The sequence below is a fragment of the Granulosicoccus sp. 3-233 genome, from assembly GCF_052681095.1.
Window position 1 is genome coordinate 1 of record NZ_JBQYLE010000013.1, and the last position, 115,343, is coordinate 115,343.

The following is a 115,343-nucleotide window of genomic DNA, read 5'->3' on the forward strand; positions in this document are numbered from 1 at the left end:
TTGATGGTGTGGTAACTACCAATCAACCAGATACGCCGCTTTTTTTCAACCTTGCTCAGACACCACTTTCAACCATAACTCCTCATGCGGAAAAACAGCTCAAAGCCATCAATGCAGCTGCTGACCTGGCGAAGCATTATGGCTCAACGCTGACCCTGGTCGGAGTAACCAGTAACACGCCAAATGAAATCGCTCATTCGCCTGACGAATTCGCTGAAAAACTCGCAGCTTACGCTGAGGCGCGATCACAGGAATTTGGTGTGGATTTCAAGGCGCATTCCACGGTCAGTGTTGATGTGGCTGTGGATCTGGAGAAGAAGCTGAATCAGGCTATTCACGAGATCGGTGCGGACTTGATCGTCATGGCCTCACACGAACCGGGATTTCGCGATTACATTTTCAGATCCCACTCCGAAAATCTGGCGACCCACACTGATCTGTCGGTCATGATCATTCGTTGATGACGTGTCAGGTCTAACGGTGTCCTTGTCCGGCGTGATCAATGTCAGCGGCAACTGCGGATGGCGTTTGCGTAACTCGGCGACACTGGAGGCTCAGGCACCGCCAGCGTAGATCATTTCTTTCTGTCATTCGAAACCGATGGATTGCAAGTCGAAAGGTTTCCCGGTCCGGCGTGATCCCGGAGGTTCAGTCAGAGCCCAGGTAGACGACTTCATCCTGTCGTTCGAAATCGATGGAATGAATGACGGTGGATTCATCGTTGATCAACATCACGTTGTAATGCCTTTCCAGCGGCCCTGTGGCGAATCGCGGTTGAGGTTGTTCAACACCTGGCCACAGCGCTCTGGCAGTGCCGCGGTTGGCAGATAGCGGTACACCGTGGAGGCTGCCACTGAGAGTGAAATGACAATGACCGAAGGCGATGTGGCGCACGATGTCCCGGTATTTACCGATGAGCGTGCGAAAGCTGGAGCCGTTCAGCAAACCGATACTGTCGGCACTCAAGACATGCACTGGTGTCGGGTTGTGATGCATGAAAAGCCAGGCAGGTGTGTTGTCAGCCTGTGCCGAACTCAGAGTCGCGTCGAGCCAGGCGGAACGATCCTCGCAGAAGTGGCCTGTATTGGTGCCCGGTTCATGGGTGTCGAGATACACGAACAGGCCTGACTCCGTCTTTTCTGCCCACTGTGTGAATCCATTCGAGTCTTTGGGAGTTTCCGGAAAGACGGATTGAAAGACCTTGCGATCATCGTGATTCCCGAGCAGCAGACGCAACCGAGGGTCGTCGGCCAAGCCTGCGTCCATCAACAGTTGCCGAAGCTTCAGATAACTTTCGCGATCACCATGGTCACTCAGATCTCCGGTGACGACGATCAGATCGGCGTCAGTGTGGAAACGGGCGATGTGACGCAAGGCTGCTTCGCAGGGTTCGATCGAGTCACAGTTCATGACCGGATCGGGCGAAATGTGAAGATCAGTCAGATGTATGACTTTCATCGAGCAGACTCAGAAGAATGTATCGGAGATATCCGCTGCAGGTCAGCGTCGCTGACCTGATCACGGCCTGAATCATTATAGCCATAGCTGTCTGCTGAACATCACTCGCCGATCAAGGCGAAGCCCGGGTTTGTGGCCATTTTGTCCTGCACATTGTCTGGCCGCTTGAAAAACCGTCAGGCAAGCAAGAATCGATTTGAACTCCGGAGCGTTGAGAGGTCCATTTAGTGCAGACCAATACACCTGATCGTGGCAAAGGTGCATGACCCCGGAACTTTGATGAATCTCTCTCGCAACACATCGGATCTGACCCATGAAGTGATGGGGTGCAAGACTGATCCATGCCCATGAAGTATGGCTTCCCGACCCGCAAGGGGACTCTGGCGGTTTTGCTTGGTGGATTCCTGATGGCTGGGGGCACTACAATCATCCTGACTGCGAACCGACCGACCCTTTTCATCAATGCCCGCATACTGACCATGAACGACGATCGGCCGTTTGCGGATGCGTTGCTGATGAATGGGCGTTACATCTCGGCCGTTGGCGATCAGCAGTCGCTCGAACAGGAATTACCCTGGCTCACGCGAGTCATCGACCTGCGCGGTAAAAGTGTGGTTCCGGGTTTTGTGGATGCACACAGCCACTTTCCCAGTTCCGGTCTGGCCCGGTCCTTTCTGGATCTGACACCGCCTCCTGTTGGAGACGTGAGCAGTCTGGATACCCTGTTACGCCGGGTTGGCGAGTATGCCGCGAGGCGGCCAAGGGGTGAATGGATTCTGGCCTTCAACTATGATGATGCTTCGTTGGCGGTACAACGACATCCCACACGACAGGAACTTGATCGAGTCGCACCGCATCATCCTGTCTATCTGTGGCATCGTTCCGGACACATGGGAGTGGCGAATTCGCAGGCCATGGCGGAGTTGGGACATCAGGACGAAAGCCATGCGCGTTCGTCCTTCGAGAAGAACAACTTCGAGCCGCAGCGTGACAGTCAGGGACAGCTGACCGGATTGTTGCAGGAAGGGGTTGCTCCCCGCCTGGGGAGACTGTTGATGAAACTGCCACTCCGCGACCTTCTGAATGCCTTGCTATATGCTCGAGATAGTTACTTGCAGGCCGGTGTGACAACTGTACAGAACGGGTTTGCCGACCTGCTGTCCATGCGAATGCTTTTCTGGGCGCAGCGTCTTGGCATCATTCCGCAGCGAATCGTCGTCTGGCCAGCCTATGAGAAGATGGCGGACAGGATAAGTAGCGAGATCTCTGGCGAACGGCTCGGTACAGCGACAGACGCTCTGCAGAGAGCATTGGACTGGCAGGCCGATCCTGAGTATTTCTCACTGTCTGCTCTCAAACTGAGTGTTGATGGAAGCCCACAAGGGCGCACAGCGTGGCTGACTGAGCCTTATCGCTCCACCGGAGGGAAAGCTCCTGATTACCGTGGTTTTCCAGCGCTGTCTGCGCAGCGGTTGAAATCTCAGGTGCTCGAGTTCCACCGGGCTGGCGTTCGATTGGCATTGCATGGTAACGGTGATGCTGCCATCGATCTGATCATTGAAGCGCTCGATGCAGCGCAGTTGCAGTATTACCGGCCCGAGATTGGGCATATCGTGGTACATGCGCAGACAATTCGGGAAGATCAGTTACCCCGGCTGAAGCAGCTGGGCGCCACTGTATCCTTTTTTCCGGCACATACCTTCTTCTGGGGCGACTGGTATCGTCAAACCGTACTCGGAGAGGAGAGGGCAAGACGGATCAGCCCGCTCGCCCTTGCCGATACCTACGAGGTCGCATACTCCCTGCATTCGGATGCTCCCGTGACGCCGGTCAATCCCATGCAGATACTCTGGAGTGCCAATCGGCGCGAGACATTGAGCGGTCATGTGCTCGGGCCCGAGTTCATCATCAGCAGGGAACGAGCATTGCGTGCCATGACGCTTGATGCCGCCTCGCAGAATGGTCTGGAGCATGACAGAGGGTCACTGGAGGCTGGCAAGTTGGCGGATATCGTCGTCTTGTCGAGTGACCCCCTGAGCGAACCGGATGTGCGCAACATTCGTGTAGAGCGTGTCTGGATCGGTGGCCGAGATGTCTACATGCGTGAAGCCGCATCACGATGAGTGCGGCGCTGGATTCTTCCTGTCTAGAGAGTCTGGCCGCGAGGTGACGTGGGCCGGTCGGCAGTGCTGAGTTGATTGAACACGGTGACCTCCTTCGATTCGAACATGTGCTGTGTCTGTTGATCGAATGCCCTGAAATGTGGCGAATCCAGATGCAGGTCGAAGGCTGCAGCATCGGCATAGATTTCATACAGAAATATGTCGCCTGGACGAGTCGAGTCAGTGCAAACATCGAATTGGTGGCAGCCGACTTCACTGCGCAGTGATTCGGATGCATTCTGAATCATCAGCTCCGTGAAGCTCTGCAGATGGTCGGTCTTGATACGGAACCGGACGGTGACAACATGCATGGGATCGTTCTCGTGTGTGCAAGCGTTTGACAAAGCTTGAAAGGGACGGTTGACGCAAGTTCATCGCCCGGAAAAATGGGTATTCAGCGAAACAGATGAACCATGGTCATCGACACGGCAGGGAAATAGGTGACCAGTACCAGGGTTGTTATTGCTGCCAGGTAGAGTAATCCCATCTTTCGGGCAATGGACAATACTCCGACCCCGGAAATGCGCGACGCCACATACAATGTCGCTCCGACCGGTGGAGTGAACAGGCCGACAGCGACATTGCAAGTCATGATGACCCCCAGATGTACCGGATCGACCCCAAAGCTCTGGGCGGTTGGCAGGAAGAGCGGAGCAGTCAGCAGAATTGCCGGAACCGGGTCGAGAACCAAGCCCAGGATCAGCAGTACGATATTGACCAGCAGCAGAAAAACCGCCGTGCTTGATGACAAGTCCTGGACGAAGCTCACCAGTATCTGCGGCATCTGTTCCAGCGTGATGAGCCAGCCCAGAACAGTCGTCGCGCCAATGACCACCATGACAGTGGCACTGGTGACAAAGGCATCAACCATGAGTCCGGGCAAGTCGCGAATCCGGAAGTCACGATAGATGAATATGGTGACGAGCAAGCCATAGACCACCGCCAGGGCTGCGGCCTCTGTTGGCGTGACCCAGCCGGAGAATATACCGCCCAGAATGAGCACCGGCATCAATAACGCAGGTGCGGTTCCGATGAAAGAGGACCAGAGTTCGGCTCGGGTAGTCGTTCGTCCACCGGGATCACAACCGCTGGACTTTCCGACGTGGAAGCATACGGCCATGAATGCAAGGCCGAACATGGCGCCGGGTACGATGCCGGCCAGGAAGAGATCTGCTACCGATACATTGCCGACAAAGCCGTAGATGAGCATGGGAATCGAAGGCGGAATGATGATACCGATGGTGCCGGCAGCGGCGACGAGACCGGCTGCAAATCCCGGGGTGTAACCCTGTCTTGCCATGTTCTTGATCATGACTGAGCCGATGGCGGCGCTGTCGGCAATGGCTGAACCGGAAATACCCCCGAAAATCATGGATGCACCGACGACGACCATGCCCAGGCCTCCCGGCATGAAGCCGCAGGCCGCGCGGGCAAATCCGATGATGCGCAATCCGACCCCGCCGCGGCTCATGAGCTCGCCTGCGACGATGAACAGGGGAATGGCCAGGAAATGATTGGGCTCGACCCCACCGATGAAGTTCAGATACAGGGCCTGCAGTGGATAACCCAGATCAAAAACCAGAATGGGGAGTACGGCAGTCAGCAAGATGGCCCAGACCAGGGGTATACCCAGAAAAACCGTGATCAGGAATATGGAAACAACAAAGAGCAGAATCATGTGGCGTTGCCTGCTTCAGTGCCCGTGTCCGGAGATGGTCGGGACGGATGAGTGGGATCGTTGGAGTGCTTCACATCGATGACAGTGTTGAACAGATGAAACACCAGGCAAAGCAGCATGCCGGCCGGCATCGAGGCATACAGAAATCCTACCGGCAGATACAGCACGGTTGTGCGTTGTGCCCAGGTGTGCGTAGAGATGGAGTAGCCCGTCACGACCAGGCTGATCATCATGAGCGCGACAATGAGGTTGATCAACGTTGACAGGTGATAACGAGCACTACGAGGTAACAGGCTGTCGACGATTTCGGTCACTCTCATATGTGCTCCGCGTGCCACCGCAGCAGCGCATCCCAGAAATGTGCTCCACAGCAGCAGAAAAGCGGTGACTTCCAGAGACCATGCCAGGTCAAAGCCTGCGGCACTGCGCAGGGTTGCATTGACAAAGACCAGGGTGACAATGAAAGCGCCCGATAGCACCAGGGCATAGTCAATGACCCGGCTCAGCGTTGTCAGGACAGGTGGATAATATGGTCGATAATCCATGCCGGTTTCCTCGAGGAATCGAAAAGCCGAAGCAGGTCATGCTCCGGCATTGGCAACGTCTGGCAGAGATCTACTGCGCTGGTTTCATTTCCCGAACCGCGGCGGTATCGGCCAGGACACGATCAACTGCTTCAGCGCCGTAGACTCCTCGGGCCTTGTCATACACCGAGGCGACCGCGTCGCGAAAGGGCGCGATGTCGGGCGTGGTGACCGTGGCACCCTCTGCCTTCATTTCCTCGAGTTGTTGTTCCACGGAGTTCTTGACGAGATCGCGACTGAATGCTGCAGCCTCTTCGCTGGCCTTCTGAATGGCGGCCTTGTCTTCATCCGAAAATGACTGCCAGGCCTTCTCGGATACGGTCAGGGGCAACGGGCTGTAGACATGTCGGGTCAGCGTGATGTAAGGGGCAACTTCATGAAATCGCAATGATTTGATGGTGTCCACCGGATTTTCCTGTCCGTTGACGGTGCCTTGCTGTATCGCCAGGTAGACGTCCGTGATGGGCATGACCACGGTCTGGAAACCGATGGCCTCCATGCTCCAGCGGATCATGTCGTTGGGGAAGACACGCATTTTCATCTTCTGCGCATCGGTTGGAGAGTTCAGTGGTTCGGAGGTGGTGAAACTGCGGAACCCCGCCTCCCAGGTGGAGAGTACGCGGAAGCCGACCTCGGGCAGTTTGGCGAATTCTTCCTGTAGCCACTCGGAATTGTCATAAAACTCCCAGCCCTGTTCATAGGTATCGAGCAGAAAAGGCATGGCCATCAGATTCAGGGAAGTCAGATGTGTCGCGTACGAGCCCACGGCCGATACGGTGAAATCGACGCCACCCAGTTGCAATTGCTCGATGGCCTTGGGGTCATTGGCCAGTTGGCCGGCGGGAAATATGCGAACGGTGTATCGACCATCGGTATAGTCGGAAACCTTCTCCGCGAACAGTTCTGCCGCTGCCTGGCGCGAACCACCGGGATTGTCTGTATGGCTGAACTTGAGAACGGTGGCAGCGTGTAACGACGTGCTGAGGGCGAGTAGAGTGGTAGCGGCGAGTAGGCCGAGTCTGACTTTCATGATGCGCTCCTTTGGGCGGTGCCTGGAAGATGTCTCTGGATTTTTGTTGTTGTATGCGATAACGTATACATTAAATTACGCGCAGTCAACCGGCTGAGTGCTTTTGATCAGTTCGCCGAACAGCGAATTTTCGTGAAGTTGATGGAGAGTGGTAATGCCCAGTTCGTTCGAGATAGCCGTATTTGATGGTGACGGCATAGGTCCGGAAATTACAAGTCCGACTCTTCGCATCCTGCAACAGCTCAGTCGTGACTCGTCGAGCTATGATCTTGATTTCAATCGATTGCCTGCTGGCGCCAATCTGTATGCCAGTACCGGTGAGTCATTGCCCGAAGCCTCGCTCGAGGGGGCCAGAAAAGCCGATGCGATCCTGTTGTCGGCCATGGGCATGCCTTCGATTCGCAAGCCTGATGGCACCGAGATTTCCCCGCAGCTGGATCTGCGAAACGAGCTGGACCTGTTCGCGGGGGTGCGTCCCGTGCGAATCAGTCCCGGCCAGAGAACGCCATTGAAGCTCGATGGGGGGCAATCGGTGGATTTCGTGCTGGTTCGCGAGAGCACCGAAGGCCTGTTCTACAGCCGTGGAACCGGTGAGGTCGGGCCGGACGAGGCTCGCGAAACGCTTCTCATCACGCGCAAGACCAGTGAGAAGCTGTTTCGTTTTGCCTTCGATCTCGCCAGACAGCGTCAGGCTGCCGGGCGGGGCGAAGGACGGGTCACCTGCGTCGACAAGGCCAATGTGTTCAGGTCGTTTGCCTTCTTTCGCGAGATCTTCGATGGAGAGGCGAAGCGCTATCCGGAGCTGCAGTCGGATCATGCCTATGTCGATGCCACCGCCTTGTGGATGGTGGAGAAGCCTTGGATCTTCGATGTCATGGTGACCGAGAACATGTTCGGTGACATCCTGTCCGATCTTGGAGCAGGTCTGATGGGCGGTCTGGGCCTGGCGCCTTCCGCTGATATCGGAGATGATCATGCCGTATTCCAGCCATGCCATGGCTCGGCTCCCGATATCGTCGGTCAGGGAGTGGCCAATCCCTTTGCGATGATCCTGTCAGCGGCGATGATGCTCGACTGGCTGGGCCAGCGCCACGATCAGGCGGCCATGGTGAGTGATGGCAATCGATTGAGAGATGCAGTTTACGCGGTGATTGCCGACGGACAGATGACCACGCGGGATCTCGGAGGCAACAGTTCGACCGAGGAGGCTGCAGGAGCCGTCATGGAAAAACTGGAAGAAGGCTGATGGTGGCCGGGCCCATCAAGGTTGCCTGTCTGGGAGCTGGCTATTTCAGCCGTTTCCATTATGATGCCTGGCGCCGAATCGATGAGGTCGAACTCGTCGGTGCCGCAGATCTTGCCATCGACAGGGCTGCCTCGACGGGTCTGCCAGCGTTTGCCGATCTGAGCTCCATGCTGAGCTCGGTAACTCCGGATGTGCTGGACATCATCACCAAACCGCCCACTCATCTGGACGCCATTCGCGAAGCTCTGGAGGCGGGTATCAAGCTCATCATCTGCCAGAAGCCGCTGTGCAATTCACTCGACGAGGTACGGGTCGCAATCGAGCTGGCTGCGCAGGCAGATGCCAGGCTTGTCGTGCACGAAAACTTCAGGTTCCAGCCGTGGTTTCGGTGCATGGCGAAGGCAGTGGATGACGGTCTGGTCGGCAAGGTACATCAGTTCACGTTTCGCTTGCGTCCCGGGGATGGCCAGGGGGCAGATGCCTATCTGGACAGACAGCCCTATTTTCGCGAAATGCCGCGCTTGCTGATTCATGAGACCGGGGTGCATTTCATCGATGTCTTCCGGTTCATGCTGGGAATGCCCAGAGCGGTCTATGCCGACCTGAGGCGGCTGAATACGAATATTGCTGGCGAGGATGCCGGATTCTTCATCTTCGAGTACGAGGATGGCTGCCGGGCCATGTTCGATGGCAATCGTCATCTCGATCATGCCGCTGAAAATACCCGTATCACCATGGGAGAAGCATTGCTGGAGGGAGATCGAGGCTCGCTGTCGCTCACGGGGGATGGTACTGTGACGTTTCGCAGCTTCGGTTCGCGCGATCTGCAGACCTTGTTGCCGGGCATGGGATGGGCCGGATTCGGTGGTGATTGCGTGTATGCCTTGCAACATCACGTGGTACAAGGGCTGCTGACCGGCTCTCCAATCGAGAATCAGGCAAGTGAATACCTGTCTGTCATCGAGCTGGAAGAGTTGGTTTACCGAGCTGCTCGGGAACATCGTAAACAGGAACTGAGTTGACATTGCAAGAAGACGACAGACAGACATCACGTACACAGCTTGCCGTCGAGAGCATTCGGTCGCTGATCTTCTCGGGTGATCTGGCCGCCGGTACCGACCATCTGGAGAACGAACTGGCCGAGAGACTGAGCATGTCGCGAACCCCCATCCGTGAAGCGGCGCGGGTTCTCGAGGCTCAGGGCCTGCTGGTCGTTCGACCGCGCAAGGGTGTGCGAATCCTGACCTTGTCAGCCGAGGACATGGATGAAATCTATGTGGTGCTGACCGAACTGGAAAGTCTTGCCGCTGGTCTGGCCGCTCGTGGCAAATACAGCAAAGCACATCTGAAACCGCTCTTGCAGGCGGTACTGGACATGGAGTCTTCGCTGCAAGGTCTCGATCGAGAAAGCTGGGCGGCTGCTGATGAGCGATTCCACGATGAGCTGGTTCGGCTGGCCGGCAATTCACGCATGGCCGCCATCATCTCGAATTTCAATGATCAGGTTCGCAGAGCCCGTGCATTCACTCTGCATCTGAGGCCCTTGCCATTGCAGTCCAATGAAGAGCATCGTGCGCTGTATGAGGCCATCGAGCGCGGAGACGAAAAGGGCGCGCGCAGGATTCATTGGCATCATCGTGAGAATGCGCGAAAGACGCTGATCGCCATACTCGAAGAAGTGGGCATGAAACATCTCTGACGCAGCCTTGTTTGTGGCATGCCTTGCCGGTTGATGTAATGCACGAGCGGGAGAGATATCGTCTGGTCGATGCTCGACGGCGCGTGTTCCATTTGCGGGTTGACCCGTGATCCTTGATGAAACACACTAAGCGCAATGTGTCTGACGGCTTGCCGTGCGACGCGACTGTCATCCCAATACAGGAATTCCAAAGGTGCGATACGAAGCTCCACTTACCACTCCCGAGGCTGTCGAATTGCTCGCCGGTTCCAGAGGTCGGGTCCATGTCCTTGCCGGCGGAACCGATCTCATCGTCAGGATGAAAGGCGGCTTCATCGAACCTGACGTCGTCATCGACATCAAGCGGATCAAGGACATGCATGTGATCCGCAAGACCGCAGAAGGCATGTCCATTGGTGCGGCAACCAGCTGCGGTGCCATGGGCCGACATCGTGTCTTGAAGAAAGCCTGGCCCGGTGTGGTGGAAGCCGCCAATCTGATCGGTTCCGATCAGATCCAGGGACGGTGCACCATGACAGGCAATCTGTGCAATGCCTCGCCGGCAGCAGACACGGTACCGGCACTGATCGCCGCGGATGCGCAGGTACTTGTCGCAGGTCCGGCAGGAGAACGACGAATACCCGTCGAGAAGTTCACGACGGGGCCGGGAAAGAACGTTCTCAAGAAAGGCGAGCTGGTAGCCGCCCTCGAACTGCCACCGCGCAAGACTCGATCTGCCGATGCCTATCTGCGCTTCACGCCTCGCACGGAAATGGACATTGCCGTCGTCAGTGCAGCGGTCAACCTGACCATCGATCGCAAGAACATCATTACGGCTGCACGGGTCGCACTGGGCGCTGTGGCCATCACTGCCATTCGAGTACCGGCAGCGGAGAAGGCGCTGTTGGGAAATACTCTGGATGAAGCAACGCTGGAAGCCGTGGCAGAAGCCTGTTCGGCAGCCTGTAAACCCATCAACGACAAGCGAGGCACCGTGGAATATCGAACACGAGTAGCAGGAGTCCTGGCAAAACGTGCTGCTCAGTCAGCCTGGACCCGAGCTGGAGGCAAGGCATGACTCAACTGGTCAATACGAATATCAATGGCGATGATGTCGGTTTCGCCTGTGAAGCCGATGAAACCCTGCTGGATGCCCTGCGCAACCGGGTGGGACTCAAGGGCGTCAAGGAAGGCTGTGGTACCGGTGACTGCGGTGCCTGCAGCGTTATTCTCGATAACACTCTGGTGTGTTCCTGCCTGGTGCTGGGCATGGAAGTCGAAGGACGCAAGGTGGAAACGGTCGAAGGTCTGAGCGATGGTGCCGAACTGCATACCTTGCAAAGCAAGTTCATCGAGCATGCGGCCCTGCAGTGTGGCATCTGCACGCCAGGGTTTCTGATGGCTGCCAAGGCGTTGCTGAAGAACAATCCTGATCCTACCGAAGAAGAGATCCGGTACGCCCTGGCGGGAAATCTGTGCCGCTGTACCGGCTACGACAAGATAGTCAGGGCGGTACAGGCGACCGCCGCCGAACTGCGAGAGGCTTGAGTCATGAGTGCTGATACGAAATTCACGGGGCAATCCTTCAAATCCGTTGGTACACGTCCACTGCGACCGGACGGCATCGACAAGGTGACCGGGCGTGCCCGCTACGGCGCTGATATCGATCTGCCGGGGCAACTGGTCGGGAACATCCTGCGCAGTCCGCATCCACACGCGGCAATACGCGGTATCGACACTAGCAAGGCCGAGGCTCTGAAGGGGGTCAAGGCGGTCATCACGGCCGCCGATCTGCCGGACCTGACCAACGGCAACAGCGAGCTGTTCGATATTCTCGACAACTGCATGGCTCGTAGTCACGTCTATTACGACGGTCATGCGGTGGCGGCGGTGGCGGCCGTGGATGCCGTGACCGCGCGCAAGGCCCTGAAGCTCATCAAGGTGGATTACGAACTCCTGCCACATGTCACCGATGTCGATGAGGCCGTGGCCAAGGACGCACCGATACTTCACAAGAAGTGCTTTACACAGGGTGTGGAACCAAAACCGAAGAAACCCTCGAATGTCGCTCGTCGTTCCGAATTCGGTCACGGTGATGTGGAAGCCGGTTTTGCCAAGGCGGATGTCATCATCGAACGAACCTTCAGAACCGAACAGACTCACCAGGGGTACATCGAACCCCATGCCTGTGTGGCCAGCATCAGCCCCGATGGCAGCGGCGAATTGTGGGTTTGCACTCAGGGACATTTCGTATTCCGTCAGCATTGTGCGGAGCTGCTGGGCATGGATGTGTCCAAGTTGCGAGTGACTCCGACGGAAATCGGTGGCGGCTTCGGAGGCAAGACTCACGTCTGGGCCGAACCCGTTGCGCTGGCCTTGTCTCGCAAGGCCAATCGTCCGGTCAAGCTGGTGATGTCGCGCGATGAGGTTTTCCGGGCTTCGGGCCCCACCAGTGCCACGTCCATCGACGTGCGTATCGGTGTGACGAAAAAAGGGCGTATCACGGCTGGCGATGCAACCTTGCGCTACACCTCGGGCCCGTATGTCGGTATGTGGGCCGAGTTGGGTGCCATGACTGCATTCGCCTGTTATGACATGAAGCATGTGCGTACGGTTGGTCTGGAAGTACTGGTCAATCGGCCGAAGACGACTGCCTATCGAGCGCCATCGGCTCCCATGGCAGCCTTTGCCGTGGAGAGCGTGGTCGACGAACTGGCCGCTCGTATCGGCATGGACCCGGTCGATCTTCGTATTCGCAATGCCGCGAAAAAGGGCACGCAGTCATCCTATGGACCAGTCTATGGGCCTATCGGAATCGGACCCACCTTGCAGGCTGCCAAAGAACATCCTCACATGTCGGCTCCGCTGGGCAAGAACCAGGGACGTGGCATGGCCTGCGGCTTCTGGTTCAATTTCGGCGGCCAGACCTGTACCGATCTCAATATCGCTCCCGATGGCACGGTTTCGTTGACCGTGGGCACCATCGATGTCGGTGGTGCGAGGGCGTCGTTGGCCCTGGTGGCAGCCGAGGAACTGGGAATTCCCTATGACCAGGTACGCACGGTGGTGGGTGATACCAGCACGCTCGGTTACAACGACATGACCGACGGAAGTCGCGGCACCTTCTCCAGTTCCATGGCGACCATCATGTCGGCTCGCAATGCCATAGGGATTCTCAAGGAAAGAGCGGCATTGATGTGGGACATCCCTGTTGGCAAGGTTGTCTGGGAAGAGGGCTGCGCCAAGGCAGTCGGCAAGAAGTATGGCAACCTGGCACCACTGTCACTGGCCGAGATCGCAGCGGCAGCTCCCAATACCGGCGGACCCATTGCCGGCCACAACGAGCTGGTGGCTGATGGTGCCGGAGTCTCCTTTGCCACACACATCTGTGATGTGGAAGTGGATCCCGAAACGGGCCGGACCCAGGTGGTGCGCTACACCGTCATTCAGGATGCCGGCAAGGCGGTACACCCCACTTATGTGGAAGGTCAGTATCAGGGTGGAGCTGCACAGGGAATCGGCTGGGCTCTGAATGAGGAATATGTCTATGGAGACGATGGACGTTTGCAGAATGCGGGCTTTCTCGACTACCGGATCCCCGTCTGCTCCGATCTGCCCATGATCGATACTCAGATTCTCGAGATTCCCAACCCCAATCATCCCTACGGGATTCGGGGGGTGGGTGAGACGTCCATCGTGCCACCACTGGCAGCCATCGGGAATGCGGTATCGAATGCCTTCGGGGTTCGCATGACACACGTGCCGATGTCGGCGCCACGTATTCTCGCGGCGCTGGATGAGGCGCGGGAAACTTCCACGGGTGACGCGGAAACCGCCTGAACCGGGTGGAACGCTGACGCCTTGCAATCCGCCTGCTGCCATGTCACTGCATGAGGTCAAGCTCTGGTCCGCCCTGCGTCCACACGCGCAGGGCGCAACCAGTGTTCAGGTAAGGGCACGAACCATTCGTGAGCTGTTCAATCGGCTGGAAGCGGAATATCCGGGCATGACACCGTTCATCAGGCAGGGAATTGCCGTGTCTGTGGATGGCACCCTGTACCGCGATAGCTGGGAGACAGCGTTGCCCGAAGGCGCCGAGGTCTTTCTGCTGCCGCGAATTCAGGGCGGATAACGACGGGTACAACAAACACCTGTCAGGTAGAGCCTGTTCCACGTTCGATAGTGTCGAGGCAGACGCCTCGGTGCCCAGCAATGCGTGCAAGTGCACAGTGCCGACGTTCTCGGGAGACCTTGTCGCACAGGCTATCTGCGTTGCTCGACTGACAACTCGACCATTGCAGAGCTTTCTGCCGTTTCGATGGCGACGTTGATCGTTGTCGAGCCAGTTGCCTTCGTTCGGCCATGCCGATCAGAATGCATCTGCCCACAGCCCACAGCCCACAGCCCACAGCCCACAGCCCACAGCCCACAGCCCACAGCCCAGTGCCCAGTGCCCAGTGCCCAGTGCCCACAGCTTACTGCGTACTGCTCAGTGCTCAGTGCTCAGTGCTCAGTGCTCATTGGCAATTGTCAGCTGCCCTTCGCCTGATTTCCCATGAAATACCGTAGTGCTTCTTGACGGCAAGCCTGCGTTGCAATTACGAGAACTCAGGCAATAAATCAGCAGTAGCTTTCAAATATGAACTATCAATTCATATTTGCATGAATCGATTTTTCTCGTCATAATCCTCTCGAGCCCGGCAAATTGACCTCGACAAGAACGAGGCGAGAGAGGAACCACATCGTGAGCACCGTATCCCCGACTACCGACGGCGCAAGATCCGGCCAGACACCGGCATCTGCGCAAGCCCCTGACTGGCTGAGCAGCTACGAGCAGGATGGCTACTTTTTTCCTGTCAGAGTCATGAGCACCGAGCAGGCTGCGGTGTATCGAAAGACGATGGAAGATTTCGAAAAGCAGATGTCAGGTGACCCGGAAACTCGCAAACTGGCGCTGCTCAATGCGGCCTATCTGCTGCCATTTGTGGATGAAATCAGTCGGCTTCCTGCCATTCTGGAGCCGGTCAGTCGCATCCTGGGCCCTGACCTGCTGGTCTGGAATGCCGGTTTTTTCACGAAAGAGCCACACACTGCCGACTTCATCAGCTGGCACCAGGATCTGACCTATTGGGGACTTGACGACAGTCATGAGGTAACGGCATGGGTGGCATTGTCGCCATCCACGGTGCAAAGCGGCTGTGTCAAGTTCGTGGCTGGCACGCACAAGCAGGATATCGTCAGGCATCGTGACACCTTCGACAGCAATAACCTGTTGTCACGTGGTCAGGAACTGGCGGTCGAGGTCGATGAGGACGAAGCGACCAATGTGTTGCTGCAACCCGGTGAGATGTCACTGCATCACGGCAAGGTGTTTCATGGCTCTCATGCCAACGCCTCTGATGATCGTCGCATCGGTCTTGCCATTCGCTACATCTCACCTGACATGAAGCAGACCATCACGGACAAGACCACGGCCAAACTGGTTGCCGGCAAGGACGACTACGGGCACTTCCGGCTGATGGAGCAGCCCAGGGGAGTCGTGGATTCCGACGATCTGGCGTCGGTCCGCGAGAATCTGCGTATCCAGCAGGAATTCCTGTTTGCCGGTGTGGAAAAGTAGATCGTTGCCCCTGGTGTCAGTCGGCATCTTCTGATGCCGAGCTGGCAGCAGTGTTTCCCCTGCGTCTTCCTTCTCTCACAGCAAGAAAGATTGCACCGCACACGATGATGATGGCTCCTGCCGCGCCTGCCTTGTCCGTGGTTTCTCCGAAGACGAGATAATCGAGTATGCCAGCAAATACAAGTGTGGAATACATGAAGGGGATGACATAACTGGCGTCTCCATCGCGCAGGCTGGTGAGAAAGAAGATCTGGGCCATGGCCATGCTCAGACCGACGCCTGCCATCAGCAGCCATTGCAGGGGGCTGGGCCAGATCCACACGACACTGGCTGCGATCAGCGCGATGACCAGGCCGATGCTGTTGTTCAGAAACAGTATCTGGGTGCGCGGCTCCAGCGCCGAGAGTCGTTTGATGTACAGGGCTTCGAAGCCGCTGGCCACTGCTGCGGTCAGAGCGATGAGAGCTGCGGGCTGAAATGCGGAGGTACCGGGGCGCAGAAGAATCATGGCGCCCGTCAGCATGATGGCCACGGTGGTGATGCGTACCGGGCCAACCTTTTCCTTCAGCAGCAGAACCGCCAGCGCCAGTGTGACTACCGGCGTAAGAAAGCTGATGGCGGTGGCATCGGTCAAGGCCATTTTCGAGCTTGCCCAGAATATGCAGGTCACGGTGAGCCAGCCCAGGACGGTACGTACGACATGCAGTTGCCAGTGAATCGGCTGGAAGGCTCTGCGACGATACAGCACGATTGCCAACCACAGGATCCAGGCAGCCAGGAATCTGCCGGCGGTGATCTGCAGGGGGTGTATGTCCTCGTCGACTGCAGGCATCGAGAATCGACCTGCAAGGCCCTTGGCGAGAAAGGTCGATACGGCAATGAAGACGCTGGCGGCAACCATGCTCAGTGCGGCAAGGCGGGATTGGGTGATCAAGTCGGAGTGGCTGGGGAGGGCTTCTGGTCATTGCATCACAGGTGCAGATGAATTGCACTCGGAGAGGCAAGGTCGTCGCGTCCGGGTATCCTTCCACCGCGTGGCGCTTGTATGATCATCCGTGACGACTTGCGTCGGCATCGAGTGTGGAATCCATGGGTGAACCCGAGAAGAATGCGCTGTCGCTGGTACTGAGTCCGTTGACATTGCCGGATTTCATGAGTCAGTACTGGGAGCGCGAAACGTTGCACATCGAGCGTGATGCAAACGCTCATTTCAACGACATTCTGCAGATGAGCGATATCGAATCACTGCTGTCGAGCCGAGAGCTGCTGTTTCCCGCCGTGCAGCTGAGTTGCAAGCGCTCGCCAGTTGCCGTCACGGCCTATACCGACGAGGGCAACCGGATCGTGCCGCGCCGGCTGATCGAGGAGTATCGTCGAGGGGCAACCATCGTGATGTCCGCCGCCCATCAGTCACTCCCGGCACTGGCAGGGTTCAGGCGAGCGGTGCAGGCGGAGCTCGGCCTGCGCTGTCAGACGAATCTGTATCTGTCACCGCCGGGTGAACAGGGCTTCGGGGCTCACTATGACTCACACGATGTCTTCATCCTGCAGGTACACGGTAGCAAGACATTCAACTTCCATGAAGGCGGAATCGAGATGCCTTATGCGCACGAAGGCTTTGATGCCGCTATCCACGAACCGGGCGAACTGGCTGACAGTGTCATCCTCCATGCCGGTGATACCTTGTACATTCCTCGGGGTGTTTTCCATGATGCCGTAGCCGGAGACCAGGCCTCACTGCACATCACACTGGGTATCCATGCCATGACGCTTCGCGACGCCTTGCTGGAAATGGTCGATGTCATGGCGCAGGCGGATCCCCGGTATCGTCGCAGTGTGCCAACCGAGCTGTGGCGGGCATGGTCTGAAAATGGCCTGGCGGATGATGCGTCGGCCGGGAGCGTCGAGGCCTTGCGGGACTTGCTGAACGTGTCGCTGGAGGAACATCACTGGCAGGCTGCCCGGACACGACTGCTGGATGCCGTTTCACTGGACAATGCTCAGGACTGTTTGGGGCAACTGACTCATCCACCTGGCCCATGGCTGCCCGGCACCGTGATATGTCTCAGGGCAGATGCGCGGATCGTCACCGAGCGTCAGGCAGAGCGAGTTTCCTGCCGTGTGCCGGGGCAGGTGATGGAGCTGAGCGATCCGCTGGCTCAGGCTTTCGAGCAACTTCTGTCACGACAGGTTCAGGCCCTGTCTGACTGGACGGCCCTGACCGAGGATCAGCGACAGGCCCTGTGCGAGCAGCTTTGGCAGGCAAACATCATTGAGGTCGTGGATGAACCGACTGCTTCGGCTGGCGCATTTGACGAGCCGCAAGACTTGCAGTAGGTTGTAGCGGTAGGCGTCGATGTCCTGTTTCGGGAGTAACCGTCATGTCGAAAAAGCAACAGAGTGACTCAGTCGTTGTCTGGGACCGTGCCAGTCGGCGTCAATTCATGCGGACTGGTGCCGGCTTTCTGCTGGTTGGCGGGGCATTGACGGCAAGCCGCGGCGTTCGTGCCGACGATTGTGATCGCAATGGACAGCAGCGCGAAAGCTCAGCCGATCAGGACTCCGGAGAAAACTCGGATCCGAAGGGTTGCCAGAGCCGCAACATCGTGTCCGAACATCAGCCGCAACGTACGGCCCCCGTGCAGGTCAAACGCATCAAGGCGTAATCTGACAGATCCCGCAATTGGCGGTGCTGTCGGTGTGATGTCAGACATCGTGTGCCATCGATGCTATTTGAGGCGATGGCACAGTCCTGCGACCATGAGTACCACCTCATCGCAACGCTGAGCCATGGCCTGATGCAGCAAACCGGCTTCGTCGCAATAGCGCCTTGAGAGCTCGCCCATCGGAACGATGCCCATGCTGGTTTCATTGGAGACCATGATCAGGCGACTGCCACAGGTATCCACGGCTGTCTGCAAAGCCTGTAATTCCTGACGTAGTGTGGCCTCGTTCTCCAGCATCAACAGATTGGTCAGCCACAATGTCAGGCAATCGACCAGCACACAGTGCTGCGTGTTGACCCCTGTTATGGCTCGGCCCAGTAGCAGAGGTTCCTCGACCAGCTGCCACTGCGGATTGCGCTCGGCCTGGTGGCGAGCGATGCGTGCCTGCATGCCGGTATCATCAGCTGTGGCGGTCGCGATGACGGTGACCGGGAGACCGGAGTCGGTGGCCAGTTGCTCGGCGTGACGTGACTTGCCGGACTTGACGCCGCCGAGTATCAGGGATTTCATGCGAAGACTCCGGGTTCTGCCTGAAGGAAACTGGCCGATTCTACCGCCACAGGCGCGCGTCCCCATTATCGGGCGGGATTCGATGAGTTACCATTGGGGTTTGTCAAACAAGGGAAGATCGGTAATGGCGAAGCTAGCATTCCTCGGACTCGGCGTAATGGGCTACCCGATGGCAGGCCATCTGCAAAAGGCGGGTCATTCCGTCACCGTCTACAACCGTACCACCGAAAAAGCCGAACGTTGGGCTGGTGAATACGGGGGTTCCTTCGCGCCAACGCCTGCAGAGGCAGCTGAAGGGGCCGACTTCGTCATGGCTTGTGTCGGCAATGATGACGACCTGCGTTCTGTTGTATTGGGTGACACAGGTGCATTTGCCGGCATGGGCAGCGGCTCGGTGTTTGTCGATCATACAACGGCATCCGCCCAGGTGGCACGGGAACTGGCCAGCGCTGGCGCGGAGGCTGGAATCGGCTTTGTCGATGCGCCGGTTTCCGGAGGACAGGCGGGTGCTGAAAATGGCCAGCTGGCCATCATGTGCGGCGGCTCCGAGGCCGATTATGCGCGTGCACAACCCGTCATGGATGTCTATGCCAAGGCCACCGAGAGATTCGGTGATGTCGGTGCCGGACAAGTGACCAAGATGTGCAATCAGATCTGTATTGCCGGTCTGGTGCAAGGCATGTCCGAAGCCATCAACTTTGCCGAGAAATCCGGTCTGGACGCCAAGCAGATGGCCAATCTGGTTGCCAAGGGTGCCGGTGGCTCCTGGCAGTTGAGCAACCGCGCCGACACCATGGTGGACAATCATTTCGATCATGGCTTTGCGGTCGACTGGATGCGCAAGGACCTGGGGATTGCCCTGGAAGCTGCCAGGGAAGCAGGTGTGTCCTTACCGGTCACCGCTCTGGTTGACCAGTTCTATGCCGATGTACAACAAATGGGTGGTGGTCGCTGGGATACGTCCAGCCTGATTCAGCGCCTGCGTCATTTTCAGAAAGGCTGATCTCGAGATCCGATTTCCCGCAGGGCCCTGTGTCCGCTGCCAAGGAGCAAATCCGTCATGAAACATGAAACTGTCGACCTTCTCTACGGCCGTGGAACGCTGGCCCTGAACCTGCCTGAGGGGGCTCAGGCAACGGTCATCAGCAAGCCGCCATTTCCGCCGGCGGCCTCGGCCGCCGAGGTCTTTGCACAGGCGCTGGCCAATCCGGTGGATTGTGAATCACTGGAGCAACTGTGCAAGGGACGCAGCAGCGCCTGCATTCTGATCTGCGATATCACACGGCCAGTTCCCAATCACGTGTTTCTGCAGCCCATGATTCGCATCATGATGGATAACGGCATCGCTGCCGAGAACATAACGGTGCTGGTGGCCACCGGTCTGCATCGACCCAATGAAGGCGAGGAGCTGGCCGAGCTGGTGGGTGATCCCTGGGTGCTGGAGACAGTCACTGTGGTCAATCACTTTGCCCAGAACGAAGAGGATCATGTCGATCTTGGCAAGACGAAGACGCGTGGCACACCGGTTGGTATCGACCGGCGTTTCGTCGAGGCAGACCTGCGAATCGCCACAGGTCTGGTGGAACCGCACTTCATGGCCGGTTATTCCGGTGGGCGAAAGGTCATTGCCCCCGGTGTGGCGCATCACGAAACCATTCGTACCTTTCACAGCGCCCGCTTCATGGAAGACCCGGCGGCGACGCAATGCAATCTGGAACACAATCCACTGCATGAAGAGCAGCTGGAAATCGTGCGCATGCTCGGCGATGTGTATGCCGTGAATACCATCATCGATGAAGACCGCAATCTGGTTCATGCCACCTTCGGCGAGGTCATCGCCAGTCATCTGAAGGCCGTGGAATTCGTGCGAGGATTCACCGAGATTGCGGTGGGTCGCAAGTTTCATACAGTGGTCACTTCCTCTGCGGGCTACCCGCTGGATCAGACCTACTATCAGACCGTCAAGGGCATGGTGACACCACTGGATATCCTGGAGCCCGGCGGTACACTCATCATCGCATCGGAGTGCGCCGAAGGTATCGGTTCGCAGCATTATCGCGAAGCACAGGGAAGGCTTGTGTCGCTGGGGCCGGATGCCTTCCTTGATACGCTGTTGGCTAAACAACTGGCCGATGTTGACGAGTGGCAGACCGAAATGCAGCTGAAACCGATGCGAACCGGCAAGGTAGGGCTCTACACCACGGGCCTGTCTGAAGACGATCACCAGTTCACCGGGGTCGAACGGATCAGTGATCTGACTGCCGCCATTGCGCGCAGCATGGCCGAGCATGGAGACCCTGCAGTGGCCATCATTCCCGAAGGCCCCTATGTGGTGCCGGTCTCCAGTTCCGTGGGCGCATGACAACTTCACGACATGTGCATCTCGAACCGGTTGGTGGTATCGCCGGCGACATGTTCGTTGCGGCCATGCTCGACCTTTTTCCGGAACAGTTCGAGACCTGCTGGCAGGATCTGCACGATTGCGGCGTGATGGCGCATGTCGATGTCAGCCTGCAGCCCGGCATGAGCAAGGGGCTGTCGGTAAAACGCCTGCACGTGGCGCTCAAGGCACAGCCCGCCAAACGCACGGGCAATTACCGCGACTTGCGGCGATGGCTGGAGGACAGTGCGCTGGACAAGGCGGTGAAGCATCGCGCCCAGAGCATCCTGCTGACCCTGGCCGAGGCGGAGGCCCAGGTGCATGGTGTCGATATCGAGCAGGTCCATTTCCACGAAGTGGCCGACTGGGATTCCATTGTCGATGTGGTGGCTGCGGCCAGCCTGATCGAAAGAGCAGGCCCCTTGAGCTGGAGCTGCGGGCCGCTGCCTCTGGGTTCCGGACTGGTAAAGACCGAACACGGGATGCTGCCGATACCGGCGCCGGCGACGGCCTGGTTGTTGAGGCAGCTGCCGGTCTGGGACGATGGCGAGCCGGGCGAACGGGTCACACCGACAGGGGCCGCCATCGTGCGCTCGGTCCTGTCGATTGAAGACGCCGAGCCGAGTGATCACGTCGTGAAGCCGGCAGGTGCGTTGCAGGCATCGGGTTGTGGTGCGGGTCAACGAGAGTTGCAACAACGTCCGAATGTGCTGCGGTGTCTGATGATCGACGTGAGCAGCGATAGCGCCACTTCCACGGGGCTGTCGGATGATGATCGGATGCAGGGTTCAGCCCCAAGGGCTGGCGCGGATCAGATTGTCGATCGGGTTGTTCAGTTGTCCTTCGATATCGATGACATGACACCGGAAGAGCTGTCGGTATCGCTGGAGCACATACGCGCCGAGAGTGGCGTGCTGGATGCCGGTTTTCAGCTTGGCATGGGCAAGAAGGGGAGAGCCCTGTTCGCGGTCACTGTGCTGTGCCGTCCCCGGGATGAGGCCTCGGTCAGCGCCCGCTGCCTGGAAGAGACCAGTACGCTGGGCATGCGTGTACAGGTTCTCCATCGTCGAACACTCGAACGAGAGCTGCACGAGGTCGGTGTCGGCGAGGATGCTGCTGGCATCAAGGTGGTAAAGCGACCCTCGGGAGTCCTCACCGTGAAAGTGGAAAGTGATGATCTGGCCGCTACCCCGGGTTTGCAGGCCAGACGTGAGCGTGCACGTCGTTTGCAGGCAAAGTTCGAATCATGAATCGGAATAGTGCAAGCCTGATGGGCGGAAGTATCGAATTGTCGATGGCTCTGGAGGGTCTGCACGAACAGTTGCAGCGATATCCGCGCTTGGCCGTGGCAGTCAGTGGAGGGGTCGACAGCATGACGCTGGCCTCGGTTGCCCATGATGTACTGGGTGATCGCCTGCAGCTGGTGCATGCCGTGTCACCTGCCGTGCCGGAGGAGGCAGGCGAGCGTATTCGCTACCATGCAGAACGCTTTGGCTGGTCGGTCGAGTGGGTTGATGCCAGAGAATTCTCGGATGAACGTTACCGGAAAAACCCGGTCAATCGCTGCTATTACTGCAAGACCAATCTGTATACCCGCTTGAGTGAGGTATGGGACGGACCGATCGCCAGTGGCGCCAATCTGGACGATCTGGGTGACTATCGTCCCGGTCTGTTGGCAGCCAGCGAGAAACAGGTGGTGCACCCACTGATTGATGCAGGCATCGACAAGGCCATGGTGCGGGCCATCGCCCGTCATCAGAAGCTCGAGGATGTGGCCGAGCTACCTGCGCAGCCCTGTCTGTCGAGTCGGGTTGAAACCGGTATTGCCATCAATGCTGATGATCTGCTGTTCGTGCATCGGACCGAACGATATCTGGAGGACGTGCTCGGTCCGGGTGATCTGCGATGTCGAATCACGGCCGATGGCGTGCGTATCGAGGTGCCGGATGCACTGCGGCAGGGCCATGCATCGCAATGGTCTTCATTGAAGGAAGAGTTGCAGCGGCGAATCGACGAAGACGGTCGGCAATTCGCCGGCATCGACAGCTACCGTCGTGGCAGTGCCTTTCTGCACAAGACGGAAACGAAATGACTGGAGTTGCAATAACAGGCTGGTCTGCGGCAGGGTCTGGGTCTTCGTCTTCGTCTTCGTCTTCGTCTTCGTCTTCGTCTGCGTCTGTGTTTGTGTTTGTGTCGGTGCTTGTCTCTGCATCTGCGGGAGGTTACCGGCGTGGCCGATGATGTTCGCTTTGACTGGACGCGTGGAGCACGGGCCCGGGTGCCCGAGGTGGTGCTGGCCGAGAGCAAGACTATCGAGCAGTTGCTGGATATCGCGCAGCAGGCACTGGCACGGCAGCAAGGTGTGCTGATGACCAGGGTGCAGGCCGAGAAGGCTGCCGTGCTTGCAGAACAATTGCCCGGACAGGTTCACCACCATGCGCAGGCCAGGACTGTCGTGGTCGCCGACCAGCCCCCTGAGAGCCTGTCGCAAGAGCGGCCGGTACGCGTGGCCATCGTTGCCGCAGGTACCTCCGATGCGCCGGTTGTTGCAGAAATCGAGCAGGCGCTGCTTTATCTGGGGGAGCCCTCGGCGCGCTATGTGGATGTTGGTGTTGCGGGCTTGTGGCGTCTGACCGAGCTGGCGGATGAGTTATCGGAATATTCGCTGCTGATTGCTGTTGCCGGCATGGAGGGCGCCTTGTTCAGCGTGCTGGCGGGACTGGTGCCAACCCCCGTCATAGCCGTGCCTGTCTCTGTAGGCTATGGGGTCGGTGCCGGAGGGCATGTGGCACTGAATTCGGCACTGAGCAGCTGTGTGCCGGGTATCGCCGTTGTCAATATCGACAATGGGTTCGGAGCGGCAGCTCTGGCCGTCAAGCTGCTGGGGATCCATGCAAGGGCTTGATCGCGCTTTGACGGTGAGGCAGTAGAGTAGCCAGGGCGGTAGAAGAGGCAGTAGGAAGGGCAGTAGGAAGGGCGCTGATAGCAAAAAGGGAACACATGAAAATCATCGAAGATGATCTGTCGAGCGCGGATGTTCTGGAACTGTTGGGTGAACACCTGGATGACATGGCAAGGCATTCACCGGCAGAGAGTGTGCATGCCCTGGACGTGTCCGGTTTGCGTGCGCCAGATGTGACGTTCTGGGTTGTGCGCGATAGCAACTCCGTTCTGCTCGGCTGTGGTGCGCTGAAGGAACTGGACGCAACGCAGGGTGAGCTCAAATCCATGCGAACTTCGAATGCCCATCGACGCAAGGGGGTGGCCTCGGCCATTCTGTCACATCTCATCCAGGAAGCCGCCAGTCGATCCTACACGCGACTGAGCCTCGAAACCGGTTCAGGCGGCCCATTCGATGCGGCCCATGCGCTCTACGAGCGTTTCGGCTTTCGCTTCTGCGGTCCGTTCAGTGACTACGTCGAAGATCCGTTCAGCCGGTTCATGACGCTGGAATTGTAAAAGGGGACGGCGTCAGCAGGATGGCATGGCGTGTGGAATCCGCGACTGTTGTTTCAATGCGACTGACACAAGACATGTATTACCGATGAGTCGCAAAGGTGGGGTTGCCAAGTGGGTAGTGCCGTTGTGGCGATGAAACAGCAAGTATCGGTGCAAACAGGATTGACATAAATCTCTTTACTCGACAGCACGCTCGCCATTACGATCGTATTCAGCCCCTTTGTCGCATTGCTTGTGTATGCCGTGCACATTCAAGGCTGATCGTGTTCGACTGTTCCATTACGCAAGAGAATCCAACATCGATTTCCAACCAGGAGAGTGTCAGGATGTGCGATCTATGTGTCATCAATGCCGTCAAGAAGAAAATGCTGGAGACTGGTCCGGCGGACCCATCCACTCGACGTGACTTTCTGAAGCGGGCCGCTATCGGCGCGACGATGGCGGCGGGCGCCAGCGCTGTTGCCACACCCTCACTGGCTCAAGGGGCAAGCACGGTGGAGGATCTTACACATGAACTGCATCCGGATTTCCCCACTTACTTCGGTGAGCCGGGGTTTGCCATGGATCAGCTTTACAATTTCAAGGACAACGGCTTCAACCTGTTCACATACAACGTCAACGAACATACCGGAACGCATATCGACGCCCCCTTGCACTTCTCGGCCGATGGTCAATCGGTAGCGGAAATTCCCGTGCAGAATCTTGTCGTTCCTCTCTGCATCATCGATATAGCCAGTCGTGCGGACTCGGATGCGGATGCACAGCTGACGCCCGAAGACATCAAGGCGTGGATTGCCAGCAACGGCGACATTCCGGATAAAGCCTGCGTCGCCATGCATTCCGGCTGGGCCAGATACGTGAACGACGCGAAGTTTCGTAATGCGGATGATGAGGGAACGCAGCACTATCCCGGTTTTCACGTGGATGCTGTGCAGATGCTGATGGAAGAAACCGGCGCTGTCGGGATTGCTGTGGATACGCTGTCACTGGATCATGGCATGTCACCGGATTTCGCGACCCACTATGCCTGGTTGCCGACCAATCGTTGGGGAATCGAGAACATTGCCAATCTGGACAAGTTGCCAGCCAGCGGTGCGACATTGGTCGTCGGTGCGCCCAAGCATCGTGGGGGTACCGGTGGCCCTTGCCGCGTATTTGCGATGGTATGAGTGATACCTGAGCTGACGAGGCTTTCCCTGGATTTTCCCACGAAGCGGATGACTGATGGCGACGATTGAACGTGATGACCACCCCGAGGTAGATCCTCGGGTCAAGGCCGTATTCGATGAAATACGCAAGGTAAGAGGAACGGATTACATCAATAATCTGTGGCGTTACCTTGCCTTCGATGCCGACCTGCTGGAAAACGTCTGGCGCGATGTGCGAGACCTGATGGCAACGGAGACGCTGATCGACTTCAAGACGAAGGAGATGGTGTATCTCGCCGTGTCCATTGCCAATGCCTGCCAGTACTGTGTTCACTCACATACGGCGGCTGCCAGGGCTCGAGGAATGAGTGATGCCGAGCACGCGGAGCTGCTGCGCATCGTCATGACAGCGGGGCGGACCAATCATCTGCTCAATGGCATGCAGGTACCGGTAGACGCCGTGTTCGATACCGATCAGGCTGGCAAGTAGCGGGTTCAAGTGCAAAGTTGGCCAAGGTGCTCATGAAAGCTCTGGCAAGATGGCGAATCCGGACACGGTTGCTTTCATCGGACTGTGCAAGTGCCAGCCCGCTATTGTTCACAGGAGGCCCCATCGCTGCGGGGCCTCTGTCATTCAAGCGGTGATCAGAACGATTCGACCACGATCTTGCCGCGTGCCCGACCGGTCTCGATCAAGGCATGTGCCTTGCGGATATTCTCGGCATTGATCGGGCTGAGCACGGTGTCGAGCGTTGTTCGGATTCGGCCCGCGTCGATTTCCGCAGCGACGTAGCTCAGCAGCTTGTGCTGCTCGATCATGTCAGGGGTCTGGAACATGGCTCGGGTAAACATGAACTCCCAATGCAAGGTGGCCGCCTTGGGTTTCATGTTGACCATCGGCATGGGCTGATCAGTGTTGTCAATCGTGACAATGCCACCCTGAGGACGTATCAGCTCGACGGCTGTTTCCCAGTGGCGCATGTCGTTGAAGATGGCAATATGATCCACGTGTTCGAAGCCTAGTGCGCGGACCTGTTCCACCATGGGTTCGCGGTGATTGACGACATGATCGGCACCCAGTTCCCTGACCCAGTCACTGGTCTCCGGACGAGAGGCCGTGGCGATGACAACCAGACCGGCCGCCTTGGCGAGCTGGATACCGATGGAACCGACACCGCCACCGGCGCCGATGATCAGGATGGACTGGCCTCGGTTGTCGCCATCGCGATGAATGCCGAGTCGATCGAAGAAGGCTTCGTAGGCCGTGATCGTTGTCAGCGGCAGTGCCGCGGCTTCGGCGAAGCCCAGGCATTTCGGCTTCGTGCCAACAATGCGCTCATCCACCAGTTGGAACTCGGCATTGCTGCCGGAACGCGTGATATCGCCAGCGTAATAGACTTCGTCGCCCGGTTTGAAGAGTGTCACATCCGGGCCTACCGATTCCACGATACCGCTGGCATCCCAGCCCAGCACTCGCGGCGTTTCCTCTACCGTGTCCTTGGGGGCACGCACCTTGGTATCGACGGGGTTGATGGACACCGCTTTGACCGCAACGAGTATGTCGCGCCCCTGGGCAACGGGCTTGTCGAGCTCGACGTCCAGAAACGCATCGGGATTTTCAACGGGCAGGTAGTGAGTCAGAGCAACAGCTTTCATGTGTTTGATATCTCGGTAGTCAGGTGATCAGGGTTTGTTTGTCAGGATGGTATAGGGCTTGTTGCTGCCATCAGCTGGTGATTGTACGGCTCGTCTGTGTCGACTTGTGGCCAGACCGAGATTATCGGTATGTCTGCCAGAAGGATAAATGCTGTATATTTTCATGAACTCTCAAAAAATAGTTGATAATCAGTCGTGAAAGCCGTCAGTGATCGCATGGTGTTCACTTCTGTCGTGGATGAAGGCAGTCTGACGCGCGCAGCAGAGCGCCTGGGATTGTCGCTGGCGGTGTGCAGTCGCCGCCTGGCCGTACTCGAGAAGCGCCTGGGTGTGCGCTTGCTCAATCGGACGACCCGTAGTCAGCACCTGACCGATGAAGGGGCAATCTACTATGAGCATTGCCTGCGCATTCAGGAGGATATCGATGCCGTCGAGGCCAGTCTGGCGGGCATGCGAGACAATGTGCAGGGCACACTTCGCGTCAGTACGTCGTCTTCGTTCGGCAGAAAGCATGTATCGCCCTTCGTCACGGAATTCATCGAACGTTATCCGGGGATCCGTCTGCAGCTGATGATGAGCGACAATATTGTCGACCTTGTTGCCGAAGGTATCGATGTCGCCATTCGCATTGGTGCAGCTGTCGACTCCAGCTTCATTGCGGCGCGGCTGGCGACCAACAGGCGGATTCTCTGTGCCTCGCGACGCTATCTCGAGCGGGCAGGCACGCCGCAAACGCTGGAAGAGCTGAGCCGGCATCAATGCCTGATTCTCTCCTCCCAGGGGGCATCCAACGATGTCTGGGAATTCGATACCGATGACGGCAAGCGGCGTATCCCGGTCAGTGGGCCCATTACGTCCAATAGCGGTGAAGTGGTTCGTGATGCCGCAGTCGGTGGATTGGGCATCGCGGTGAAGTCGCTCTGGGATATCACCGAGCAGTTGCGCAGCGGGGAACTGGTGAGCGTGCTCGATACTCAGGCGCTGTCGCAAACGAACATCCATGCGCTGTACCATAACCGGCAGTTCATCTCTCCCAAGGTGCGAGTCTGGATCGAGTTCTTCCGGGAAAAGTATTCGCCAGTGCCCTATTGGGAACAAGGTTTGTCATTGCACGGGAACGACTCATGAATGTATTCGACATGCTGGCGGAGCAGCGCTACCTGGATTGGGAAAAGAAGGTATCGGCTCCCGGTTATCAGCCACCGCCACCGGTCAGCAAGACGGCCATCAGAAAATCCTATGAAGGGTATGTCTATGGCGAGGTTCTGGCCCACCTCGACAAGGCGGCGGAAACCGACAATACGCGGAAGCAGCAGGAATATCTGCAGAAAGCGCGTCAGCTGGAGCTGCAGCTCGTGATTCTGCTGGAGAAACGCAATATGCCGCACGCCATGACAACGCTTCGCCATGCCATCAGGCTGCGTCGTCAGGCAGTGCTGGAACGTGCCAGAAGCACACCTGCCAGCGCCAGCGCAAAACCGGCCACCTGAACCAGGCCCAGCGATTCATCATAGAGCCACCAGGACATCACTGCGGCCAGTGGTGGCACCACCAGAAGCAGGCTGCTGGCGCGGGTAGCGCTGCCGCTGCGAACCAGCCAGGTCAGCAGGGTGAAACCGCCGATGGACAGAACGAAGACCGCGTAGGCCAGATAGGCCAGAGTTGTGGGTGTCAAGGTGGCGCTCCATTGACCGAACAGCAGATTCAGCACCAGCATGACAAGCACTGCCCCCAGCGTCTGAAAGCTGATGGCGCTGAGCAGGGGGACGGAGACGATCGAGGACTTCTGCATGACGGTTCCGGCTGTTATCGAGCCGATGCTGAATATGGCAGCGATGATGACCATCGGCGTGACGCCTTCGGTAGCGGCGCTGCTACCCAGACCGGGAGAGACTGCCAAGGCCACACCTGTAATACCAATCAGCAATCCGAGAATGGTCCTGATACTCGTCCTCTCCTTGAAGAAGTGCCAGGCAAGAATTGCTGTCAATGCCGGTTGCATGGCGCCGATGAGTGCCATGATGCCCGCCTCCAGGCCCTGCGAGACTGCCCAGAATCCGGGGCCGAGATAGAGTCCCTGCATCAGCGCGCCGATGCCCATCAGGCGCCATTGATCGCCACGGTCTGGCAGGGGGAGGCGTAACACCAGCATCACGATGCTGAACACCAGCAGAACGCAGCCGAAGCGCAACAGCAGGAAGAGATAGGGATCGATCTTGCCGCTGATGCCGCGAGCAACCACGAAACCGGTTGCCCAGATGATGACAAACAGCCAGGCGGCAAACGCGGCTGCGATATTCCTGTTTGGCAATTCAGTTCACGATCTGAGGCAGGCGAGCGGCAGGTGGTGTGTTGCGGCTGCGGGTGGAGGTCACCTTGCCGTCGATGATGGTCATTCCGATACCGGGTAGATTGCCCTGTTGAATGCTCTCCAGCATATCAGCTCCGGGCGAATGCTGCGCCTGATCGAGGATGATGAAATCGGCGGACAGGCCCTCTTCGATGATGCCGGTATCCAGCTCTCGCATGCGGGCCGTATTGCCAGTGGCAAAGCAGAAGGCGATTTCAGCAGGCACATTACCCAGGCTGGAGAGCATCGCAATCATGCGTAGTATGCCCAGTGGCTGAACGCCGGAGCCTGCCGGTGAATCGGTCCCCAGAATGACCCGCTCGGACTGTTCCAGCTCGAAAGCCGTTCGCATGGCCAACAGGCCAGCCCGTTCATTGCCGTTGTGCACGATCTCGATACCACGACGACAGCCCTCGCACAGGCAGGTTATCTGATCATCGGGTAGGGCCGTGTGGCCTCCATTGATGTGACCGATGATATCGGCGTCCGCTTCCAGTACGATATCCTTGTCGATCAGACCGGAACCGGGAATGGAGGGACCGCCGGTATGGATGGTGGACTGGATACCGTATTTTCTGGCCCACTTGACCATCTGGGCAGCGGTTTCTCCAGCCTTGACCGAACCCAGACCTACTTCACCCAGCAGTTTCACACCCGCCTCGGCCAGTTCCTTGAAGTCATGTTCCTCCATGCCTTCTTCCAGTACCGGCGCACCGGCGTGCATCTTGACGCCCGATGGTCGGAAGTTCTCGTACCAGCGCTGCGAGGCAATGGCCATGGCTTTCAGACCGACGATATCCTTGGGCCGCCCCGGCAGATGCACTTCGCCGGCCGATATCATGGTGGTGACACCGCCATGCAGGCAGGAATCTATCCAGTTGATCTGCTGCTGTCGTGGCGTGTAGTCGCCGATGACCGGATGTACATGACTGTCGATGAGACCGGGGGCCAACCAGGTGTCGGCGGCGTCGACAGTCACCGTCGCCTGATCGGTGTCCATATCCCGTTCCCGCCCAATGGCAGTGATTCTGCCGTCGATGGCAATGACGCAGTCACCGTCCAGCAAGGGGGCTTCAAGCTTGCCTGACAGAATGCGTCCTATGTGACGGATAACCAGTTTGTGCCGAGTGTCTGCCATGATGATTACTCTTGCGGTTTGCGGTTTGCGGTTTGCGGTTGCGGTTTGCGGTTTGCGGTTTGCGGTTTGCGGTTTGCGGTTGCGGTTGCGGTTGCGAGTTTGACCTGTATCTGATGAGAGTCTCGTGAGGTGTTCTGTATCACTCCTGTCAGGGAGGTGGTAGCAGCTTTCGCAGCAATCGGGTGAAATGCTCGGCCTCTTCGGGGCCGAGTTGCTGCAGTGTCAGACGAGTGATGTTCCGTGCGACCGGAATGGCCTCGCGTATGGCCTGGTGTCCAGCATCGGTGAGCGAGATGCGCAATCGACGCCTGTCCTTGGTGTCGGTTTGCGTGCTGATCAGCTTCTTGCGGCCGAGCCGGTCGATGACTCCGTTGGTGGTGGCTGCATCGATGCCGACACTGCGTCCCAGTTCGTTCTGCGAAATGTCCTCGCACTCCTGCAACCGCGCCAGAACGGAGAACTGGGTGGGGGTCAGGGTTGGTAATTGACTGTTGAAGATCTCGAGGTGGCGCTGATTGGCAAGGCGCAGCAGATAGCCGACTTGTTCGTCAAGACGGTAGCGCTTCGTATCCTGTGCGGGCTGAATATCGATAACATGACCCCGATGGTAGTCTGTGTTCCTTGCCGCTTTGCCCGATTCCCGTGTGGCCTGGTGTAGGACCGAGGGTATGGCACCAGGAATCATCGACAGGCTTGACCTTCTGCAAGGATTCGGTATAACTGTTTGTACACGAACTAACTGCCAATGAAAATACCTGTTGGCGACGAGTTTTGCAAAGCCATGATTGTCATTCGCTCGTCATTCGGCTGAACAGTGGAGTCATATCGCAATGTCCGATGTTGTCATTCGCAAGCAGGGTCTGAGTGTGGAAGAGATCTTCCATGAAGGGGGACCACCTCAATCCAGTCCTCTGGTTCGTGCTGCTGCCATGACGGTCATTGCCAACCCGTTCGCCGGTGCCTACGAGCCCGACATCGAAGGCTTCATGGATGATCTCAAGCCATTGGGTATCTCGATGGCCAGTCGACTGGCGGAAGCCCTGGGGGGTGTGGACAAGGTGCAGGGCTACGGCAAGGGTGCCATCGTTGGCGGGGCCGGGGAAATCGAACACGGCGCGCTGTGGCATGTTCCGGGCGGCTATGCCATGCGGGAAGTGCTCGGCAATGCCATGGCCATCGTGCCATCAACCAAGAAAGTGGGAGCTCCCGGGGCCCGGCTGGATGTGCCGATCACGCACATCAACGCCTCCTATGTGCGTAGTCATTTCGATGCGATGGAAATCGGCCTAAATGACTCACCCAGAGCCAGGGAGCTGTTGCTGGTACTGGTCATGAGCTCCGGTCCGCGCATACACGCACGCGTGGGTGGCCTGCAGGCTGATGCAATCGTGGGCAAGGATGGCCTGCGCTAGTCCCGGGGTCGCAGTCGGGCCTCGAGCCTGGCTGCTGTCGGGTGCGAGTGCAGCTGATCAGGGCGGGTTCGTCGCTGGTCGCCGTGTCAGCGACCAGCAGGCTCTGCTGGAGCGTGCCGTAGCGCCGCGACTGCATCTGCAACATGGCCCGATCGATCTCGTCATCACTGCCGACGGTAGATCTGATGAAGTCCACGATGCCTTTCAGCAGGCCGCAGAATGCTTTGCCGATATTCTCGACATCCTCGCTGGACAGTTGCCGCGGCTGCGTCAGTTGCTGCGCCACGACAGCCTGCCCGAGGACTTCAAGGGGGAAGTTGCACAACGGATGCATGCGGCTGCCATGCCGCATGTAGCCCGTCAGGTAACGCCAATGATTGCCGTGGCCGGTGCGGTTGCAGATCACGTACTGCAGCACCTGTTGGCGGGCAGGAAGCTGGATCGTGTCCAGGTGAACAATGGCGGTGATATCGCCCTGTATCTGGCGCCGGGTCAGAGCAGCCGCATCGGTATCTGCCCGTCGCCGATGTCGTCGCATTACAGCGACATTGTCACGCTCAAGGCAAGTTCCGGGGTAGGTGGTGTGGCCACCAGTGGCTGGCAGGGGCGCAGCCATTCGCTGGGCATTGCCGATGCCGTGACTGTGCTGGCCGGCAATGCTGCCATTGCAGACACTGCGGCTACGCTGATTGCCAATGCCGTCGATCTTCCGGGCAGCTTGAAGGTGGTGCGTGCGAGTGCCTGTTCGCTGACTCCGGATTCCGATCTGGGTGACAGACTGGTGACGATCGATGTGCGGGGCCTGACGGCCAGCGAAAAGACCCAGGCACTGCAGGCAGGGGAGCAGTGTGCCCGGCAATTGCTGTCGTCCGGTTTGTTGCAAGCCGCATGTCTGCATGTGCAGGGTCAGTCCCGGGTTGTCGGCAGCTTGTTCGATCATCATCATCTGGCACAGGAGAACACTGGGACATGACGACAGCGAAGATTCGTAAACTGGTCACTTTTCTGGATGAGACCCGCACCGAGATGGGGCGGGAAATCAATCCGCCCACTCGTCGTGCGGCGGCAGTAGCCGTCATCGAAAACCCGTTTGCCTCTCGATATGTCGATGATCTGGAAGCGCTCATGGTCATCGGTGAAGAAATGGGTGCTCTATTGGGAGAGAAATGTGTAACCATGTTGGGCATCGAACCCGCACAGGCGCAAAGTTATGGCAAGGCTGCCATGGTCGGGGAAAATGGTGAGCTGGAGCATGCTGCTGCCATCCTGCATCCGCGACTTGGCAAACCGTTGCGCGCAGCTGTCGAGAAGGGCGCGGCGCTGGTCGCTTCCAGCAAGAAGATGGGTTCGATGGGACAGGTGCTGGATGTGCCGCTAGGCCACAAGGATGCTGCCTATGTGCGTTCACACTTCGACGGCATGGAAGTTCGTATCAACGATGCGCCGCGTGCGGATGAAATCATGGTTGCCGTGGCCGTGACGGATTCCGGCAGGCCTCTGCCACGAGTCGGAGGCCTGACGCACGAGGAGGCGGAAGGCAAGGATGGCTTGCGTTGAGTCCGGCATGATTTGTCAGTAACACGATTGTACTGAAGTCCTGATCGACGGCCCTGCTGCCGATCAGTGCCATTCAAACGGTTGCCGGAAACAACACACCTGGCAACCAGCAACCGGGCCGATCAAGCGAGGGCCTGCGGAGATTGCACGATGAAGCGCAAGAACACACGGGCCGCCCTGTTGGCAGCTGTCAGTCTCACCATGAGCGCCTTGCTCGGCAGCGCCGGCTCGGCGGTGGCGGCTGACGCCATCAAGATAGGCGAGATCAACCACTACAAGCGACTGGCAGCCTTTGCCGAGCCCTACAAGAAAGGGATCGAGCTTGCATTGTCTGAAATCAACGACGCAGGGGGTGTCATCGGACAGCCGCTGGAATTCATATTCCGGGACGATCAGGGAAAACCCGGCGAGGCCATCAAGATTGCCGAGGAACTGGTGAACCGGGAAGGTGTGGCCATGATCACCGGATCCATACTGAGCAATGTCGGTATGGCGCTGTCATCCTTTGCTGCCGAGAAGAAGGTCATCTATCTGGCCGCCGAGCCGTTGGCCGATGGCCTGGTCTGGGAGAAGGGCAATGACTATACCTTTCGTCTGCGATCATCCACCTACATGCAGGCCTCCATGCTGGCAGAGGAAGCGGCCAAGAGTGATGCCGTGAAATACGCCACCATTGCGCCAAACTACGCGTATGGCAAGGACGCGGTTGCAGCGTTTAAGCAAGCCTTGCTGGCACTCAAGCCCGATGTGGAATTCGTGACCGAACAATGGCCAGGCGTGTTCAAGATCGATGCCGGGGCAGAAGTGCAGGCACTGGAACGAGCCAAGCCCGATGCGATCTACAATGTGACCTTCGGCAGTGATGTTGCCAAGTTCGTTCGTGAGGGCACTACCCGCGGCCTGTTCGATGGTCGTGAAGTCTATGGCTTGCTCACGGGTGAACCCGAGTACCTGGAACCACTGGCTGACGAAGCCCCCGAGGGTTGGACCGTCACCGGTTATCCCTGGTATGACTTCCAGGATGGTGCCAACAAGACCTTCGTCGATGCCTACCAGGCGAAATTCGAGGAAAGCCCGAAGCTGGGTTCACTGGTTGGTTACATGACCGCGCAGTCCATTGCTGCTGCCATCGATCGGGCCGAGTCGGTGGATACCGAAAAGTTGAGACAGGCGTTCATCGGCCTGGAAGTGGATACACCGGTTGGCCGAATCACCTATCGTGAGCAGGACCACCAGTCCACCATGGGCGCGTTTGTCGGCAAGACAACCGTGCGTGATGGTGGGGGTGTGATGGTTGACTGGAGCTATCGTGACGGTGCCAACTATCTGCCGTCCGATGAGGAAGTGGCACAGCTTCGGCCGGCTGCGCAGTAAGTGTTCGGGGCAGGCTCCGCAGCATGATGCAATCACACCAACTCAACCGTTTCTGAGCAGCACATGGGATTGTTCATTGCACAATTGCTGACGGGGCTTGCCAATGCCGCCACGCTCTTTCTGGTGGCATCGGGGTTGTCGTTGATATTCGGGGTCACTCGTATCGTCAACTTTGCCCATGGTTCCTTCTACATGCTGGGTGCCTTCATCGGCTACTCACTGATGCAGGTCTTGCCGGGTGCGATCGGGTTCTGGGCATCCGTTCTGTTGACCGGTTTGCTGGTCGGCCTGATCGGCGTCATCGTCGAGGTACTGGTCCTGCGGCCGGTGTACAAGGCACCAGAACTGTTTCAGCTGGTGGCAACCTTCGGCGTGATTCTGGTCATTCAGGATCTGGCCCTGATGATCTGGGGGGCCGAGGATCTGCTGGGACCGCGTGCACCGGGCCTCAAGGGAGTGGTCCGCATCATGGATGAACCCGTCCCCCTGTACGATCTGGCGCTTATCGCGATTACCCCCTTCGTATTGTTTGCCCTGTGGTATCTGATATCCCGAACACGTGTCGGTGTGCTGGTCAGGGCCGCCACACAGGATCGCGAAATGGTGGCAGCCCTCGGTGTCAATCAGTCCTGGCTGTTCACCGGTGTCTTCTTTCTGGGTGCCGGTCTGGCGGGTCTGGGTGGGGCCATCCAACTGCCGAAGGGGGGCGCTGATCTACTGATGGATTTCAACATCCTGGCGGCGATTTTCGTTGTGGTTGTCATCGGCGGCATGGGCTCATTGCCCGGTGCCTATATTGCAGCTGTGCTGATTTCCGTTCTGAACGTGTTCGGTGTGTCCTATCTTCCGCAGAGTACCCTGGTACTGATGTACATCGTCATGGCCATCGTGCTCACCGTGAGGCCCTATGGTCTGCTGGGCCGCGAAGAGGTCGTGGGTGAACACGGACAGGTCGGCGAGCCGGAGCGTCCGATCAAACCCGCTGGCTTGAAGGCCAGGATCATGGTTGTCATTCTGTTGCTGGCATTGCTTGCCTTGCCACTGGCCGATTCACATTTCATGGTCATCCTGGCGACGGACATCATCATTTTCTGTCTGTTTGCCGCCAGTCTGCATTTTCTGCTGGGACTCGGCGGACTGGTTTCCTTCGGTCACGCTGCCTACTTTGGTGGTGGTGCCTATGCCGCAGGTCTGCTGGTTGTGCATGTCGATGCGCCGATGGAGCTCGCCTTCCTGCTCGCCCCTCTGGGAGCCGGACTGGCAGCCTTCATCATCGGCTGGCTGTGCCTGCGGCTGACCGGTGTGTATTTTGCCATGCTGACGCTGGCTCTGGCGCAACTGCTGTGGTCACTGGTCTTCCAGTGGGATGAATTCACCGGAGGTGACGACGGTCTGGTGGATATCTGGCCGGCAGGCTGGTTGTCCGAAGCCAACAGTTATTTCTATTTCACGGTGATCGTGGGCGTCGGGGGCATCTTGCTGCTGCGTCACGTCGCCCATTCGCCTTTCGGCTATGCCTTGCGTGCATCGCGCGATTCCCAGCGTCAGGCCGAGGCTACCGGTATCAATACCAAGCGCGTTCAGTGGATGGCCTTCACCCTGGCCGGAACCCTGGCCGGGGTGGCGGGGGCCTTGTTCATCTTCTCGAAAGGCAGTGTGTTTCCCAATGAGCTGGAAATCACCAAGTCTTTCGATGGTCTGATCGTGGTTTTCCTCGGAGGCGTGAAAACACTGTCAGGCGGCGTCGTCGGAGCCGCGTCTCTGGAACTCGTCAAGGATTACCTGACACGAATCGAATACTGGCGCCTGGCATTGGGCCTGCTGATCATTGTCGTCGTGGTGCTGGCACCGCACGGCATCGTCGGTTCGTTGCGCAAGGCTCGGGAGCGGCTGCGCGGAGCAGCTGATGATGAGACGACACTGAACACGCTGGTTGAGGTGACACCGATGACACCAGAATCGCAGGAGAGCGGGCGATGAGCAGCGCTGCATCGGCGGTCCTGAAAGTCGAGGGCTTGAGCAAGTCCTTCGGTGGCATACATGCAGTCAGCAATGTCGATTTCGAACTGGCACGCGGTGAGTTGCTGGCCCTGATCGGTCCGAATGGCGCTGGCAAGACCACCTGTTTCAATATGCTCATGGGGCAACTCAAGCCCAGCAGCGGCAATGTCTTTCTCAATGGCGAAAGAATCACGGGGCAGAAGCCGCGACGTATCTGGCGCAAGGGCGTGGGCCGAACCTTCCAGATTACCGGAACCTATCAGTCCATGACGGTCATCGAGAATATCCAGATGGCCTTGATTTCCCATCATCGCCGTCTGTTTTCGGTAGGTCCTCATGCCACTCGTCTGTACCGGGAAGAGGCAATGCAACTGCTGGAGCTGGTCGGCATGGCGGAACAGTCGGAACGCGCCTGTGCGATTCTGGCTTACGGTGACCTGAAGCGGCTGGAGCTGGCCATTGCGCTGAGTCATGAACCGACGTTGCTGCTGATGGACGAGCCAACGGCAGGCATGGCCCCCAGAGAACGTATTGCACTGATGCAACTGACGGCAGATATTGTCAGGGAGCGCGACATCAGTGTCCTGTTCACCGAGCATGACATGGATGTGGTGTTTGCCCATGCCCATCGACTCATGGTGCTCAACCGCGGTGAGTTGATAGCCAACGGTACGGTGGAGGATATTCGCAACGACGCCGTGGTGCAGGAAGTCTATCTGGGCGGTGGTAACCTGTTTGCCGCAGGAGACACGCATGCTTGAACTGTCAGGTGTCAACAGCTTCTACGGCAAGGCGCACATCCTGCGTGATCTGGGTTTCACCATGCACGCCGGTGAAGTGGTATCGCTGCTGGGGCGCAACGGTGCGGGCAAGACCACGACGGTCAAATCGATCATGCAACTGGTCAAGCCTGAAACCGGTACCGTGGTGTTCGATGGTGTGGAACTGACACGATTGCCCACCCATCGCGTGGCGAAGCTGGGCATCGGCTATGTGCCGGAGGAGCGTCGCATTTTCACTGATCTGACCATCAGTGAAAATCTGGAGGTGGGACGTCAGCCACCGCGACCAGGCGTGTTCAGCTGGACGCAGGACAGCCTGTTCGATCTGTTCCCGAATCTGGCGGAGCGACGCAGCAATCGAGGCAAGGCGCTTTCCGGCGGTGAGCAGCAGATGCTATCCATTGCTCGAACACTGATGGGAAACCCGCGCCTGCTGCTGCTCGATGAGCCGAGCGAAGGTATCGCTCCCGTCATTGTGGAGCAGATGGCAAACACCATTCTCAAGCTGAAGGCCGAAGGGTTGCCGGTGCTGTTGTCTGAGCAGAACCTGCATTTTGCACGCATGGTGTCCGATCGCGCCATCATCATCGAGGGTGGCTTGAAGAAATTCGACGGCACGTTTGCCGAACTGGAAGCACAGCCGGAGATTCGGGATGCGTATCTGTCTGTCTGAGCGCTTTGCGTTGTAGCAGGGAAGGCAGGATCTGTCTTTTGGGGGGGCTTGTACACGAGCAAGAGGTAGAGCAACATGAGTATTGGTGGGTCGATGTCCCTGGAACGAGCGCTTGAACAGCTGTCTCGAACACCCATGCCGATTCTGGCAGGCGGCACGGATTTCTATCCGGCGCTGCGTGATGCTCCGGCGCCGGAGCAGGTGCTGGATGTCTCACGTATCGAGGGCCTGCGTGGCATTCAGAAAACGGCATCCGGATATCGTCTGGGGGCGGCGACTACCTGGAGTGATGTCATTGCCGCACCCTTGCCTCGGGTATTCAAGGCTCTCAAGGATGCGGCTCGGGAAGTCGGTTCGGTACAGATCCAGAATGCGGGAACGGTCGCAGGCAATCTGTGCAATGCCTCACCGGCGGCTGATGGTGTGCCACCGTTGTTGACCCTGAACGCGAGTGTGGAGCTGGCATCGGTTCGTGGTACACGTCTGGTAGCCCTTCAGGAGTTCATACTGGGGCCACGCCAGACCTGCCGTCTCGCTGACGAAATCATGATCGCGGTGCACATACCCGAGATGGGCGACACGGCTTGCAGTGAATTCGTCAAGCTGGGTGCCCGGCGCTATCTGGTCATTTCCATTGTCATGGCCAGCCTCATGCTGGAGGCGGATGAACAGGGGCAGCTTCAAGAAGTCAGGGTGGCCGTGGGTGCCTGTTCGGCGGTGGCCTGCAGACTGCGTCAGCTGGAGTCCGTATTGCAAGGCCAGTTCATGACTGCCGAATTGCTCTCCCTGGTGACACCGCCGCTGGTGGCGGAGCTTGCTCCGATCGATGATGTAAGAGGCAGTGCCGAGTACAGAATGCAGGTGGTCGTTCAGCTGATACGACTACTGCTTGCCAGGGGAATGCAGTCAGTGAAGAATGCGCCCCGCGGGACCGTTGGCAGTCGCAGCCCGGAGGGGTCGTCATGACAAGGGGCGAGACAATCGGCAGACTGGGTGATGAACAGGTCGCGAGAGGTGTCTGCTCCTTTCGCTGTAACGCGCTTGAGGTGTCTTGCGATGGCGCCGACAGTCAGCGCCTGTCAGCCGTATTGCGAGACAATCTGGCGTGCAGGGACGTCAAGATCGGTTGCAATGCGGGTGACTGCGGCGCCTGTACCGTGCTGCTTGACGGGGCTCCGGTCTGCGCCTGCCTGACTGCAGTCGGGCAGGCGCGGGGGCGTGAAGTGGAGACCGTTCAGGGTCTGGAACGTTCTGAACCACTGATGCGGCAGTTGCAACAATCCTTTCTGCGACACGGGGCTGCGCAGTGTGGTATTTGCACACCCGGCATGCTGGTGTCAGCGGTGGCTCTGCTGAGGCAGGTTAGCGAGCCGGACGAACAGGCCGTGCAGGATGCCCTGGGGGGCGTTCTCTGTCGCTGCACCGGATACCGAAAGATCATCGATGCCGTCAGACTGGCAACGCAGGTGGATGCGGCACCCGCAGAGCAGGACGATACTGGCCAGGTTCGATCGCTGACCGAGCGACGGCAGCCGGTTGGCTTGTCCTTGCAGCGACTGGACGGACAGGCGAAGGTGTCGGGTCTGGAATGCTTCGGCGATGATGTGGCACCAGTGGATGCCAGGGTTTGCCGATTGCTGCGCTCTCCGTTTCATCACGCGTCCTTCGTGCTTGGTGACCTGGACGCATACAAGGCCCGGCATCCCGGTATCGAGGCAATCCTGTGTGCACGCGATATACCGGGCCAGAATGCGTTCGGGGTCATTCCTCCCTATATCGACCAGCCGGTGTTTGCCGAAGACTGCGCTCGTTTCAAGGGGGAGGCTGTTGCGGCGATCATCGGTCTGGCCAGCACCATGGAATCTCTGGATCTGAGCGACTTTCCGGTGACCTGGACGGAAGAGCCTGCCTTGCTGGATCCGATCCAGTCAAGCCGACCCGACGCAGCACAGTTGCATTCGGGTACGAGCGGCAACACTCTGTGCGAGGGCCTGGTGCAGCGCGGTGATGCGGAGGCAGGTCTGGCGCAAGCGTTCAAGGTGGCAGGGGCAACCTTCAATACCGGGTTCATCGAACACGCTTATATCGAGCCAGAGGCGGGATTCGCACGTCGAGTCGGAGACACGATCGAAGTGCATGGCTGTACTCAGGCGCCTTACATGAACCGGGACAGCCTGGCCCGGATCATGGGGCTGGATGAAACTGCCGTGAGAATCGTCCCCACGGCCGTGGGAGGGGGGTTCGGCTCCAAGCTCGATCTTACCTATCAACCCTGTATTGCCCTGGCTGCCTGGATACTGAATGTGCCGGTACGCATGACCTTTTCACGTCAGGAGTCCATGCAATCGAGTACCAAGCGCCACCCATCGCGGCTCGAGGTCGAGATCGGTATCGAACGCTCCGGTCGCTTGTGCGGGTTCCGATTCGACGGAACATTCAACACCGGTGCCTATGCGTCCTGGGGGCCCACGGTGGCCAATCGAGTGCCGGTACATGCTTCAGGCCCGTATTTCACGCCGAACTATCGGGCGCATACCGTGGGGGTATACACGCACTGCGCACCGGCGGGTGCGTTTCGTGGCTTCGGGGTGCCGCAGGCAGCCATTGCCCAGGAGTCCCTGTTTGATGAACTGGCTGAATCGATCGGCATGGATCGACTGGCGTTCCGTCTGTTGAATGCACTGGATAATGATCAGCCTACCGTCACGGGACAGACCTTCGAATCGGCGGTGGGTATCAAACCCTGCCTGCAGGCTCTGCAGGATGCCTGGTCTGCAGCACTGGCCGATGCCGAGTCATTCAACCGGCTTGCCATGGACAGTGGGCTGTCACTGCGCCGCGGTGTCGGTATAGCCTGCGGCTGGTATGGCTGTGGCAACACCTCGCTGCCCAACCCGTCGACCATCAGAGCGGGCATCCGTGCCGACGGCCGAATCTGCCTGCATCAGGGTGCCATGGACATCGGGCAGGGTTCCAATACGGTCATCACGCAGATCTTTGCACAGGCGCTGGGTGTGTCGGTCGCGGACATCGTGCTGCTCGGTGCGGATTCTGCTCTGACACCGGATGCCGGCAAGACCTCCGCTTCGCGGCAGACGTTCGTTACGGGACAGGCTGCCCGTCTGAGCGCGCTGGCGCTGCGCAGGCAGATTGCCAGACTGACCAACTGTGCGACCTTGCAAGAGCTGGACATCCGGCAGAATGTGTTGCATGTCAATCCGGCATCAGCCGATACCAGCTCGATCGATCTGCAACAGCTGCCGATCAATGAATTCGGGTACGTCCTGATGGCCGAAGAATCCTTCGATCCACCAACCAGCCCCATGGACGAGAATGGCCAGGGGATACCCTATGCTCAGTATGGCTATGCCGCGCAGATGGTATCTCTGGATGTGGACACGCAACTCGGAACGGTGCAGTTGCAGTCTCTCATTGCAGCCCATGATGTCGGTCGAGCCATCAACCCCTTGCTGGTCGAGGGGCAGATTCATGGTGGGGTGGCGCAGGGAATCGGCCTTGCCCTGATGGAAGAATTCATACCGGGGCGAACCGAGAACCTGCATGACTACCTCATCCCCACCATTGGTGATATCCCTCCCATCAAGACCATCATCGTCGAAGTGGAAGACCCCCATGGGCCGTTCGGAGCGAAGGGGCTGGGAGAGCATGTGCTGATTCCTACCGCGCCGGCCATACTCAACGCCATCACCCATGCCTGCGGTGTACGCATCCGTCATCTGCCGGCTACGCCTGACAAGGTGCTGGCGGCCATCCGTGACCAAGGGAGCCAGCCTCGATGAGACACAAGTCCACGACCGGAAATCGCGTTTCTGCTTCGTATCTTCATATCTCATTGAGGTCAGGCAGATCATGGTGAGATTTGCGGTAGAGCAGGAAGAGAACGGCAAGATCCGCTGCGATGCCTGTCCGGTGTTGTGCTACATCAAGGATGGCCGCACCGGCGCCTGTGACCGGTATGCCAATGATGGCGGGGAACTGGTTCGAGTGGATGCCTTTACCATTCTGCAACGGACCGATGACCCTGCCGCGCGGGCTGTGCCTTTTCTGCTGAAGGAGGGTCAGTCGTCGTCAGAATCAGCTCCGGATGCTCAGGAAGAGGAAGAGCCTGTCGTGCCTGGCTGGGACGGGGACATCCTGGGTGGCAATCGAACATTTGTCACGGCAATCGGTGCGGGCACAACCTATCCGGATTACAAGCCTGCCCCGTTCATCGTCAGTCAGCAATACGATGACGTGGACATGGTGACCGTGGTGACGGAAGGCATATTCAGTTATTGCGGAGCAAAGATAAAGATCGATACTGACCGGCATATCGGCCCTGAGCGGGCTACGGTGAGGGTTGACGGGGAGGCCGTGGGTCATGTCACAACCGGCGAGTACGGCTCGCAGATGTTGTCATTGGGAGGTGTGAACCACCTGACTGGCGGCTCGAAAAAGGAAGGTAGAATCACCTGCCAGGCCTTGTTGCAACTGTGTAACCGCGAAGCGGTAGACATGAGCATTGACGGCGGTGCCGAGATCACCGTACAGGCAGAGGCCGCGCCGATCGTCAATGGGGTTCGAGAGGAGTTGATGCGTGTCGGCTGCGGATCCGCCACCATCGGCATGTTTGCGCGGCAATGGGCCCCCCATGTGGATGAGGTGGTGGTGGTGGATGATCACATCACCGGCGTGCTGTCCGAACATCAGGCTGGCAAACTGCTTGGCATGCCGCCCACCGGTTTGCGCATCAAGGGCCGGCGCTCGACGCCAGGGCGCTATTTTCAGGTCGCCGAACCGGGGTCCGGTTGGGGAGGCACCGATATCAGCGATCCGCTGAGTATTCTCGACGACTTCAAGCCGGCCATTGCCTGGCCGGGTATGCGGTTACTGATGGTGTCGACCACCGGTGAGCAATGGGCCTACTTCGAGCTGGATGAGGCCTTGCAACCGGTCACTGCAGACTTGCCGGCAGCGCTGCAACTGTCCGTCGAGCGTATCGCCGAAAACTGTGAACCATCGCTTTGTTCGGTGCTGTTCATGGGCGGTGCCGGGGGCTCGTTGCGAGCAGGCGTTACCGAAAACCCGGTGAGTCTGACACGATCGGTCAGGCAAGCCCTGACTCATGTTTCCTGCGGCGGTGCACCTGCCTACGTCTGGCCGGGAGGCGGGATCACGGTCATGGCCGATGTTGCCCGCATGCCACGCAATGCCTTCGGTTATGTGCCTACCCCAGCTCTGGTAGCACCCATTGAATTCACGCTGCGTCGCTGTGATTACGCGCGGCTCGGCGGTCATATGGAGTATATCCGGTCATTGCAGGATATTGCAGAAGCTGTCGAAAGACGAGAGTTCGTGCATGGAGGAACAGCATGGCCGGGTAACACCGGACATTTTGCATGGCGCAAATTCCGCGACTGACTGCGAACTATACTGTCAGGTAACAGTCGGATAGGGAATATCCGTACAGACGGTCATTCTACCTTGACTCCCACGGGCTGCAGCGCGGAATATAGCGTGACTCCCGATTTCGGGTCCTCGAGACCTGCTCACTGACACATGATGAAAAGACCTGATCTTCGCAACGGTGCCTTGTTGTCGACCGTCCTGCTGACCATGACACTCACGGCATGTTCCTCCGATTCCAATTCGCTGAGCGATCCATTGGATGGTGGGGGTAATACCACATCGATCGACGATGACCCCGATGGTGAAACGGGTGGTGAAACGGGTGGTGAAACCGGCAATGCAACAGCCGGTACCGACACGGGAACGGATACCGGCGTCGGTACTGATACCGGCACGGACACAGGCGCTGGCACGGGCGCTGGCACGGGCGCTGGCACGGGCGCAGGAACGGACACGGGTACAGACACCGGAACGGGCACCGGAGCAGGAACGGACACGGGTACAGACACCGGAACGGATACAGGTGCTGGCACTGACACCGGAACCGACACGGGCGGTGGTACAACCACTGGCACCGACACGGGTGGATTCACGCCGGGCGAGCTGCCACCACCGAGCGTACCGGAACTCGACGATCCGGACGCACCACCCATTGCCGCTCAGAATCCGCAAGACCCTTTCGGATCGTTTCTGGAAACAGATGAGGAACAGGCCGTGGCTGGTGGCCCACCAACGCAACCCAAGAACCTGCGACTCGATCTCGTCTCCAACAATTGGGCTGAATTCAGCTGGGCCCCGGCCAATGACGACGGTGAAGTTGTTCAATACAACATCTACCGCAGTGATGGTGTGACCTACGAAGTCCGCGAGACCTATGAGGGACAGGATGAGCTGGCCGGCGGAACACAGGAAGAAATAGAGAAGGACTGGATCACCACGTCGTTCATCGATTGCAATTTCACGCGTTTCTTCGATGTCGTGCACAACTGCGCCGACAACCAGCCGGATCCGGGCAGAACCTATGTCTACTACGTGACCGCAGTCGACGATGAAGGGCAGGAATCTGCAGCGTCCGAGCAGTTGCGTATCACGTACCTGGAGAACAGCAACGCACCGGTACCGCTGTACCGCGACCTGTACAAGGGCGAGAACGACACCTTCGTGCAGGATCATGACCTTTCGGCGGTCGACTACTGGATCGAGGATTTCGATCTGGTGTTCAGCGATGAGTTCGATGGAGACGAAGTCGATCCGGAGAAGTGGCAGACCAGTCTGACCTGGGGCGACAGCCGGATCATCAACGGTGAGCAGCAGTACTTTGTCAACTCGCAGCGAGATCCGGATTTCGGTTACGAACCTTTCGAATTGACGGGAGATTCGCTGATCATCAAGGCCGCGCCAGTACCTGACGACTTGCGTGAAAAGCTGCCGCCGGTCTGTGATGAAGAGGACCGTCTGGGCGTGGATCGGTGTGAGTTTCTTTCCGGGGCCCTGTCATCCCATGATCGTTTTCAGTTCATCTATGGCTACACCGAGGGACGGTTTCGCGTCAGCGGTACGCCGGGTGCACTCTCCAGTTTCTATCTCTATCATCGTTATGCCGGTAATGGCGTGAACTTCCATGCACCCGAAATCGACATCATCGAATATCTTGGAGAGAATCCCTTCGGTGATCCGGATGCTTTCCAGACTTACCACTTCGGGGATGTCAACACGGGGATCACGCGATCGGCTCCCACCATGTCCTACGCGAAGCCGGGCGGTGGCACCTATGCCGATAACAACGAATGGCATACTTTCGGTGTTCTGTGGGAACCACAACTGGTCATCTGGTACATCGATGGGCGCGAGGTCAAGCGGATGTTCGGCCCGCAGGTTGCCCGTCAGCCCATGAATATCGTCAACTATCTGGTTGCCGGCAGCGGCTGGGCTCCTACGCCGGATGTGTCGGATGAGTCGATATTCCCTCTGGAGTTCGAAGCCGATTACATCCGCGTATACCAGCGGGATGCCTTCCAGAGCACGGCCACCTTCGGTGTGCCCTGATACGAACTGATCCGCGTCAGGTTTTATCGGAAACTGCAGTGAACAGTCCGCCTGTTCACTGCAGGAACTGGTACTTGCAAGCTCGATGTCAGTTGTGACAGTGTGTTGATTCCGATCTTTACCATCCACGGGTCCAGGACAATGTTGATTGCTGAAATTCTCAGAGGGAAAGGGTCGGGAGTTCAGACCACAACGGCAGAAGCGACACTGCAGAGTGCTATCCAGATCCTCGCCAGCGAGCGCATCGGGGTACTCGTGGTCAGCGGCAATGGTCGCAGGATCGACGGCATCCTGAGTGAGCGGGATATCGTTCGAGGTCTGGCCAACGAATCTGCAGACTTCAGCGCCTACAAGGTGGGCGATCTGATGACCAGCAAGGTGTTTACCTGCGCTCCGGATGACACGGTGGCCTCGGTGATGGAACTGATGGATGAGAAACGCATACGTCACGTACCCGTTGCCGTTGCCAATGAGCTGGCCGGAGTCGTCAGTATCCGAGACGTCCTGAATGCCCGGTTGCGCGAAGCAGAAGCCGAGCAGAAGGAGATGGCCGGATACATCGCGGGTTCGCCGCAGGGGTGAACAGAGCGTTCAGCAAGCAACACTGCGGCGAACGCGGCTTCGTCTGAAAACCGCTGACATGACCGACTGGCCACCATACCCGAGAGCCGGCAACACCGTCTGGATCAGTGTGAGCCGTTCCCCGGCGCCGGTGATACCATCGGCAGGGGGCCGGCATCCGAGACTTCGGCCAGCGCGGCCAGACGAGTCAGCTCGCGGCTGATCTTCTCCCGTCGTGCACGCGTTTCCCTGACTCCGGGTTCCAGCCACCAGGCGCGGGTATCGAGTTGGTCAGACTCTCTATTGGCGCGCACATCGATACGCCCGATGATGCGGTCACCTTCCAGCATGGGATAGACGTAATAGCCATAGCGTCTGCGTTCGGGCGGCACATAGATTTCGATTCGGTATTCGAATCCGAACAGGCGCTGCAGTCGTTGGCGATCGCGAACTGCGGGGTCGAACGGGTTGATGATGCGCAGTCGTGTGGTAGGACGGTTGCCATGGCGCAATGCCTCTTCCTGCTCGGCGAGCGCGAATGCCTTGTGTCTGTTTCCCTGATGATCCGGATAGCACACCGGTATGACCTTCGAGTCTGATCGTTTCAGCCAGGCTTGCACTTCCTTAATGCTGCAGGCGTCCCAGAAGCGCTGGATCTCTGTTGCGTTGGCAAACCCGAGTTTCATCAGAGCCTGTTCGCACAACCAGTCAATCTGGTCTGTTTCATCCACCTGCTGTTCGCGAAAGCAGGCCGGAATGACACGTTCGGTCAGGTCGTAGTATTTGGTGAATCCCTGTCGATGGGACACGCTCAGAGCCCCGGTCAGCCAGAGAAAGTCCAAGGCCTGCTTTTGTCGCGGACGCATCCATGCATGCACCGATTTGTCCACGGGGCCTTTCTGGTGAAAGGCCAGATCGCGTGAGCAGACTGGCCCATGTCTGTCGATGTGGCGAAGCAATTGCTGCTGCAGCTGCTGCTCGTCTTCCTGTTGCTGCCAGCGTGTCCGACAATAGTGTTCTGCGCGTCGTTGGTGCTGCCGTTGCCAGTAGGGGTAGGTGGACATCGGCAGAATGACGGCATCATGACTGAAATGCTCGAATACCTGCCGGTTTTCCTGCAGTAGCCGATTGTAGTGCTTCTGACGGTAGGCCGATTGACGGCTCCACAGTATGTGATGATGGGCGCGAGCGAGGATACCGATGGCATCGAGTTGCACCATGCCAAGCGCAGTCACGCAATCGGCAAAGGCATTTACCTGACGCTTGCCACAGGGTAATGCGGCCAGGCCCTGGCGTTCCAGCCAGAGCGCGCGCGCTTCTCGGTTCGTCAATTCCAGGCAACTGTCAGACATCGTGTCAGATATGTCGGGGGTCGTGGCTGTTCAGGTACACTTTAAGGCATCTCGTCGCATGTGCGGCGTTGCATACGGATTTGAGAGGAGTGAAATCATGAGCCTTGTAGGAACTCTGGGAAGAATTGCAGTTGGTATTGCCGTGGCAAAGGGGGTTGGCAAGATGGTCAACCGCGGTGGCGCATCCAGCGGTGGCGCAGGTGGTCTGGGCGGCATGCTGGGCAGTGTGCTTGGCGGCGGCGGTGCAGGTGGCCTTGGAGGTGGCCTTGGAGGTGCCCTGGGAGGTCTTCTGGGTGGCCAGCAAGGTGGCCAGCAAGGCAACAACATGAATCAGGGAGGTGGATTGGGTGATCTGGGTGCCCTGCTCGGAGGCAAGTCCGGTGGTAGCATGGGCGGAGGGCTTGGTGGCTTGCTGGAGAGTATCTCTGGCGGCGCCAGCGGTCTGTCCGGTGGCTCGAGCGTGCCTTCCCCGGCTGGTGGCAGCCTCGGCGATCTGCTCAACTCGGCGTTGCAGGGCAACAAGGTGCCCGAGCCCGAACCGGCTCAGGAAGATCTGGCTCGCATCCTGATTCAGGCCATGGTCAATGCCGCAAAATCGGACGGCAATATAGATCAGTCCGAGCAACAGAAGATCGTTGCTCATCTGGGTGATGAAGTTACCGAGGAAGAGAGGCAGTTCGTTATCGGTGAAATGCGCGCACCTCTGGATCTGGAAGGTTTCATCAGGAGCGTGCCGCAGGGAGCCGAGATGCAGGTCTACATGATGTCTCTGCTGGGCATCGATCTGGATTCTCGAGAGGAAGCGGTATATCTGGACAAGCTTCGCAAGGGCATCGGCATGAGCGAAGAGCAGGCAAATGCCATTCATCAGAAACTGGGTGTGCCCACGCTGTACAACTAGGCGCAGCCAGCCGGCAGAGCGATCTGCCGAAAAGGCATCAGCGGAGGCGCAAGACGATCCGGCGCGCCTCCGCCATTTCCGTCGCGCCGGTGGGACCATCGACAGACGGCAACTGTCTGCGCCTCTGGCTTCATTGCAAGGACAAGGACCAAACCTTGCGGCAGACCGTCGGGAACGGTTGCGAGCATTTGCCCTCCAAGGGGGAACTAGGGCAGACTTGCCGATGCTAGCGGATGCGATGTAACGTGATTTTGCCCGGTTTCCCCGGTAACGGTAACATCTGCCGTCTTGTCAGCCGCCCTGAATCGACAAGAAAGACCGCCCCGTCTGGCGACTCATCTACAATAGGCCACCTGAATGCTGTAACCGAAGGTGAATTGCCTTTCATGACTATTGCCGTGGGCAACCCGGAAGAACAAACGGATCTGGACAATCTGATCGCCTGTCCCGGCTGTGATCTGCTGCACTATCGCCGTGCACTGGAAACCGGCGAGTACGCGCGCTGCAAACGATGTGGCGATGTCATTCAGACACGCAAGCCACATACGGTGGATCGTACACTGGCGGCTGTGCTGGCATCCATCGTGTTGCTGCTGGTGAGCCTGTGCCTGCCCTTTCTGTCACTGTCACGAGCCGGTATCTCGAGCCACATCTCGGTACTGGATGCGGTCGCGGCGCTGTGGTTCAACCACATGCGCTGGCTGGCATTGCTGACACTTGCCTTCATCGTGCTGTTGCCGTTGACACGTCTGCTGTTGCTGGGATGGGTCTTGTGGCGTATCCGCTTCAAGAGAAGGATTCGTCGCGGCATGCGCACAGCCTTTCGCTGGTCGATCAGGATGGAGCCCTGGGCCATGGCGGAAATCTTCATGGTCGGCGTGGTCGTGTCGCTGGTCAAGATCAGCACGCTGGCCAATCTGCACATGGGGCTGGCATTCTGGTCGTTGCTGCTGCTGATCGCCATTTCCTGCTACATCAACCTGGTTCTGTGCAAGGACACGATATGGGCGATATTGACTTGCAGGTCCTGAGTGCGCGCGAGGGTGGTCTCAAGGCCTGTACCTCCTGCGGCGCGCTGCAGCCCATCTCCGACGATGAGCCCTGTCGTGACTGTGGAGCCTTGGTGCGTTCACGACGCAGCAAAAGCCTGCAGCGTGTCTGGGCCTTTCTCATCGTGGGGATCATGGCCTACTTTCCGGCCAATTTCTATCCCATCATGCAGACCCGGTCATTTACCGGTAACACGTCTGACACCATCATCAGTGGGGTGATCGTATTGCTGCAAAGTGGCAGTTATGTCGTTTCACTGATCATCTTCGTTGCCAGTATCTGTATTCCCGTCATCAAGTTTCTGGTCATCGCCGGACTGGCACTGAGTCTGCAGCGCGATTGGGACATATCGGACCATGCCCGCCATCGACTGCATGCACTGACCGAATTCATCGGTCGCTGGTCGATGATCGACGTTTTCGTTGTTGCGGTACTGGCGGCACTGATTCAGTTGGGCGCTATCATGACCATCGTGCCCGGTGTGGGCATCAACGCCTTTGCCATTTCCGTGATATTTACAATGCTGGCAGCCAGTTCTCTGGATCCGCGCCTGCTTTGGGACCATTCAAGCAATGACTGATAACATCAAGGAACCTGCCAGCTCGAAGGTACGACGACCGGCGCGGCTACCAGCGCGATTGTCGCTGGCCTGGTTTCTGCCCCTTGGCGCCATTCTGTTTGCCGTCTGGGTTCTGTGGGACTCCTATAACGATCGTGGTCCGCTGGTCGAGATAACCTTCGACAAGGCGGGCGGGGTAACCGCTGGTGAAACACGGGTGCGGCGTAACGATGTCGAAGTGGGCAAGGTGGAGTCCGTGCGTCTGGCGGACGACTTGAATTCAGTGGTTGTCAGTGTGCGTATGGACCCTCAGGTTGCGCCCTATCTGGATCAGGACACGCGCTTCTGGATCGTCAATGCGCGAATCAATACCACCGAGATTTCCGGACTGGGTACCCTGCTGTCCGGTTCCTTCATCGAGGTGGATTGGGACGATGTGCCGGGTGAGCGGCGTTCAGAGTACATCGGGCTGAAGGAGCCTCCACTGACCACTCGCGGCACGCCGGGACTGAGGCTGACACTCAGTGCCGATGAGGCGGGGTACATCTATGTCGGATCCCCGGTGTTCCTGCGGCAGATCGAAGTGGGTCGGGTGGAACGACGACGTTTGTCGCCAGATGCCTCCAAGGTACTGTTCGACATATTCATCGAAGCGCCCCACCATCGGAATGTCTATCCTGGAACCCGTTTCTACGGCGTGTCAGGTGTCGAGGGCAGTATCGGTGCGGACGGTGCCTCGGTACGCGTCGAATCCATTGCCGCGTTGTTCACCGGTGGCATCGCGTTTGAAAATCCTCCGGAAATCATCAAATCCAGTCCGGTGGTCGATACCGGCAAATCCTACAAATTGTTCGGTTCGCGGAGCGAAGCCAGAAGCAGTCTGTTTGATGGTGAGGATGATGAGCGTTATCGCTTCATGGCAGAGTTCCCCGGTTCGGTGAAGGGATTGCGTGCGAATACGCCGGTTGAATACAACGGTATGCGTGTCGGCCGTGTTGCCAGTGTGTCAGCCAATCTGCCAAAGAATATCGGTGGAGAAGGCAGTGCCACGGCTGTACTGCAGTTCCAGCCTGCGATGCTGGGCCTGGCCGATGTGTCTCAGGAGCTGTGGTTTGAAGCCGTTGAGCAACTGGTCAGTGGCGGCTTGCGCGTTCAGCTTGCCAGCGGCAATCTGCTGACCGGGTCACTCAGGGTCAATCTGGTTACCCAGCCGCTATCGAGCAGTGCTGCGATCGACTTCGACAGCAAGCCTTATCCGACGCTTCCCGTGATGCCCGCCAATGTGGAAGCGGTTACCGCCGATGTTGAAACCCTGGTGAAGAACCTGTCGGAACTGCCTCTGGACTCACTGGTCATTGCCGCCACCGGCCTGCTGGAAGATGCGCGTAAACTCATCGCCAGTCCGGAGATGGCAACCTTGCCACAGGATCTTTCCTCATCCATGTCATCGATTGCGGCATCGGCCTCTCATGTCGAATCCGCCACGGCCGACTTGCCAGCCCTGATCGCGTTGCTGACGCGGGTATCAGGCAATGCCAATGACGTGCTGGAAGGTGTGTCTCCCGATTCCGAAATCTACTACGAGCTGTCATCCGCGATACGAGAACTGGGTGTTGCCGCACGCTCGATCGCCGCCTTCGCAGAATTGCTGGAGGAAAACCCCAATGCCATTCTTACCGGGCGCTAGCCAATGAAAAAGCCACTATCCCGACGCCGTCGATTGTCTCCTTCTCTGGCCTGTCTGCTGGCCGGGTGCTGGTTGCTGAGTGCCTGTGGCGGTGGGCCACCGCCCAGGCTCTATCTGCTCGAACCTCTGCAGGGCGAAGAATCGCTGGAGGAGGGGAGCGGCGGGCCCAGTCTGGAGGCTCTGGGGATGATCACGGTCAGCTTGCCCGGCTATGCCAGCACCTCTCAGATCAGCAGCATCAATGCGGACGGAACGGTGAGCCAGGACTCGAATCACCGTTGGGCGGAAGAACCGGCCAGCGCCATCAGTCGTCTGCTGGCTGACCGCTTGCGTGAACGAGCCGATGCCACCGTGCTGATCGAGCCCTGGCCACGGGACTATCGTCCCAAGGCACGTGTGGAGGTCGAGTTCGACCGTTTGCTGAGAGAACCGCGTGGGGGGGCCGACATGGCTGGGCAGATACTGCTGCTGTCCGGAGATGGACGTACCGTGCTCCGAAGTGTGCCATTCGAGTTCGTGCTCTACGGCAGGGATACCGCGCAGCGCGTGTTCTTCGTGGCCGTGGCAAAGGGAATCGACGATATAGCCGCTCTGGCCGTGGAGGCCTTGCGAGAAATGAGGTTGCAATCATGACTGTCAAGGCACTGGTGTGGGGAGAGAATGTCCACGAGAACAGCAACGACGATGTGCGTTCCCTGTACCCGGACGGCATGCATGCAACGATTGCCGCCGCACTGGCTGAATCGGCGAACATAGAGGCCAGTACTGCAACGCTGCAGCAACCCGATCACGGGCTGAGCGCCAGCGTCCTGGAGAAGACCGACGTCCTGTTGTGGTGGGGGCATGCGGCTCATGGTGAAGTCAGTGATGACGTGGTCGACCGGGTACAACAACGTGTCTGGGAAGGCATGGGTCTGCTGGTCCTGCACTCGGCGCATTTCTCGAAGATCTTCAAGCGACTGATGGGCACTCCGTGTTCCCTGACCTGGCGTGAGGCCGGTGAACGAGAACGACTCTGGGTCATCAACCGCTCGCACCCGATCGCGGCAGGTCTGGATCCCTGGTTCGAATTGCCCCAGTCGGAAATGTACGGTGAGCCCTTTGCCGTACCCGAACCCATGGAGACGGTATTCACTTCCTGGTTCGAGGGTGGAGAGGTGTTCCGCTCGGGAATGACCTGGCAGCGTGGTGCCGGACGCATATTCTACTTCGGTCCGGGGCATGAGACCTACCCCATTTACCATGATGCCAATGTGCAGCAGGTGTTGCGCAATGCGGTTCATTGGGCCAACAATCGTGCGCCGGCCTGGAAGGGGATCGAGAACGCGCCCAACCGCCCGACTGCCGACGCTCTGGAGCCTATCAAGCAACGCGGGCTCAGTCTTCACAAGGATGGCGAAGAAGGGTTCCGCTGGTGAACATGGCTGAAACGCCACGACGCGTGCTTCTCGTGGGCACCGGTCGAATGGCGCAGACGCATGCACTGCGATTTGCCGAGATATCCGATATCTCCGTGGTTGCCGCTGTCGATCCGGACCAGGCGCGACTGGAGCGTTTCTGTGCAGAGCATGGTATCGCTCATGCCTACAGCGAACTCGAGCAGGGCTTGCTTCATCCGGATCTGGATGCGGTCAGTGTCGTGACTCCCGATGCACTGCATGCCTCGGTGAGTATCCAGTCCATGCAGGCCGGGCTTGCGGTATTGTGTGAGAAGCCTCTCTCCGATACGGTCCGATCCAGTCAGGCCATGGTTGATGCTGCCGTCAGGGCAGACGTGTTGAACATGGTCAATCTGAGTTATCGCATCTCGGGTGCGCTCCATCAGGCGCGGCTCTGGGTTGATCAGGGACGGCTGGGTGAGATCCGTCATATAGATGCAGCCTATCGTCAGAGTTGGCTGGTCAGTCCCTACTGGGGAGAGTGGTCGGAAGAGGAAGCCTGGTTGTGGCGTCTGTCAACGGCGCATGGTTCTACCGGCGTGCTTGGGGATATCGGCATACATATACTGGATTTCGTGACGGCCGGAGTCGGCATGGAGATCAGCGGCCTGCAATGCCGGCTGCAGACCTTCGACAAGGCACCGGACAACAGAATCGGCGAATATCATCTGGATGCCAATGACAGTTGCCTCATCAATGTGCAGCTGAGCAACGGTGCACTGGGTGCTGTGCAGATGTCTCGCTATCAGACAGGGTATTTCAATGATCTTTCCCTGACCATTCATGGAACCGAAGGAGCGTTGCAGGTCACCACCGGACATGCCGGAGACCGTTTGTTGTCATGTCTGGGGGACAGTCGTCACACACCCGTCTGGACAGAAGTCGACTGTGACAGGCAGCCGGATACTTTCGATCGCTTTGCCAGTGCACTGATGAGCGGGCAACGGGGGTCGCCGGATTTTGCTCATGCGGCTGGTCTGCAGCACTACCTGCAGCGTTGTCTGGAGAGTCATGAACAAGGCCGCTGGCTGGAGTGCGATTCGCTCGGCTGAGGGTGCTGTTTCGATGCTGCGCGGCTGATTCGTTTCCATTCCGTCCGATCCAGCGGACCGGGATCAGCCTGTCATTTGCAGGGTCGAGTTCTTGAGGGTCACGAGCAGTTCGGTCATGCTCGATGCCGTCAGAGGTTTGCCCAGCAGATACCCCTGCACGATGTCGCAATCACGTTTGGCCAGGTAGTCCAGTTCGGCCTGCACTTCAACGCCTTCGGCAACGATCTCAAGGTTCAGGCTTCTGGCGAGCATCAGAATGGCTGAGACAACCAGGCTGTTCTGAGAGTCCTCCTCGATGCCGCTCACGAAGCTGCGATCGATTTTCAGCGTATCGATCGGCAAGGAGGTCAGGGCGCCCAGAGACGAGTAGCCGGTACCGAAGTCATCCATCGCGATTCTCACACCTCTGCTTCTGAGGGTCTGCAGGGTTTCGACGACCTCTGTCGGTGCTTGCATCATGCACGACTCCGTGAGCTCCAGTTCCAGATTGTCCGCGTCCATGTCATTGCTCAACAAGGCATTGTCGACCGCCGCCATGAGGTTGCCCAATGCGAACTGACGTTGCGAGACGTTGACAGCGATACGACGGGGTGCGATTCGTCTGTCCTGCCAATCACGCCATTGGCGACAGGCTTGCATCAGCACCCATTCGCCAAGTCCTGCGATCATGCCCGTATCTTCGGCAACCGGTATGAAGATGTCCGGTGGTACCATGCCTCGTTGCGGATGGTTCCAGCGCAGCAGGACTTCGGCGCCCGCCATGATGCCCGAACGAGTATCGAACTGCGGTTGGAAGTAGAGCTCGAATTCCCCTTTCTTGATAGCCCGTCGCAGGTCCTCTTCCAGTAGCAGCCGATTCTCGATGTTAGCCTGCATGGGAGCGCCGTAATAGCGATAGGTGTTCTTGTGTGCGCGTTTGGCTTCGTACATGGCCGTGTCGGCGCATTTGATCAGGCCGTCGACATCCGGTGCATCGCTGGGGTACATCGCAATGCCGATACTGGTGCCGACCACGAAGGAACGATCTCCGATGTTGACGGGCCTGGCCAGCTCATCGATGATCTTTCTCGCGACAATGGTCGTGTGTTCGGGGTGACCCAGTGACGTGATCAGTATGAGGAATTCGTCGCCGCCAATACGTGCCACCTGATTGGCGATCCTGGTGGCTTTCAAGTCAGGGGATGCCAGTTCCTCGGATTCGCGAATGCAGTGTTGCAGGCGAGTCGATACTTCCTGCAATAGCAGATCACCGGCTTCATGGCCCAGGGTATCGTTGACGCGCTTGAAATCATCCAGATCAAGAAACAGCACGGCAAGCTTGCTGCTGTCGAGACTCCCCTGTGACATCGCCTGCTCCGCCAGGCGTATGAACAGGCGACGATTGGGAAGATCGGTCAGGGTATCGCGATAGGCCAGCTGCTCGATGCGGGCGTGTGAGTGCTGCAGCTCGCTCATGGACAGCACCAGTTTGCGGTTCATGCCAGAGAGTGCTCGAGCCAGGTCGCCGATTTCATCGGCCCGGTTGATGTCGATCTGCACGCCGCTGTCTCCGTTGCCAAAGGCAATGGCTGCCTCTCGCAGACGACCGATCGGTCGCAATACCGTGGTTCGGATCAACAGGAAGAATGTCAATGAGGCGAGCATGATCGCCAGCAGAGTAATGGAACCCACGGATCTGGCCAGCGTTCGACTGGCGGCTGCGAATTCGCTTTCTGGAACCACAGCGACCAGCACCAGGTCGTTCTGCAAAGGGTGCCACTGCACTGTATTTCTGAAATTGCGGATGGGAATATCCGATGCAGCCGTGCCTGGGGGAATATCGGCAAGGCTGAACATCAGGCTGTACAGGGTACTGCCAACGAGATGGGGCTTCTGATGAAACAGAACAGTGCCGCGCTGATCAAGCACCATCAGGTATCCTTCATTGCCCAGCGTCTGTTCCCGCAGTAGCGACTCCAGAAAACCCAGAGTTGCAGTAACGACCAGATAGCCCCGCAGGCGATTTTCCGCGATCTGCGGCGGAACATTGAGATCTTTCACCCACAAGGGGCGGCCAATTGTCAATGTGGTCTGGCCGTCGTCGGCGTTCCTGCGAATTTCCATATGAAAAGGAGTGCGACCGGACTCCAGCGCATCGAAGAAGGGTGTGCCGCTTTCCTCATCACTGCGATTGGGCAGGCCGTCGATTGCCAGTCTTGTATCTTCATAGCCGCTTGGTGTCAGCAGGCGAATCTCACGATACTGTGGGTAGGCTTCCTGATAACTGGCAAACAGTTTCAGCAATGCCGGCTGCATCAGATCATAGCGGTCCGCCTCGTCCTCGACCATGACGTAACGCTGGATCATGTTCGAATTGGCAAACAGCAGTGCGTTGGCCTGCAGGGTCTCGCTGAAGGATTCGGTCTGCTGTCGAGTCTGTTGCAGAACAGTGTCCATCTGCCGGTACATCGCGTCCTGCGAATGCTGGCGCAACTGGACATACACGATCCAGCCGACTGACAACAGGGAGACGATGAATACCGGGACGATTGCAAACAGCAGCTTTTCGTGTAATCGCACGACTCAACGCTCTTTCGGGTCTATGCAGGAAGAAGTCAACATGGCTCAGTGAATCAGTTGAGTGCCGATTATGTTGATCTGCTTCTGGGATCGCGGTGGCAGCGACTCCAGGAACTCGGATCGTTCGATCATGTCTCCGGCAGGGTGGATGTCCGGATGCTCCAGATAAGCCTTTGGCAAGTGTGCTCTGGCAGCCTTGTTGGGTGTGGCCAGACTGGAAAATTCGGCCTGTCGTGCAGCGACGGTGGGTTCGTTGAGAAAATCGATGAATGCAAAGGCCAGCGATTTGTTGTTCGATGACTGGGCAACGGCCAGATAGCCGGACCAGATGATGCCGCCCTCTTCGGGGAACACGAAGCGGATGTTGTTGTTGAAGCGCTGCAGGCTCAGTACGTCACCGTTGTAGAAGGCTCCGGCCCATACCTTGCCGGTGACAAGGTCCGAATTCTCATCCAGTAGTGGGTACCCGTAATAGCGTACAAAGGGCTTCTGCTCGAGCAGCTGTCTGCCTGCTTCGACAATCATGGCCTCATCGCTGGTGTTGACCGACAAGTCGTTTTTCTTCATGGCGATGGCGATCAGCTCACGAGTGTATGCCGGCATGGAGATTCTGTTGCGCAGAGCATCACGAGGTTGCAGCAGCTCTTTCCAGCTACCGAGGCCTTCCGGTATCTGATCCTGACGATAGCCGATTCCCAGAATGCCCCAGAGACTGGCAACTGCATAATGGCTGACGTCTCCGAGTGTGTCCGACCAGCGCTGGTCGATGTGACGCATGTTGGGGATGTCTTCGGTGCTCAACGGGTGGAGCCAGGCTCGACGGACATACTTCGGTATCTGCAAGCGGTTGACCAACAGCACGTCATGACCACTGCCGTTGGTAATCGCCAGTTCCTGGTCACGCGCCTCATCGGAGTCGAAATAGCTGAATTCGATGGTCGTGTCGTGAAGCTGTTCGAACTCACTGACCAGCTCCGGGGCCAGATAGTCCGGCAAGGTATAGACTTTGAGACTACGTGCGTGCAGCATGCCGGGCATGGCGCTCAGAAGCAGTATGACAATCAGTCCGCTTCCACAATAGTGACGCATGCCCAAACTTGTCATGTACCGATTACCTCTATGTACGTGATGGTTCCATCCGCGCAGGCAAGTGCCAACGTTAGGCAGCAAGCGGCATATCGGTGCATTTCTGCAGGGCTGATCGTGACAAGTGCCGGTATGTCGAATCCGGAATGCGTGGCCGATCACGTTACGGCAAGGATTCTGCACTGATTGCCTACTTGCCCTGTCGAGAACGAGCGGGTCAGCGACCGGCAGAGTAACCCGTCAGATTGTCTATGATCATGCGATTCTGCTCGATCTCACGTCTTTCCGCGAGCTCGGCCAGCAAGCCGTCTCGGGAACCCACCTGCTGCAGTCGACTCTGCAAACGGGCAATTTCCCGGTCCAGAGACTCTGCGTGTTGCAGAATCCGGGAGCGGGTGGAGTCGTCACTGGAGGCACTGTATCGATCGATGATCTGTGCCTGCAGTGGATTACCGAAGCGCATCTGGCGAAGTTCATTCTGCAACTGGCGCAATTGCTGTTCCAGCGCTTGCAGCAGTTCCTCATGTTCGTTGCCGGAAAGATCATCAGGCAGATCGCCGACATGTTCGCAGTAAAGCGTCAACAGTGCATTGATGTCCCGGTTCTTGCGGGCACGCAGACACTCGCTCATCAGTTCGTGCTTCTGCAACTTGAGAACTTCGTCCTGCTCGCGATCCGGGTGCAGGGCCCGAGCCAGCTGGCGGAACAGTCGATCGACCGACAGGCGCTGTTCCAGTCGCCGAATGGTGGCGCTGTCAGCTTCGTTGCCAGCGGCGCTGTCTTGCGCCTTGCCGGGGGCGTTGTCTGTTGCGGGTTCTTCGGCGATATCCTCAGTGGAGGTGGTAGCGGAATCGCCATTGTCGGTATCGCCATCGTCCGCGAGTCTGGTCGAGCGGTCACTGCTGCCGTGCCAGCCAAAGTCGAAGACTTCGTCATCCTCGTCCAGTTCGTCGTCAAACAGCTCATCGAGCAAGCTGTTTCTGCCTCTGCTTTCCTGTTGCTCAGGGGCAGATTCTTCTGTCAGCAGTTGCCGCCATCGACGCGTCAGGGCGTCCGTCTGGCCTTCGGCAGCGAAGGGGTGGTTGGCCAGGGATTGCAGATTGTCTGCAATCCACAGGTTCAGCAGTGCCTGTTCCGCGCTTCCGAGCCAATGCTCGGCATAGGTGTCGATCAGTCGATCGGTCAACTGGCAGCAGGTGCCTGTCAACTGCGTTTCGCGAGGCAGAATGTGTTGCCTGAACAGGCCGTCTACCAATGCCGTGCGTTGCTGCCAGTCGGATAATTCATCACGTGTCAGCCTGATCGCCTCCCAGAGACGGAGATGCCTGGCGGGCCTTGCACCACGTTTTGCCGAGTTGCGGGTACGAGTCAATCGCTGGCGATGACCGGGTGGGTTGCGGGAGCTGAATGACATGGGTTTTGATGATACGCTCCTCGCCCATGAAACGCTGGCAAGCCAATCTGGTTCTATTACTCGCAGGTGCTACCTGGGGCATGGGTTTTGTTGCGCAGGCGACGGCCATGGACAGCATTGGTCCCTTTCTGTTCATAGCGCTGCGATTTGTGGTTGCGACACTGGTCGTACTGCCATTTGTACAACTTGAGGCACGCAGGCAGAGACAGTCCGGGGCAGCTCCACTGTCGATGAGCGAAATGCTTGGCTTCGGCCTGATCGGTATCAGCCTGTTTGCCGGCATGGCAACGCAGCAGGTTGGCTTGCTGAGTACCAGTGTCACCAACTCGGGTTTCCTGACTGGTTTGTATGTGGTATTGACGCCGATCCTCGGGGTTCTGCTGTTCCGTGAATTTCCTCACCGGATTACCTGGGTGGCCGCCATTCTGTCCTTGATCGGCATCTATCTGCTGTCGGGCGGAAACATCGGGGCATTGGTCATCGGCGATGTACTGACGCTTGGCAGCGCTGTCTGCTGGGCCTTGCAGGTCGTGATGATTGCCCGATTCGTTGGACAGTCAGGCAGACCACTGGCCTTGTCGGCCATGCAGTTTGCGGTCACCGGTGGCCTTGCACTGGTGGTTGCGCTTCTGGTGGAACCCATCAGCTGGTCATCGATCGTGGCCGCAGGGCCCCAGATTTTGTATGCCGGCATCTTTGCGAGCGGCTTTGCCTTTACCCTGCAGGTGATCGGGCAGCGCTATACCAGCGCGCCGCAAGCCGCCATCTTTCTGTCCTCCGAAGCCCCTTTTGCGGCGCTGTTTGCCTTCTGGTGGCTGGGTGAGCGAGTAGGCCTGATCGGGCTGGCTGGTTGCGCTCTGATATTTGTCGCGATGCTGGCGGTAGAGCTGGTTCCGCTGTGGGGGGCTTCACGTCAAGCCAGGGCTGAAAGTGTGAGACAGATCGCGGCGCGCGTCGAGAGCTGAGCTTGTTACCGTTTCGTTGCCGAATCTCTTCCTGCCGTTGCACACCGCAGGGTAACGGGATCAAGCCGGTCTGCCAGTCAGTGACTGAGCGGCCACAAGTTATTGATTGGAAAGAGTCATAGCTGTCGTTCCCAAGTCGCCTCAATGGCGATGAAACACATCCGTGATGCAACAACCCTGTCGAATTTGTCAGTTCCCTGCATCACTTTGTCATCAAATATCCATACGTTGTACGCAGTCGTCTTCTATCATCACCGCATCATATTTCAATCCATTCATGACCGCGGCATGTCGGAGTCGGTTCCACAAATTGTGCAAGAAACGCGACAGCGGATAGCCATGGCACGCATGCTGTGCGTGTTGTTCATGATATTCGTTCACGTGCCCGATGGTCTGAGCAGTGCCGTGCACTACACCCTGGGCGATGGCGGATTTGCCTTTTTTCTGGAAGGGTTCCTGGTGGAAGGGCCGGGCAGGGCCAGTGCCGCATTGCTCAGCGTGGTATCCGGTTATCTCGCGGCCACCACATTGCTCAAGCCGGGCAGCTCTGTCTGGTTGCTGTATCGTCGGCGGTTCGTCTCCATCATCGTGCCGATGATCATCTGGGCAATTGCCACTTACCTGATCTACCTGGCAGCATCACGGTTCAGACCGACCTTTCTGGACGATGCACAGACCCTGTTGGACCATCTCAATTTCATCCTGTTTCTGACTGCCATGCCGGATGGGGCGACCATGCATCTTGGCTTTCTGCGAGACCTGTTCGTCTGTGTGCTGTTGTCACCGCTATTGTTGCCGGCAGTGCAACGCATGGCCTGGCTTGTCTTGCCTCTGCTCGGGCTGCTTTACCTGTTCGAGCACGATCAATCCACTGTCGTGATTCTCAGACCACTGGTATTGTTCGCGTTCTGCATCGGAATCTATCTGGCGGTTCGCAAGGTCTCGCTGAATTCGCTGGATCGGTTCTGGCCATTGTTCCTGGGTTTATCCGTGGTTGCAACCATGGCGATCCTGCTGGTCAACAGTGGTGCTGCCCGCAATATGGTTGAGCTGTTTGCTGCGCGTGACATGGAATTCGATGAAGTCGTGCTGTATCCGATCGGCCGTCTGTTCGGTTCGCTGGCCATCTGGACCCTGATCCCCATGCTGCTGGGGGGGCGACTGCAGGCATGGACAGAGCGCTTCACACCCTACCTGTTTGCCGCATTCTGCAGTCACTACCTGATGCTGACGATGGTTTTCCATGCACTCTGGTCTCCTTCTCTGGGTGGCAGAGAGTCAACCGTGTTTGTCGTCTGGTTTCTGGCAGCGCCATTGCTTTCCATGGCCATTGCGGTGCTGATCGTGAACCTGACACTGCATGTCTACGCGCCTCTGGCCACCCTGCTGACGGGGGGCAGGATGAGCGCCGCGAGTTCGCTCAAGCCGATCGCCGAACGACGCCGACAAGGTCTGGCGCTGGGCGTGTGGCTGGGAATCGCTCGATTGTACGATCTGCTGACAAGGCCGGTCATCCTGTTGCTGCGAACCTGGTTCGAAGCCAGCCGCAGACTGTTACTGGGACGTCGCTGAAACCGGCAGGGTTCGGTTCGCCGAGTAGTTCGTTGTGCTTATCGAGGCAGTTCTACGGATACGTGGGTGCCACGCCGGATCTCGGGATCACTGGTGATGCTCAATGATCCGCCGTGAGCCTCCGCGATAAGCCTTGCCAGGGTCAGCCCGAGCCCGAATCCGCCTGTCTCTCGACTTCTCGATGCATCCGGCCTGTAGAACGGCGCTGAAATCTCGTTCAGGTGTTCCTTGCCGATCCCGGGACCCTGATCCTCGATTGTCAGAGTCAGCTGCTTGCCATTGTCCTCCAGCGTCACGGTCAGATGCACCGTGCCGTCCTCGCTCTTGCCATGTTGTTGGGCATTGAGTACCAGATTACGCAGCAGAATACGCAGGCGTGCAGCGTCACCACTGAAATGGAAGTCCGCCTGATCTCGTGATCGCAGCCGAAGTATGCAGCCGGGTGCAATGTGTTGCAGCTCTTCGTCGAACAGTGCTTCCAGGTCCAGCGGTTCACGATTCAGTACGGAATGCCGGCTTTGCAATTGCTCTGATTCCATGATGTCGCGGATCATGCGCTCCATGTCCGACAGATCCTCCATCAATCGCTCACGCAGTCTTGAATCGGGAAGCAACTCGGTATTGATGCGTGCTCGGGTGATCGGAGAACGCAGCTCATGGCTGACGGCGATCAGCAACTGCCGCTTGGCGTCGAGCATGTCCTGCAATCTGCTCGCCATGTCATCGATGCTCTTCGACAACTGGTCGAGATCGCTGTTGCCGCGACTGTCTATACGGTGACCCAGGTTGCCCTCGCTCATGATGCCGACACCTTTCTGAATCTGCCTGATCGGGGAAAGCTGGCGACGTATCAGCAGATAGCTGGCGCCGAGCACGATGGCCAGCAGGAGCAGGGCAAGCAACAGCTCGTCATTGAAGCGGTAGAAGCGACCGTGCCGAGGACGTGGCTCTCGTAGATCGAAATAGATCGTGTAGTCGCCATTGGTGATGCGCAGGATTCGTTGCCGTTCTCCACGCGAGTTCCTCGACGCATAGGGTACAAGGTCGGGCTGAGGCGGTACGGCGGGTCCAGTCGCATCGGAGTTCAGGCGCTTCTTCCAGCGTTTGCCTACGGGTTCGAAGCGGATGTTCTCCAGGTCAAGCAGGCGGTCGGTGGTTGCATGTACCAGCTGGCCATCGCGATAGACATGAATATCGACCGGCAGTTGTCTGGCAAGGGTGTCTGCACGCGCTGGATCGGGAGGCATTCCCAGATCTTCCTGAATGTACTGTGCGTACTGAACCAGGTGTGGTCTGATGGAGCGAACCCATTGTCCACTCAGGCCTCGGGTAAACAGACTGACCAGAATCACGATGACCAGTGTTGCCGTCACCACGAAGATACCGAGAAGCCGCAATGACAGTGAAGATGAAAGTGCTCTGATCACGTCGTTTCTTCGGAAGGATCGATTCTGTTCAACACAAAGGCGTACCCGGCGCCGTGCAGGGTCCGGATCGGTTGCAGGGGTTTGAGTTTTGCTCGCAGGCGACTGACCAGGATATCCACCGAACGCGTGAACAGTTCGTTCTCAGTGCCCTTGAGTTCGGCCAGAATCTCGTCTCGCGAGAAGGCTCGTCCTGGTGACTCTGCAAGAAGCTGTAGCAGTGAGAATTCCTTGGTGGTCAATTCCACGGAATGGCCGTTGACCCTTGTCTCGCGTTGCAGCGGGTGAAGTGACAATCCTTCAAAATACAAATCCGATACTTCCGTGGATGGGGACAGGCTTGAAATCTTCTCATGGCGTTTGATATTGACCTGGAGTCTGGCGACCAGCTCTCTGGGATCGAAGGGCTTGGGGACATAATCGTCCGCCCCGATCTCCAGCCCGACTATGCGGTCGGTGACATCACCACGCGCGGTGAGCATGATGATCGGCAGATCATGCGTTTGACGAATGCGCCTGCAGACTTCGAAGCCGTCCATTTCCGGCAGCATCACATCGAGTATGACGGCATCAAAGTGTTCTCTGGCCAATTTGGCCAGGCCGGCGCCGGGTGTCAGTGCCGGTTCGATCCGGATACCGAATCGCACACAGTATTCACCCAGCGCCTCGGCCAGTTTGCCGTCATCATCTATCAGAAGTACAGAGCTCATGCTGAATAGCTTAACTCAGCTGACGGAAAGGGCTCCAGTGGAAAGCCGATCAATGGTCCCTGTTCTTGCCACGGCGATGACGTCCACCCTTTTCCATGAAATCCTGAACCTGTGCCTTCTGTTCCTCTGACAGACCGTCGAAGAAGACCGCGGCCGCGGCAACCAGCTCGGGTGCATTGGCCTGAACAGCAGCAGCACGGTCGTTGATCAGGCTCAGCGCCTGTCCCTGATCGAAAGCAGGGGCCGAGATCAGGTCGCTGAATTCACTGCGCAAGCCTTCGCCATCACCGCGCATCAATTGACGGGTTTCCTGCAGCTCTGCTGAAAAGTTTTCCAGTGCCTGTTTCTGTGCGTCATCGAGTTCGAGCTTGCTGCTGATGCGCTCAACCATTTTCCCCTGCCTCTTGCCTTCATCGCGATCGGCAAAAGCGACCGCGGTGACGCTCAGGGTTGTAAAGGTAACTGTTGCGATGATTATTCGTTTCATAATGTTCATGGGTCTTCTACACTCTCTTCAAGGGTTGGTATTGCAGGTCTGCGCGTGTGCCAGTCTGGATTTCGCAGATCTTGAAGAAGAGTATCGGCCAGGGCCATTGCCATGATTATTCACAGGCGCAACAGCCTGTAACAGCCTGTAACAGGCAGAATGGCTGACGAGTAAACGCTAGCGAATAATGCATTGAACGTGAAGAAGCTGACACCACCCAGTGACACCGAATCGCGCATACGGACAGCGTCTGATCGTGTACGTGTGCATTCGCGTTCAGTGCTGTCAGAGCAGTGGGCGACACTGGAGCAAGTGGTATTCGACTATCAGCGCAATGATGGACGCTGGCAGAGACAACAACGGGAAATCTACCATCGTGGCCACGGTTCCGCCATTCTGTTGTACAACCGCCACAAACGTACGATCGTACTGACAAGACAATTTCGTTTTCCGGCCTGGACACTCGGTGGTGACGGTCTGTTGTTCGAGGTACCCGCCGGCATTATCGAGGACGGCAATGCAGAGGCCACGGTCAAGGCCGAGACAGAGCAGGAAACCGGATTCGTGATCGGACCGCCGGAATTTCTCTTCAGGGCGTATGCGACACCGGGTTCAGTGACCGAGCAACTTTTCTACTTCGCGGCAGCCTATGACGACACGCAGCGCTCCGGTAAAGGGGGTGGCGTGGAGGAAGAGGGCGAAGATATCGAAGTGCTGGAGGTGGAACTGGAACAGGCCGTGAGCTGGATCGCAACGGGCGAGATCGTGGATGCGAAGACCATCATCCTGATTCAGTATGCTCAATTACACCTTTTTGGTAATTAAACCCCGCAGTCTGGTAGGTAATAGCGGTTAACGCGCTGATCGAAGCTGGTCAGGTCGGGTAACATAGCAGTAACCGTATTGGCAAGAAGTCAATATCGTGACGCGCGAGCGTCAGCAGAGAACCCTGGTTTTCAGCGCTGCGACCCCAGTCATTCGGCGCTTTCGAACGTACTTTTCGGAGTCATCATGGCCAAGAGCGAACTTTTACATCACTTGCAAAGGCGGCATTGCCTCGACCACTTCTCCGTCGGCAGATCTGCCACGCAGTTCAGGACTCTCACATTGGTTGCCACTGCCGTCGGATTGACGCTGAGTGCAGGCGTTCAGGCATCGGGTCCGGTCAGCAGTATCCAGACAAGCGAGATGCCAGCGACGCCCTTCGTCTATACGGCAGAAGGCGTCGAGTACCAGTGGGGCATGGGAAACAACCAGATCATGGAAGGCTTCACCTCCGATGGACTGGCCTACAGCTATGCAGCATCTGCTGATCACGTGGCGATCCAACGGCGAGATATTCCGGGCGTGACCACCGGCGAGCCCTGCGGCATCTTTGTGGAGCGCCTGTCAGACGGTGATGCGTCTCGACAATTTGCAGCGGACTATCCCAGCGATGGTTCCGGCACCGGCAACTGTGATATTCCGGCCATGCTCTCGAGTCGTGTTCTGAACCGAGGCGCGGTCGATCTGTTTTCCAACGTGCTGCCGGATGCAAAGAATATCGAACGTCTGGACTATGTGTTCGATCATGGCGTTCTGACACCATTTTCAGCCGATGCCATGGAGCGAGCCGGTCATCTGGCCGCAGAGAAGTCCAGTAACAACCCGGTGAAAATGGCGGCCATTCTGTCGTTGGACATATTCGGTCAGCCAGCTTCCTACGGACCGATGGTGTTGATTGGCGCCAACGGTTGCAGTGCACCGGAGCATTGTTATGGCATCACCGATCTGCAACACCAGTATTCCTTCCTGCAGAACAATTACAACGAGCCGCAGAGCTTCCCGGTGGAAACAGAGCGTTCGTTCGAGTCGGTTGGCATGGCTTTCATTTCGGCAGATAGCCTCGGCTTGCAACCCGGTCAACGCTATTTCGGATTCTCGTTCTTTGCCGACGATGTAAACGCGGAAGACCACGATCTGCTCGACCCATCAACCTTCCCCAGTGATACCGAAGATGATTACGGTGTTCCCGGTGATGATGCCGACATCTACGGAGGCCTGTCCGGCTATTTTCTGGCCGACAGTCTGAATGTCACGACCGGTGCGGTGTTCAACGATGTTGACGGCAGCGGAACGCGTGAAGATACAGAGGCGGGAATCAGCGACATTGCAATCACCTTGTACGAGGATGTCAATGGCAACGGTATCGTTGATGCTGGCGAAGACATGCCCATCGGAGATTCCATCGATTCAGACATCAGTGGCAACTTCGTGTTGCCGGGCATACCCGATGGCAATTACATCGTGGTCATGGACGAATCAGACCCGGAACTGCCCTCGGATCTGATTCCGGCCCCCGGAACCAATCCGCATCCATTGACCATTTCCGGCGGTGACTCGGCCCCGGTGTATTTTCCCTTCATCGACCCCAACGGCAATGGCGGCGGCACGACTGCCGGTGGCACTGACGGCAATACCGATTCCGGCAGCTCGGATGGTGGTGCTGACGGCAACACAGACTCCGGCAATACCGATGGTGGTACTGACGGTAACACCGATTCCGGTAATACGGACGGCGGTACCGATGGCAACACCGATTCCGGTAACACGGACGGCGGTACTGATGGCAACACCGATTCCGGTAACACGGATGGTGGTGCAGACGGCAACACCGATTCCGGTAACTCGGATGGTGGCACCGACGGCAATACCGATTCCGGTAACACGGATGGTGGCACCGACGGCAATACCGATTCCGGTAACACGGATGGTGGTGCAGACGGCAACACCGACTCAGGTAGTACGGACGGTGGTACCGATGGCAACACCGATTCCGGCAATACGGACGGTGGTACTGACGGCAACACCGACTCCGGCAATACGGATGGTGGTGTTGATGGCAACACCGATTCCGGCAGCACGGACGGTGGCTCCCCCATCGATGATCCGAACACCGATGCCGTTGATGATGAATTCACGGTCAATCAGGGCAGATCAGGAACCTTTGATGTGCTTGCCAACGATCTGGATGGTGTCGGCACCGGTCTGACCTTGATCAGCGTGTCCGAGTCTCCCAATGCGAGCATCGAGATCGTGGACAATCAGGTGGAATACCGACCTGACTACGGTTTCTACGGCACTGATACCTTTCTGTACGAAATGGAAGATGCTGATGGCACTCGATCAACAGGCAACGTCGTGGTCAATGTCATCCGTTACAGTGACCTCAACGGCAACATGATCAATGATTTTGTCGAATGCGGCTGTGACAACCTCAGCTTGCAGACCGGCATTCATGGGTCCGGTGTGGGTAGTCTGTCCCTGATGGGTACATGGTTGCTTCTGATGGGCGTGCTGATTCGTCGTCTGGGCAGCAGGTGGGTGAAGAAAGCAGAGCAGGAGGTGGTCCGATGATCGGCTCGAATCGTCAGAATGGCATGATCAAGCGAGCGATGGGTCTTCTGACCTGTACCGCAATGATCGTCGCCACCAGCGGCACCGCGACGGCACAGGAAGCCACGTCGACCGACTTCACCAAACGACTCTATGTCAATGGCGGGGTCGGCATCACGAGAGTCGAGCCGGAGTCACCTACCGATGCACTGACCATCAGTGATGACAGTGATTCCGGGGGGCATCTGGCCATCGGCTATGACCTCAGCAGAATGTTCACGGTGGAGGGCTATATTGCCGACCTGGGCGCTGCCGATGTCGATTTTCTCGGTACGCCTGCAGGGTCTGTCGACTATCAGGTGTTCGGTCTGAGCTTGCTGGGATATCTGGTCAATTCACGTAGTGGCTTTTCCCTGATGGATGCTGACACGGAAGGTCTGTTTCGACGCGAAGGCTTGTCGCTGTACGGGCGTGCCGGTATCGGTCACATGGAGAATGACTCTGAAAATGTCGACTATGTGCGCGACTATGCGACACATGCGGCGTTCGGTCTGGGCCTGGAATACGGTTTTCGCAATGGCGTTGCCCTGCGAACGGAGCTGATGAGCATGGATACCGATGCAAAATATCTCAATGTCGGTGTGTTGAAGCGCTTCGGCAGTGTGCCGGTGGCCGTACCGGCTGCGGTGGTTCCGACAGTTGCAGTGGCGCAGGTGGCCGTCGAGCCCGAGCTGCCGAAAGAGACGCCTGTTGTCGCGCCGGTGGTTCCGCCGTTGGTGTATTTCGAATTCGACCGGTCGGAGATCAACAGCGAGGACGCCCTGAAGCTGGATGCCTTCGCCGAAGCCATGCAGGAAAACGAGCTGGAGATCATGATCGACGGGCATACCGACTGGATTGCGCCGGAGCAGTACAACATGAGTCTATCCATCCGGCGAGCTGAGGCTGTCTACAATCATCTGGCCAGCAAGGGAGTGGCGCCAGAACGCATGACGACCATGGGTTATGGAGAAACACGTCCCATCAGTAATAACAATACTGCCAACGGACGAGCCCTGAATCGCCGAGTCGAGATACAGATAAGGTAAAGTGGTTGCCCTGTCGTCATGTCAAAGAGAGGGCCTGCCAGTGATCACATGGAAAACAGCTTGTCTGATGCTGGTTTGCCTGATCGCCGGCTGTGGTGGAGGCGGGGGTGACTCCGTCGACCCTGCAGACGATGAACCCGTAGATGGCGGTGAGGGCGATGAGCAGTTTGTCGCTCGCGCCGATGTCAGAGACACGGATCAGCTGTATGCGTACCGTACCGACAGTCCCTATGCCTCGGTTCTGCGAGACTGTGCACTGGTTGACAGGTCAAGCGATGCCTGCACCCTGGAAGTGCTGCCATTCATCACTCAGGCAACGCCCGACTTCACGCGTGAGGATATTCTCGATCGACTGCTGGTCACGCATGACTGGATGGGGCAGCGCTTCGAGCAACTGCTGACAGAAGCTCCCGAGGACATGGTAACGCTGTTCGGTGCCCTGACTTCCATTGCCATTGGCAGTACGGTACGGCCCTCGAATTACTGGGGAGGTACGGGAGGCATTCAGCTGGACCCGGAATACCTCTGGTTGACTGTTGACGAGAAAGCCACCGTTTCGATAGAAGAAGATTATCGCAGTGGTTACGGCAAGGATCTTCGTTTCTGGGCATTCGGTACGCTGCGCCTGGGCAATGAACCGGCATCCCTCTCCTACAGCCTGACCAACTCGACCGAACGAACGCTGGATGACATTAGAATTCCCGTGTACCGCTTGCTGTATCACGAGCTGGCTCATGCCGTTGACTACCTGCCCAGTAGCAGTGTGGCAACGCTCGATGCCAGTCTGACTCCATCTGCAGCCCTGGACGCCAATCGCCAATACTGGCTTTCACCCGGTCTCTACCTGGATCTGCCGCTCTATTCCGAAGAACTTCAGGCGCTGGCACAGGTCAGTTACAAGGGGGAGGAGTCAACGGCAGAGCAGAGGGGCTATTCACCGGCTCACGTCGGCTCATTGATGGCGAATGACGGCGCTGCGAAATACTATGGTTACAGTACGCACCGGGAAGATTTTGCCACCTTGTTTGCTACCACCATGATCAAGCGGGATTTCGGCGTCGATTACTACATGGCCTTCGTTCAGAAGCCTGAGGATGAAGAGAATTACGAATGCAGCGATCTGAGTGTTGGTTGGGGGGTGCGCAATCGCATCGCCGACCCTCTGGTCCAGCCGAGAGCAAAGTGGGTCATGGAAAGTATTTACGGTTTCAGTAACGATATCGACACACTTTTTGCCGGCGAGCTGGGGCAGCAGACGCTGATGACCGAGGGGCTGGATTGGTGCAGCAATCGTGATGGTCTGAGCAGCACAGCTGCCAAACGGAGAATGGCAGGGGAGGACGCCGGTATCACCGAACAAGCCAGAATCCAGCTTGAAGCCGAGCGTGTCGACAACGTGCATGGCCATCATGCTGAGTAAGCTGCTGGAGAGAATCTCGGCCTCGCTCGATCCGACCGAGCCGGTGTCGGCGCTCGATATCGAGCGCGTCAGCGCGACCCTGCTGGTGGAGATTGCGCGGGCCGATCACGACATCGATCCTGCCGAGCGTGATGCTATCCTCAAGGCTCTGCAAGGTGCAGGGAAGCTGGATGCGGCGGACCTTCAGGCCATTGTGGATGACGCCTTTGCGGATGCCGATACTACCGTTTCGCTCTATGAACACGTTCGTCTGATCAACGAGCAGTTCGACAAACCGAGCAAGCTGGCACTGGTGGAGCAGATGTGGCGCGTTGCCCTGGCCGATGGTGATATCGACGGATACGAGGAGTACACCATTCGCAAGATCTGCGATCTGCTGTATATAAAGCATCGTGACTTCATGCAGGCAAAACTCAGGATGATGGAAGAGCAGTCAACATGATTCAGTTGATCACAGGTCTGATCCTGTTTCTCGGCATGCACTCCATACGGTTCGTGGCAGAGGGCAAACGCGAGCAGTTCATCAACGCGCGTGGGGAATTGCTGTACAAGGGGCTTTATTCACTGGTCTCGCTGTTGGGACTGGTACTGATCGTCATGGGCTATTCCGCAACCCGGTTGAATCCCGTTTTCATCTGGACCCCTCCGCTGGCCTTGTCACACGTGTCCGCCTTGCTGATGCTGCTGTCCTTCATTCTGCTGGCCGCCGCCTATATTCCCGGCACCCGGATGAAGGCGGCGCTGGGCCATCCCATGGTATTGGGTGTCAAAGTCTGGGCCGTGGCCCATTTGCTGGCCAATGGAAGACTAGGCGATATCGTGTTGTTCGGGGCATTTCTCGTGTGGGCCATCGTCGACTATGCTGCCAGCCGCCGGCGTGACCGTCGTGACGGGATCGTCAGGCAGCCTGCCGCGGGTATATCGCGCGATGCCATGGCTGTAGTAATCGGTGGGCTTGCCTGGTTTGCCTTCGCATTCTGGCTGCATCTCGTCCTGATCGGTGTCAGCCCCTTTGCTGTCTGAGAGTCGTTCAACAGCATGACAAGAACTTCGAGCGCTCTCTCATGACGCTCCTCTGGGAACACCAATCAGCGGATACCCATTACAGCGTTCGCCGCTCGGGGGCCTCTGTCAGGCTCTACAGCAATCGTGTTTTTCACAGCCAGTGGAACCCGGACCGGCCCTTTGCCGGTGGCGTCTGGGATTGCCTGAGCCTGCCGGTGTTGTATCGGCCCATGGCGTCGATACGACGAATCCTGCTGCTCGGTGTCGGTGGTGGGGCTGTCATTCGCCAATTGCAGTGTCTGTGTGGGTTTTCCGATCTGACTGCGGTTGAGATCGATGATCAGCACCTGAAGGTCGCCAGACAATGGTTCGGTGTCGAGGACGAACGTGTCGAGCTGATACACGCCGATGCGATGGACTGGCTGGCGAATTTCGATGGTGAGCCTTTCGACCTGATCATCGATGACCTGTTCGGTCACGAAGAAGGAGAGCCGTTGCGAGCGTGCTCCCTGAGCACACATTGGGTCGGGCTGTTGCAACAGAACCTGCTCGCCAGCGGCTTGCTGGTTGTCAACTGTGTCAACTCGCGAGAACTCAAGCAGGCGCTGCCGGTCTTTGCCGATAGTGGCTTGCGGCATGGCTATCGCTGGGCCTTGCCTGCGTACGAAAACGCCATAGGAGTCGTGAGCCAGCAGAGCCTGCAGGCGCGAGACTGGTCCAGACAGCTGGAGACCATTGTTCCCGGAGCGGCCGCCCAACGACAGGCGAGGGCTATCGTGCGGCGACCACTGCGCTTCTGAACCGAGCGACTCTCGCGGCGAAGCCGGGTATTACGACGGGATCTTCGACAGGCTTTTGCAAGATTCCAGGTGCAGATTGCCCCTGGAATCCGATACCGGGAGACTATCCGCTCAGAAACTGTAGGCAATCTGTGCGCCGGCTTCGAGAGATTCCATTCCCGTCAGGCGTGCTCCGACCTGTAGTGGTCCCAGGCCAAAGCCCAGGCTGACCGATGTGGCATCCTCATCGCGCGACTGGTCGCTGCTGAGGCCACCTCGTATCGCGAATTTGCGGGTACCGAATTCCACGCCGACACCGATTTTCTGCGTTTCGAAGTTATCGACCTTGCTCTCATTCAGAGCCAGATCGCCACTGACGCTGAGCATGCCCTTCTGATAGAGGGCGCCGATGACCAGTTGCGGGGTGGTTTCGAATTCGAAATCGTTCTCGGTCTTGACGGATTCCGGAATGACATTGCGTAACACGGCGGCCACGCGAACGGGCAGGCCGGGCAGGACCGTGGAAGCACCGGCATCAAACGTGAAGGAGCTCTCCGTGACCTCGCTGTCATCGAGACGGTCCTGGATGGATTCACTCGCATCATCGAATTCTTCCTCTACTCGAATGGCCACATCGTAGGCCACCAGGCTGGAAATCTTGGGCGTGATGCCTGCATCGACGACGTAGTTGCCGACATTGAATGATCTGGCGAAGCTGATGCCCAGTTGGGCCCTGGCCAGTGCCGCCCCTTGAGCCTGGGATCGCAGCACGTCCTCGGGCTGTTGGACTTCGAGCGTTGCACCCAGCGCGTTGGCTTCGAGAAACTGGGAGTTGCGTGCTTCATCCAGCGTCAGAACGTCGTCACCCAGCAGATCCTGAAACTCGGCAATGTAGCCGCGGTCTCCATCGGCAATGTCCGGAGTACCGGATGCCGTACCGCTGAATTTCAGGTTGACGGCCATTGGCCAGGCCTTGCCGGTGAAGGCGACGCCCATGTCGAAGCTAGCCTGTCCATCGATGGTCTCGTCATCGACAGTATCGAGAATGTCCAGCAGACGACCGGACAGGTCCGCAACAGCCTGCGTACCACCGACACAGACATCGGAACCGTCACCGAAGATCGGATCGCACTGAACCTGGGATTGACTCAGAATATCGATCTCCGTTTCAATGTCATCGATCAGGTCTTCATTTTCATCTTCAGTGAGGACATCAATGGCATCGCCGGTATCTCGCAGTTCCATGGCAAAGCCGATGCGAAAGTGAAAGCGCTCATCTCGGCGCTTCATGGCCATCAGCGAGGCCGGGTTCTCCACCGCGCCGTGCACCCCCTGGCCGTTGGCAATCACGGAGCCGCCGAGTGCGATGGAACGTGCATCGCCTGCCATTGCCGGGGTACACAGCAAGGCTGACAGGGCGACAGAGCACATGCCTGCAGTAGTCTTGTTACATATGGGACGGGACATTGAAACCTCAGTGTCAGATCGGAATGCGGAATTCGGAAACATTCTGAGTGCACGTACCGTACCGGGAAACCCTCTAACGGCTCAGGCCACGTTACTGGCCGCCAGAGCTGCATTGATGATGGCATGCCGTGTCTGTTCCCCCAGCAGTGATCGTGCCTCGCGTTCCACTTCCAGCATGCAAGCCTGAGGAACCAGCATGCCGTCTTCAAGGTGAACGTAACCATGCCGGATGAGTCCATCGACGAAGATCACGTGTGAGTGCTTGTCGAACAATTCGCTGACCTGTCCACCGTGTGTACCCGCCAGTCTCTCGGCACCGAGCAGATTGCGCTTGGCCAGTTCAGCACCGCTCAGCTGCCCTTCCGGCGCTCGGGCAAGCAATGAGGCGCAGAGGTAGTGCCGTTCCAGAGCCGGCATGACGACTTGAGCAAGTCGCATCAGGGAGACCGCCTGCAACGAACCGGCTGGAGCCCGGTGCCATACCCCATTCCTGAATTGCATCAGCCCCGCATTCTCCAGGGCGCTCAGGCTGCCATCAATGACAGGGCGGGGCAGTTCTGTCGGCAGGAACAACTCTCCTTGCAAAAACGGGAAGGTCAGAGACAGCAGCTTGCGCAGCTGGCCATCGTCACGGGTACCTGTGTTGGTGAATGCGGCGGCTATCAGGGCGGGCAGTGTCAGCAGGTGCAGGATATTGTTGCGAAAATACAGCAAGGGTGCCATCTGGCCGTCACGAACCTGAATGATGGGACCGAGGCTGTCGGCATGGTTCTCGATGAAACCCAGACGTATGCCGTGTTCGATCAGTTGCGAGGCATTGATATCGGGCACTTCCACCAGGGCATGTGCATGAGCCGATCTGATCAGTTGCTGGTACATGTCCATCTGCTGTACCAGCTCCTCCTGGCTGATGCGTCCTCGTGCCGTGGCCAGCATGGTGGTGGCCAGCAGGCTGACCGGCGTCACACAAGCCGCTTCATTGATGTTCTGCATGATACGGTTACCCAGCTCGTGTACCACCGGCTTGAGCCAGTCAGGTCGATCATGGGAGGCAGGCTGGTTCTGCCAGTTGCTCTGGTGACTATCGAGCAGCTTCGTCAGTGGAATCGGTTCGCCGAAATTCACATAGACGTGGCCGTAGTCCTCCTTGAGTGAGCGCAGGGACCTCAGCAGTGCCAGTACGGTTTCCTTCTGTTTCTTGCCGCCGGACAATTCGCTGGTGAAAGCGCGTCCCTCCAGCAGGCGTTCATAGCCGAGGTAGACTGGCACGAAGACCACCGGCGTTCTGGGTTTCTGCAGATAGGCATGCACGGTCATCGCCAGCATGCCTCCCTTGGGCGGCAGGAGGCGGCCGGTTCGGCTGCGGCCACCTTCCACGAAATACTCCAGCGCATGACCGCGTTGCAGTATTTCCTTGAGATAGCCATTGAAAACGGCCGTGTACAGTGGCTTTCCTGCAAAGCTGCGGCGTAGAAAGAATGCACCGCCGCGACGCAGCAGCCCGCCGACCATCGGCAGATTGAGGTTGATGCCGGCGGCGATATGCGGCAAGGCGTAACCGTGACGGTACAGGATATAGGACAGGAGCAGATAGTCGATGTGGCTGCGGTGGCAGGGGACATACACCAGCTCGTGCCCGTCAGCCACGGATTTCAGTCGTTCGAGACCGTGTATCTCCACGCCGTCATACAGCTCGTTCCAGAGTCTTGTCAGCAGCTTGTTGAGAATGCGAACCGTAGGATAAGAAACATCAGCCGCTATCTCGAAGGCATACTTCTCCGCCTGACGACGCGCGCGTGCGGGAGACTTGCCTGCCGCTTCGGTGATGATGGCCTGCCGCACAGTGGCGTCTGCCAGAACATGATCGATCAGCATGCGACGATGCGATTGATCAGGACCGAGGGTGGCAATACGGCGTTGCCGGAAATGCACTCGCAGAATGCGCGACAATTTTCTTTCCAGCACTTCCGGGGGCTCGCCGCTGCTACGCAGGGTAGCGAAGGAGAGTGGCTCGCTGATGCTCAACAAGGTGTTACGTCCATGCAGCAGCGTGGTCATGAATTTTCGACTGCGTCCGGCAAAGTGCCAGTTCTCGGTGAACCAGAGCCGCCAGACCGAGGATTCCTTCTCCGGGGCCTGCCCCCAATAGACGGCAACCGGTACGATCTGCAACTCACCGGCACCTTCTTCCAGGCCGGCCGCAACGATTCTGGAGAGCCGCCTTGACAGCAAATGGCGATAGGGACGGAATACGGTTCCCTGTCGCTGCTTGAGAATATCGATCGAGGAGTTTTCCGTCAGTGGGCCGAATACGAGCCTGTCACCGGGGGCGGGCAGGCCGTGACGGGTACAGGCCAGTTGCAGGGCGGTACGATCTGCGAGGCCGCCGAACTCCAGAACGTACAATATCGGCAGCTCCGGATTGATCAGCTTATCAGGGTCAGCGGGTAGCACTGCCGGCTTGACCCAGTGAGACATGAGCCGTTGTGACAAGCGGCTCAGCGTGTCATGGAGTCTGTCAATCATGAATGGGGTCCATGGGGCATAATGTCCTGTCTTTCTGTACTGGTGATCATACCGTGTCGCGACTATCCACTCTTGACGAGAATGACCTTCAGCCGGAAACCCTGAGTGCGCTGGAGGCGGTGCGCATGAATGGCAAACTGGCCGATGTGTATCTGCAGTTTGCCAACAGCGAAGCCGCCCTGCGGGCCTATCTGCAGATGGAGCAGGCTCTGGCGGCCGGCTCGCTCGACGGGCGCGAGATCGAAGCCATCAAGCTGTGGGTCAGTCAGCAGACCGGTTGTGACTACTGTCTTTCCATTCATACCTTCAAGGCTGGCAAGGCGGGGTTCACTGGCGAGCAGATCCTGGCCTTGCGTCGCGGCGAATCCATCGGTGATGCGCGTATCGACTGCCTGCTGCGGCTGGCTACACAGTTGATGCAGGTACCCGGAAAATTGTCCGATGGCTTGCTGCAAGAGGCCAGGGACATGGGAATCGATGACGAAAATCTCGTCGATCTGACGATGGTGATCAGCACCATTCATTTCACCAATCTGACGAATCACATCAACGATTCGAAGTCGCCACTTCCACCGGCCCCCTCGCTCGAGAATTGAGAATTGAGAATCGAGAATCGAGAATCGAGAATCGAGAATCGAGAATCGAGAATCGGGAGTCGGGAGTCGGGAGTCGGGAGTCGGGAGTCGGGAGTCGGGAGTCGGGAGTCGGGAGTCGGGAGTCGGGAGTCGGGAATCGGTATTCGATATTCGGGAATCGGGAATCGGGAATCGGGAATCGGGAATCGGGAATCGGGGGATGAGGGTGCGAAGCTGGGAGTTCGGAGTCAGAAGCTGAGGGTCAGGAGTCCGACTCCCGGCGGCCTGTCGCGGCACGCCCGAGCACCTGGCCGAGGCGTCGTACCTGCGACCAGCGTTGTTGCCAGCTGACGGATTGCTCGCCTTGTTCGACTCGTCGGCGATTCAATTGTGTCAGAGTTGCAGTGTCTTGCAGCATCATGATCTGCGCTGCCACGGCTTCCACATTATAGCGACCCTTCTCCACCGACAGGCATACCGGGACCGCCGGTGTTTCCTCAGGCAGATCGATCTGGTCCAGAGCACTCTTCAGGGCGGCGCGAATGCTGGCGGCCTTGCGATCGTCGCTGTCTAGCGCATAAGGGGGTGACCACAGCGCTCTGGGGGTGAGTTGGTCGATATGCGTCATGACCAGCATCAGAGGAGGAGGTCGTCGTCTGGGCAGATTGGCAAAGGCTTCCTGCAGTATGGCCCAGACTTGTTGATCAGGTGCCCGCGCCGGCTGGTTGGCTCGTACGGTCAGCAGTATCATATCGGCATTGACGGCCAACCGGGTCAGCAGGCCGGCATCGATCGTGTCATGGTCGAGCCCCACGGTATCGATCAGGTGCATGGGGGCGGCATCGTCGAGTTGCAGTCGGTGAGTCACCAGACGGTCAGTGCTGGGCAATATGTCGATTTCCGCATTCAGGGTGTCGGCAAGTGCATTGATCAGGGAAGACTTGCCCGCGCTGGTCTGGCCGACGATGACGATTCTCAATGGCTCGGCCAGAGGGGCCGTTTGCTGCAGGTCTTCCTGATAGGCACGACTTCGATAGTCCTGCAGCTCGGCGACCGAGGTCTTGAGCCGGCCGCTGTAGAGATCCATGCCGACCTGCACCACTTCCTGCAGAAGCAGCCGTTTCAGATCCCGTTGCACGTTGTTGCTCAGGTGGTCGAATACCCGGTTGGTGAACTGGTCGCGGATTTCTCCGATGGCGGCAGCCAGCGGATTGACCAGTCGCAGCGTGCGGCGGATGGTGTTGAACCAGGTGTAGCCGGTACGAATGTCCTGTTGCCGGTCGTACAGGGTCACCAGCGAGGCAACCGTCACTTTCTCGGCAAAGGGAATATGCTGCAGGATGACATTGCGATAGCGGCCACTGGCTACTGACAGCACCAGCAAGGCTTCCGGTAGGGTAAATCGATACTCCAGTCCACTGGGTCGAGCATCCTCTGCCGGTTTTCTGCTCCTGCGAGGGTTGTAGTGCGCGGAGACCGTGGAGAGCAGTTCCAGGGATTCGTCCGGCAGGCTCTGCCAGGGCATGTCCATGTCAAGGCGTTGCTCTATCAACGTACACATGTCTTGCCACAGCGCACGGTCCTGCTCCGTCCAGTCGGCCTGTTCTTCCAGTCTGTCAGGTAGTTGCTCCGATAGGTCCTGTCTTGTGGCAGGGTTTGCACCGGCAGGCTTCTGCCGCCCCTGCGGCAGGAATCTGAACAAGGCATAGCCGGCCAGGGTAATTCCCAGCCAGACGGCCAGTACCAGCAACAGAGAGTCGTTCTGCCACAGAAACACCAGACCGAGAACGCCCAGACTGACCAGTGGCACAACCACCACCAGAGCTGCATACCAGGCGGCGCTACGAGCGGTTCCTCTGAACAGCGACAGCCATTTCACGGTTTTTTCTGCTCCTTGAAGGCCTTGACGAAAGCATCACGCAGCACGTCGGGATCGACGCTCTGGTGGTGCTTGCGGCGGTACAGGTAGAGGCAGGCCGCACGCCCCAGCGCGTAGGTGCTGGCAAAACTGATACTGGCCGCCGCCGCCGCTCCTGCGCTCTGACCGTATACCGGAATGAACTTGGCCAGTTGCCGGCCGCCGAGCGAGAGCACATAACGGTACAGAAAGCCGCTGCCCAGAGCGGCAATGAATTCGGTAGCAATGCGGCGATCCCAGGCAATGTCGTAGCGTCCTGCCAGGGCATGCAACATCTTCCCCTGCAGGCTGGGTACCGCCACGAGACCGACGGCCGGCACCAGATCAACGGCCGCCGCCGCGCTGGCGTATCCGGTGATTTCCCGGCGCAATGAAAGGTAGAGTGTTTCTTCCTGATCGTGTCCGTCACTACGGCTCAGAACGCGAGCAAGTTCGGGTACCAGGTCGATGATGGCTTCGCGCAGTTCGGCAAGGCCCACGTCCGGATTCTCGAAGCCGTCGTCAGGATCGGTGAAGTCGATGCGAACCGCTGTGGGCTTGCGTTGCAATGCGTTGGCGACTTGCTCGCTGTTGAACTGAATGGCTCTTTCCAGATCCGCCTTGGACACGCCGTGCAGTGCACTGTGCATATGCAGAGTGGCCAGGCGTGCGTCCTCGCGAGTCAGCGATTCGAGTGCGGCGATCAGTGCTGCCTGCGCAGGATCGTCGACGCGCGTGAGAACCAGCAAGGCATGACTGCCGCCTCGAGCCGCTGCCAGATCGCTTGCCGGGTCATAACTGGCTTCACCGAGACCGCGTGTGTCCAGGAATCGCATGACCGGAACATCCTGCGGATGGTCATAGTGCATGGCACTGCGAGTGCATGGCTCGAAACCGTTACCGACTTGCGCGCGGGAGTCCCCCGTGAGACGTTGTATGACCGAGGATTTTCCCGCCCCAGTCTTGCCCAGCAGCCATAACACCGGTAGGGTTTCGCGATGTCGTGACAGGGCTTCCTCGAGCGCAGGGCTTGGCTCCGGTTGAACCAGTGCCTGCAACCAGCGTCTCCAGCCTGGTTTCAGATTCATCTGCCGTATACTCCGCCAATGCGAGAATTATTGGAATTGCAAACAGGCCAGGTTGCCTTCATCAGTGGTCTCATGTCAGGCTTTTCCTTGTCGATTGCCGCGCATGTCCTGCGTTACGGGCTGCGCAGTCGTGTGGCGCAAGTGGTATTCCTGTTGTTCCTGCTGTCGTCATTGCTGTTTCTGGTGGCCTTGTATACCGATGTCCGTCTGAGCATCGAGCTGGCTGGTGTGGATACCTTGCCACAAAGTCTGCTTGACAAGGTTTCCATGGTTCGACGTCTGGGAACCGCTTGTGCAACGATTGCCCTGTTCATGTTTGTCCTGGCTACCGGCCTGCTGGGCTGGATGGCGTCGTCGCCGGTCGGTGTGGCCAGTTCGCTCATTGCTGCGGCCGCACTCTCGGCACTGTGGTTCATCTGGCAGAATATCAATCTGATCAGCGGTGCTGTGAGCAAATTGTCATGAGTCCGGTCGGTCGTTTTCTGAGCTTTTTCGAAGAGCGCATCGAACCCTTCCCGGACTCGGCGCCGACCCGCCCTCCGGCCACACTGCTGCCTTTCCTGTGGCATTACATCGGTGCCTCGTGGCACTGGTTGCTGCTGATGGGCGTGTTCTCCGCGATCATCTCGGTGCTGGAAATCAGCCTGTTTGCCTTTCTGGGCAATCTGGTCGACTGGCTGGGCAGCCGTGACCCTGCCACATTGCTGGCCGAAGAATCCGACCGGTTGCTGTGGATGGCTCTGGTCATTCTGGTGCTGTTGCCACTGGCAGGGCTGTTCCATTCACTGCTGCTGCATCAGACCATCATCGGCAATTTCGTCATGACGATTCGCTGGAAGGCGCATCGCTGGATGCTGGGGCAGAGCTATTCCTTCTATCAGGACGAGTTTGCCGGGCGTGTCGCCACCAAGGTGATGCAGACGTCTCTGGCCATCCGCGATGCGGTTCTCAAGGTTCTGGATGTGCTGGTCTATGTCGGCGTCTATTTCCTGGGGGCCATGGTGCTCGTGTCATCCTTCAGTGTGTGGATGATTCTGCCCTTCATCGTCTGGCTGGTGACCTACATACTCATGTTGCGCTACTTTCTGCCGCGTCTGAAAGGGGTTTCGCGACGCCAGGCCGATGCCCGGTCGGAAATGACAGGGCGGGTCGTGGACAGTTACACCAACATCATGACCGTCAAGCTGTTTGCCCATGCCGGCCATGAGGCCGGCTATGCACGCAACAGCATGCAGAAGTTCCTGGGCACGGTTCATCCGCAGTTCAGACTTGTCACCGGCTTGAATACCTGTCTGTCGCTGCTCAATGCCTCCTTGCTGTTCAGTGTTGCGCTGGCAGGACTGCTGCTGTGGGTCCAGGGCATGACCAGCGTCGGTGCCCTGGCAGTCGGTGTCGGTCTGGTGCTGCGCCTGCAGGGAATGTCCCACTGGATCATGTGGGAGCTGTCCGGCCTGTTCGAAAGCGTTGGCGTGATCTATGACGGCATGCAGATGCTCTCCACGAAGCAGGAGATCGTCGACGAGCCGGATGCCAGGGATCTGAGCGTGCCGATCGGCCGCATCCAGTTCGAGAAAGTGCGTTTTCATTACGGTCGCGAGAAGGGGGCCATCGAACAACTGAACCTGGAGATCGCCGGTGGCGAGAAAATCGGCCTGGTCGGGCGTTCGGGAGCTGGCAAGACAACGCTGACCAATCTGTTGCTGCGACTGTACGATGTCGAAGACGGGCGCATCCTGATTGACGGTTCGGATATCTCCCGCATCAGGCAGGAAAGTCTGCGTCAGCACATTGGTGTGGTGACGCAGGACACGTCACTGCTGCACCGAAGCGTTTACGAGAACATCGCCTATGGACGCCGTGATGCGTCCCGTGAAGAGGTGGAGGCCGCAGCGAAGCGCGCCAATGCGCATGAATTCATTCTGCAGCTGGAAGATACGGCGGGGCGGCGTGGATATGAGGCGCAGGTGGGCGAGCGCGGTGTCAAGCTATCCGGTGGTCAACGGCAACGGCTGGCCATTGCCCGCATGTTTCTGAAAGATGCCCCCATTCTCGTTCTGGACGAGGCAACCTCGGCGCTGGACAGTGAAGTGGAGGCTGTCATTCAGGAGAACCTGAGCGCTCTGATGCAGGGCAAGACCGTCATAGCGATTGCCCATCGTCTGTCCACGATTGCCGCCATGGATCGCCTGATCGTCATGGATGCCGGGGCAGTGGTACAGCAGGGAACCCATGCCGAACTGGCGGCGGGTGAGGGTCTGTATGCCAGTTTGTGGGCGCGTCAATCCGGTGGATTTCTGGAGCTGCCGGAATCGTCCAACATAAGTGTGAATCAGTCGGCTTGACCGAGCGGGTATTGCATCAACTGTTTTGTCAAACTCGTGTCGAGGCTATACACTGCGTTCAAATTTTTCATCTACGAGTTGCAGAATGACAAGACGACTACTGACAGCCCTCGCCATGGCTGGCGCAATGGCATCAGCCAGCGCCTCCGCTGAGGAGCTTCGCCTGGGAACCGAAGGCGCCTATCCTCCGTTCAACTTCATTGATGCCAGTGGCGAGATCAAGGGTTTCGATGTCGAGATCGGCCTGGCACTGTGCGAGAAGATCGGTGCTGATTGCACGGTGGTGGCTCAGGACTGGGACGGCATCATCCCCGGCCTGGTGGCAGAGAAATACGATTTCATCATCGCCTCGATGTTCATCACCGAGGAGCGTCTCAAGCAGGTTGATTTCACCGATCCCTACTATCTGGCCGCCATGACGCATGTGGTTGCAAAGGAGTCGGATATCACCGAGTTCACGCCCGAGGCGCTGGAAGACAAGGTCATCGGTGCCCAATCCGGCACCACCATGGCAGATTTCATCGAAGCCACTTATCCGGATGCCGATATCCGTCTCTATCCCACACAGGACGAAGTCAACCTGGACATGGCCAGTGGACGAATCGATCTGGTCGTGGGTGACTTGCTGCCCATGCTTGACTGGGTCAACAATACCGATGACGGTGCCTGTTGCGAGATGGCTGGAGAGCCCATCACCGACCCTGCCTTCGTCGGCGAAGGTGTCGGTATTGCCGTGCGCCAGGAGGATGATGACCTGCGCGAGCGTCTGAACCAGGCACTGCAGGAGATCCGGGACGATGGCACCTATCAGGCCATCAACGAGAAGTATTTTGATATCGACGTCTACACCATGAAGTAGCGGCGAGAGTCCTGGCCAACAGCATGCGAGAACTGTTCGCTTTCGGTGAGACCGGCTGGGGAGATGAATTGCTCGCCGGTCTTGCCGTCACACTGCAATTGGGTGTGGCTGCCCTGTTGCTGGGACTGCTCATCGGTTTCATCGTTGCCTGGGCATCGCTGTCCAGACAAACCCTGCTGCGCTCAGCGGGCTTTGCCTACTCGACCATCATGCGCGGCCTGCCAGAGCTGCTGACACTGTTTGTGGTCTACAACGGTGTCGGCCTGTTGCTCAATAAGCTTTCGGCCTTTGTGTCGCCCGACTCACCGCCGGTGGAATTCAGCCCCTTTGCTGCCGGTGTGATAGCACTGGGAATGGTCTTCGGTGCCTTTTCCTCGGAAGTGTTGCGCGGCGCCTTCAACTCGCTGGATCCGGGGCAGAGCGAGGCGGGGCGGGCGGTGGGCATGAACACCAGACAGGTGTTTCTGCGCATCAAGCTGCCACAGGCCTGGCGCTTTGCCTTGCCTGGCCTTGGCAATCTGTGGATCAATCTGCTCAAGGATACGGCACTGGTATCGATCATCGCACTGGATGATCTGATGCGCATGACCAAGGTCGCGGTCGGTGCCACCAAGCAGCCATTCACCTTCTATCTGGTGGCGGCCCTGATCTACTGGGCGCTGTGCGTCATGTCGGAGTTCGGCCTCGACAGGCTGGAAAAACGCGCCAACCGGGGTATCGTCAACCGCTGATGGATCCTCTCTATATCATTGCCAATTATGGGCCGCGCCTGCTGGATGGCACCCTGATGACCTTGCAGCTGACAGGTCTGGGTGCGCTGATGGCGGGTCTGCTGGCACCGTTTCTGGCGCTCGCCCGTCTGTCGGCACCAGCTGCCGCACAATGGCCGCTACGGCTTTACATCTCCTTCATCCGGGGGACGCCACTGCTGGTGCAGCTGTTTCTGGTGTACTACGGTTCCGGACAATTCCGGCCGCTGCTGCAGGATTGGGGGTTGTGGAATTTCTTTCGGGACCCCTTCAATTGCGCCTTGTTCACGTTTGTCGTCAACTCGACTGCCTACCAGACCGAAATTCTGCGTGGCGGGCTGATGGGCGTCGACAATCGGGAGATCGAGGCTGCAAGGGCCGTGGGCATGCCGCGCTGGAGAATTCTGCAACGTGTCGCCTTTCCACATGCTTACCGTATTGCCTGGCCGGCCCTGGGCAATGAAGTCATCCTGCTGATGAAAGCCAGTGCGCTGGCCAGCGTTGTTACCGTGTTCGATCTCATGGGGCGCACGCGCCAGGTCTTCTCCCGTACCTTCGATTTCTCCAGCTACCTGTGGGCTGCCCTGATCTACCTGAGTATCACTGTGGTGTTCGTTTTCCTGTGGCGTCAGGCAGAACTGCGCATGACCCGTCATCTGCAGGCCGGCAGTTCCTCGATTCAAGGCAGACAGCGCAATGGTTGACAATGACATCGTTCTGAAGGCAGAGGGGATCTGCAAGTCCTTCGGTTCCCTGGAGGTGCTCAAGGGCGTGGATATCACTGCTCGCAAACAGGACGTGATCTCCATACTCGGAGCATCCGGCTCCGGCAAGAGCACCTTGTTGCGTTGTCTCAATTTTCTCGAGCCACCAACAGTTGGCCGGGTCTTTCTGCATGGGGAAGAAATCAGTATCGGCAAGGGCGGGAAGCCGGATCAGAAGCAGATCGAGCGTCTGCGCAGTCATCTGGGCATGGTGTTTCAGCAGTTCAATCTGTGGTCCCACCGAACCGTGCTGGAAAATGTCATGGAAGGACCGATCATCGTCAAGGGAGAAGCGAAGGCGGTGGTTCGGCAACGAGCGGAAGCGCTGCTGGATCGGGTAGGCCTGGCAGAGCGCAAGTCCATGTATCCGTCTCAGCTTTCCGGTGGTCAACAGCAACGGGTGGCCATCGCGCGTGCGCTGGCCATGGAGCCTGACGCCATTCTGTTCGATGAGCCAACCTCGGCACTGGACCCCGAGCTGGTCTCCGAAGTGCTGAAGACCATGAAATCACTGGCTGAAGAAGGCCGTACGATGATAGTGGTCACTCACGAAATGAGCTTTGCCAGAGACGTGTCCACCCATGTCATCTTCATGCATGAGGGCAGGATTCTGGAGCAGGGGTCACCGGAGCAGATGTTTTCCAACCCGCGTACCGAACCCTTCCAGCGCTTCATTGCCGACGTCAGTTGAACCTGACTCACTCCGGGCGAATCGGCGAAGGGTTCAGCTTTTCTGGCGTGCCACCCAGGCCACATGTCTGGCCACGGCCGGGTCCCGGGACAGCGCTTCCAGCGTGTTGAGCCGGCTGCCGAGTTCCATCTCGGTATAGAGCTTGTGCAGGCCTCGGTGGCAACGCCGACACAGCAGGATGCCGGCATTGAGCTGCTCCCGGCTGTAGTGTTTTGCAAAGCGGTTGCGACGGTGCAACTTCCGGGGTATCAGGTGGTGGAAGGTCAGTGCGCTCTCACGAGCGCACAGGCAACATTGTCCCTGCTTCAGCGACACTGCAAGTCCGGTTGAATCAGCAGGGCTATCAGACCGGTCCAGCCGGTCTGATGGCTGGCGCCGAGACCTTCGCCGGTGTCGCCGTTGAAGTACTCGAAGAACTGATGCAAGCCATCGTCACTGGCTTTCTGCAGCTCCTCGCTATCACCGCACCAGGGCCGTTGGCCATTCTCATCTTGAGTGAACAGTGAGATCAGTCGTTGCGAAATCAGGTCCGCCACCTCGTTCAGGTTCATCATCTGTCCGGAGCCTGTCGGGCATTCAACCGTGAAGGATGGGCCATGAAAGGCGTGGAAGCGACGCAGGGCTTCAATCAGCAGGTAATTGATCGGAAACCAGACAGGTCCGCGCCAGTTGGAATTGCCGCCGAACAGGTCGGTCTCGCCTTCGCCGGGTTCATAACCGACACTCAGAGTGTGCCCTGAATCGGTGGTGTAGCTGAAGGGGTGGTCGGCATGAAAACGGGACAACGAACGAATGCCGTGGTCGGACAGGAATTCGCTCTCATCCAGCAGGTAATACAATACGCGGCGAAGTTTCTCCTCGTCCAGAAAGGACAGCAAGTGTCTATCCTTTCTGCCGGTCTTGTGCAGATTGGCCATGGTGCCTGCCAGTTCCGGACGGTGCTCGACCAGCCAGTTCATGCGGCGGACGAAGTCCGGAAACTCCTCGTAGACATCAGCCTCGATGATCGATGTGGCGATCAGCGGCATCAGCCCTACCAGGGAGCGCACCTTGAGCGGGGAGGAGCGTCCGTCGGGAAGATCCAGCCGATCGTAGAAGAAGCCGTCTTCTTCGTCCCACAGGCCCGGGTGGTGCTCCTTGCCGTTGATGGCATAGGCAATCTGCAGGAAGTGTTCGAGAAACTTGGTGGCAATGTCCTGATAGACCGGGTTGTTGCGTGCCAGCTCCAGTGCCATGCGCAGCATGCAGGCTGCAAAGAAACCCATCCAGGCCGTACCGTCGGATTGATTCAGGACACCTCCGGTCGGCGGTTGCTCGCTGCGATCGAACAGACTGATGTTGTCCAGTCCCAGAAATCCGCCTTCGAAGATGGAGTTGCCCTGGCTGTCCTTCTGGTTGACCCACCAGGTGAAGTTCAGCAGCAGTTTCTGGAAGACACTCTCCAGAAAGACCAGATCGCCCTTGCCGGTGTTTTCCTTCTCCATGGCATAGACGCGCAGTGTTGCCCAGGCATGAACGGGTGGGTTGACGTCCCCATAAGCCCATTCGTAGGCCGGCAACTGCCCGTTGGAGTGCATGTACCACTCGCGTGTGATGAGCATCAGCTGCCGCTTGGCATAGGCGGCATCGACCACGGCCAGAGGCAGGGTATGGAAGGCGGTATCCCAGACGGCATACCAGGGGTATTCCCATTTGTCGGGCATGGACATGATGTCGAAATTGTCCATGTGCTGCCAGTGGACGTTACGACGATTGTCCCGATGTACGGGCTTGTTCGGATCGCCTTCGAGCCATTGATGCACATTGTAGTAGTACAACTGCTTCGACCACAGCATGCCGGCAAACGCCTGTCGCTGAATCTGGCGCAGTTCATCGCTCAGTGGCCCGGTCTGCAGGTGGTCGTAGAAGATATTGGCTTCCTGTCGGCGACGCTTGAAGGCGGGCTTGAATCCGGCGAAAGGCTTGTTGCGGGCGGTGTCGCTCAGCCGCAGTTGAATCGTGCGGGAAGAGTGGGCTGACAAGGTCAAGGGGTAGTGAATGCCCGCCTTGGTACCCGTCAGCTCGGGGTTGACGGCATCCTCTTCACCATCGACGATATGGCGATGAAAGGCATCCTTGACCCAGGGTGAGGCGTTCTCGGAGCCGAACAGGCGCTGTTCATTGGTCTCGTTGTTGGTCATCAGCAGTTCCGGGCTGCCTTGCCAATAGAGGTGGTAGCGACCCAGCAAGGGATGCTCGGCCAGCAGAGAATGTGCATCACTCTGCTGCATCATCGGCATACCGTGCACATTGCCCTGCGGGCCTGCCGGGTAACCCCAGCTCCAGGTATTGCGGAACCACAGCTGCGGCACCAGTGACAGGCTGGCGGATTCATCCGCACGGTTGTGAGCCGTGATGGTGATCAGGATGTCGTTCTCGCCCATCTTGGCGTAGGCGACGTCGATGTCGAAATAGCGATTGTCGGCAAATATGCCGGTGTCGCTGAGTTCGAATTCGCGATCATGGTAGCCGCGCTGGGCACTTTCCTGCAGCAACTGCTGATAGGGGTACTCCGCCTGCGGGTAGCGATAGCGCATGCTGGCATAACTGTGGGTCGGCGTGCTGTCGGTATACCAGTACAACTCCTTGACATCTTCGCCATGGTTGCCTTCGGGACCGGACATGCCGTACAGGCGCTCTTTCAGAAAGGGGTCGTTACCGTTCCACAGAGCCAGACTGAAGCACAGGAACTGGTTGCGATCGCAGAAGCCGGCCAGACCGTCTTCGTTCCAGCGGTAGGCACGACTGCGGGCGTGGTCATGCGGGAAGTATTCCCAGGCCTTGCCATCGCTGCTGTAATCCTCGCGCACGGTTCCCCAGGCACGTTCAGCCAGGTAGGGGCCCCAGTGCTTCCAGTTGGCTGTACGTCTGGCGTGAGCCTTGAGCCGGCGATTTTCAGCATTCGGCGGTCGTTTGATGATTGGCATGCGGGTGGAATCTGTAGAGTGACGGCAGTGTACCGAAGGGCGCTGCTCCATGCAGTTCGGGCAGAACATACAGTGCAAATTGCCCTGGAATAGCGGAGACTGTTTCCCATGACCCATGCACTCCCGTCACTGACCCGTGACTCCCTCGATCATGCAATCCGGATTCTGGCCGAGCGTGACCCATTGATGAGTTCACTGCTGCGACAGTTCGGAATGCCGCCGATGTGGCAGCGTAGCCAGAATTTCAGCACATTGGTGCACATTGTTCTGGAGCAGAAAGTGTCTCTGGCCAGTGCCAGAGCAGTCATGCAGCGAGTGCAGGAATTATGCCCCGGCATGTCAGCGGAATTATTTCTCCAGGTGTCGGAACAGGCACTGCGTGATGCCGGAATCAGCGCTCGCAAGGTGAGCTATTGTCGCTCCATTGCCATGGCGCTGCATGGCGGTGAACTGGATTTGAAACGGTTACGTCAACGCTCGGATGAGGAGGTGATGCGGCAATTGACAGCCATTCGGGGAATCGGTCCATGGACGGCGGGGGTCTATCTGCTGATGGCAATGCGTCGTCCGGATGCCTGGGCGAGTGGTGATCGTGCCCTGGCGGTCAGTCTGGCCGAGTGCGAAGAACTGGAGACGGTGCCGAGTTATGCCGACCTTGATCAGCGTGCTTCCGGTTGGCAACCCTACCGTGCGGCCGCGGCGCGCCTGTTGTGGCACGCCTATCTGAGTCGCCGACAGCCTCGGGGTAGGGTTCGCAGTCGGGTAGTTGGCGAGCGCGGCTGATCAGGCTGCCGGAGCTGCATCCCGCAGGCTTCACATCAGCCGCCAATGAAGCGCTGCAGGTGATCGCCGAAGCGCTCGGCATTCAGAAAGCCGATAACCCGGGCTGCCGGTATCTCGGAACCATCCGCTGTGTAGAAGATGATTCCGGGTGGGCCGAACAGGTCGAATTTCTTCAGCAGGGCCTGGTCCAGTTCGTCGTTGGCTGTCACATCGGCCTGCAGGACCACGGTATCGGCCAGCAACGCCTGCACTCGCGGGTCGACAAAGGTGAAGGCTTCCATTTCCTTGCAGCTGATGCACCAGTCGGCGTAGAAGTCGAGCATGACGGGACGACCCTGGGCGCTGGCACTGGCCACGCTCTGCTGCAGATCGGCGACGCTCTTTATCCGTTCGAAGGCAAGATGAGGCTGCTGCGATTCGATCGCCTGCCCGGAAGAGGCACTCATGAAGCCGCGCAGTGGGGTGCGATAGCTGCTGCCACCGGAAAGAGCCCCCAGCAGCAGGGCCAGCCCATAGATGCCCAGCACGACACCGGCACCCTTGCCGAAGCGTTGCCAGCCGCTGCTGTCACGATCGATGGTGTCAGTGGCGCCGAGATGGATGGCGCTCATCACTGCCAGAATGCCGTACAGCCCCATGGTGATCTGAGTGGGCAGGAATCGTGAAATCATGTACACCGCCATGGCCAGCAACAGGATCCCGAAGATGTGCCGGGTGGCATTCATCCAGGTACCGGCGCGCGGTAGCAGTTTGCCCGCAGAGGTGCCGATCAACAGCAGGGGTGCGCCCATGCCCAGACCCAGTGCAAACAGCGCAGCGCCTCCGATGACTGCATCGCCGGTCTTGGCAATGTAGATGAGCGCGCCTGCCAGCGGAGCCGTGACGCAGGGCCCGACGATCAAGGTGGAAATGAATCCCATGAGGGCGACACCGGTGACCTGGCCGCCGCCCTGGCGGTTCGACCATTGCGTCAGCCTGGCCTGCAGGGCGGTGGGCATCTGCAGTCCGTAGAAGCCGAACATGGACAGGGACAGGGCCACGAACAGGATCGCGATGACGGATAACACCCAGGGATTCTGCAGGAATGCCTGCACGTTGTAGCCGGACAGGCCGACGATGATTCCGACGATGGCATAGGTGCTGGCCATGACCAGTACGTAGACCAGCGACAAGCGAAAGGCCTTGCCCGTCGTCATGGCATCGCCCTGACCCACGATCAGGCTTGAGAGTATGGGAACCATCGGCAGGACACAGGGTGTGAACGCCAGCAGCAGTCCCAGACCGAAGAAGGTGGCGACGTTCAGCCACAGGCCTTTGTCGCTCAGTGATGAAAACAGGCGATCCTGCTCGGACTGTGGCAGCGCCTGGGTGGCATCGCTCACGCCACCGCTGCTCGCCGCGGAAACGACGGGTGCATCCAGACCGGATGGGGTGCTGTCGAAGGCCACGGGCAGGGTGGTTGCACTGGGCGGGAAACACACGCCGATATCCGCGCAGCCCTGGTAGTCGAGCTGCAGACTTGCCAGGTTGGCAGCTTTCAGGTCGACAGCCGGGTCCAGGTACAGTCTGGCTTCGGCCACATCGCGCAGAATGCGCACGTTGCCGAAGAATTCGTCGTACTGTTCCACGCCGGGATCGATGTCGGTACTGACAACCTGAGCGCCACCGGCGTCTGTCAGCGTGAAGGAGAGTTTGTCGCGGTATAGATAGTAGCCGGGTTCTACCAGCCACTGCAGGGTGATCTGCCGGTCATTGGCAGCCATGATCTGGGGCAGAAAGGCCAGTTCGGGTGGCAACAGATCATCCTGTGCATTGTTGCTGCCGAAGAGGTCGTTGATCGGACTGGCATTGATCAGCGGTGAGGCCAGGCTGCCCGTTGTCGAGGAGGCCGAGTCCGGGAAATCGACATCGAGCATGACGGTGGTGGGCGGATAGCACAGCCCGATATCGGCGCAACCCTGAAACTTCACTGCCAATGGGAGCTGCCCGGATGGGCTGCCCGTGTAGGGCAGTTCGACATCGGCAGAATCACGAAAGGTTGCCTGTTCACCGAAGAAGTCATCTTCGATCACGATGGCCGGTGAATATCGAGGTTCGCCCAGAGTGGTCGGGTTGCCCAGCAGGGAGGCACCAGCGGTTTCATCGCTCTCGAGGCTGAAGCTGGTCTTGTCCCTGTACAGGTAATAGCCCGGGGCGATGGCGAACTGCAGATGGATGACCCCATCGGCTACCTGCGACACCGATGGTACAAAGGCTTCCTGTGGAGACAGCGGTTCATTGCCGCCCAGCAGATTGGTGGCAGCCTGGGCGCTGACGAGCGTCGGCATCAACGACAGCATCAGCAGGCAGAGTACCTTGGTGCCGCGCGTCAGGCAGGAAAAGCGAGGGAGAGGCAATATCACGGGTAATTCCAGGCTGTTCGGCTACCTTGTTGAAACGTCATCCCGGCGGGTGCTGCGCCGGAAAGGGTGATTGTACTTCAATGCCCTGGCAGGAACCTGGCGACCAGGCTTCTGTCGGATGGCAATCACATTGCCGCGATGCTGCAATGAACGGCTGAGACTGCCAGAATGGTGCCACCATCAGGTGGCTGGAGCTTGTAAGAGTGCGGTCGCGTCGATAGGTTCCTGTTCCGATTCCTGGAGTTAGCAATGCCTTACGTCTTGTTGTTGTTCGTGGCGATGCCGATCATCGAGATTGCCGTCATGCTGAAAGTGGGTGATGCCATCGGCTGGCTGCCGACGCTGGCCATCGTGATTCTGACGGCTGTCATCGGTACGAGCATGTTGCGCCAGCAGGGCCTGGCCACGCTCAACAAGGCACGTCAGCGTCTGGATGCCGGCGAGATGCCGGCCCAGCAGATGCTGGAAGGCATGTTGCTGCTGTTGGGTGGCGTATTGCTGCTGACGCCCGGATTCGTGACCGACGCCTTCGGTTTTCTCTGCCTGGTGCCGCACACCCGGCAATGGCTCGCCGGTCGCATTGCCAGCCGGTCCGTGGTCAGTGTCAGCAGTGTGACCGGATTCGGCCGCAGCCCCGGCCAGGGAAGTACCACGGTTGGCTCTGGTGCCACCGAGGCCGCCCGCAACAATGACACGGCCTACGATGACCTGTCCTCCGCTGGTGGTCGACCACGCCCGCGGGACAGCGATGCGGCCAGGTCCGGCGAGGTGATTGACGCCGACTTCAAACGTATTGACGACCAGTAGACGGCTGTCAGGACCAATCAGTGAAATTTGTTGGTCCCGAGACTTGATATTGTGGCGCTCGACATTAGAATTAGCACTCCTCGGGGGCGAGTGCTAACAGCAATGTTTGCAATCCCTCTTCGAGTCATTTTTCCACATTGAATTTATTCGGAGTCGTATTGGTATGAACATTCGTCCGTTGCATGACCGCGTGGTCGTCAAGCGCATGGAAGAAGAGCGCACGAGTGCCGGTGGCATTGTGATCCCTGATTCAGCTACCGAGAAGCCAGTTCGCGGTGAAGTCCTGTCGGTTGGTAAAGGCAAGATTGCTGAAAATGGCGAGGTACGCCCTCTGGACCTGAAAGTTGGCGATCAGGTTCTTTTCGGCAAGTATTCCGGCACCGAGATCAAGATCGACGGTGAAGAAGTGCTGGTAATGCGTGAAGACGACATCATGGGTGTTTTCGAATAAGCAACCCACGGGTTGATATTCGTTCCATGAGACCGGCGGTTGCAGCTGTAGCTCCCATCCGGTCACATTCCAACCATATTTGAGGATAGTTATTCCATGAGTGCCAAAGAAGTCCGTTTTTCCGATTCCGCCCGTCAGCGTATGCTGAAAGGTGTTGATGTACTGGCCAATGCGGTCAAGGTCACACTGGGTCCCAAGGGCCGCAACGTTGTTCTGGACAAGTCGTTCGGCGCCCCTACCGTCACGAAGGATGGTGTATCCGTCGCCAAGGAAATCGAACTGGAAGACAAGTTCGAGAACATGGGTGCCCAGATGGTGAAGGAAGTTGCTTCACAGACTTCCGACATCGCCGGTGACGGTACAACGACTGCGACCGTTCTGGCGCAAAGCATCGTTCGCGAAGGCCTGAAGTCGGTTGCTGCCGGCATGAACCCCATGGACCTGAAGCGTGGCATCGACAAGGCTGTTGCTGCCGCAACTGCCGAACTGGCTGCCATGTCCAAGCCATGCAACGACGAAAAGTCGGTTGCACAGGTAGGCACCATCTCCGCCAACAGCGACGAGTCCATCGGCAGCATCATCGCCGAAGCGATGAACAAGGTTGGCAAGGAAGGCGTCATCACTGTTGAAGAAGGCAAGTCTCTGGACAACGAACTCGACGTTGTTGAAGGCATGCAGTTCGACCGAGGCTACCTGTCTCCTTACTTCATCAACAACCAGGATGCGATGGCCGCTGAACTGGAAGACCCGTATGTACTGCTTTTCGACAAGAAAATCAGCAACATCCGTGATCTGCTCCCGGCTCTGGAAGCCGTTGCCAAGTCTGGCAAGCCTCTGCTGATCATTGCCGAGGACATCGAAGGCGAAGCGCTGGCCACTCTGGTTGTCAACAGCATGCGTGGCATCATCAAGACATGTGCCGTCAAGGCACCTGGTTTCGGTGACCGTCGCAAGGCCATGCTGCAGGATATCGCTATCCTGACCGGTGGTCAGGTCATCTCTGAAGAAGTCGGCCTGTCTCTGGACAAGGTTACTCTGGAAGACTTGGGTACTGCCAAGCGTGTGACTGTCGACAAGGACAACACCACCATCGTTGACGGTGCCGGTTCTTCTGACGAAATCAACGCTCGCGTTGACCAGATCCGCACTCAGATCGAGCAGGCCACTTCCGATTACGACAAGGAAAAGCTGCAAGAGCGTGTTGCCAAGCTGGCCGGTGGTGTTGCGGTCATCAAGGTCGGTGCTGCTACCGAAGTCGAAATGAAGGAAAAGAAAGACCGCGTTGACGATGCTCTGCATGCCACACGTGCTGCGGTAGAAGAAGGTATCGTTCCTGGTGGTGGTACTGCTCTGGTTCGTGCCATTGCTGCTGTTGACAAGATCAAGGGCGACAACCACGAGCAGGACATCGGTATCAGCATTGCCAAGCGTGCCATGGAAGAGCCTCTGCGTCAGATCGTTTCCAACGCTGGTGGCGAGCCTTCAGTTGTCGTTGCCAAGGTGAAAGACGGTTCCGGCAACTTCGGCTACAACGCTGCCAATGGCGAATACGGCGACATGGTCGAGCTGGGTATCCTGGATCCAACCAAGGTTACTCGTTACGCTCTGCAAAACGCAGCTTCCGTTGCTGGTCTGATGATCACCACAGAGTGCATGATCGCTGACCTGCCGAAGGAAGAAGGCGCTCCAGCTGGCGGCATGCCGGACATGGGCGGCATGGGCGGAATGGGCGGCATGATGTAAGGCACTGCCTTCACATGCGAGCTGACGCTCGATTGTAGTATCCGGAACCCCCGCTCAAGCGGGGGTTCTGCGTTTGTGCGACAGGAAAACAACGCCAGTCTGCATGGAAGCTTAAGGGTCTGGTAACGGTGCCGATAATGTAGCTATCGAGGAGCCATTCCTCATTTTCGTTTTCATTCAGGTACCAACAGGACGGGACTCTTTGAATTTTCGTGCCCTCACCAGCAAAGTCTTGCGTTCGCACACGGCTCGGACTCTGTCCGGTTCGGTCGCATTGACGTTGTTCGTGGTGCAGCTGGCTGTCTATCTGCCGTCTGTCTACAGCCAGTATTCCGGCTTTACCCGGGAACAGTCCAGAAATGCGAGGACGCTGGTGCAGGTCGGCTTCAATGGCAATCGGCAGCAGAGCCTCGATTTCCAGGACAATGTGCTCGATGATTCACTGGTGGGGCTGGTATTGCTTGACGCTACCGGTCGCTTGCTGCTGAACAAGGGCAATACGCTCGACTTCGATCCCGCCGCGGCAGAGATGCCCGCCAGATCGGGCTGGATTCAACCCACTGCCTGGCAGCTGCAGAATGGCGCAGAGCCCGCGGTGTCTGCTATCGGATTTCTGGACAGGAGCGGTCTGCTGAAGGCGGCCCTGCTCAAGGCGAGTCTGCTGAGCATCTTTGCCGTACTCTCCAGTTTGCTGGCAGCGCTGGTTGCCATGGCAGGTGCTGCTCGATGGTACATTCTGCCAATGGAGCGTCTGATCGCGGTGTTGCGTGAACATCGCCAGATCAGTGATGGTCAGGTGCCCGAGCCGATCAAGGTCATCGGTGGCAATGATCTGAGTCCGCTGGCCGAAGAGTTCAATTGCATGATCGAGGCACAGCGCAAGGCTGCCAGACAAGTCAAGGTCAAGCAGCAGTATCTTGAATTCGCCGCTCATCATGATCCTCTGACGCATCTGCCGAACCGCCTGATGTTCGAAGATACGCTGCGACGTACGGTGCAGGAAACGCTCGAATCGGATCTGCGATTCTCCATCTTCCTGGTTGATCTGGACAACTTCAAGTTCTTCAATGACCAGTATGGTCACCTGGTGGGCGACAAGATGGTTGCCGAGGTGGGTAATCGGCTGCGAACCATGATGCGCGATATCGATCTGGTGGCGCGGCTCGATGGCGACGAGTTCGTGGTCATCCAGAAAGAGGTGGATGAATCGGTGTGTGCCGAGGAGGTGGCCGCCAGAATCATGAGTGTCGCGACTGCGCCCTATGAGTATCGGGGCTTCACTCTCAAGACCGCGGTATCGGTGGGCATTTCCTCTTTCCCTGACGATGTGCATGTGCAGCAGGACGAGCAGATGCTGGGTGAGGAGATGGTGAACAATGCCGCCGTTGCCCTGCAGGAAGCCAAGAGCAATGGCAAGAATCAGTATCGGCTGTTCAACGAGAAGATGCGATTGCGCCTGACCGCCAGAATCCGTCTGGAACAGGATCTGAAGATGGCGATGCAGGACAATCAGTTCGAAGTCTACTACCAGCCCAAGATCAACATACACACTCGGCAGTGTACCGGTGCCGAGGCTCTGGTCAGGTGGCGTCACCCGGTCAACGGCTTTGTATCGCCGGAAGCCTTTGTGCCGGTGGCCGAGGAGACCGGCCTGATCATCGAGCTCGGTGCCTGGATCCTGCAGACCGCCTGTGTCAAGACCCGAGAGCTGCAGTCAATGGGCTATGACGGCCTGAATGTCGCCGTCAATATCTCGGCCGTGCAATTCACCGATGGCAATCTGTTGCCGATGGTCAGTCAGGCACTGGAGAGCTCGGGGCTGAGTCCGGAGCTGCTGGAGCTGGAAATCACCGAAAGCGCGGTCATGCACGATCCGGAGGAGGTGATATCGTCCCTGCACGAACTGAGCGAGCATGGGATGAAGCTGGCAATCGATGACTTCGGTACCGGATATTCCTCCCTGGCCTATCTGAAGCGTTTTCCTGTCAATACGCTGAAGATCGATCGCGCCTTCATCACCGATATTTCCAATGACAACGATGATGTCGCCATCGTCGAGGCGGTGTTGGGCCTGGGCAAGCATTTCAACATGAAGGTGGTTGCCGAAGGTGTCGAGGACGAGGAGCAGCTGAACTTCCTGAAGTCGCAGGGTTGCGATATTGCCCAGGGGTATTTCATCAGCAAGCCCTTGAGCTCCGAACAATACACCCACTGGCTGGAACGCTGGCCGTTCGGCGTGCAGGAGAGAGCGGCGCCCGAAGGCATGCTCGAGCTGCCCGCGCCGCAGGACAGGCAGGTCGGTTGATGGCGGAGTTCCTGTCGAATTCGCGGTAGGCTGTCGTCCCACGTTTGCCGAATCGGGACGGTGTCATGTCAAGTGCGACCGAAGGAACAGAGAATCGTTGCAGCTGGTGTCTGGGCAGTGAGTTGTATCGGCACTATCACGATACCGAGTGGGGGGTGCCCTGCCGGGATGCCGTACAGCTGTTCGAGCTCATTTCACTGGAAGGGGCGCAGGCGGGACTGAGCTGGATAACCATACTCAACAAGCGTCAGGGTTATCGACGGCTGTTCGCCGGTTTCGACCCCGAGAAGATTGCGCGGTTCTCCGATGCCAGGCTGGACAGGATTGCCAGTGATGCGGCAATCGTGAGACATCGACAGAAAGTCGAGTCCGTTCGAAGCAACGCGCGTGCATGGCTGAGTCTGCGGGAGGCGGGGCAGTCATTCAGCGATGTCATCTGGGCGCATGTGGAGCACGAAACGCTCGACAATGCCTTCCGGCAACTGAGTGATGTACCGGCCCGGACCGAGCAATCCACAAGAATGAGCAAACAGCTGAAGAAGCTCGGTTTCTCTTTTGTCGGGCCCACGACCTGCTATGCCTTCATGCAGGCGGCGGGGCTGGTCAACGATCATCTGATCACGTGCCCGCGCCATGCCGAGGTGAAATCGGGTTGAGCCGGGCTTCCTGACCCTGGCGCCTGACTGCTTGGCCGTGGGCAGCTGCCTATTGTCCGAAGCGCTTGCCATCGGCCAGCCACTCGCGTTCCTCTGCCGTATCCTCACGTTCGAGCACGGCGTTGCGATACGGGTAGCGACCGAAGCGATCGATGATTTCCTTGTGCTGCAAGGCGTAGTCGAGGGTGCCCTTGGCATACGACTGTAATTCGGGCGGTGCCTTCTCCAGCAACTCGGTGAACAGGGCGACGGAACGTTCCTGCGAGCTCACGGATTCGTCATGTTCCAGTGGCATGTAGCAGAACACCTGATGGGTGAGAGGCCAACCGGCCGGATAGTTCCTGTCGATGGCATGATGGCAGAGCGACAAAGCCTGAGCATCGCCGGCAAAGGCTTCAGCGGTGCCACGGTTGATATTGCGATTGAACTGATCGAGCAGGATGATCAGCGCCAGGGTGCCGGTCGGCGATTCGCGCCAGTGGTCCAGACTGCCAGCACGGGCAAGTGCCAGCGTCGAACCGAAGCGCTCGGCAAGCTCTCGGTCGAGTTTGGAGCCACCCTGGAACCAGCGTTTCGACTGCGGCAGATCCATGCGTCCGGTGGCTTCGTCGCGAAACCAGTATTCCACGATATCCTCTGCAGTGGGTTCCTTCATGGCGTGCCTCCGTGGTGTTCCTGCCTACTCTAGTGACGCACCTGTCAACGGTCAACTGGCGACATCCGGCTGATCTGACCTGTGGGTCGTGCCGGTTCCTGGCAGACTGACGCCCTTGGCCATGACTGGCGTGGATTCGTGGTGTCAGGCTGGCGCGCAAAGCCTGCCGAAGACCGGTCCGGACCTCTGGCTGGGCCATGGGCTGGATCGCAAGGCGCATCCCCGTCCGGTTCGAGGGAATGCCTTGACGCTGCTGCTGCATCGGCAGTGGACTTTGCACAGTGTCGATACTCAGGCTATGGTCAGTGCTTTGATATACTCTTCGGGATTCGCGATAGCGACCCTTCACAATCAGTGGAAAACTTGAAATGAATGCAAGAATCACCGGATTCATCCTGTGTGGAGCTTTGTTGGGTGGCTGCGCAACGGACGGATCGCAACTTGGCGACCTGAAATCCATTGCCGAGTCCGCATTGGGGGGTGACACGGCGTCAGCGGCTGGTCCCCTGACTGTGGATGAAATAACACTCGGCCTGAAGGAAGCGCTGACCAAGGGTTCCACGGCCGTGGTGTCCCAGTTGGGACAATCAGGCGGCTTCAGCGGCGACCCGGCCATCCATATTCCATTACCGGCATCCCTGCAGAAGGCGCGGGATTTTGCCAGCAAGGTCGGTCTGGGAGGTTCCTTCGACGAACTGGAACTCAAACTCAATCAGGCTGCCGAGGAAGCAACACCGAAAGCCAGGGATCTGTTCGTGGGTGCCATCCAGTCCATGACGGTTGAAGATGCCAAGGGCATCCTGCAGGGCGAAGACGATTCCGCGACTCAGTATTTCCGTGAGAAGACCGGTGAAAACCTGCAATCGGAGATGACACCGATCGTGGACAGTGCCCTGGCCGAAGTCGGGGCTGTCAGCACGTTCAACAGCCTGTTGTCACGCTACAACAGTATTCCACTGGCCCCGAAGATCGACACGGATCTGACGAGCTATGTGGTTGAAGAAGGATCAGACGGCATCTTCTACTACCTGGCTCAGGAAGAGAAGGCCATCCGGGAAAACCCGGTGAAGCGCACGACCGAGATCCTGCAGCGCGTATTTGGAAACTGAGAATTACATGAACCCACCAGACCTATCAGACCGACATACCTTCTCGCGTGAAGAGCTCATTGCCTGCGGGCATGGTGAGCTCTTTGGCGAGGGCAACGCTCGTCTGCCATTGCCGAACATGCTCATGTTCGATCGCATTACAAGCATCACTGCCGACGGCGGAGCGGAGGGCAAGGGTCAGATCATTGCCGAGCTGGACATCAATCCCGATCTCTGGTTCTTCGGCTGTCATTTCGAGAGTGATCCGGTCATGCCGGGCTGTCTCGGTCTGGATGCCATGTGGCAACTGGTGGGTTTTTTCCTGGGATGGAAAGGCAATCCGGGCAGGGGGCGTGCGCTGGGGTCCGGCGAAGTCAAATTCTTCGGTCAGGTGCTGCCTTCGGCCAAGGTGGTACGCTATGAGCTGACCATCAAGCGGCTGATCGAAAGAAGACTCGTCATGGGCATCGCCGACGGGCGCATGCTGGTTGATGACAAGGAAATCTACACGGCCAGCGACTTGCGGGTAGGTTTGTTCACATCCACTGAAGATTTCTGAAGAGTTCGCATCATGCGCAGAGCAGTAATTACCGGCATTGGCATTGTTTCCTGTCTGGGAAATGACAAGGCATCGGTTACCGAATCCTTGAGGCAGGCCAAATCGGGTATCACCTACCGGGAAATCTACAAGGAGATGGGAATGCGCAGCCATGTGGCTGCCGCTCCGGATATCGATCTCAAGGAATCGATCGACCGGAAGCAATACCGGTTCATGGGCGATGCCGCCGGTTATGCCTATCTGGCCATGCAGCAGGCCATCGAAGACGCCGGTCTGGAAGAGAGCGAAGTGTCCAACGAACGCACCGGTATCATCGCCGGTTCGGGTGGCGGGTCTTCGGCCAGCCAGGTGGACGCCGCGGACATCCTGCGCAACAAGGGTATCCGTCGGGTCGGTCCTTACCGGGTTACCCAGACCATGGCCAGTACCGTGTCGGCCTGTCTGGCCACACCATTCAAGATCAAGGGCATCAATTACTCGATTGCATCGGCCTGTTCGACCAGCGCGCATTGCATCGGCAATGCACTGGAGCTGATTCAGCTGGGCAAGCAGGATCGTGTGTTTGCCGGTGGCGGTGAAGAAGAGCACTGGACACTGAGCAGCCTGTTCGACGCCATGGGCGCCTTGTCCACGAAGTACAACGACACGCCGGCAGTCGCTTCACGCGCCTATGACGCGAATCGCGATGGATTTGTCATTGCCGGTGGTGGTGGCATGGTGGTAGTCGAGGAACTGGAAGCCGCCAAGGCGCGTGGCGCGAAAATCTATGCCGAAGTCGTTGGCTATGGGGCCACATCTGACGGTTATGACATGGTTGCCCCTTCGGGTGAAGGCGCCATGCGTTGCATGCAGATCGCCAGTTCCACGGTCGACTCGCCCATTGACTACATCAATGCGCATGGCACCAGCACGCCAGTTGGGGACATTGCCGAACTGGGTGCGGTCAGAAAGGCCTTCGGCGAGCGAGTACCGCACATCGGTTCGACCAAGTCGCTGTCCGGTCACTCACTGGGTGCTGCCGGGGTTCAGGAAGCCATTTACACCCTGTTGATGCAGCAGGCCGGTTTCATTGCCGAGTCGGCCAACATCACCGATCTTGACGAGGCTGCCAGTGATCTGCCAATCGTGCGTCAGCGGATTGACAATGCGACCATCGATACCGTCATGTCCAACAGTTTCGGCTTTGGCGGAACCAATGCGTCTCTGGTTTTCCGACGCGTGTAGATCGTGATGCCGCACTCCGGGAGCGAAAAAGGCTCTCGGAGTGCCAACTCGGCGCGATGGCCGGTCTGTGATTGTCCGTTGTGAGACCTGGCCTGTCAGAGTTGACCGTTACATCAGCCCTTCATCGGCACGAAGGATGGTCGTTATCTCTCATAACCCATCTGACTCGGTGTAGTGCCCATGAAAGTAATGATTGTCGATGATTCGAAATCCATGCGGATGATCGTGAAGCGTACGCTCAAACAGGCTGGCTTCGACGACATGGAATTCGAGGAAGCCGAAGATGGCACCGATGCGCTGGCGAAGATCGACGCCTGCAATCCCAATCTGGTGCTGTGCGACTGGAACATGCCACAGATGAATGGCATCGATTTTCTCAAGGCCATCAGAGCCGCCGGCAATATGGTCAACTTCGGATTCGTGACGACCGAATCCACCCCTGAAATGCGAAGTCTGGCGCAGGAGGCCGGTGCACAGTTTCTGGTTGCCAAGCCATTCACGGCGGCAACTTTCCAGCGAACCCTGGAACCGATTCTCGGATAAGCATGAACTATCAATCACCCACGGCAAGCAAGGTTGCCGAGATGCTGTCGATGGTTCTGGGCGTCGAAGCCACAGCGAAGGAGGGCAGTGCGCCGGATGCCGCCGGCCTGGATCATGTGGCCATTTTCCTCAATCGTGAGGATGAACTGGTGGCCAGTTGCAGCTGCAACCTGTCCACGGCCGCGGCACTGGGCTGCGCACTGTCGATGATTCCACCCGGCGGCGCTGAAGTCATGGTGGAGGATGGTGCCCTGTCCGACACCGCGAGTGAGAACTTCTACGAGATGATGAACATCTGCTCCAGCCTGCTGATGAATGACAAGTCTGCCCATCTGCGGTTGGTCGAGGTGGTGGTTGATGCGGGCAGGCGCATGTTGACTGACGGCAATGCAGAGGTGGCCTTTGATGTCGAGCTGGGCAAATACGGCAAGGGCAGCCTGGTTTTCAATCACACCTGAATCCGGAAGCCCTCTCTGATCAGTAGATCAGTGGCGGTTCGTCCAGAGCGGCGCACTGCTCCCGCAATGACTGGATGTGTTCATCCCAGAAGCGTGCACTGGCAAAGAAGGGGAAGGCCTGGACGAATGCCGGGTCCTGCCAGCGCCTGGCTATCCAGGCCGCATAGTGAATGATGCGCAGGCTGCGCAGGGGCTCGATCAGGGCCAGTTCCCGCTCATCGAATTCCCGGAATTCGTGGTAGCCATCGAGCAACTCTCCCAGACGAGCCTGGGCGTACTGCCGGTCTCCGGAGATGAACATCCACAGATCCTGCACGGCAGGACCTGTAGCGGTATCGTCGAAGTCGAGCAGATGCGGTGTACCGTCGCTGCCCCACAGGATGTTGCCTGGATGGAAATCGCCGTGCAGGCAGATTTCCCGATAAGGCACATTGTCCAGTCGATCGTGGATCTCGGGTAGCAGTTCGTCGACCAGCGATTCGTAAACCGGTGCCTGGTCAGCGGGCAGTACACCCGAGTCCAGCAGAAAGTCGGCGCAGTCGTCACCGAGTCGCCAGGCATCGATGAACGGGCGGTGCTCGAAATGATGCGTATCGGCAACCAGGTGCATGCGTCCCAGAGTCCGGCCGATGACGGCAAGCTGTTCCGGGTTGTCCAGTTCGGGTGGCCGGCCGCCGGCACGCGGGAACAGACTGAAGCGAAAAGGTCCTGAGCAGTGCAGCGTCCTGCCGGCGGCATCCTTCAACGGCGTGATGACGGGAATGTCACGTTCCAGCAACGCATCGCAGAAGGCGTGTTCCTCCAGAATGGTCTCGTCGCTCCAGCGGCCGGGACGATAGAACTTGGCAACGATATTCCGGCCATCTTCCATGCCGACAGAATAGACGCGATTCTCGTAGCTGTTGAGGGCGCTGACTCGCCCGTCCGTGTGCCAGCCGACGCTGTCGATGGCATCGAGTATCTGGATCGGGTCAAGAGACTGGAAGGCGAGGGTGGCGTCCGGATTATCGATGATCATTAACTCCCTATCGTCGGTATATGTCGCCAACTGTCTGTAAATGAGCTCTATTTGATGCTATCGTTCACAGTTACCGTCGCGATTGATCGCCATGTCTTTCGTATCTAGCAAACTTTGTAACCGGAGCGTTGGAGTATGTCACAGGTGCTGGTGCTCAATGGGCCCAACCTCAACCTTCTTGGTACCCGTGAGCCCGAACGATATGGCTCTGTTCGTCTGGCCGATATCGAAGCGCAGCTGAGCGAGCAGGCGGCCCGACTGGGCGTCACCATCGATTTCTTTCAAAGCAATAGCGAAGGTGCTCTGATCGATCGCGTACACGCGGCACCGGCCGAAGGCGTTCGCATCGCCATCATCAATCCCGGTGGATACAGTCATACCAGCGTAGCGTTGCGAGATGCCTTTCTGGGCGTGGCGCTGCCACTGATTGAAGTACACGTAACCAACATTCATCAGCGCGAGTCGTTCCGGCACCATTCGTATTTTTCCGATATTTCGGTAGGTACATTGATCGGTTTCGGCCCTGCCGGATACAGCATGGCCTTGACGGCCGCCGTAGCCCGACTCGAACAAGACCAATAACACTGAACCGGAATACTGACAGGACTGCCCCATGGATATTCGCAAGATCAAGAAGTTGATCGAATTGCTGGAAGATTCGGATGTTTCCGAAATCGAAATCGTCGAGGGAGAAGAGTCGGTGCGTATCGCACGCTCATCAGGTGTCACCATGGCACCGGTGGCTGCGCCTGCCCCCCCTCCCGCGACCTATTCTCCAGCGGCCGCAGCGCCAGCCGCACCATCGGCGCCAGCTGCCCCTGCATCTGACGACCTCTTGCCGCCGGGTACCATCATGGAATCGCCCATGGTCGGTACCTTCTATCGTTCATCTTCGCCAACGGCAAAGGCCTTCATTGAAGTCGGCCAGAGCGTCAACAAGGGCGATACGGTCTGCATCATCGAAGCGATGAAGATCATGAACCAGATTGAAGCTGAAATCAGCGGTACCGTTCGAGCGATTCTGGTTGACGATGGCCAGCCGGTCGAATACGGCGAGCCACTGATCGTCATAGACTGAGTAGACGGACTCATGGTTACTCCCATCAAGAAACTGCTGATCGCCAATCGCGGCGAAATAGCCCTGCGTATCATGCGTTGCTGTCGCGATCTGGGAATCAAGACCGTCGCAGTCTATTCGACCGCAGACCGCGATCTGAAGCATGTTCGACTGGCCGATGAGGCTGTCTGCATCGGGCCGCCACCATCGATCAAGAGCTATCTCAATATTCCAGCCATCATCAGTGCGGCCGAGATAACCCGCTCCGAAGCCATTCATCCCGGCTATGGCTTTCTGGCCGAGAATGCCGACTTTGCCGAGCGAGTCGAATCCAGTGGCTTCAAGTTCATCGGGCCCACTTCCGACGTCATTCGTCTGATGGGTGACAAGGTCAGCGCCATCGCCGAGATGAAGGCGGCCGGCGTGCCTTGTGTTCCCGGCAGCGACGGTCCTCTGGGCGATGATGCTGCCACCAACCGCAAACTGGCCAACGAGATCGGTTACCCGATCATCATCAAGGCAGCCGGTGGTGGTGGTGGCCGAGGCATGCGCGTGGTGCGGTCTGACGATGAGCTGGAAAAGTCGATTGCCATGACCCAGAGCGAGGCGGGTACAGCGTTCGGCAATCCCATGGTGTACATGGAAAAGTACCTGGAGAAGCCGCGCCATATCGAGTTTCAGGTCATCTGTGACGAGAATGGCAACGCCATCCATCTGGGCGAGCGTGATTGTTCGATGCAGCGCCGCCATCAGAAAGTGGTGGAAGAAGCACCGGCACCGGGAATCGATGAGGCCACACGTGCCGATATGGGCGCACGTTGCGTGGAAGCCTGCAAGCGCATCGGTTACCGAGGAGCAGGGACGTTCGAGTTTCTGTTCGAAAATGGTGAGTTCTACTTCATCGAGATGAACACCCGGGTGCAGGTTGAACACCCTGTCACCGAGATGATCACGGGGATCGACATCATCAAGGAGCAGATCTTCGCTGCCGAAGGGCGTGAGCTTCGCTGGAAGCAGGAAGACATCAAGATCAAGGGTCATGCCTTCGAGTGTCGTATCAATGCGGAAGATCCGGTCAACTTCATGCCATCCCCGGGGACCATACGCCAGTACCATCCGGCGGGCGGTCTGGGGGTGCGTGTCGAGACCCATATCTACAATGGCTACACGGTGCCGCCTCACTACGACTCCATGATTGCCAAACTGGTCGTGTCCGCCAATACGCGAGAATCGGCGCTTGCCCGCATGCGTGGTGCACTCAGTGAGGTCTTCATCGACGGTATCAAGACCAATATCCCTCTGCACATCGATATCTTCAACGATTCTGCCTTCCAGGAAGGAGGCACCAATATCCACTACCTCGAAAAGAAGCTGGGCCTTTCCTGAAGGCCCTTGCCGGAACATCATGACTGCTCCTGAATGGCTTGAAGTCACGCTCGACACGACTCGGCAAGAGGTCGAGTCTCTGGAGGACTGGCTGTTGGAGGCCGGTGCTCTGTCCATCACTCTCCAGGACAGTCATGATGACGAGGATCTTGCCCATGCCGTGCTGGAACCGGTGCCGGGCGAAGTCCGGCTGTGGGAAGACATCACGCTGGTGGGGCTGTTCGCTCGTGAGACCGAGCTCGAGCAACTGCAGGATGCCCTGTACCTGGCGGCAGCGATGATGGGGATCTCGGTGCCGTTGTTTTCGGTGTCGCGATTGCAGGAACGCCAATGGGAACGAACCTGGATGGATACCTTCAAGCCCATGCAGTTCGGAGAGCATTTCTGGATCTGTCCGACAGAGCAGCCACCACCGGATGACAAGGCCATCAACCTGCGACTGGATCCCGGCATGGCCTTCGGCACCGGCACCCATGCAACGACAGCCCAGTGCCTTGCGTGGATGGGGGCGCAAACGGCACATACATTGCGTCCCATGCAGGGCTGTCGCGTCATCGACTACGGTTGCGGCTCGGGTGTTCTGGCCATTGCAGCATTGCTGCTGGGTGCAGAACGGGCCTGGGCCGTGGATATCGATCCACAGGCGCTGACAGCGACACGTGACAATGCCCTGCAGAACGGTGTGCTGGATCGGCTCGAGATCGGCATGCCTGACCTTGTAAACGATATTTCGGTGGAACTCGTCTTGGCCAACATCCTCTTCAAGCCATTGATGGAACTGGCAGATACTCTTGCAGCAACGGTGGTGCCGGGGGGGCGACTGATCGTGTCCGGTATTCTGAGCGAGCAGATGGCACCGTTGAGCAAGCGCTACGGCGAGAACTTCGACTTCGAACCCGGCCAGGCTCGTGACGGCTGGGCGCTGATGACCGCGATTCGTCGCTGAACCCGCGCTGATTGATCATGGCCAAGCGCAGCCAGAAATCCCGTTTCGGCCCGGGCAAGGATCGTATCAAGCCCGATACGGATGCTGCTGCAACGACGGCGCCGGATGAAGAACGGGCTGATGCCACCGGAACAGAGGCGGAGCCTGACGACAGCGGTCAGGAGAATGGCAAGGGGCGCGGTCGGAAAGGGGATCTGGGCGACGGTCAAGAGACCGATGAGGCCGGGGACAAAGCAGGAGGCTCGGGCGACGAGGAGGGCAAGGACAGGCAGGACGACGCCGATGTCAGCAGTTCGGGCAATGAGGAGCCTGATGAGGGCGATGCCGATCAGGAGTCTGCTGCAGACGAGGATGCCAAGAACGGCAAGAACGGCAAGAACGACGAGAACGACGAGAACGACGAGAACGACGAGAACGACGAGGATGATCTGGCGAGTGCCTATACCTCGGCAGAGGACGAGCAGAATCCGCAGACCTGTTGCTCGAGTTGTCACACCGTGTTCGAGGTATCACGTGAGTTGCTTGAATCCAGCGACACGCGGGTGCGTTGTGGGGAATGCCTGAGCATATTCGACGCACTGGCGAATCTGCGCAAGCCTGCCGGAGACACCGAAGAGGACACCGTGGCCGACACCTCTGGCGAACCGGCATCAGGCAAGCCGGGGCAGACCGTCAGCGAGCCGACTCCCCCCGGAAAAACCGATACGGCTGATGCTGATTCTGCCAGCGAAGCCAGCCAGACCGGTGCGGCTTCACCACTGGACGTGACCTATGCCGATTTCGCCCTGTTCTCGGCGGATGCCGGACTGCCCGAACTGGACTATCTGGACGAGACGCGAGAATTACCGCCCTTCGATTTCGATGATCCGGGTGAAGAGGACGACTTCGACGAGTCCATCGATGAAACGCTCTATGCCGATGATGTCATCGAGGATGCCCGCGCCACGCTGAGTGATGGATCTCCGGAGCAGGGCAGCGCCACCACACAGCGCTCGCCCGACTCTGTCGCGACTGACCTGCCTGCATCGACTACCGGTGGTGATGAGAAGGTCGTGGGTGAGATGGACGAACTGCTGAGTACCTTGAAATCGTCCGAGATGCCGATTCTGGCCGATGATGAACCCGTCGGCGCGTGGTGGATGCGAGGACTGCTGTTCACCGGTGTGCTGGTCCTGGCCGCCGGACTGTATGGTTATCGCGAGCGGGCTGCGCTGCAACACAATGCGCTGGTCAGGCCGGTACTGGAATCGGTCTGCTCCGTCTTCGGTTGTACGCTGGCGGAACGGGTCGATCTGGCAACCATCAAGGTCACCAAGCGCACCGTTTTCTCTCATCCTGATGAGGAGGACATGTTGATCATCAACATCGGCTTCGCGAACGAGGCCGAGTTCGCCCAGCGTTATCCCACACTGGACATCATGCTGACAGACCGCAGTGGTCGATTGATGGCGAAGCACACCTATTCGCCTTCCGACTACCTTGACAACTGGCGGGCAGGAGATCTGTTCGAGACCGGGGAAAATCTGGACATCAGCCTCAGTGTGGAAGACCCCGGCAACGAGGCCATGTCCTTCGAGCTGGACTTCAGATAACGATCTTTTTCCCTGTTCAGCAGGTGATATCTGTCTACTGCTGTTTCCTCATACGGTATTTTTAAGAACAGATCTGTATTAGGATATACGGCCGCCTTTAGTCCACACCTGCCATGATAGAAATAGGAACACACGTTGTAGATATCCCTGTGTTTCTGGCACCCATGGCGGGTGTAACCGATCGTCCTTTCCGGGATGCCTGTGCAAAAGCGGGGGTCGGTTATGCCGCCTCCGAGATGATCTCCAGCGACACCTTGCTCTATGCCACGGCCAAGACGCGGCATCGAATCGTGCGTGCCGACAACGATCTGCCGCATGCCGTGCAGATTGCCGGTGCCGAGCCCGAGGCCATGGCCGATGCGGCCGCATTGAACGTGGCTCATGGCGCGCAAATCATCGACATCAACATGGGGTGCCCGGCAAAGAAGGTCTGCAACCGTCAGGCAGGGTCCGCCCTGCTGGCCTATCCCGACCAGGTACGCGACATTCTGCGCGCTGTGGTCGCCAGAGTCGATGTCCCGGTGACTCTGAAGATCCGGACCGGTCCCACGCCGGAATCGCGAAACGGTGTCGATATCGCCAGACTGGCCGAGCGCGAAGGCATCGCCTGCCTGGCGGTGCATGGTCGCACCCGCAGTGATCGATTCAAGGGCCAGGCCGAGTACGACACCATCGCCGCGATTGTCGATGCCGTCTCCATTCCCGTTATCGCCAATGGTGATATCACCAGCGGAGATCAGGCTCGACAGGTCATGCACCAGACGGGCGCAGCCGGGGTGATGGTCGGTCGCGCGGCTCAGGGAAATCCCTGGATATTCGGCGAAATTACTGCCGCATTGCGTGGTGAGCCTGTACCATTGCCTCCCTCACTCGAACAGGTAGGGGCGACGCTGTTGACTCAGCTCGAAGGCTGTCATCAGCTTTACGGTGAATACCGCGGTGTTCGTATTGCTCGCAAGCATATTGCCTGGTATTGCAAGGGTTTGAAGCATGCCGCTGCATTTCGCGAGACGATCAACAAGGTGGAAAATTCCGTGGACCAACTCAGACTGGTTGAGGACTTCTTTTCCCGGCCTGCCCAGTTCGTAGCTGCAGCTTGATAATGACAACAACATCCGACGACAAGCGTGGCGGCAATGCCGCTGCCGCTGTAGTGCCCACATCAACAAAGCGCATGATTGCATCCAGAACACGTTCGGCCACCAGCAGCGGCAAAGCCAGAGATGCGAATGAACCGGAAAACGCCGCGTCCTGCAGTGCCGAACCGGGTGGTACGGCCATCAGCTGCTGTGTGCAGGATGAACTGGTGCGTTATTTCGACATGCTCGATGGTGAAAAACCGTCTGGGCTGTATCGCATGGTCATACGCCAGGCCGAGCATGCCTTGCTCAGTGCCGTCATGCGCGAATGTGGTGGCAACCAGAGTCGTGCTGCCGAATGGCTGGGCATCAGTCGTGGCAATCTGCGCAACAAGCTGGCTGACATGGACTAGTGGTTCGACCACCTGAACGCGTCGTTATCTGGTGGACGGACCACAGGTCCTGTCCACTACGTCACCCTCTTTGCTGAACTCTACGGAAAATACCTCTAGTGGCTGAAAACACTGCCGACTCCTGCGCCTTGCTCAGTGTCTCTGACAAGCAAGGCATCGAGCAACTGGCCAGGGCTCTGGTAGACAAGGGCGTGACGCTCCTGTCCACCGGAGGCACGGCTGATACCTTGCGCAAGGCCGGGCTGCCCGTCACCGATGTCTCCGAACATACCGGTGCCGCGGAGATGATGGCCGGTCGTGTCAAGACCCTGCATCCGACCGTGCACGGCGGCATACTCGGGCGTCGTGGCATCGATGACGGGGTCATGCAGGAGCGGCAGATTGCTCCGATCGATTTCGTGATCGTGAACCTCTACCCATTTGCCGCCACGGTGGCCAGACCGGATGTGTCCTTTGAAGATGCCATCGAGAACATCGATATCGGCGGTCCTGCCATGGTACGTTCGGCGGCCAAGAACCATGCATCCGTGGCTGTCATTACCGACCCTGCAGATTATCCACGCATCATTGCCGCGCTGGATGCCGATGAGGCGGAGCAGAGCGCCTTGCGTTTCGATCTGGCCGTCAAGGCCTTCGAACACACAGCTCGCTACGATGGCATGATTGCCGATTTTCTGGGGCGCCGCACGGGAGGAGCCAGTCACGCACAGCCTGCGGATTTTCCACGCACGCTCAATACGCAGTTCCAGCTGAACGACACGCTGCGCTACGGTGAAAACCCGCATCAGCGCGCCGCGTTCTACCGCTCGGCGGATGCCGGTGCCGGTACCATTGCAGGGGCACAGCTGCTGCAGGGCAAGGCAATGTCGTACAACAACGTCATGGATGCCGATGCGGCCCTGGCGTGCGTCCGGCAGTTCGACCGGCAGGCCTGTGTCATCGTCAAGCATGCCAATCCCTGTGGCGTGGCGGTTGCCGACGGTCAGCTGGAGGCCTATGACAAGGCCTATCGCACCGATCCGACATCGGCCTTCGGTGGCATCATCGCGTTCAATCATGCCCTGACTGCCGAGGTTGCCCGCGAAATCATTGCTCGCCAGTTTGTCGAAGTGATCGTGGCGCCGGGTGTCGAAGCGGCAGCGACCGAACTGCTGGCGGCCAAGCCGAACGTCCGGGTGCTGGATTGTGAATCGCTGCCGGTCCTCGACGGCAGCAACGCCAGCTGGCAGTACCGTCCTGTGGCCGGAGGTCTGCTGGTACAGGAGGATGACCTGTTGAACGTGAGTACAGACTCCCTGAAGGTGGTCAGCAAACGACAGCCCAGTCAGGCCGAGCTGGCCGATCTGCTGTTCACCTGGCGGGTGGCCAAGTTCGTGAAGTCCAATGCCATCGTGTATGGTCGGGACGCGGCCACCGTAGGGGTCGGGGCAGGTCAGATGAGTCGCGTCTATTCTGCACGGATTGCCGGCATCAAGGCTGCGGATGAAGGCCTGGAGGTCGCCGGTGCCGTCATGGCTTCAGATGCCTTCTTTCCGTTCAGGGATGGCATCGACAACGCGGCCAGTGCCGGCATCGTGGCCGTCATTCAGCCCGGTGGCTCCCGCAATGACCCGGAAGTCATTGCCGCTGCCGACGAGCACGATATGGCCATGGTATTCACTGGCGTACGACACTTTCGTCACTAGGCGCGGGGCAGCTCTGACTGTCCGGTCAGGCAAACAGCCAGATAAAGCCCGCGTTGTAACTCATGTGAAGAACAATGGGCGAAAGAAGGGTCTCATGGCGCTCTTTCGCCCAGCCGAAAATCAGCGAAGGCAGGAAAGTCAGGGCCGCCCACAGCGGTGGTTGCCGTAACAGATGCACACTGGCAAACAGGAGGGATGTCAGGACATTGGCCAGACTGAGCGGACCCCAGCGATGACGCAAGGCGCGTCGTCCTTGCAGCCAGTCCTGCACTCCGCCGCGAAAGACGATTTCCTCGAGCACCGGATTCACGATCACGATCATCAGCAAGGGCGAGATGGCCAGGGGTTCGGTACGCCGGGCGACACCGAGTGCCTGCATCAGCCACCAGCTGACCGGCGCGATGCCCATCGCCAGCCAGAATCGGGGGTCTGTCCAGAATCGTCGAACGGGTCAGCCCTCAGGGGTTTTCGAACACTTCAATGCGATTGTTGCGGCGTCGGCCGTCGGCCGTGTCGTTATCGAAGGCGGGCCGTTTGCCACCGAAAGAGCGTAGCAGCAGTCTTTCCTGGCTGATGCCCAGATTGACCAGATAAAGTCCGACACTGCGCAATCGCTGACGAGTCAGGGCGGATTGTTGCTGCTCGGTGCCGCTGTTGTCGGTATGGGCCACGATCTCGATGGCGCTGTCGGGATGCTCATTGAGTGTTTGCGCCAGTCTGTCCAGAACCGCAAAGCTGCTGGCATCGAACTCCGCCGTACCGTCCTGGAATGTCACATCCGGTAGCAGGCCGGCGTACAGCGGGCAGCCTCGCGTATTGACAGGGTAGCCAGGTGTGGAATCCGGGCAGCGATCCCTGATGTCATTGATGCCATCGCCATCACTGTCCGCATTCGGCAGTAGAGGGGCAATGGCTGCGGTGTTTGCAGCGGGTGGAATTGTCGGTGCTGAAACGTCACTGGCAGGAGCCTCAGGTTCGATCTGTTCGATTTCCTGCGTGTTGCCCAGGACCTCCACGGCGGGGTAGATGGTCTCGGCGCTTGGTGGCGCCGCATTGGCTGCCTGGTCGGCCGTGTCCTGCAGGGCCGTCAAGTCCAGTGGAGACTCGGAACTGCCAGGTCCCTGCTCAGGCGCGGTCACCCCCGGTGGGGGCAGTTCCGCAGAGATATCCGGTATTGATGCAGTGGTCGATTCCGGTTGTGTGGAGGGCAGGGAACCGGGAGCGGCTGCCACATCGGGTTCCGGAGTCGGGTTCGAGGCAGGGCCGGGAATCGCGTCTGGCGCCGGCACCGGTTCGGCGACCGGATTGCTTGTCGGGGGGGTCACTGCCACGGGGGCGGATGGCACCACGGCAGGCGGTCTGACAGGGGGGCGACTTCGATGACCACCGAAACGTGTCACCAGCGACAGACTCGCCGAGGCCGCGTCCGTTTCGTGATACATGGCTTCCAGGCGCATGCCCAGATTGTGGGTGAAATAGGTTTCCAGCCCGGCGCCGACGCCGAAATAGACCGGTGCGTCATCATCCAGCGGCAGATCCGAGTCGCGATTCAGGAAGCCGAAGCCGAAGCGACCGTAGAACGACGTGCCGAACACGGCGCCGCGCTCGCGCCGGTCCCTTGAGTCGAAGAAGCGGTACAACAGGGAGGCATCGCCACCGACGTAGCTCGCGGTACTCTGGCCGTCATCGAAACTCGATTCGCCCAGTGAATACAGCTGGAACTGCCCGCTGCTGCGAGAATCGAAATCCTTCCCGAAAAAGATCGTGCCCAACTGGCCGTTCTTGTCGTCTACATCAACCGACGAATCGCTGGCTTCAGGCTGCAGTACCGACATGCCACCACCGATACCGATGTACCACTGGTCACTCAGTGCAGCGAATGCGGTACCGGAGAGGCTGATCAGCAGGCCGGCAGCAACTGCCTTGTATGCGAATTTCTTGGGCACGAGTCTCGATTCGTCTTGTGTCGGGTCGTGAACACAATGATAGTGGGATTGATGATTCTCAGCAGTTCTTGAGCCATTTGGCGACGTCGTGCGCATAATAGCTTAGAACTGCGTCACATCCTGAGCGGCGAAATGCCATCATGGTTTCCATGACAATCGCCTTTTCATCAATCCAGCCTTGTTGAGCGGCGGCCTTGATCATGGCGTACTCACCGCTGACGTGATAGGCATACGTTGGCACGGCGAAGGTATCACGGGCGCGTCGGACGATATCCAGATAGGGCAGACCGGGCTTGACCATGATCATGTCTGCCCCCTCCTGCAAGTCGGCAGCAATTTCATGCATGGCCTCATTGCTGTTGGCCGGATCCATCTGATAGGAATTCTTGGTCGATTTGCCCAGCGCTGCGGAAGCCCCCACGGCATCACGAAAGGGTCCATAGAAGGATGAGGCATATTTGGCGGCGTAGCTCAGGATTCGGGTATGCCGGAAATCCGCGGCTTCCAGGGCTTCTCGAATGGCGCCGATGCGACCATCCATCATGTCGGACGGGGCGACGATATCGGCGCCGGCTTCGGCATGGGACAGGGCCTGACGGACCAGTGCATCGACCGTTTCGTCATTCATGATGTAGCCTTCGTCGTTCATCAGGCCGTCGTGGCCATGTGGCGAGTAAGGGTCCAGAGCAATATCGGTGATGATACCCAGCTCGGGCAGTTCGGCCTTGAGAGCCCGGACGGCTCGCTGCAGCAGACCATCGGCGTTCCAGGCACCGCTGCAATCGTCCGTCTTGGCGCTGTCCTCGGTTACCGGGAACAGGGCGATGGCCGGGACTCCCAGCGCATGCAGATCGGCGGCGGCTTCCAGCAGCAGATCGATGCTGAGTCGATCGACACCGGGCATGGACGGAACACTCTGGCGCTGCCCTTCACCATCGATGATGAAGTAAGGCTGGATCAACATGTCTGCAGTGACATGATTCTCCTGCATCAGGCGTCGACTGAAGGTGTCTCGCCGCATGCGACGCGGCCGGTTGCCGGGAAACGGGGCTCTGACCCCGAACATTGCGTTGTTGCTCACTGTGTCGATTGTCCGAAATTGATTGGGAAAGTCAGTGCCACCGGTATCATTGCCATGAACGGTGAATTGCCTTGTGCATGTGGCAGATGTTCAGGCGTCGCGTTACCATTCGCGCAAGAATGACTAACTTAGCCTGAATCAGTTCACTTGTCTTGATTCTGTCTTGCCCATGAGCCATGACTTGTCGGCAGAATGGTCTGACTCACTCTCTCCGGTATCCGGTAGGCCCCCATGAATCCCATTACAAAGGCAATTATCGCCTGTGCGACAGTCTGTATTGCATTGTATTTCCTGGTAGCCGAGTTTCTGGGTGGTACTGAAAACCTGAATGAGTCTCTGGACGTGAAGTCACTGGCCTATACGCGCGAGGAGGAGAGTCAGGCGAAGAGCGTGGAAAGACCACAACGGGCTGCACCGTTGCCGGAACCGACGGAAAAGGCGCCGGAGCGCGATCAGAGCGTGCAACGAATAGACGCTAACTCCGTGCTGCCCAGGTCGGCTGCCGAGCCAGAAGATTCTGGCGACCAGACCAGGGAAAACGGGGGGGCCGAGGAGGGCAACGGCACGGTTGCGCAGGAGAGTCAGATGAGCAGTGGTGAGGCACTGCTGAAGGAGGTGTTGGGTATCGACGAGCCTCCGCCGCCGGTGCGGGCGGTGGACGTATCCTATCGTTTGCCCGAGAATTGTGAAGCCAGCGGTGTTGTGCTGGCGCCGGTAGCGGTACAGTATCGCTTCGAATCGCCCACCATCACGGGGGCAAGTCTGCAAGAGCTCCAACTGCTGATGAGCGAATACCGGCGCTGTGACGGAGGGGAATTCCAGTTCGCCCACAATCCGCTGGGCAAGGAAGATGCCACGCCGCCATTGATGCAGAGGCGACTCGACGAACTCAAGTATTTCTTCCTGCAAAACAGAGTGCCGAAAACGGCGCTGAGATTCCCTGACGATTCATGATTAACCGATATACAGTGATTGGCCAG

108 protein-coding genes (1 of these 108 running past the window's edge) are annotated in these 115,343 nt (G+C 58.2%); 78 read left to right on the plus strand and 30 right to left on the minus strand.

The window, feature by feature from the left end:
• Positions 1-461: universal stress protein (locus tag ACUNV4_RS25575; RefSeq protein ID WP_430881491.1), on the plus strand; the 461-nt coding region annotated here is incomplete at its 5' end.
• Positions 462-648: 187 nt separating this feature from the next.
• Here ACUNV4_RS25575 and ACUNV4_RS25580 read toward each other — a convergent pair.
• Positions 649-1,458, minus strand: a complete 810-nt coding sequence (locus ACUNV4_RS25580; protein ID WP_430881492.1) for a metallophosphoesterase — start codon at positions 1,456-1,458, stop codon at positions 649-651.
• Positions 1,459-1,799: 341 nt separating this feature from the next.
• On the opposite strand from ACUNV4_RS25580, the gene ACUNV4_RS25585 reads away from it, so the two are divergent.
• Positions 1,800-3,581: an amidohydrolase gene (locus ACUNV4_RS25585; RefSeq protein WP_430881493.1), complete on the plus strand. Its 1,782-nt coding sequence runs from the start codon at positions 1,800-1,802 to the stop codon at positions 3,579-3,581.
• A 23-nt stretch (positions 3,582-3,604) separates the two neighbouring features.
• On the opposite strand, the gene ACUNV4_RS25590 is transcribed toward ACUNV4_RS25585, so the two are convergent.
• The 4 genes from ACUNV4_RS25590 to ACUNV4_RS25605 form a co-directional block, all read right to left on the minus strand.
• Positions 3,605-3,931, minus strand: a complete 327-nt coding sequence (locus ACUNV4_RS25590; protein ID WP_430881494.1) for a putative quinol monooxygenase — start codon at positions 3,929-3,931, stop codon at positions 3,605-3,607.
• 83 nt (positions 3,932-4,014) lie between these two features.
• Positions 4,015-5,298 (minus strand): TRAP transporter large permease, encoded by a 1,284-nt coding sequence (locus ACUNV4_RS25595; RefSeq protein WP_430881495.1) that lies wholly within the window; start codon positions 5,296-5,298, stop codon positions 4,015-4,017.
• Complete coding sequence (locus ACUNV4_RS25600) at positions 5,295-5,843, minus strand: TRAP transporter small permease (protein ID WP_430881496.1); 549 nt, start codon at positions 5,841-5,843, stop codon at positions 5,295-5,297. The genes ACUNV4_RS25595 and ACUNV4_RS25600 overlap by 4 nt, the downstream gene beginning before the upstream one ends.
• A gap of 70 nt (positions 5,844-5,913) precedes the next feature.
• Positions 5,914-6,912 (minus strand): TRAP transporter substrate-binding protein, encoded by a 999-nt coding sequence (locus ACUNV4_RS25605; protein ID WP_430881497.1) that lies wholly within the window; start codon positions 6,910-6,912, stop codon positions 5,914-5,916.
• Between the two features lie 154 nt (positions 6,913-7,066).
• Between ACUNV4_RS25605 and ACUNV4_RS25610 the strand changes: the two genes are divergently transcribed.
• The 8 genes from ACUNV4_RS25610 (at position 7,067) to ACUNV4_RS25645 (ending at position 15,456) form a co-directional block, all read left to right on the plus strand.
• Positions 7,067-8,158, plus strand: coding sequence for an isocitrate/isopropylmalate dehydrogenase family protein (locus ACUNV4_RS25610; RefSeq protein WP_430881498.1), 1,092 nt, complete (start codon positions 7,067-7,069; stop codon positions 8,156-8,158).
• Entirely contained in the window at positions 8,158-9,180 is a 1,023-nt protein-coding gene (locus tag ACUNV4_RS25615; RefSeq protein ID WP_430881499.1) for a Gfo/Idh/MocA family protein, read from the plus strand. Before ACUNV4_RS25610 ends, ACUNV4_RS25615 begins: the two co-directional genes overlap by 1 nt.
• A 2-nt stretch (positions 9,181-9,182) precedes the next feature.
• On the plus strand, positions 9,183-9,857 hold the full coding sequence (locus tag ACUNV4_RS25620) for a GntR family transcriptional regulator (protein WP_430881500.1): 675 nt from the start codon (positions 9,183-9,185) through the stop codon (positions 9,855-9,857).
• Positions 9,858-10,050: 193 nt separating this feature from the next.
• Complete coding sequence (locus tag ACUNV4_RS25625; protein WP_430881501.1) at positions 10,051-10,914, plus strand: FAD binding domain-containing protein; 864 nt, start codon at positions 10,051-10,053, stop codon at positions 10,912-10,914.
• Positions 10,911-11,384, plus strand: a complete 474-nt coding sequence (locus ACUNV4_RS25630) for a (2Fe-2S)-binding protein (RefSeq protein ID WP_430881502.1) — start codon at positions 10,911-10,913, stop codon at positions 11,382-11,384. The genes ACUNV4_RS25625 and ACUNV4_RS25630 overlap by 4 nt, the downstream gene beginning before the upstream one ends.
• A 3-nt stretch (positions 11,385-11,387) precedes the next feature.
• Positions 11,388-13,676, plus strand: coding sequence for a xanthine dehydrogenase family protein molybdopterin-binding subunit (locus ACUNV4_RS25635; RefSeq protein ID WP_430881503.1), 2,289 nt, complete (start codon positions 11,388-11,390; stop codon positions 13,674-13,676).
• Positions 13,657-13,968, plus strand: a complete 312-nt coding sequence (locus ACUNV4_RS25640) for a MoaD/ThiS family protein (RefSeq protein WP_430881504.1) — start codon at positions 13,657-13,659, stop codon at positions 13,966-13,968. The genes ACUNV4_RS25635 and ACUNV4_RS25640 overlap by 20 nt, the downstream gene beginning before the upstream one ends.
• Before the next feature lie 612 nt (positions 13,969-14,580).
• Entirely contained in the window at positions 14,581-15,456 is an 876-nt protein-coding gene (locus tag ACUNV4_RS25645; protein WP_430881505.1) for a phytanoyl-CoA dioxygenase family protein, read from the plus strand.
• Between the two features lie 16 nt (positions 15,457-15,472).
• Here the strand turns inward: ACUNV4_RS25645 and ACUNV4_RS25650 are convergent, their stop codons facing one another.
• Positions 15,473-16,390: a DMT family transporter gene (locus tag ACUNV4_RS25650; RefSeq protein ID WP_430881506.1), complete on the minus strand. Its 918-nt coding sequence runs from the start codon at positions 16,388-16,390 to the stop codon at positions 15,473-15,475.
• Positions 16,391-16,545: 155 nt separating this feature from the next.
• Between ACUNV4_RS25650 and ACUNV4_RS25655 the strand changes: the two genes are divergently transcribed.
• A complete protein-coding gene (locus ACUNV4_RS25655; protein ID WP_430881507.1) occupies positions 16,546-17,793 on the plus strand; it encodes a cupin domain-containing protein in 1,248 nt (415 codons plus the stop codon).
• Between the two features lie 44 nt (positions 17,794-17,837).
• A complete protein-coding gene (locus ACUNV4_RS25660) occupies positions 17,838-18,122 on the plus strand; it encodes a hypothetical protein (RefSeq protein WP_430881508.1) in 285 nt (94 codons plus the stop codon).
• 63 nt (positions 18,123-18,185) lie between these two features.
• On the opposite strand, the gene cobU is transcribed toward ACUNV4_RS25660, so the two are convergent.
• Entirely contained in the window at positions 18,186-18,692 is a 507-nt protein-coding gene (cobU, locus tag ACUNV4_RS25665) for a bifunctional adenosylcobinamide kinase/adenosylcobinamide-phosphate guanylyltransferase (protein ID WP_430881509.1), read from the minus strand.
• Between the two features lie 124 nt (positions 18,693-18,816).
• Between cobU and ACUNV4_RS25670 the strand changes: the two genes are divergently transcribed.
• The 8 genes from ACUNV4_RS25670 (at position 18,817) to ACUNV4_RS25705 (ending at position 26,169) form a co-directional block, all read left to right on the plus strand.
• A complete protein-coding gene (locus tag ACUNV4_RS25670) occupies positions 18,817-19,695 on the plus strand; it encodes an NAD(P)-dependent oxidoreductase (protein WP_430881510.1) in 879 nt (292 codons plus the stop codon).
• Between the two features lie 57 nt (positions 19,696-19,752).
• Positions 19,753-21,054, plus strand: coding sequence for a nickel-dependent lactate racemase (larA, locus tag ACUNV4_RS25675; RefSeq protein WP_430881511.1), 1,302 nt, complete (start codon positions 19,753-19,755; stop codon positions 21,052-21,054).
• Positions 21,051-22,322, plus strand: coding sequence for a LarC family nickel insertion protein (locus tag ACUNV4_RS25680; RefSeq protein WP_430881512.1), 1,272 nt, complete (start codon positions 21,051-21,053; stop codon positions 22,320-22,322). The genes larA and ACUNV4_RS25680 overlap by 4 nt, the downstream gene beginning before the upstream one ends.
• A complete protein-coding gene (locus ACUNV4_RS25685) occupies positions 22,319-23,164 on the plus strand; it encodes a hypothetical protein (protein WP_430881513.1) in 846 nt (281 codons plus the stop codon). Before ACUNV4_RS25680 ends, ACUNV4_RS25685 begins: the two co-directional genes overlap by 4 nt.
• 108 nt (positions 23,165-23,272) lie before the next feature.
• Positions 23,273-23,977: a nickel pincer cofactor biosynthesis protein LarB gene (larB, locus tag ACUNV4_RS25690; protein WP_430881514.1), complete on the plus strand. Its 705-nt coding sequence runs from the start codon at positions 23,273-23,275 to the stop codon at positions 23,975-23,977.
• A 95-nt stretch (positions 23,978-24,072) separates the two neighbouring features.
• Positions 24,073-24,531 (plus strand): GNAT family N-acetyltransferase, encoded by a 459-nt coding sequence (locus ACUNV4_RS25695; RefSeq protein ID WP_430881515.1) that lies wholly within the window; start codon positions 24,073-24,075, stop codon positions 24,529-24,531.
• Between the two features lie 326 nt (positions 24,532-24,857).
• On the plus strand, positions 24,858-25,700 hold the full coding sequence (locus ACUNV4_RS25700) for a cyclase family protein (RefSeq protein ID WP_430881516.1): 843 nt from the start codon (positions 24,858-24,860) through the stop codon (positions 25,698-25,700).
• Between the two features lie 55 nt (positions 25,701-25,755).
• Positions 25,756-26,169 (plus strand): carboxymuconolactone decarboxylase family protein, encoded by a 414-nt coding sequence (locus ACUNV4_RS25705; protein ID WP_430881517.1) that lies wholly within the window; start codon positions 25,756-25,758, stop codon positions 26,167-26,169.
• A gap of 155 nt (positions 26,170-26,324) precedes the next feature.
• On the opposite strand, the gene ACUNV4_RS25710 is transcribed toward ACUNV4_RS25705, so the two are convergent.
• The gene (locus ACUNV4_RS25710) at positions 26,325-27,335 is read right to left on the minus strand and encodes a zinc-binding alcohol dehydrogenase family protein (protein WP_430881518.1); all 1,011 of its coding nucleotides are present in this window, start codon (positions 27,333-27,335) and stop codon (positions 26,325-26,327) included.
• A gap of 195 nt (positions 27,336-27,530) precedes the next feature.
• Between ACUNV4_RS25710 and ACUNV4_RS25715 the strand changes: the two genes are divergently transcribed.
• Together ACUNV4_RS25715 and ACUNV4_RS25720 are read left to right on the plus strand one after the other, a co-directional pair.
• A complete protein-coding gene (locus tag ACUNV4_RS25715) occupies positions 27,531-28,463 on the plus strand; it encodes a LysR family transcriptional regulator (protein ID WP_430881519.1) in 933 nt (310 codons plus the stop codon).
• Entirely contained in the window at positions 28,460-28,825 is a 366-nt protein-coding gene (locus ACUNV4_RS25720) for a hypothetical protein (protein ID WP_430881520.1), read from the plus strand. Before ACUNV4_RS25715 ends, ACUNV4_RS25720 begins: the two co-directional genes overlap by 4 nt.
• Here ACUNV4_RS25720 and ACUNV4_RS25725 read toward each other — a convergent pair.
• The 3 genes from ACUNV4_RS25725 to ACUNV4_RS25735 form a co-directional block, all read right to left on the minus strand.
• The gene (locus ACUNV4_RS25725; protein WP_430881521.1) at positions 28,762-29,646 is read right to left on the minus strand and encodes a DMT family transporter; all 885 of its coding nucleotides are present in this window, start codon (positions 29,644-29,646) and stop codon (positions 28,762-28,764) included. The two genes, ACUNV4_RS25720 and ACUNV4_RS25725, sit on opposite strands and share 64 nt — an antisense overlap.
• Before the next feature lies 1 nt (position 29,647).
• A complete protein-coding gene (locus tag ACUNV4_RS25730) occupies positions 29,648-30,823 on the minus strand; it encodes an amidohydrolase family protein (RefSeq protein ID WP_430881522.1) in 1,176 nt (391 codons plus the stop codon).
• A gap of 148 nt (positions 30,824-30,971) precedes the next feature.
• Complete coding sequence (locus tag ACUNV4_RS25735; RefSeq protein ID WP_430881523.1) at positions 30,972-31,508, minus strand: MarR family winged helix-turn-helix transcriptional regulator; 537 nt, start codon at positions 31,506-31,508, stop codon at positions 30,972-30,974.
• Between the two features lie 145 nt (positions 31,509-31,653).
• Between ACUNV4_RS25735 and ACUNV4_RS25740 the strand changes: the two genes are divergently transcribed.
• The 12 genes from ACUNV4_RS25740 to ACUNV4_RS25795 all read left to right on the plus strand — a co-directional run bounded on the left by ACUNV4_RS25740 (position 31,654) and on the right by ACUNV4_RS25795 (position 46,659).
• Entirely contained in the window at positions 31,654-32,235 is a 582-nt protein-coding gene (locus tag ACUNV4_RS25740) for an amino acid synthesis family protein (protein WP_430881524.1), read from the plus strand.
• The gene (locus ACUNV4_RS25745; RefSeq protein WP_430881525.1) at positions 32,222-33,208 is read left to right on the plus strand and encodes a UPF0280 family protein; all 987 of its coding nucleotides are present in this window, start codon (positions 32,222-32,224) and stop codon (positions 33,206-33,208) included. Before ACUNV4_RS25740 ends, ACUNV4_RS25745 begins: the two co-directional genes overlap by 14 nt.
• A complete protein-coding gene (locus ACUNV4_RS25750) occupies positions 33,205-33,792 on the plus strand; it encodes an amino acid synthesis family protein (RefSeq protein ID WP_430881526.1) in 588 nt (195 codons plus the stop codon). Before ACUNV4_RS25745 ends, ACUNV4_RS25750 begins: the two co-directional genes overlap by 4 nt.
• A 150-nt stretch (positions 33,793-33,942) precedes the next feature.
• Positions 33,943-35,166 (plus strand): ABC transporter substrate-binding protein, encoded by a 1,224-nt coding sequence (locus ACUNV4_RS25755; protein WP_430881527.1) that lies wholly within the window; start codon positions 33,943-33,945, stop codon positions 35,164-35,166.
• Positions 35,167-35,229: 63 nt separating this feature from the next.
• Complete coding sequence (locus ACUNV4_RS25760) at positions 35,230-37,146, plus strand: ABC transporter permease (protein WP_430881528.1); 1,917 nt, start codon at positions 35,230-35,232, stop codon at positions 37,144-37,146.
• A complete protein-coding gene (locus ACUNV4_RS25765; RefSeq protein WP_430881529.1) occupies positions 37,143-37,928 on the plus strand; it encodes an ABC transporter ATP-binding protein in 786 nt (261 codons plus the stop codon). Before ACUNV4_RS25760 ends, ACUNV4_RS25765 begins: the two co-directional genes overlap by 4 nt.
• Positions 37,921-38,622 (plus strand): ABC transporter ATP-binding protein, encoded by a 702-nt coding sequence (locus ACUNV4_RS25770; RefSeq protein ID WP_430881530.1) that lies wholly within the window; start codon positions 37,921-37,923, stop codon positions 38,620-38,622. Before ACUNV4_RS25765 ends, ACUNV4_RS25770 begins: the two co-directional genes overlap by 8 nt.
• Positions 38,623-38,697: 75 nt before the next feature.
• Complete coding sequence (locus tag ACUNV4_RS25775; RefSeq protein ID WP_430881531.1) at positions 38,698-39,588, plus strand: FAD binding domain-containing protein; 891 nt, start codon at positions 38,698-38,700, stop codon at positions 39,586-39,588.
• The gene (locus ACUNV4_RS25780) at positions 39,585-42,422 is read left to right on the plus strand and encodes a molybdopterin-dependent oxidoreductase (RefSeq protein ID WP_430881532.1); all 2,838 of its coding nucleotides are present in this window, start codon (positions 39,585-39,587) and stop codon (positions 42,420-42,422) included. The genes ACUNV4_RS25775 and ACUNV4_RS25780 overlap by 4 nt, the downstream gene beginning before the upstream one ends.
• Before the next feature lie 70 nt (positions 42,423-42,492).
• The gene (locus ACUNV4_RS25785; RefSeq protein ID WP_430881533.1) at positions 42,493-44,043 is read left to right on the plus strand and encodes a hypothetical protein; all 1,551 of its coding nucleotides are present in this window, start codon (positions 42,493-42,495) and stop codon (positions 44,041-44,043) included.
• Positions 44,044-44,181: 138 nt separating this feature from the next.
• Entirely contained in the window at positions 44,182-46,077 is a 1,896-nt protein-coding gene (locus ACUNV4_RS25790) for a glycoside hydrolase family 16 protein (RefSeq protein WP_430881534.1), read from the plus strand.
• 141 nt (positions 46,078-46,218) lie between these two features.
• Complete coding sequence (locus ACUNV4_RS25795; RefSeq protein ID WP_430881535.1) at positions 46,219-46,659, plus strand: CBS domain-containing protein; 441 nt, start codon at positions 46,219-46,221, stop codon at positions 46,657-46,659.
• 104 nt (positions 46,660-46,763) lie between these two features.
• Here the strand turns inward: ACUNV4_RS25795 and ACUNV4_RS25800 are convergent, their stop codons facing one another.
• Positions 46,764-47,990 carry a winged helix-turn-helix domain-containing protein gene (locus ACUNV4_RS25800; protein WP_430881536.1) on the minus strand — a complete coding sequence of 409 codons (1,227 nt, stop codon included), beginning with the start codon at positions 47,988-47,990 and terminating at the stop codon, positions 46,764-46,766.
• 97 nt (positions 47,991-48,087) lie between these two features.
• Between ACUNV4_RS25800 and ACUNV4_RS25805 the strand changes: the two genes are divergently transcribed.
• The 7 genes from ACUNV4_RS25805 to ACUNV4_RS25835 all read left to right on the plus strand — a co-directional run bounded on the left by ACUNV4_RS25805 (position 48,088) and on the right by ACUNV4_RS25835 (position 54,678).
• Positions 48,088-48,891 carry a DUF533 domain-containing protein gene (locus ACUNV4_RS25805; RefSeq protein WP_430881537.1) on the plus strand — a complete coding sequence of 268 codons (804 nt, stop codon included), beginning with the start codon at positions 48,088-48,090 and terminating at the stop codon, positions 48,889-48,891.
• Between the two features lie 386 nt (positions 48,892-49,277).
• Positions 49,278-49,922 (plus strand): paraquat-inducible protein A, encoded by a 645-nt coding sequence (locus ACUNV4_RS25810; RefSeq protein WP_430881538.1) that lies wholly within the window; start codon positions 49,278-49,280, stop codon positions 49,920-49,922.
• Positions 49,895-50,521, plus strand: a complete 627-nt coding sequence (locus ACUNV4_RS25815; RefSeq protein WP_430881539.1) for a paraquat-inducible protein A — start codon at positions 49,895-49,897, stop codon at positions 50,519-50,521. Before ACUNV4_RS25810 ends, ACUNV4_RS25815 begins: the two co-directional genes overlap by 28 nt.
• The gene (locus ACUNV4_RS25820) at positions 50,514-52,187 is read left to right on the plus strand and encodes a PqiB family protein (protein WP_430881540.1); all 1,674 of its coding nucleotides are present in this window, start codon (positions 50,514-50,516) and stop codon (positions 52,185-52,187) included. The genes ACUNV4_RS25815 and ACUNV4_RS25820 overlap by 8 nt, the downstream gene beginning before the upstream one ends.
• Before the next feature lie 3 nt (positions 52,188-52,190).
• Positions 52,191-52,820, plus strand: a complete 630-nt coding sequence (locus ACUNV4_RS25825; protein ID WP_430881541.1) for a PqiC family protein — start codon at positions 52,191-52,193, stop codon at positions 52,818-52,820.
• Entirely contained in the window at positions 52,817-53,605 is a 789-nt protein-coding gene (locus tag ACUNV4_RS25830) for a ThuA domain-containing protein (protein WP_430881542.1), read from the plus strand. The genes ACUNV4_RS25825 and ACUNV4_RS25830 overlap by 4 nt, the downstream gene beginning before the upstream one ends.
• Before the next feature lie 2 nt (positions 53,606-53,607).
• Positions 53,608-54,678, plus strand: a complete 1,071-nt coding sequence (locus ACUNV4_RS25835; RefSeq protein ID WP_430881622.1) for a Gfo/Idh/MocA family protein — start codon at positions 53,608-53,610, stop codon at positions 54,676-54,678.
• A 63-nt stretch (positions 54,679-54,741) separates the two neighbouring features.
• On the opposite strand, the gene ACUNV4_RS25840 is transcribed toward ACUNV4_RS25835, so the two are convergent.
• The 3 genes from ACUNV4_RS25840 to ACUNV4_RS25850 form a co-directional block, all read right to left on the minus strand.
• Positions 54,742-57,237, minus strand: coding sequence for a bifunctional diguanylate cyclase/phosphodiesterase (locus ACUNV4_RS25840; RefSeq protein ID WP_430881543.1), 2,496 nt, complete (start codon positions 57,235-57,237; stop codon positions 54,742-54,744).
• Positions 57,238-57,282: 45 nt separating this feature from the next.
• Positions 57,283-58,341 (minus strand): ABC transporter substrate-binding protein, encoded by a 1,059-nt coding sequence (locus tag ACUNV4_RS25845; RefSeq protein ID WP_430881544.1) that lies wholly within the window; start codon positions 58,339-58,341, stop codon positions 57,283-57,285.
• 199 nt (positions 58,342-58,540) lie between these two features.
• Positions 58,541-59,737, minus strand: a complete 1,197-nt coding sequence (locus tag ACUNV4_RS25850) for a hypothetical protein (RefSeq protein ID WP_430881545.1) — start codon at positions 59,735-59,737, stop codon at positions 58,541-58,543.
• Between the two features lie 26 nt (positions 59,738-59,763).
• On the opposite strand from ACUNV4_RS25850, the gene ACUNV4_RS25855 reads away from it, so the two are divergent.
• Positions 59,764-60,702 carry a DMT family transporter gene (locus tag ACUNV4_RS25855; protein ID WP_430881546.1) on the plus strand — a complete coding sequence of 313 codons (939 nt, stop codon included), beginning with the start codon at positions 59,764-59,766 and terminating at the stop codon, positions 60,700-60,702.
• Between the two features lie 339 nt (positions 60,703-61,041).
• The gene (locus ACUNV4_RS25860; RefSeq protein ID WP_430881547.1) at positions 61,042-62,274 is read left to right on the plus strand and encodes an acyltransferase family protein; all 1,233 of its coding nucleotides are present in this window, start codon (positions 61,042-61,044) and stop codon (positions 62,272-62,274) included.
• A 38-nt stretch (positions 62,275-62,312) separates the two neighbouring features.
• Here the strand turns inward: ACUNV4_RS25860 and ACUNV4_RS25865 are convergent, their stop codons facing one another.
• The 3 genes from ACUNV4_RS25865 to ACUNV4_RS25875 are packed head-to-tail and all read right to left on the minus strand — an operon-like array spanning position 62,313 to position 64,904.
• Positions 62,313-63,701, minus strand: a complete 1,389-nt coding sequence (locus ACUNV4_RS25865; protein WP_430881548.1) for a sensor histidine kinase — start codon at positions 63,699-63,701, stop codon at positions 62,313-62,315.
• On the minus strand, positions 63,698-64,408 hold the full coding sequence (locus ACUNV4_RS25870) for a response regulator transcription factor (RefSeq protein ID WP_430881549.1): 711 nt from the start codon (positions 64,406-64,408) through the stop codon (positions 63,698-63,700). The genes ACUNV4_RS25865 and ACUNV4_RS25870 overlap by 4 nt, the downstream gene beginning before the upstream one ends.
• 49 nt (positions 64,409-64,457) lie before the next feature.
• Entirely contained in the window at positions 64,458-64,904 is a 447-nt protein-coding gene (locus tag ACUNV4_RS25875; RefSeq protein WP_430881550.1) for a Spy/CpxP family protein refolding chaperone, read from the minus strand.
• 189 nt (positions 64,905-65,093) lie between these two features.
• Between ACUNV4_RS25875 and ACUNV4_RS25880 the strand changes: the two genes are divergently transcribed.
• The 7 genes from ACUNV4_RS25880 (at position 65,094) to ACUNV4_RS25910 (ending at position 72,583) form a co-directional block, all read left to right on the plus strand.
• Entirely contained in the window at positions 65,094-65,720 is a 627-nt protein-coding gene (locus tag ACUNV4_RS25880; RefSeq protein ID WP_430881551.1) for a hypothetical protein, read from the plus strand.
• 282 nt (positions 65,721-66,002) lie between these two features.
• Entirely contained in the window at positions 66,003-68,291 is a 2,289-nt protein-coding gene (locus tag ACUNV4_RS25885) for an Ig-like domain-containing protein (RefSeq protein ID WP_430881552.1), read from the plus strand.
• Positions 68,288-69,358 carry an OmpA family protein gene (locus ACUNV4_RS25890; RefSeq protein WP_430881553.1) on the plus strand — a complete coding sequence of 357 codons (1,071 nt, stop codon included), beginning with the start codon at positions 68,288-68,290 and terminating at the stop codon, positions 69,356-69,358. The genes ACUNV4_RS25885 and ACUNV4_RS25890 overlap by 4 nt, the downstream gene beginning before the upstream one ends.
• Positions 69,359-69,398: 40 nt before the next feature.
• Complete coding sequence (locus ACUNV4_RS25895) at positions 69,399-70,778, plus strand: hypothetical protein (RefSeq protein WP_430881554.1); 1,380 nt, start codon at positions 69,399-69,401, stop codon at positions 70,776-70,778.
• Positions 70,768-71,220: a tellurite resistance TerB family protein gene (locus ACUNV4_RS25900; protein ID WP_430881555.1), complete on the plus strand. Its 453-nt coding sequence runs from the start codon at positions 70,768-70,770 to the stop codon at positions 71,218-71,220. The genes ACUNV4_RS25895 and ACUNV4_RS25900 overlap by 11 nt, the downstream gene beginning before the upstream one ends.
• Entirely contained in the window at positions 71,217-71,801 is a 585-nt protein-coding gene (locus ACUNV4_RS25905; protein WP_430881556.1) for an NnrU family protein, read from the plus strand. Before ACUNV4_RS25900 ends, ACUNV4_RS25905 begins: the two co-directional genes overlap by 4 nt.
• 41 nt (positions 71,802-71,842) lie before the next feature.
• The gene (locus ACUNV4_RS25910) at positions 71,843-72,583 is read left to right on the plus strand and encodes a spermidine synthase (RefSeq protein ID WP_430881557.1); all 741 of its coding nucleotides are present in this window, start codon (positions 71,843-71,845) and stop codon (positions 72,581-72,583) included.
• 111 nt (positions 72,584-72,694) lie between these two features.
• Here the strand turns inward: ACUNV4_RS25910 and traF are convergent, their stop codons facing one another.
• A complete protein-coding gene (gene traF / locus ACUNV4_RS25915) occupies positions 72,695-74,029 on the minus strand; it encodes a conjugal transfer protein TraF (protein ID WP_430881558.1) in 1,335 nt (444 codons plus the stop codon).
• 81 nt (positions 74,030-74,110) lie between these two features.
• Complete coding sequence (gene plsB / locus ACUNV4_RS25920) at positions 74,111-76,555, minus strand: glycerol-3-phosphate 1-O-acyltransferase PlsB (RefSeq protein ID WP_430881559.1); 2,445 nt, start codon at positions 76,553-76,555, stop codon at positions 74,111-74,113.
• A 53-nt stretch (positions 76,556-76,608) separates the two neighbouring features.
• On the opposite strand from plsB, the gene ACUNV4_RS25925 reads away from it, so the two are divergent.
• Positions 76,609-77,151, plus strand: a complete 543-nt coding sequence (locus ACUNV4_RS25925) for a carboxymuconolactone decarboxylase family protein (protein WP_430881560.1) — start codon at positions 76,609-76,611, stop codon at positions 77,149-77,151.
• Between the two features lie 241 nt (positions 77,152-77,392).
• On the opposite strand, the gene ACUNV4_RS25930 is transcribed toward ACUNV4_RS25925, so the two are convergent.
• Positions 77,393-79,009, minus strand: coding sequence for a GTPase family protein (locus ACUNV4_RS25930; RefSeq protein ID WP_430881561.1), 1,617 nt, complete (start codon positions 79,007-79,009; stop codon positions 77,393-77,395).
• Positions 79,006-80,115, minus strand: a complete 1,110-nt coding sequence (locus ACUNV4_RS25935; RefSeq protein WP_430881562.1) for a YcjF family protein — start codon at positions 80,113-80,115, stop codon at positions 79,006-79,008. The genes ACUNV4_RS25930 and ACUNV4_RS25935 overlap by 4 nt, the downstream gene beginning before the upstream one ends.
• A gap of 30 nt (positions 80,116-80,145) precedes the next feature.
• Between ACUNV4_RS25935 and ACUNV4_RS25940 the strand changes: the two genes are divergently transcribed.
• The 6 genes from ACUNV4_RS25940 to ACUNV4_RS25965 all read left to right on the plus strand — a co-directional run bounded on the left by ACUNV4_RS25940 (position 80,146) and on the right by ACUNV4_RS25965 (position 85,520).
• Positions 80,146-80,580, plus strand: coding sequence for a hypothetical protein (locus ACUNV4_RS25940; protein WP_430881563.1), 435 nt, complete (start codon positions 80,146-80,148; stop codon positions 80,578-80,580).
• The gene (locus ACUNV4_RS25945) at positions 80,577-82,457 is read left to right on the plus strand and encodes an ABC transporter ATP-binding protein (protein ID WP_430881564.1); all 1,881 of its coding nucleotides are present in this window, start codon (positions 80,577-80,579) and stop codon (positions 82,455-82,457) included. Before ACUNV4_RS25940 ends, ACUNV4_RS25945 begins: the two co-directional genes overlap by 4 nt.
• Before the next feature lie 85 nt (positions 82,458-82,542).
• Complete coding sequence (locus ACUNV4_RS25950) at positions 82,543-83,316, plus strand: ABC transporter substrate-binding protein (RefSeq protein ID WP_430881565.1); 774 nt, start codon at positions 82,543-82,545, stop codon at positions 83,314-83,316.
• Positions 83,317-83,339: 23 nt separating this feature from the next.
• A complete protein-coding gene (locus tag ACUNV4_RS25955) occupies positions 83,340-84,047 on the plus strand; it encodes an ABC transporter permease (RefSeq protein WP_430881566.1) in 708 nt (235 codons plus the stop codon).
• Positions 84,047-84,769 (plus strand): ABC transporter permease, encoded by a 723-nt coding sequence (locus ACUNV4_RS25960; RefSeq protein WP_430881567.1) that lies wholly within the window; start codon positions 84,047-84,049, stop codon positions 84,767-84,769. The genes ACUNV4_RS25955 and ACUNV4_RS25960 overlap by 1 nt, the downstream gene beginning before the upstream one ends.
• On the plus strand, positions 84,762-85,520 hold the full coding sequence (locus ACUNV4_RS25965) for an ABC transporter ATP-binding protein (protein ID WP_430881568.1): 759 nt from the start codon (positions 84,762-84,764) through the stop codon (positions 85,518-85,520). The genes ACUNV4_RS25960 and ACUNV4_RS25965 overlap by 8 nt, the downstream gene beginning before the upstream one ends.
• 33 nt (positions 85,521-85,553) lie before the next feature.
• Here ACUNV4_RS25965 and ACUNV4_RS25970 read toward each other — a convergent pair whose 3' ends face one another.
• Together ACUNV4_RS25970 and ACUNV4_RS25975 are read right to left on the minus strand one after the other, a co-directional pair.
• Positions 85,554-85,835 (minus strand): hypothetical protein, encoded by a 282-nt coding sequence (locus ACUNV4_RS25970; protein ID WP_430881569.1) that lies wholly within the window; start codon positions 85,833-85,835, stop codon positions 85,554-85,556.
• The gene (locus ACUNV4_RS25975) at positions 85,826-88,486 is read right to left on the minus strand and encodes an MGH1-like glycoside hydrolase domain-containing protein (protein ID WP_430881570.1); all 2,661 of its coding nucleotides are present in this window, start codon (positions 88,484-88,486) and stop codon (positions 85,826-85,828) included. Before ACUNV4_RS25975 ends, ACUNV4_RS25970 begins: the two co-directional genes overlap by 10 nt.
• A gap of 108 nt (positions 88,487-88,594) precedes the next feature.
• Here ACUNV4_RS25975 and ACUNV4_RS25980 point away from each other — a divergent pair, with 108 nt between their 5' ends.
• Positions 88,595-89,269, plus strand: coding sequence for a DNA-3-methyladenine glycosylase family protein (locus ACUNV4_RS25980; RefSeq protein ID WP_430881571.1), 675 nt, complete (start codon positions 88,595-88,597; stop codon positions 89,267-89,269).
• Positions 89,270-89,304: 35 nt separating this feature from the next.
• On the opposite strand, the gene dsbD is transcribed toward ACUNV4_RS25980, so the two are convergent.
• Positions 89,305-91,671: a protein-disulfide reductase DsbD gene (dsbD, locus tag ACUNV4_RS25985; RefSeq protein WP_430881572.1), complete on the minus strand. Its 2,367-nt coding sequence runs from the start codon at positions 91,669-91,671 to the stop codon at positions 89,305-89,307.
• 249 nt (positions 91,672-91,920) lie between these two features.
• On the opposite strand from dsbD, the gene ACUNV4_RS25990 reads away from it, so the two are divergent.
• From ACUNV4_RS25990 to ACUNV4_RS26010, 5 genes are all read left to right on the plus strand, one after another.
• Complete coding sequence (locus tag ACUNV4_RS25990) at positions 91,921-92,478, plus strand: FxsA family protein (RefSeq protein WP_430881573.1); 558 nt, start codon at positions 91,921-91,923, stop codon at positions 92,476-92,478.
• Positions 92,479-92,641: 163 nt separating this feature from the next.
• Positions 92,642-92,929 (plus strand): co-chaperone GroES, encoded by a 288-nt coding sequence (locus ACUNV4_RS25995; protein WP_430881574.1) that lies wholly within the window; start codon positions 92,642-92,644, stop codon positions 92,927-92,929.
• A gap of 96 nt (positions 92,930-93,025) precedes the next feature.
• Positions 93,026-94,672, plus strand: coding sequence for a chaperonin GroEL (groL, locus tag ACUNV4_RS26000; protein ID WP_430881575.1), 1,647 nt, complete (start codon positions 93,026-93,028; stop codon positions 94,670-94,672).
• Positions 94,673-94,874: 202 nt separating this feature from the next.
• Positions 94,875-96,977 carry a putative bifunctional diguanylate cyclase/phosphodiesterase gene (locus ACUNV4_RS26005; protein ID WP_430881576.1) on the plus strand — a complete coding sequence of 701 codons (2,103 nt, stop codon included), beginning with the start codon at positions 94,875-94,877 and terminating at the stop codon, positions 96,975-96,977.
• 65 nt (positions 96,978-97,042) lie between these two features.
• Positions 97,043-97,633, plus strand: coding sequence for a DNA-3-methyladenine glycosylase I (locus ACUNV4_RS26010; RefSeq protein WP_430881577.1), 591 nt, complete (start codon positions 97,043-97,045; stop codon positions 97,631-97,633).
• A 49-nt stretch (positions 97,634-97,682) separates the two neighbouring features.
• On the opposite strand, the gene ACUNV4_RS26015 is transcribed toward ACUNV4_RS26010, so the two are convergent.
• Positions 97,683-98,288, minus strand: coding sequence for a DUF924 family protein (locus ACUNV4_RS26015; protein WP_430881578.1), 606 nt, complete (start codon positions 98,286-98,288; stop codon positions 97,683-97,685).
• 368 nt (positions 98,289-98,656) lie between these two features.
• Between ACUNV4_RS26015 and ACUNV4_RS26020 the strand changes: the two genes are divergently transcribed.
• From ACUNV4_RS26020 to ACUNV4_RS26040, 5 genes are all read left to right on the plus strand, one after another.
• Positions 98,657-99,397 carry a DUF4197 domain-containing protein gene (locus ACUNV4_RS26020; RefSeq protein WP_430881579.1) on the plus strand — a complete coding sequence of 247 codons (741 nt, stop codon included), beginning with the start codon at positions 98,657-98,659 and terminating at the stop codon, positions 99,395-99,397.
• Positions 99,398-99,404: 7 nt separating this feature from the next.
• Positions 99,405-99,935 (plus strand): bifunctional 3-hydroxydecanoyl-ACP dehydratase/trans-2-decenoyl-ACP isomerase, encoded by a 531-nt coding sequence (gene fabA, locus ACUNV4_RS26025; RefSeq protein WP_430881580.1) that lies wholly within the window; start codon positions 99,405-99,407, stop codon positions 99,933-99,935.
• A gap of 12 nt (positions 99,936-99,947) precedes the next feature.
• Positions 99,948-101,159, plus strand: coding sequence for a beta-ketoacyl-ACP synthase I (fabB, locus tag ACUNV4_RS26030; RefSeq protein WP_430881581.1), 1,212 nt, complete (start codon positions 99,948-99,950; stop codon positions 101,157-101,159).
• Positions 101,160-101,339: 180 nt separating this feature from the next.
• Positions 101,340-101,702 (plus strand): response regulator, encoded by a 363-nt coding sequence (locus tag ACUNV4_RS26035; RefSeq protein WP_430881582.1) that lies wholly within the window; start codon positions 101,340-101,342, stop codon positions 101,700-101,702.
• A 2-nt stretch (positions 101,703-101,704) separates the two neighbouring features.
• Positions 101,705-102,160, plus strand: a complete 456-nt coding sequence (locus ACUNV4_RS26040; protein WP_430881583.1) for a hypothetical protein — start codon at positions 101,705-101,707, stop codon at positions 102,158-102,160.
• A 19-nt stretch (positions 102,161-102,179) separates the two neighbouring features.
• Here the strand turns inward: ACUNV4_RS26040 and ACUNV4_RS26045 are convergent, their stop codons facing one another.
• Positions 102,180-103,178, minus strand: coding sequence for a serine/threonine protein kinase (locus ACUNV4_RS26045; RefSeq protein WP_430881584.1), 999 nt, complete (start codon positions 103,176-103,178; stop codon positions 102,180-102,182).
• Between the two features lie 135 nt (positions 103,179-103,313).
• Between ACUNV4_RS26045 and aroQ the strand changes: the two genes are divergently transcribed.
• The 8 genes from aroQ to purH all read left to right on the plus strand — a co-directional run bounded on the left by aroQ (position 103,314) and on the right by purH (position 111,336).
• A complete protein-coding gene (aroQ, locus tag ACUNV4_RS26050; RefSeq protein WP_430881585.1) occupies positions 103,314-103,760 on the plus strand; it encodes a type II 3-dehydroquinate dehydratase in 447 nt (148 codons plus the stop codon).
• A 31-nt stretch (positions 103,761-103,791) separates the two neighbouring features.
• Complete coding sequence (accB, locus tag ACUNV4_RS26055; protein WP_430881586.1) at positions 103,792-104,256, plus strand: acetyl-CoA carboxylase biotin carboxyl carrier protein; 465 nt, start codon at positions 103,792-103,794, stop codon at positions 104,254-104,256.
• Between the two features lie 12 nt (positions 104,257-104,268).
• Positions 104,269-105,621 (plus strand): acetyl-CoA carboxylase biotin carboxylase subunit, encoded by a 1,353-nt coding sequence (gene accC / locus ACUNV4_RS26060; RefSeq protein ID WP_430881587.1) that lies wholly within the window; start codon positions 104,269-104,271, stop codon positions 105,619-105,621.
• Positions 105,622-105,640: 19 nt separating this feature from the next.
• On the plus strand, positions 105,641-106,567 hold the full coding sequence (gene prmA / locus ACUNV4_RS26065) for a 50S ribosomal protein L11 methyltransferase (protein WP_430881588.1): 927 nt from the start codon (positions 105,641-105,643) through the stop codon (positions 106,565-106,567).
• 17 nt (positions 106,568-106,584) lie between these two features.
• Positions 106,585-108,159, plus strand: coding sequence for a zinc-ribbon and DUF3426 domain-containing protein (locus tag ACUNV4_RS26070; protein ID WP_430881589.1), 1,575 nt, complete (start codon positions 106,585-106,587; stop codon positions 108,157-108,159).
• A 113-nt stretch (positions 108,160-108,272) separates the two neighbouring features.
• Positions 108,273-109,259 (plus strand): tRNA dihydrouridine synthase DusB, encoded by a 987-nt coding sequence (gene dusB / locus ACUNV4_RS26075; RefSeq protein WP_430881590.1) that lies wholly within the window; start codon positions 108,273-108,275, stop codon positions 109,257-109,259.
• A 2-nt stretch (positions 109,260-109,261) separates the two neighbouring features.
• A complete protein-coding gene (locus tag ACUNV4_RS26080) occupies positions 109,262-109,651 on the plus strand; it encodes a helix-turn-helix domain-containing protein (RefSeq protein ID WP_430881591.1) in 390 nt (129 codons plus the stop codon).
• Positions 109,652-109,749: 98 nt separating this feature from the next.
• Positions 109,750-111,336, plus strand: coding sequence for a bifunctional phosphoribosylaminoimidazolecarboxamide formyltransferase/IMP cyclohydrolase (gene purH, locus ACUNV4_RS26085; protein WP_430881592.1), 1,587 nt, complete (start codon positions 109,750-109,752; stop codon positions 111,334-111,336).
• A gap of 25 nt (positions 111,337-111,361) precedes the next feature.
• Here purH and mrtJ read toward each other — a convergent pair whose 3' ends face one another.
• From mrtJ to hemB, 3 genes are read right to left on the minus strand one after another with little or no spacing between them, the layout of a single operon-like run.
• A complete protein-coding gene (gene mrtJ, locus ACUNV4_RS26090; protein ID WP_430881593.1) occupies positions 111,362-111,745 on the minus strand; it encodes a JDVT-CTERM system glutamic-type intramembrane protease MrtJ in 384 nt (127 codons plus the stop codon).
• Positions 111,746-111,794: 49 nt separating this feature from the next.
• Positions 111,795-113,282 carry an OmpA family protein gene (locus tag ACUNV4_RS26095; RefSeq protein WP_430881594.1) on the minus strand — a complete coding sequence of 496 codons (1,488 nt, stop codon included), beginning with the start codon at positions 113,280-113,282 and terminating at the stop codon, positions 111,795-111,797.
• Between the two features lie 58 nt (positions 113,283-113,340).
• Entirely contained in the window at positions 113,341-114,348 is a 1,008-nt protein-coding gene (gene hemB / locus ACUNV4_RS26100; protein ID WP_430881623.1) for a porphobilinogen synthase, read from the minus strand.
• Between the two features lie 246 nt (positions 114,349-114,594).
• On the opposite strand from hemB, the gene ACUNV4_RS26105 reads away from it, so the two are divergent.
• Positions 114,595-115,317 carry a hypothetical protein gene (locus tag ACUNV4_RS26105; RefSeq protein ID WP_430881595.1) on the plus strand — a complete coding sequence of 241 codons (723 nt, stop codon included), beginning with the start codon at positions 114,595-114,597 and terminating at the stop codon, positions 115,315-115,317.
• A protein-coding gene (aroE, locus tag ACUNV4_RS26110) for a shikimate dehydrogenase (RefSeq protein WP_430881596.1) crosses the window boundary here: on the plus strand, positions 115,314-115,343 show its start. The gene runs 795 nt beyond the window's last position; 30 of the gene's 825 nt are visible here — the first part of the coding sequence; its start codon is at positions 115,314-115,316; its stop codon lies beyond the right edge, outside the window. Before ACUNV4_RS26105 ends, aroE begins: the two co-directional genes overlap by 4 nt.

What these genes read in the sequence shown, in the direction of transcription:
- aroQ (WP_430881585.1), top strand. Translation starts at nt 103,314, where the DNA reads ATGTCACAGGTGCTGGTGCTCAATGGGCCCAACCTCAACCTTCTTGGT.
- ACUNV4_RS25615 (WP_430881499.1), top strand. Translation starts at nt 8,158, where the DNA reads ATGGTGGCCGGGCCCATCAAGGTTGCCTGTCTGGGAGCTGGCTATTTC.
- ACUNV4_RS25990 (WP_430881573.1), top strand. Translation starts at nt 91,921, where the DNA reads ATGCCTTACGTCTTGTTGTTGTTCGTGGCGATGCCGATCATCGAGATT.
- ACUNV4_RS25850 (WP_430881545.1), bottom strand. Translation starts at nt 59,737, where the DNA reads ATGTCATTCAGCTCCCGCAACCCACCCGGTCATCGCCAGCGATTGACT.
- ACUNV4_RS25755 (WP_430881527.1), top strand. Translation starts at nt 33,943, where the DNA reads ATGAAGCGCAAGAACACACGGGCCGCCCTGTTGGCAGCTGTCAGTCTC.
- ACUNV4_RS25975 (WP_430881570.1), bottom strand. Translation starts at nt 88,486, where the DNA reads ATGCCAATCATCAAACGACCGCCGAATGCTGAAAATCGCCGGCTCAAG.
- ACUNV4_RS25700 (WP_430881516.1), top strand. Translation starts at nt 24,858, where the DNA reads ATGTGCGATCTATGTGTCATCAATGCCGTCAAGAAGAAAATGCTGGAG.
- ACUNV4_RS25580 (WP_430881492.1), bottom strand. Translation starts at nt 1,458, where the DNA reads ATGAAAGTCATACATCTGACTGATCTTCACATTTCGCCCGATCCGGTC.
- ACUNV4_RS25960 (WP_430881567.1), top strand. Translation starts at nt 84,047, where the DNA reads ATGGATCCTCTCTATATCATTGCCAATTATGGGCCGCGCCTGCTGGAT.
- ACUNV4_RS25900 (WP_430881555.1), top strand. Translation starts at nt 70,768, where the DNA reads ATGCTGAGTAAGCTGCTGGAGAGAATCTCGGCCTCGCTCGATCCGACC.
- prmA (WP_430881588.1), top strand. Translation starts at nt 105,641, where the DNA reads ATGACTGCTCCTGAATGGCTTGAAGTCACGCTCGACACGACTCGGCAA.
- ACUNV4_RS25820 (WP_430881540.1), top strand. Translation starts at nt 50,514, where the DNA reads ATGACTGATAACATCAAGGAACCTGCCAGCTCGAAGGTACGACGACCG.
- ACUNV4_RS25770 (WP_430881530.1), top strand. Translation starts at nt 37,921, where the DNA reads ATGCTTGAACTGTCAGGTGTCAACAGCTTCTACGGCAAGGCGCACATC.
- traF (WP_430881558.1), bottom strand. Translation starts at nt 74,029, where the DNA reads ATGTCCCGTCCCATATGTAACAAGACTACTGCAGGCATGTGCTCTGTC.
- ACUNV4_RS25935 (WP_430881562.1), bottom strand. Translation starts at nt 80,115, where the DNA reads ATGAATCTGAAACCAGGCTGGAGACGCTGGTTGCAGGCACTGGTTCAA.
- ACUNV4_RS25910 (WP_430881557.1), top strand. Translation starts at nt 71,843, where the DNA reads ATGACGCTCCTCTGGGAACACCAATCAGCGGATACCCATTACAGCGTT.
- ACUNV4_RS26070 (WP_430881589.1), top strand. Translation starts at nt 106,585, where the DNA reads ATGGCCAAGCGCAGCCAGAAATCCCGTTTCGGCCCGGGCAAGGATCGT.
- accB (WP_430881586.1), top strand. Translation starts at nt 103,792, where the DNA reads ATGGATATTCGCAAGATCAAGAAGTTGATCGAATTGCTGGAAGATTCG.
- ACUNV4_RS25655 (WP_430881507.1), top strand. Translation starts at nt 16,546, where the DNA reads ATGGGTGAACCCGAGAAGAATGCGCTGTCGCTGGTACTGAGTCCGTTG.
- ACUNV4_RS25800 (WP_430881536.1), bottom strand. Translation starts at nt 47,990, where the DNA reads ATGTCTGACAGTTGCCTGGAATTGACGAACCGAGAAGCGCGCGCGCTC.
- ACUNV4_RS25860 (WP_430881547.1), top strand. Translation starts at nt 61,042, where the DNA reads ATGGCACGCATGCTGTGCGTGTTGTTCATGATATTCGTTCACGTGCCC.
- ACUNV4_RS26105 (WP_430881595.1), top strand. Translation starts at nt 114,595, where the DNA reads ATGAATCCCATTACAAAGGCAATTATCGCCTGTGCGACAGTCTGTATT.
- ACUNV4_RS25945 (WP_430881564.1), top strand. Translation starts at nt 80,577, where the DNA reads ATGAGTCCGGTCGGTCGTTTTCTGAGCTTTTTCGAAGAGCGCATCGAA.
- ACUNV4_RS25635 (WP_430881503.1), top strand. Translation starts at nt 11,388, where the DNA reads ATGAGTGCTGATACGAAATTCACGGGGCAATCCTTCAAATCCGTTGGT.
- ACUNV4_RS25600 (WP_430881496.1), bottom strand. Translation starts at nt 5,843, where the DNA reads ATGGATTATCGACCATATTATCCACCTGTCCTGACAACGCTGAGCCGG.
- ACUNV4_RS25630 (WP_430881502.1), top strand. Translation starts at nt 10,911, where the DNA reads ATGACTCAACTGGTCAATACGAATATCAATGGCGATGATGTCGGTTTC.
- hemB (WP_430881623.1), bottom strand. Translation starts at nt 114,348, where the DNA reads ATGTTCGGGGTCAGAGCCCCGTTTCCCGGCAACCGGCCGCGTCGCATG.
- ACUNV4_RS25950 (WP_430881565.1), top strand. Translation starts at nt 82,543, where the DNA reads ATGACAAGACGACTACTGACAGCCCTCGCCATGGCTGGCGCAATGGCA.
- ACUNV4_RS25780 (WP_430881532.1), top strand. Translation starts at nt 39,585, where the DNA reads ATGACAAGGGGCGAGACAATCGGCAGACTGGGTGATGAACAGGTCGCG.
- ACUNV4_RS26010 (WP_430881577.1), top strand. Translation starts at nt 97,043, where the DNA reads ATGTCAAGTGCGACCGAAGGAACAGAGAATCGTTGCAGCTGGTGTCTG.
- ACUNV4_RS25890 (WP_430881553.1), top strand. Translation starts at nt 68,288, where the DNA reads ATGATCGGCTCGAATCGTCAGAATGGCATGATCAAGCGAGCGATGGGT.
- ACUNV4_RS25815 (WP_430881539.1), top strand. Translation starts at nt 49,895, where the DNA reads ATGGGCGATATTGACTTGCAGGTCCTGAGTGCGCGCGAGGGTGGTCTC.
- ACUNV4_RS25825 (WP_430881541.1), top strand. Translation starts at nt 52,191, where the DNA reads ATGAAAAAGCCACTATCCCGACGCCGTCGATTGTCTCCTTCTCTGGCC.
- ACUNV4_RS25585 (WP_430881493.1), top strand. Translation starts at nt 1,800, where the DNA reads ATGCCCATGAAGTATGGCTTCCCGACCCGCAAGGGGACTCTGGCGGTT.
- ACUNV4_RS25775 (WP_430881531.1), top strand. Translation starts at nt 38,698, where the DNA reads ATGAGTATTGGTGGGTCGATGTCCCTGGAACGAGCGCTTGAACAGCTG.
- ACUNV4_RS25795 (WP_430881535.1), top strand. Translation starts at nt 46,219, where the DNA reads ATGTTGATTGCTGAAATTCTCAGAGGGAAAGGGTCGGGAGTTCAGACC.
- ACUNV4_RS25830 (WP_430881542.1), top strand. Translation starts at nt 52,817, where the DNA reads ATGACTGTCAAGGCACTGGTGTGGGGAGAGAATGTCCACGAGAACAGC.
- ACUNV4_RS25680 (WP_430881512.1), top strand. Translation starts at nt 21,051, where the DNA reads ATGACAACTTCACGACATGTGCATCTCGAACCGGTTGGTGGTATCGCC.
- plsB (WP_430881559.1), bottom strand. Translation starts at nt 76,555, where the DNA reads ATGATTGACAGACTCCATGACACGCTGAGCCGCTTGTCACAACGGCTC.
- ACUNV4_RS25610 (WP_430881498.1), top strand. Translation starts at nt 7,067, where the DNA reads ATGCCCAGTTCGTTCGAGATAGCCGTATTTGATGGTGACGGCATAGGT.
- ACUNV4_RS25875 (WP_430881550.1), bottom strand. Translation starts at nt 64,904, where the DNA reads ATGAACATTATGAAACGAATAATCATCGCAACAGTTACCTTTACAACC.
- ACUNV4_RS25870 (WP_430881549.1), bottom strand. Translation starts at nt 64,408, where the DNA reads ATGAGCTCTGTACTTCTGATAGATGATGACGGCAAACTGGCCGAGGCG.
- dusB (WP_430881590.1), top strand. Translation starts at nt 108,273, where the DNA reads ATGATAGAAATAGGAACACACGTTGTAGATATCCCTGTGTTTCTGGCA.
- accC (WP_430881587.1), top strand. Translation starts at nt 104,269, where the DNA reads ATGGTTACTCCCATCAAGAAACTGCTGATCGCCAATCGCGGCGAAATA.
- ACUNV4_RS25695 (WP_430881515.1), top strand. Translation starts at nt 24,073, where the DNA reads ATGAAAATCATCGAAGATGATCTGTCGAGCGCGGATGTTCTGGAACTG.
- ACUNV4_RS25735 (WP_430881523.1), bottom strand. Translation starts at nt 31,508, where the DNA reads ATGATTCCTGGTGCCATACCCTCGGTCCTACACCAGGCCACACGGGAA.
- ACUNV4_RS25995 (WP_430881574.1), top strand. Translation starts at nt 92,642, where the DNA reads ATGAACATTCGTCCGTTGCATGACCGCGTGGTCGTCAAGCGCATGGAA.
- ACUNV4_RS25590 (WP_430881494.1), bottom strand. Translation starts at nt 3,931, where the DNA reads ATGCATGTTGTCACCGTCCGGTTCCGTATCAAGACCGACCATCTGCAG.
- ACUNV4_RS25845 (WP_430881544.1), bottom strand. Translation starts at nt 58,341, where the DNA reads ATGACAAGTTTGGGCATGCGTCACTATTGTGGAAGCGGACTGATTGTC.
- ACUNV4_RS25955 (WP_430881566.1), top strand. Translation starts at nt 83,340, where the DNA reads ATGCGAGAACTGTTCGCTTTCGGTGAGACCGGCTGGGGAGATGAATTG.
- fabA (WP_430881580.1), top strand. Translation starts at nt 99,405, where the DNA reads ATGAACCCACCAGACCTATCAGACCGACATACCTTCTCGCGTGAAGAG.
- ACUNV4_RS25730 (WP_430881522.1), bottom strand. Translation starts at nt 30,823, where the DNA reads ATGGCAGACACTCGGCACAAACTGGTTATCCGTCACATAGGACGCATT.
- ACUNV4_RS25670 (WP_430881510.1), top strand. Translation starts at nt 18,817, where the DNA reads ATGGCGAAGCTAGCATTCCTCGGACTCGGCGTAATGGGCTACCCGATG.
- ACUNV4_RS25685 (WP_430881513.1), top strand. Translation starts at nt 22,319, where the DNA reads ATGAATCGGAATAGTGCAAGCCTGATGGGCGGAAGTATCGAATTGTCG.
- ACUNV4_RS26080 (WP_430881591.1), top strand. Translation starts at nt 109,262, where the DNA reads ATGACAACAACATCCGACGACAAGCGTGGCGGCAATGCCGCTGCCGCT.
- ACUNV4_RS25660 (WP_430881508.1), top strand. Translation starts at nt 17,838, where the DNA reads ATGTCGAAAAAGCAACAGAGTGACTCAGTCGTTGTCTGGGACCGTGCC.
- ACUNV4_RS25855 (WP_430881546.1), top strand. Translation starts at nt 59,764, where the DNA reads ATGAAACGCTGGCAAGCCAATCTGGTTCTATTACTCGCAGGTGCTACC.
- ACUNV4_RS25760 (WP_430881528.1), top strand. Translation starts at nt 35,230, where the DNA reads ATGGGATTGTTCATTGCACAATTGCTGACGGGGCTTGCCAATGCCGCC.
- ACUNV4_RS25805 (WP_430881537.1), top strand. Translation starts at nt 48,088, where the DNA reads ATGAGCCTTGTAGGAACTCTGGGAAGAATTGCAGTTGGTATTGCCGTG.
- ACUNV4_RS25765 (WP_430881529.1), top strand. Translation starts at nt 37,143, where the DNA reads ATGAGCAGCGCTGCATCGGCGGTCCTGAAAGTCGAGGGCTTGAGCAAG.
- ACUNV4_RS25790 (WP_430881534.1), top strand. Translation starts at nt 44,182, where the DNA reads ATGATGAAAAGACCTGATCTTCGCAACGGTGCCTTGTTGTCGACCGTC.
- ACUNV4_RS26035 (WP_430881582.1), top strand. Translation starts at nt 101,340, where the DNA reads ATGAAAGTAATGATTGTCGATGATTCGAAATCCATGCGGATGATCGTG.
- ACUNV4_RS25965 (WP_430881568.1), top strand. Translation starts at nt 84,762, where the DNA reads ATGGTTGACAATGACATCGTTCTGAAGGCAGAGGGGATCTGCAAGTCC.
- ACUNV4_RS25710 (WP_430881518.1), bottom strand. Translation starts at nt 27,335, where the DNA reads ATGAAAGCTGTTGCTCTGACTCACTACCTGCCCGTTGAAAATCCCGAT.
- ACUNV4_RS25740 (WP_430881524.1), top strand. Translation starts at nt 31,654, where the DNA reads ATGTCCGATGTTGTCATTCGCAAGCAGGGTCTGAGTGTGGAAGAGATC.
- groL (WP_430881575.1), top strand. Translation starts at nt 93,026, where the DNA reads ATGAGTGCCAAAGAAGTCCGTTTTTCCGATTCCGCCCGTCAGCGTATG.
- ACUNV4_RS25750 (WP_430881526.1), top strand. Translation starts at nt 33,205, where the DNA reads ATGACGACAGCGAAGATTCGTAAACTGGTCACTTTTCTGGATGAGACC.
- ACUNV4_RS25835 (WP_430881622.1), top strand. Translation starts at nt 53,608, where the DNA reads ATGGCTGAAACGCCACGACGCGTGCTTCTCGTGGGCACCGGTCGAATG.
- ACUNV4_RS25980 (WP_430881571.1), top strand. Translation starts at nt 88,595, where the DNA reads ATGACCCATGCACTCCCGTCACTGACCCGTGACTCCCTCGATCATGCA.
- ACUNV4_RS25595 (WP_430881495.1), bottom strand. Translation starts at nt 5,298, where the DNA reads ATGATTCTGCTCTTTGTTGTTTCCATATTCCTGATCACGGTTTTTCTG.
- ACUNV4_RS26045 (WP_430881584.1), bottom strand. Translation starts at nt 103,178, where the DNA reads ATGATCATCGATAATCCGGACGCCACCCTCGCCTTCCAGTCTCTTGAC.
- ACUNV4_RS26040 (WP_430881583.1), top strand. Translation starts at nt 101,705, where the DNA reads ATGAACTATCAATCACCCACGGCAAGCAAGGTTGCCGAGATGCTGTCG.
- ACUNV4_RS25745 (WP_430881525.1), top strand. Translation starts at nt 32,222, where the DNA reads ATGGCCTGCGCTAGTCCCGGGGTCGCAGTCGGGCCTCGAGCCTGGCTG.
- ACUNV4_RS25705 (WP_430881517.1), top strand. Translation starts at nt 25,756, where the DNA reads ATGGCGACGATTGAACGTGATGACCACCCCGAGGTAGATCCTCGGGTC.
- mrtJ (WP_430881593.1), bottom strand. Translation starts at nt 111,745, where the DNA reads ATGGGCATCGCGCCGGTCAGCTGGTGGCTGATGCAGGCACTCGGTGTC.
- ACUNV4_RS26015 (WP_430881578.1), bottom strand. Translation starts at nt 98,288, where the DNA reads ATGAAGGAACCCACTGCAGAGGATATCGTGGAATACTGGTTTCGCGAC.
- ACUNV4_RS25785 (WP_430881533.1), top strand. Translation starts at nt 42,493, where the DNA reads ATGGTGAGATTTGCGGTAGAGCAGGAAGAGAACGGCAAGATCCGCTGC.
- ACUNV4_RS25720 (WP_430881520.1), top strand. Translation starts at nt 28,460, where the DNA reads ATGAATGTATTCGACATGCTGGCGGAGCAGCGCTACCTGGATTGGGAA.
- ACUNV4_RS25905 (WP_430881556.1), top strand. Translation starts at nt 71,217, where the DNA reads ATGATTCAGTTGATCACAGGTCTGATCCTGTTTCTCGGCATGCACTCC.
- ACUNV4_RS26020 (WP_430881579.1), top strand. Translation starts at nt 98,657, where the DNA reads ATGAATGCAAGAATCACCGGATTCATCCTGTGTGGAGCTTTGTTGGGT.
- fabB (WP_430881581.1), top strand. Translation starts at nt 99,948, where the DNA reads ATGCGCAGAGCAGTAATTACCGGCATTGGCATTGTTTCCTGTCTGGGA.
- cobU (WP_430881509.1), bottom strand. Translation starts at nt 18,692, where the DNA reads ATGAAATCCCTGATACTCGGCGGCGTCAAGTCCGGCAAGTCACGTCAC.
- larA (WP_430881511.1), top strand. Translation starts at nt 19,753, where the DNA reads ATGAAACATGAAACTGTCGACCTTCTCTACGGCCGTGGAACGCTGGCC.
- ACUNV4_RS25605 (WP_430881497.1), bottom strand. Translation starts at nt 6,912, where the DNA reads ATGAAAGTCAGACTCGGCCTACTCGCCGCTACCACTCTACTCGCCCTC.
- ACUNV4_RS25810 (WP_430881538.1), top strand. Translation starts at nt 49,278, where the DNA reads ATGACTATTGCCGTGGGCAACCCGGAAGAACAAACGGATCTGGACAAT.